The sequence below is a fragment of the Mesorhizobium sp. M7A.F.Ca.MR.245.00.0.0 genome (assembly GCF_003997415.1).
Taxonomy (GTDB): Bacteria; Pseudomonadota; Alphaproteobacteria; order Rhizobiales; family Rhizobiaceae; genus Mesorhizobium.
Window position 1 is genome coordinate 209,827 of sequence record NZ_RZTE01000001.1, and the last position, 113,515, is coordinate 323,341.

Here is a 113,515-nt window from a genome sequence, read left to right on the forward strand (position 1 = left end):
AAGAAGGCGCTGGAAATTCGCGACAAAACGGTAGAAGCGCCGCCCCATGCGCAAGCGGAGCCTCGTCTTGTCCGGAATTGATCCTGAGCATGCGTCGCCTCCAATGTTTTGTCGTCGCATCGATCCGCAGGGCCGTGCGGACTGTCTTTTCAGTGCATGAATCGGCCGCCGTTGACGTCGAGAATGAGCCCCGTCACGTAGTCGGACAGGTCTGAGACCAGAAACAGGCAAGCTTTTGCGATATCGTCAGCCGTTCCGAGCCGGCCAAGCGGGATGTTCACGACTATGTCGCGCCGCTTGTCTTCGGTCAGCTTGTCGCCAAAGATGTCCGTGTCGATCGTGCCTGGGGCAATCGCGTTGACGCGGATATTGTGCTGCGCCAGTTCGCGCGCCATCGATTTGGTGAGGCTGTGGATGCCGCCCTTGGCTGCGGAATAATGCGGCCCGCCGAAAATGCCACCGCCGATCTGGGCCGCGATCGAGCCGATCGAAACGATCGCGCCGGTCCGTCGGTCGATCATCGAAGGCACGCTAGCCTGGGCCATGTTCAGGCTGCCCCGCAGGCTGGAATCGATGACCAGATCGAAATTCTCCTGGGTGATATCCATAAGCCGGTCGGGTTGGCTGATGCCGGCATTGTTGATCAGGATGTCGACATGTCCGAAGCGGGCCATGACGTCACCAACCGCCTTGCGGCAAAAAGCTGGATCCCGGACGTCGCAGACGACGCCGATGTGTTCGGGGCCGATGTCGCGCGCTGCATTCATGGCGGCTTCTTCGTCGAGGTCGAAGATTGCCACACGGCATCCCTGCGCGGCAAACCGCCGGGCCGTGGCCTTGCCAATGCCGCGCGGCGACGCCGCGCCTGTAATGATGGCGGTCTTGTCCTTCAGCATCACGGCGTAGTCCTCCCCATGTTCATTCATTCGGCAGCCTCGGCCGCGTCTTCGATTTCCACGCCCGCCCAACCCTCGATGAGGGCCGCGATGCGCGAGCAATCGGCATCGGCCATGCCTTGCGTCATCGCGAACTGCCAGAACTGGCGAACGTTGGCGCCGAGCCACATCGGCACGCCCATGCGCTCCGCTTCCTGCATGCAGAGCGTCACGTCCTTGTGCATCAGCTCGGTGCGAAAATTCTGGTCGTAGCGGCGTGTCACCACATGCTTCGGATAGGCGATCTCCGACACCCAGGACCGGCCGGAGCCGGCATTGATGATCCGGAACAGATCCTCGGGCTCGATGCCTCCCTTTTCGGCGAACGCCAGCGCCTCGCCGACGATCACCATGTTGGTTGCGGTGAGAAGATTGTTGGCGAGCTTGAGGATCTGTGCCTTGCCCACTTCGGGGCCGAGATGAACAAAGGTCTTGGCAAATGTCGCCAGGAAAGGCCGTGCCCGTTCCAAGGTGTGCTCCGACCCCGAAGCCATGACCGCCAGCGTCTCGTTGCGGACGCCTATCGGTCCGCCGCTGACAGGCGCATCCAGCACCGATACGCCGCGCCCCGCCATCGCATCGCCGACCTTGCGCGCCATTGTCGGGCCGGTGGTCGAGAGGTCGATATAGTGCTTGATGCGTTTGCCATGGATAAGGCCTGCCTCGCCCAGCGCGACGGCCTCGACGATCGGCGCGTTTGGCAGGCTGACGAAGACCGTCTCGACCGCATTGGCGACCGCGGCGGCGCTGTCTTGCCGCTTTGCTCCCTGCGCGACAAGCACGTCGACGGCCGCAGCGTTGGTATCGAAGATGTGGACGTCGAGCTGGGCTGCTAGAGCCTTGCTGACCATGGGCATGCCCATCGCACCGAGACCGACGAATCCGTAAGAATTACTGGGCACGCGCGCTCTCCCCGATCGCTGTAAGATGTGACGGCGCGCCTTCGTAGAGGCGATAGATGCCGGTGCCGTCGATGTCGCCGTGGCCGGCGGTGATAAGCAGACGAAAGAGCTGGGCGGCTTGGCCGGACATTGGGGTTGCCGTGCCCGAACTACGGGCGAGCTCCTGCACCATGTCGAGGTCTTTCAGCAGCTGACGCGCATAGGCCTGCGGCGCGAAATCATGTGCGGCGATACGTGGATAGAGCTGTTGCATCAGAACGCCGTCGGCATGGCCGTATTTCACGCATTCGGGCAGCAGCGCAGCATCCATTCCTGCCGCTTCAGCGAGGCGCACGGCTTCGGCCAGAACAGCATAATTCGTGCCGACCACGAGCTGCGCGATCATCTTGGCAACCGAACCCATGCCTGTCTGTCCGACATGGGTGAACTGCCGGCCGACGTCCTGGATTAAGGAACGGATGCGTGCGATCGCCCAATCCGAGCCGCCGGCCATGATCGTCAGATTGCCTTCGCCTGCCGCCGAGGGACCACCCGAAACCGGAGCGTCGATCCATTCGCATCCCGTGGCCGCTTGGACGCGCCAACCGATGGACCGGCAGAAATCCGGCGACACGGTTGAGAAATCCACCACGATCTGCGGTGACAGCAGAGCATCCGACAGGCCCGCTTGGCCAAACACCACGGTTTCGACTGCCGCCTGCGACGGCAGGTTGAGGAGCACGAGATCCGCGTCCTCGACACAGTCTTTTGGCGACGCAGCGCCAACTGCACCCGAAGCCATAGCCGCAGCTTGCCGGCCGGCATCGGCGTCGAAGACTCGTAGCTTGTAGCCAAGCCCTGCAAGGCGCGCGGCCATGGGTCCGCCCATCAGGCCGACGCCGATATAGGCAAGGCGCGGCTTACCGGATGTCATAGAATTGGACCGCATTGTCGTGGAACAGGCGCTTTTGCGCTTCAGGTCCGAGATCCGCCGTGATCTCCTTGTAGCCACCAAAGATCTTATCGAGCGTGCCGCACACACTGTCGACCGGGAAATTGCTCCCGAACAGGCAGCGCTCGACGCCGTAAATCTCGATGATCGACCTCACGATGTCGCGGTTGTTGGCGACCGTCCAAGGCTGGCCAGGCACGCCGATGCCGGAGATCTTCACCGCCACGTTGGGCCGCTTGGCGAATTCGGTCATTGCCGCCTTCCAGCCGGCAATCCCCTCGGCACTGCGATCGGCCGGCAGCCCTGAATGCAGCAGGATGATCTGCGTCTGCGGGAAGCGGTCGGCGAGCGTGCACGCCTCGTGCAGATGCCACCATGGTGTCTGCAGATCGAACCGCAAACCATAGCTGGACAGCATGGCGAAACCTTCGACCCAATGCGGGTCGACCATGCTGCCTGGAGCGGCTGAGCCGGGCTTGGGATTGGATGTCGGCTTGTGACGCAGGCCGCGTACGAAGTCGAAACCGGCCAGCCGCTCCAGCACCCGGGCGCGGTCGTCCCGGTCGAGCCATGCCTGGCCGACAGCGACGTTAGGCCACCCCGTCTCAGGACGAAGGGAGGCGATATAATCCATCTCGCCGATTGGATCATTCGGATCCCACTCGGCTTCGATATAGACCGTCTTGACAACGTGGTGGCCGACAGCGTCCCGCTTGTAATCGGCCGGCAGATACGGCCGGCATATCGAGGAGTAGTCGCCATAGCGGAATGGGATCAGCGGCCGATCGTTGAGCCACGGATAATAGTTCTGCTCGGGATTCCAGAAGTGGACGTGAGCATCCACCATCGGCATATCAGTCACGTCTGTCTCCTCTCCGTCTCGGGATGACCCGTCTCAGATTGGATGCCAGCTCCTCTTCCGGCATCCGCAGTCGTCGCCGCGATTTATTCAGCGGCGGCCGCATAGGGGACGTTGCGCCCGCCATAGCGACGGACACGAACGTTTGCCTGCTCGGCATGGCCGGCGAACCCTTCAAGTATGCAAAGGCGCGAACAGTATTCGCCGATCATTGCCGAGGCCTCATCGGTCAGGACGCGTTGATAGGTAACGGTCTTCAGGAACTTGCCGACCCAAAGGCCGCCGGTGTAGCGGGCGGCTCCCGCCGTCGGCAGCGTGTGGTTGGTTCCAATCACCTTGTCGCCATAGGCGACATTGGTTCGCGGCCCGAGAAACAGCGCCCCGTAGTTCGTCATCCGCTCGAGGAAGATATCCGGATCGCGTGTCATGACCTGCACATGTTCCGATGCGATGCGGTTTGCTTCACCGACCATTTCGTCCTCTGTCGAACACAGGATCACCTGGCCGTAATCCTCCCATGCGCGACGGGCGACGACGGCAGTCGGCAGGATATTCAGCAGCCTTTCGACCTCTGCGATCGTGGCTTTGGCGAGGGCCTCTGAATTGGTCAGCAAGACTGCCGGTGAGTTGGGACCATGCTCGGCTTGGCCGAGGAGATCGGTCGCGCATAGCTCGGCGTCGACGCTGTCATCGGCAATGACCAGGGTTTCCGTCGGACCGGCGAAGAGATCGATGCCGACCTGCCCATAGAGCTGGCGCTTGGCTTCCGCCACAAAGGCGTTGCCTGGACCGACCAGCATGGCAACGGACTGGATGCTTTGTGTGCCCAGTGCCATGGCGGCTACGGCCTGCACACCGCCGAGACAATAGATTTCATCCGCGCCTGCCAGGTGCTGGGCCGCAACGATCGCCGCGGCAGGGCGCCCCTCGTAAGGCGGCGCAGCCGAGAAGATGCGCGGCACGCCGGCAACCTTGGCCGTAATGACCGACATATGGGCCGAAGCCAGCAATGGATATTTTCCGCCCGGCACATAGCAGCCGACGGACTGAACGGGGATGTTCTTGTGCCCAAGAACAACGCCCGGCAGGGTTTCGATCTCGATATCGCGCAACGCTTCGCGCTGATGCTGCGCGAAGTTGCGAACCTGTTCCTGCGCGAAGCGGATGTCGCTCAGGTTCTGTTCGGACAGTTCCGCAAGGCAGGCGCGTATTTCCGCATCGGTCAGGCGAAAATCCTTGCGGTCCCATTTGTCGAAGCGGATCGAAAGCTCGCGCACCGCAACATCGCCACGCGCACGGACATCTGCGATGATGCCCTCTACAGTGGCTCTGACGGTGGCCTGATCGGCTGCCACGGCGCTCGGGTCGCGCCCCTCTTTGAGTTTGCGGATCACTTGGTCGCCCCTTCCGTCGTCCTGCCTTCTAAGTAGCTGTCGAGATCGAGCGCCAGTTTGATGATGCTCGAATAGTCCTCGCCGGCATGTCCATTCTGGCAATGGATGGCGAAGAGCTCTGTTGCCAGATTTCCCATCGCTGCCAGGACTTTCGAGCTGTTCGCCAGTTCCTTGGCGAGCCGCATGTCCTTCAACTGGAAATCCGAGCGGAAACCGCCGGCAAAACCGTTGGCAGAGGGCACATTCTCCATCAGGCCCGGGAATGGGTGATAGCGCTCGAGCGCGTAGTTGTTGCCCGAGGAGTTGCGCATCACATCGCTGAGGATTGCTGGGTCGAGACCATTGGCGACACCGAGTGCCAGCGCCTCGACAGTTCCCGCCATGCATATTCCGGACAGAATGTTGTTGCAGAGCTTCGCCGTGTGGCCCGCTCCCGAAGCCCCGACATGATAGATGCGCTGTCCCATTGCTTCCAGCAGAGGGCGGGCATGCTCGACATCCGTGGCCTCGCCGCCGACCATGAAAGTCAAAGTGCCGGAATGGGCGCGCGGCGTCCCGCCTGAAACCGGTGCATCGATCATGCGCCGGCCGGCGGCGCGGGCGGCAGCGGCGATTTCCACGGTGACGGTCGATGAAATCGTGCTGCTATCCATCAAGAGCGCACCCTTGCGGGATGCCGCGATGACACCCGACGCTCCAAGATAGGCGTCGCGGACATTGTCTCCGGTCGGAAGCATGGTGATAACCACATCGGCCGATGAAGCCGCCTCGGCGGCGGAGGTGGCACGTTTCACGCCCTGCTTCTCAGCCGCGTCCTGTGCGGCCGAAGACGGGTCGAAGCCAATGACTGGAAAGCCAGCTTGGACCAGATTGCGGGTCATTGGTTGACCCATATTGCCAAGTCCGAGGAAAGCGACGGTTTTCACTTGAGCATTCTCCCGGTCAGGCAGCCGACGTGTTGACGATGACGGTCTTCGACCAGGTGAAATGCTGGACCATGCTTGCCAGCGAGAGCTCACGTCCCATGCCGCTCATTTTCGTCCCCCCATATTCGATGTTGGCTTCCGCGACGGCAAACTGGTTGACCTGCACGAAGCCGGCGTCGATGCGCGACACGAAGTCGAACGCCGCCGGGAGGTTTTCCGTGAAAATCGTTGCCGCGAGGCCGTAAGGCGTGTCGTTGGCTTCCTGCAGCACGGTCTCGAAATCGGTAAAGCGTGAGACAGTCGCGACCGGCCCGAAGATCTCGTCACGGCAAACGGGTGAGCTTGCGGGAACGCCCTCGATCAGCGTCGTCGAGTAGTAATAACCCTTGTCCAGACCTTCGGGACGCTGGCCGCCGCAAAGGATACGGGCGCCCGGCGTCTGCCGCGCCATTTCGATATAGCGTTCGACACGATCGAACTGCTTGCGCGATACGATACAGCCCACCTGTGTCGCTTCATCCAGCGGGTTTCCAACCCGAAAAGACGGAATGCCGGCCAGGACGCGCTCGATCACCGCATCATAGATGGCGTCGTGGATATAGATCCGCGTACCGGCGGAACACGACTGGCCCTGACGCTGAAGCCGAAGCCCCTGCAGAATGCCACGCGCCGCGCGATCGACATTGGCATCAGCCAGGACGATGTTCGGATTCTTGCCACCGAGTTCGGCTGTGACTGGTATGATCTTGTCGGCGGCGTAGTGCATGATCAAGGCGCCGACGGCGCTCGATCCGGTGAAGCTGATCTTGCGCACAGCCGGATGTTGGCAAAGCAGGCGACCTGCTTCCTCGCCGAGCCCGGTGATTGCGTTCGCGACGCCGGGTGGCAGAACCGCCTGCAGCAGTTCGAACACCCGAAGCACCGCCAAGGGTGCTTGCTCGGCCGGCTTTAGCACGACGGTGTTGCCCGCGGCGAGTGCCGGGGCGATCTTGCTGGCAAGCTGCATCAGCGGTGCATTCCACGGAATGATCGCGCCAACGACACCAAGCGCCTCGCGTCGCGTATAGAGCAGCCGGCCAGGATCGGGCGGATAGGTCTGGCCGTTGATCTCGCCGGCCAGGCCACCGAAATAACGCAGGATGTCGACCATGGTGCCGGCTTCATTGCGCGATTGGGTTGGAAGTGCGTTGCCAGTCTCCAGCGACGAGAGCCGGGCAATGTCTTCACGGAAGCCGTCGAGATGATCGGCTGCCCGCATGAGCAGGGCGCCGCGCTCTCTCGCCGGCGTTGCCGACCAAGACCGGAACGCAAGGGAAGCCGCATCCACCGCAGAATTGACATCCTCTATGCCGCAGCGCGGCGCAGAGCCGATGATCTCTTCGGTGGCGGGGTTCTCGATATCGAATTGCGCGGTTGTGAGCGCTTTTCTCAAGCCGCCGCCGCAGACGATCTGGCCCGAAAGTCGTCTCGCTTCCGTGGTTTGCGCGCCGATGCGCGCTTCAAGAGAGTCTGTTGCAAAGGCTTTCATATGAGATGGCTTCTGTCGTTTTTGATTGAGCATACGTATGCACTCTGTTAGACATTTGAAATGAGTTTGTCAAACAGGAGTGAGAAATGTCTATGACAACAATCGGCCTCGTCGCTGGAGACCCATCCGGTGTCGGTCCGGAACTTTGTGCCAAATTGGTCAATGCAAAGGGGCGCCAGAGTGACCTTCGCGTTGCCGTCTTTTGTGGGAAAGGGAGCTTTCGCGACGGAATGCGAATCGCTGGACTCGATGCTGAAATCCCGGTCGTCGATGGCGTCTCATCAATTCCGGAGCGTGGCGGCGTGGCGCTGATTTCAGGTCTGGATCGAGGCGGCCACAAACCCGGTGTGGCGAGCGCGGAGGGCGGAACTGCCACGCTCGCGGCGCTGGAGAGTGCAGCAGACGCGGCCGGGGCAGGGCAGCTCGATGCGATTGTCTATGGTCCGCTCAACAAACAGGCGATGTGGCTGGCCGGTCACAAGGCGATCGACGAACTGCATTTTTTCTCAAATCGCCTCGGGGTTACTGGCTTCTGCTGCGAAATGAATAACCAGGGGGCTCTCTGGACGGCCCGCGTAACCTCGCATATCCCGCTTCGCGCCGTGGCCGACAACATCTCCGTGGAGTCCATCATTGCGGCCACGGTGGCCGGCGCCAGGGCGGTCGAATCATCAAGCGGCAAACGTGCGAGAATAGCCGTTGCCGGTCTTAACCCGCATTTGGGAGAAGGCGGCGCAATGGGCACTGAGGAGATCGAGATTATCCTCCCCGCTGTCGAAAGGCTAAAGGAGCTTGGATACGATGTCGCCGGCCTCTATCCGGCCGATACCGTCTTTCTGCGTGTGGGGTCGGAGAAGCTCGACTTGATCATCACCATGTTCCACGATCAGGGCCAGATCGCGCTGAAGACACTCGGTTTCACCAACACCTCGACCGTTCTTGGCGGATTGCCGCTGCCAATCGTTACCGCCTCGCAAGGAACAGCCTACGACATTGTTGGCCAAAATCGCGCCGACCCCGCCGGGCTGACAGCAGCGTTTGATCTCGCGCATCGTCTTGCTATTGCTGCGCGCAAGGCAGCATAACAGGCGCAAAAGCTGATTTGCGCAAGGATCCAATGCATGAGACGGTCAACTTCGGTGGATGTCGCGCGGGAGGCTGGCGTATCGCAATCGACGGTGTCTCGCGCGCTCGCCGGCGACGGGAGGATTTCAGAGGAGACAAAGAAAAAGATTCGCAAGACGGCGGAGCGCTTGGGCTATACGCCAAATGGGATCGCGCGAAGCCTGCAGACGAAGAAGACGAATATGGTTGGCCTGATCATGGCCGATATCCTCAATCCGTTCTACCCGGCCGTCCTGGAAATCTACACCCAGAAGCTCAACGCCATGGGCAAGCAGCTCCTGTTGCTTTCCGTGCCCAAGGGTTTCGAAGTCGATGACGTGCTGCCATCGATGCTTCAGTACGAGATCGACGGTTTGATCGTCACGTCAGCTGTGTTGTCGTCGCGAATGCGCGACATCCTGCACAACAGGAACACCCGGGTGGTTCTGTTCAACCGCTCCGTCGACGACTTTTCGATCAATTCAGTGTGCTGCGAGAACAGGTCCGCTTCTATGGAAGTTGCCGCCCTTCTTGTTGCCGCAGGGCATAGGCGTATAGCCCTTATAGGGGGCCGCCCTGATACGTCGACCCACCGTGAACGTAGCGCCGGCTTTCAGGATGAATTGCGCCGCCATGGAGTCCAAATCATTGGCGAGCAATTCGGCGAAAACACCTATGGCGGGGGTTACAGGGCAGCGATCAATCTGCTGTCCGGCCCGACTCCCCCGGACGCCATCTTCTGTATCGCCGATGTCATGGCGCTTGGCGCGTTGGATGCCGCGCGCTTCGGGCTTGGGTTGAAAGTTCCGCGCGATGTTTCCATCGTGGGCTTCGATGACATTCCCTCGGCCGCCTGGCCGGCATACGACCTCACCACCTTCCGCCAGCCGATCGAGGCGATGGTGGGGCGGTCGCTCTCCCTGCTGTTTGATCCGGCAGACTTTCCACCAGCGGCTATTCGCATACCCGGCGAACTGATCATTCGCGGCTCTACCAACATTGGTCCTGCAACCGCCTGAACTGATCAACGCCAGGATACTAATTTAGCAAATGCGTGCGCATACGTATTCCCAATTTCAAACAAATGGAGAGAGATTTATGGAGGAAAATCAAGTCGCGCCAAATTTCAGGCTGGACGGAAAACGAGCGCTCATTACGGGAGCTGGGCGGGGGCTGGGACTGGCCGCCGCCCATGCGCTCGCCCACTTTGGTGCCGAGGTTATTCTGGCCGCCCGCACATTGAGCGAGGTGGAGGCCGCCGCGGCCAATATCACTCGCGCGGGCGGACGAGCCGAAGCCATCGCGCTCGATATCCGGGACGTTTCGGCAGTGAGTGAAGCTGTTTCACACAGGCCGGCATTTCATGTGTTGGTCAACAATGCCGGGATGAACCGCACCAACCCATTCCTTGATGTAACGCAGGCCGATTTCGATGATATCATGGGCCTCAATCTGCGTGCTTCCTTCTTTGTTGCGCAGATCGTCGCGCGACGCATGGTCGAGCAAGGCGTGAGTGGCAGCATCATAAACATGTCGTCGCAGATGGGCCATGTCGGTGCCGCGACGCGCAGCGTCTACTGCGCCTCTAAATGGGCGATGGAGGGGATGACCAAGGCTACGGCAATAGATCTGGCTCCATACAAGATCCGTGTCAACACCGTCTGCCCGACGTTTGTCGAAACGCCGCTCGCTCAGAATTTTCTCAAGAATGAGGCCTTCAGGGCGGAGGTGCTGTCCAAGATAAAGCTTGGCCGCATCGGTCATGTCGACGACATAACCGGGGCGGTTGTCTTCCTGGCGTCCGATGCATCCTCTCTCATGACGGGATCGTCCATGATCATCGACGGCGGTTGGACTGCGGACTAAGAACCTGCTGGAGGGTCGCATGATCTGGATGCCGGACAGGCGAACCCCGGAATGAGAGCGCGATTTCAGGAACGGCGCTCGTAAGCCTTCGTGCCCGAGGTTTGGCGGGCGGTGTTCTGATCGGATCGGCGGCGAGCCGGGCGCGCCATCAGCGTCGCGAAAAGCCGTCGAGCATCACTGCGAAGATGATGATGGCGCCTTTCAGGATCGCCTGTTGGGCGGGTCCGACGCCAGTGATGCTCAACCCATTGTCGACGACGCCGATGATCAGCGTACCGAGCAGCACGCCGACGATGCTGCCCTTGCCGCCCGACAGGCTGACGCCGCCGATGGCAACCGCGGCGATCGTCGATAGTTCGAGGCCGGTCGTCTGCGCCATCGTGGCGCTCATGTAGCGCGACATGCTGATTACGGCGCCGATCGCATAGAAGCTGCCGGCAATGGCGAACACGATGATGCGCACGCGCACCACGCGCACGCCGCTGATGAAGGCCGATCGGGAATTTCCCCCAACGGCGTAGATTTCGGCCCCGAAAGCGGTCCGGTGCAGGACGAAATAGCTGAGCGCCACGATCGCGAAGAACAGGATGACCGGGTTGGGCACGTAGAGCAGGCTGCCCTGGCCGATGAAGGCAATGCTCGAGGGGATGCTGTCGACGAAGCCACTGCCGGTCACCTGATAGGCGAGCCCGACGCCGATTTGCCAGACGCCAAGCGTCACGATCAGGGATGGCAACCGCAGCCGTGCCACGAGGAAACCGTTGGCGGTGCCGAACGCGACGCCAACGAAGAGCATCACCGGGATGGCGAGAAGCGGAGAGATCGCGACGCCGAGAAGGCTGAATTGCGGGTTGGTGGTGACGAGGCTGCCGCCGACCATCAGCGTCACCGCCACGATGCCGCTCACCGAGAGATCGAGGCCTACCGTGAGCACCACGAACGCCTGCCCGCAGGCGGCAATGCCTCGGATGGACGACTGGATCAGCACGTTCGCGAGGTTTTCGGTGCCGATTGTGGCGCCGCGCGTGACGATTGCGAACCCCGCGATCAAGGCGGCGAGGATGAGCAGGCGCACGAAGTCGTCGCTGGTCAGTACGCCGAAGCCAAAGCCTCGGCGGCCCGGCCCGGCATCCGCTTCCCGAAGTTGGTCGACGATCACTCTGGTTGCCTCCGCAATTGCATGTCAGGCCGTGATGCGGGTTGGCCGCTCGCGGCGGCGGAAGAATTCGATCGACACCGCCAGGATGATGACCGCACCCTTGACCGTGTTCTGGACGTCGGTGCTGGCGCCCATGGCGCCGAGGCCGCTGTCGATGACGGCGAGGATCAGTGTCCCTAACAACACGCCGAGCACGGTGCCGCGGCCGCCATAGATGCTGACGCCGCCGATCGCGACAGCGGCGATGCTGTCGAGCTGCAGCCCGCTCAGCGTCCTGATCGAGACCGACATCATCCGCGATTCGATCGACAGGGCGGCGAGTGCGACCATCAGTCCCGAGATCACGAAGACGAGGAACTGCACGCGCCGGACCTTGATGCCGGAGAGATACGCGCTGGCGGAATTGCCGCCGACGGCATAGACGGCCCGGCCGAAGGACGTGTGGCTGAGCACGAAATGCGCCAGCGCGAAGAGCAGGAGCATCTCAATGACCGGCACGGGCACGCCCCGGATCGAGCCCTGTCCCAGCATGCTAAGGCTCGAAGGCAGATCGGTGATCGTGTAGCCGCCGCCGACGAGTTGGGCGAGACCCAGGCCGATCTGCCACATGCCGAGCGTCGCGATCAGCGCGGGCACGCGCAGCCGCGCGACCAGCAGGCCGTTGACGGCGCCCATCACGATGCCGACGAGCAGGATAATCGCGATACCGACGGGAACTGGCCAAGGATCGCCGCCGACCATGTTGAGGTCGAAGCGGCTGGTCAGCGTGGAAGCGCCAAGTACGCTTGCGAAGACGCCGATGCCGTAGAGCGACACGTCGATGCCTCCCGTCAGGATGACAAAGGTCTGGCCGATAGCGGCTATGCCGATGATGGAGCTCTGCAGCAGGATGTTGGACAGCCCGCGCGCACTGTAGGTAACGCCTCCGGTTAAGAGGCCGAACACGACGATCAGCGCCACGAGCATGAGCGCGCGCAGCACGTTGTCGTTGCGCAGGAAGCTCTTCATCCGTGTGCCTCCGGCACGCCAGCGATATCGGCGCCCTTGTCGCCGCGCACGAGCACCATTTCGAGCAAGTCGCGCTCGCTGACCCGATCGGGCGCGACTTCGCGTGTGATCCGGCCCTGCGCCATGATCAGGATGCGGTCCGACGCCACCATGATCTCGCGCATGTCGGATGACAGCAGCAAAACGCCGACGCCCCGCTCCCGCACCTGACTGCGGATGACGTCGTAGATCTCCTGGCGGGCGCCGACGTCGATACCCCGGGTCGGCTCGTCGAGAATGAGGAGCTTCGAACCGGCGGCGATCCACTTGCCGATGACCACCTTCTGCTGGTTGCCGCCGCTGAGCAGTCGCACGAGCTTGCCCGGTTCGCGCGGCCGCAGCCCCACATCGTCCATCACTCGGGCCACCAGGCCGCGCACCCGGCGGCCGACGAGCACGCCCGCAGTCGTCACTCGGCTCAGTGCCGGCAGCACGATGTTGAAGCCGACCGAGTGCTCCTGGACGATGCCTTCGGCCTGGCGATCCTCGCTGACGAAGCCGATGCCGAGCCGGCGCGCCTTGCTCGGCGTCATCGTGGCGACCTTCACCGCCACGCCATCGAAGTGAAGGCCGCCCTTGACACGGGTTCCGTCCGGCAGCGCACCGACGATGGCGCGCGCGAGTTCGCTCTTGCCCGCGCCGATCACGCCGGCGATGCCGACGATGGTGCCCTTCGCGATGGTCAGGTCGATTCCTTCGAACAGGCCGTCGGCGGAAAATCCGGAGAGTTCGAGGAGCCTGCCGGCGCCCGGTCCGGCCGCCTGCCGCAACGTTGATGTGCTGTCAACCGGCTTGCCGGTCATGCGCTCGACCAGCGTCGCCATGTCGATTTCGGCGATGCCGCAGCTCTTGACGACGGCGCCGTCGCGCAGGATCGTCACCCGGTCGGCGAGCGCGAAGACTTCTTCGAGTTTGTGCGAGATGTAGACGATGGCGACGCCGCGCTGCTTGAGCACCCTGACGAGGCCATAGAGATTGTCGATCTCGACGCGCGACAAGGCGGAGGATGGCTCATCCATGATGAAGACGGCCGGATCGTAGGAGAGGGCGCGCGCGATCTCCACTTCCTGCTGGTCGGCCACCTTCAGGTCGCCAACCGTGGCATCGGGCGACACTCTGCTGCCCAGCCGCTGCAGGATCTGCGCGGCCTCTCGGCGCGCCTTGGGCCAGTCGACCTTGCCCCAGCGGGCGGGCAGGCGGCCGAGAAGGATATTCTCGGTGACGCTCAGATACTGGACCAGGCCGAACTCCTGATAGACCATCGAGACGCCGTTGCGCTGCGCCTCGGATGGATTGGAAAACTGGGCCTGCTTGCCGCGCACCGTGTATTCGCCGCTGTCGGGCCGCAGCACGCCCATGAGGATCTTCATCAATGAGCTTTTGCCGGCGCCGTTCTCGCCGAGAAGGGCGTGGACCTCGCCGGCGCGCAATTCGAGCGCCACGTCCCTCAGAATCTTGATGCTCCCGAAGGACTTGGTGATGCCCACCATGCTCAGGACGATGTCACCCACGCGTGTCTCACCTGTTCCCTGGATACCGCCCGGCGTCTGTCGCGCGGTGGAATTGCAGCCACCCGCGCGACGAACGGATGCGCCTCAATAGCCGAGGAGGCTCTTGCGGTCGGCGAGCGTCGGGACGGGGAGGCCGATCTCCTTGGTGTCGAGGACTGGCCAGTAGTTCCACTTCCCGAGCGGCATGTCGGTGAAGGCGACGGTTCCGCCCCACATATGCGCTGCATCCGTGTCGATCGTCGCACCCGTCAGGAGCGGCATCGGCAGCAATACGCGGCGCGGCAGCTTGACCGTTCCGGAATTGGCATCGCCGTCGCCCAACGGCTGCTTGAGCACGGTGTGCCAGAGGAACTGCTTCACGACGACATCGATCTGGTGCCACGGGTTGTTCGACACCGTGAAGTCGAAGGTGCCGTCGCGCAAAGGTGCCAGCATCGCCTTGTCGATATCCTGGAGGATGACGACGACGTGGTTCGGATCGCCGGCGGGCGCCAGACGGTCGACGGAGCGCAGGCCCTCTGTGATGGCGCCGGCATCGCCGAACTGGGGATAGATGGCCTTGATGTCGGGATAGCGGGCAAAGGCATCCTGGATAGCCTTGATCACCGACTCCGGCTGGCCGGACGTGTCGACCGATTCGACGATCTCGACGGCGGGATCTCCCGCCAGCCCCAGACCGACGCCGTGGTGACGGGCCTGGCAGATCGGCAGGGCGCGTGCGCCCCAGATCTCCAGCACGCGATAAGGCTTCTCGGCGGTAGCGCCCGCCGTTTTGGCGAGTTCGGAGAATTTCACGCCGATCTGGCCGTTGCCTTCCATCGTGTCGGCATCATAGCCGGCAAAGCCGGTGAGCTTGTCGGTGTTGGCCGGAAGCACCCAGTTGTAGACGTCGATCCCGGATGCGATGGCCTTGTCGATGGTGGTGGCCATGGAGGTCGGGTCGATGGGATGCAGCACGATCGCGTCGTAGGCGTGCGTGGCGATGGCGTCTTCCATCAGGCGCGTCTGCGTCGGCACGTCGAATTCGGCCGAGCTCGTGGTGAAAGTCGCGCCGGCTTCCTCGAGCTGGGTCTGCAGGAGATGCTGCGCGATGACCTGGTAGTCGTCGCCCATCCACACCGGCAAATAGAGCACCTTGTAGGGCGACCCGTCCTGCTTGACGGCGATCCCTTTGTAAGGCTGCCACTGGACACGGCTCGGATCTATGAGACCCTTGATCTTGCCCCAGTCGGCCTCGGGTATGAAGTCCGGTCGCGCGGCTTCCTGGGCCGTCGCGGCAAATGCCAGGGACAGCGAGAATAAAGCTGCCGCTATATATTTCTTCATTGAATTCCTCCTCCAAACTCTTCCTGCCATTCGCGAATGCGGTACCTGGGGTACCGGCATTGCCTCCCTGCTGCGAAAGAAGACCTCCAATTCGTTTGCTGAAGCTATTCGGTGATAGGGGTGATGAATTATAGAAGCATGCAGCCGAACAAATATTGCCTGGAAGCACTGTCCTGAGGCAAATCCCCAACCGAAGTCCTAGCCGCCCCGGCAAGAGGGCTCAAATCGTTGTTCACCATGTCGGCATCGCGAACGGCGAGGAAACGGTGATATTCGGGTGGAGGGATGGCCGCGCTTTGTCGTCACCACGCCCTGCCTTCGCAATCGGGACAGTGTTCTTCGACAAGCTCAGGATGAGGTAGGAAGCGGGCGAGCCTAGGACGACCGAGAAGGAGAATGCCGGCGCCAATGGCGCGACCGCCACCGTCAGGTGTCGAGCTTGGTGGCCATGTCCTCGATGTCGTCGGCGATGACATCCCAATCCGCCTCGGCGGCAAGGTCGATCGCCTGGTTGGGGCCGAATTCGGTGGGACGCAGGAAGAAGCCGGTCATCAAACCGTACTTGCGCGCGTTGGCGAGGTCGCCATTGTGCGCCGACGCCAGCATGACCTCGCCCGGTTCGAGATTGAGCAGCCGGGCGCTGCCCAGGTAGGTGTCGGGATGCGGCTTGAAGCGTGAGAACATGTCGGAGCCGAAGACCACGTCCCACGGCAGGTTCGCGCCCTTGGCCATGTCGACCAGCAGGCGCACGTTGCCGTTCGAAAGCGAGCCGACGATGTATTTGGTCTTCAGCCGCGTCAGGCCCGCCACGGCATCCGGCCAGGCCTTGACGCGATGCCAGCCGAGGTTGATGTCGCGCAGGTCGTCCTCTCTGAAGCCGGTGACGCCAACATCGCGCATGGCCTCGTCGAGCAGTTCGCGATGCAGGTCGTCGAGGAGGCCGTAGTCCCGCGTGCCCGCGGTTACTTCATCGAGCATCCGGTGATAGCCGTGGCGCCATGCGTCGGCGACGGCGGCCCAGTCGCCGTTGACGCCGCGCTTGCCACCGAGTTCCTTCATTTCGGCGACCAGGCTGCCGCGCCAGTCCACCACGGATCCGAATGTGTCGAAGACGATGGCTACAGGTTTCTTGCTGGACATGGCGGTCTTCTCTTCGAATTTGGAAAAAGGGGAGCACCGGCGGGTTTCGCGGTGCGTGCTATGAGGCGCATCGTATCGAGGGTCTTCCTCCCATCGAAACTAACGGAGAGCCCGGCGAAGGAAAGTATCCGTTGGGCACCCCCCACCTCGCGGAACGTGGCGGCAGCCTGCGTCGCGCGGGCGGAAGGCGATCGCCGCGCGACGACTGCGTTCAGGCGAAGGCGATCTGTACCTTGATCGCCCGGCTCTTGTCGCCTGCCAGCAGGAAGGCGTCATTGGCATCAGTGACCGGCGTGGTCGCGCTGAGCAGCGGCGCCACGTCGATCCGGCCCGAACCAATGAGCTTGGCGGCGAGAAAACGCGCCTGCGAAGCGGAAGCTGCCGCGGCACCAGTTCCTTGCCGACGATGGTCGAGATCGGCAGTTCGGGGACGGCGCCCTGGCCGACGAGCACGATGGTGCTGCACGGCTGTGTCGCGCGCAGTGCCCGGGCGATGGTCAGCGACTGGCCGGCGACCTCGAAGACGACGTCGAATAGCCCTTGTTGGACTCATAGCCGGCCAGCGCATCCGGCCCGACCGCCCGACGTTGACCGTATGGTCGGCGCCGAGCGAAGGGGCGAGGGCGAGCGGCTTGTCGAGGATGTCGGTGACCACCACTTCGCGCGCGCCAGTCGCGCCGAAAGCAGGAGGAGGAGGCCGATCGCGGCGTCGACGCCGGCAGCCATGGCGACGGCGTTGGCGGCGTCGCAGACGATGTAGTCGGCAAACCCGCCCTGCACGAGCGGCGTGCGCATCGCGCTGCCGAGGAAGCACATGTCGGAACAGTGGATCGGCTGGCCGCTGCGGCAGAAGCCGCAAGGGCCGCAGGGCGACGACGGACTGACGGCGACCATCGCGCCCAACTGCACGCCCACGACACCGGCGCCGAGCGCCGCGACATGCCCGGAAATCTCGTGATCGAGGATCATCGGCTCGCGCACTCGGACCGGCCCGAAGCCGCCATGGTTGTAACAATGCAGGTCGGAGCCGCAGATGCCGCCATTGGCGATCCGCACCAGCACCTGTTAGGGGCCAGGTTCGGGCCTAGCCCTTTCCTCGACGCGCAGGTCTTCTCTCGGCATGCAGAACCACGGCGCGCATGATGTTCAAATCCTCGTATCCGGCAGCATCTGCCGTCGCCGCTTCAGTACAGGGCGCACGCCATGTTCAATGGCTGATCTGGCTGAGGAACGCCTTGCTGCGGGCTTCCCTCGGATTGTCGAAGAAGGTGCCCGGCTCGCCCATCTCGACGATCTCGCCCTGGTCCATGAAGATGACGCGGTCGGCGACCTGGCGGGCGAAGCCCATCTCGTGGGTGACGCAGAGCATGGTCATGCCTTCGTTGGCCAGTTCGATCATGGTGTCGAGGACTTCCTTGACCATCTCCGGGTCGAGCGAGGAGGTCGGCTCGTCGAACAGCATGATCCTGGGATTCATGCAGAGCGCGCGCGCGATCGCCACGCGCTGCTGCTGGCCGCCCGAAAGCTGGGCGGGATATTTGTGGGCCTGTTCGGGAATGCGCACGCGGGCGAGGTATTTGCGCGCGGTCTCCTCCGCCTTCGCCTTGGCGATGCCGGAAACCTTCATGGGCGCTAGCGTGCAGTTTTCGAGCACCGTCATGTGCGGGAACAGGTTGAACTGCTGGAACACCATGCCGACGTTGCGGCGCACCGCCTCGACGTTCTTCGGCCCCGCGGTGAGTTCGATGCCGTCGACGACGATCCTGCCGCTGCGGACCTGCTCGAGCTGGTTGATGCAGCGGATGAGCGTCGACTTGCCCGAGCCGGACGGGCCGCAAAGGACGATTCGCTCGCCTGTGCGGACCGTCAGGTTGACGGCCTTCAGCGCATGGAAAGCGCCGTAGTATTTCTCGACGTTTTCCATGCTCACCGCGAGCGAGACGGTTGCGTTCGCCTGTTCTGAACTCACGTGGACATCTCCCTGCGGCCGGCCGTGCCTGAACCTACTTCTCGGCGTTTTCGATGAAGTCCGGCAACGGCGCCTTCATCCATTGCTCGTGCAGCTTGCCCAGGCTTCCGTCCTTCTTCTTCCCGTTCAGGAAGTCGTTGACGGCGGCAAGCAGCTCGGGCGAGTCCTTGCGAACGACGATACCCTGCGCCTGCTGGCGCAGCAGGAACTTCTTGGTGAAGCGGTCCGGCGCCGTCTTTTCGATCTGGCCGATCGCGATGTCGGCAACGCCGAGCAGCGGCACCTGGCCGGAGATCAGTGCCTGCGCGGAGGAGGCGTCGTCGTCGTAGCGCTGGACGTTGGTGTCGGCCGCGGCGATTGCCGTCACGGCGGTATCCTGCGTGGTGCCGCGGGTGACGCCGATCGTCTGGCCCGCGAGGCCCGCCTTGTCGGTGATGGCGATATCCTTGTCGCCATAGACGAACTGCTCGAGACCGGCATAGGGCACCGAGAAGTTGACAACCTTGAGGCGTTCCTCGGTGATGCCGAGCGTGGCAAACAGCACGTCGGCCTGGCCCGACAGCAGGTACTGGATGCGGTTGGCCGAGGTCACCGGCAGGATGGTCAGCTTGACGCCGATGCTGTCGGCGAACTCCTTGGCGAGATCGGGATCGTAGCCGACGGCCTGGCCGTTGGAATCGAGCAGGCCGAAGGGTGGGTAATCGACCAGCGAGCCGACGGTGATCGTGCCTTTGTCCTTGATTTCCTTCAAGGTCAGGGCTGAAGCCGGCATCACGGTGACGGCCGCCGCGACCGCGACGCTCGCGACGAACGTCAGAGCATTTTTCCAGAGTGTCATCAGGTGTATCCTCCCTTTCAAAAAATGGATCCCCGACATCGAGGGTCCGGACAATTCGAGACGTCAGCGTGTCGCCAGAGCGGCGTAATGCCCTTCCATGCGCCGGGCGTAGACCGAAAGCGGCCAGCACAGGCAGAAGTAGATGATGGTCACCAGCCCGTAGACCTTGAGCGGCGAGTAGGTCGCGTTGTTCATGATCTGCGCGGCGCGCATCAGCTCGACGAAGCCGATGATCGAGGCGAGCGACGTGCCCTTGATCAGCTGGACGAGGAAGCCGACGGTCGGCGCCACGGCGATGCGCGCGGCCTGCGGCAGGATCACCGATTTCATCCGATCGAAATAGGACAGGCCAAGCGCCCAGCTCGCCTCGCTCTGGCCTTCCGGCACCGCCTGGATGCAGCCGCGCCAGATCTCGCCGAGAAAGGCGGCGGCGTGCACGGTAAGCGCCAGTGCGGCCGCCACCCAGGGGCTGACGCCGAAGCCGATGATCTGCAGGCCGAAATAGGTGAGGAAGAGCTGCATCAAGAGCGGCGTGCCCTGGAACAGGCGAATGAAGCCGAGCGCCGGCAGGCAGAGCAGCCGGTATTTCGACACCCGCGCCAGCGCCACCACGAGTCCGCCGACGGCGCCGCCAGCAAAGGCGGCGGCCGAAAGCGCGATGGTCCACTGGACAGCCAGAACGATGAACCAGAATTCCTGTATGCCGAAGGGGCGGATCATGACCTCGCTCCTACCGGCTTAAGGGATAGTTAAAGGCGAGGCGCTGGATCAGGCGGAACAGGCCGGAGAAGCCGAGCGACATGACGAGGTACATGCCGGTGATGACAAGATAGACCTCGAAGGCGGTGAAGGTTCGCTGCTGGATGTCGTTGCCGGCGGCGGCCAGGTCCGTCGCCGAGATCACCGAGACGACGCTGGTCGACAGCATCAGGTAGACGAACTGGCTGGTCAGCGCCGGGTAGATGGTACGCACCGCCTGCTTCAGGATGATGTAGCGGAAGATCTGCAGGCGGTTGAGCCCGAGCGCGACGCCGGCCTCGACCTGGCCCTTGGCGATGGATTCGATGCCGGCCCGGATGATTTCGGTGGCGAAGGCGCCGACATTGACCACCAGCGCCACGATGGCGGCGGTGTTCGGCGTCATGCGGATGCCGAATTCCGGCAGCGCGAAATAAATGAAGTAGATCTGCGCCAGGAAGGGTGTGTTACGGACGAGCTCGATATAGGCGTCGATCAGCCAGCGCAGCGGGGGCGGCCCGCCGGTCTTGGCAAAGGCCAGCACGACGCCGACGATCAGGCCGAGAATCATGGCAACGAACGAGAGCTGGATGGTGATCCACGCGCCCGTTAGAAGATGGTCCATGTTCGCGAACACGGGCGCGAATAGGAGCTGATACTGCATGACCTCCCTAACTTCCGGCTGCTCCAGAAATGCCTGCCCGCCACGCTCCGATCCGCCGACCGCGCGCGCCTCCCTATCGGGGAAGCTTAAGCCGGCGGCGCGATGCAGAGATATTATCGGTTCGGTTCCCCCCACCTCGCCAAATGTGTTGGCTGGCGCCGCCCGCGCGGCGGTTCAATCCAGCCGGTAGACGCGCCTCGCGGTGCCGGCAAACAGCCCGCGTTTCACGCCGTCGGATGCGCCGGAAACGATGCGCTTGAAGGCGTTCCAAAGGGCGGCATAGCCGATGCCCATCCGGTCGACCGGGAAGTTGCTCTCGAACATGGCGCGGTCGGCTCCGAAGAGTTCGATGCAGGTCTCGATGTAGGGACCCCACATGGAGGCGAGCTCGGCCGAGGTCGGCGGCGCGTGCCGGGTGTTGTAGTCGTAGGCGGCAAGCCGCATCATCATGCCGCCGAGCTTGATCGAGACGTTCGGGCACGTGGCGAGTTCGGCCATCGACGCTTTCCAGGCGGCGAAGACCTCGTCCTTGCGGCCGGCATAGGGGCCGTAGCCGAGCGGGCAGCCGCAATGGCCCATGACGATGCTGGCCTCGGGAAAGGCGCGCGCGAGGTCGGTGACGTCGGCGAGCTGGGGATGGTAGAGCCAGGCGTCAAAGGACAGGCCCATGGCGACGAGCCGGGCAAATCCGGCGCGAAAATCCGGCTGCCCGTAAAGCCCGGGCGCGATGCCCGGAAAGCTGTTGCCGATGATCGGGTCGGCGTCCCAGCCGCCTGAGTGGCGGATGCCTCGGAAACGACCGCCGCCGGCCCGTACATGCGCCTCCAGGACCGGCGCGACGCCGTCGCCAAGCATCAGGTCGGCGAAGCCGACGATGCCGGCCGCAACACGGATCGGCCCGTAGATGCCATTGTCGCACATGGCGGCGATGCCGGCGGCGACCTCGGTCTCACCGACGGGCTGCATCTCCTTCGGGCCGAAGGCGCGATCCCATTCGTAAGCGTTCATGTGAACGGTGGCGACGACCGTGTGGCCGCTGTTGGCATCGGCGAGGAACTCGTCGAGCATGTAGCGGTGGCCGCTGGTGGTGCGAAGGTCCCAGAGATGATGATGGGTGTCGATGATCTCCAATTCGGGGTCGAGAATGACCTCCGGCTCTGCCGTCGCCAGCCAGGCTTCGTCCGGCGGGAAAATACGGCCGTATCGGGTGGGCAGTCTGGACGAACGCATCGGTATTCCCTGTCTCATTTTTTGTCCGTGGACCGTGAAGCCGGCGGCCTCACGGAGCGGGCACGAGCCGGCAACGCAATGCCGATCCCGTGCCGGTGACGGCGAGTTCGCACGGCGCCGCGACGTCGAACGGTTGCGTCAGCGTGCCCGTGAAGACCACGCCGCTACACCTCCGGACCTGTCCCCGTTCGCGCAGATGCGCGATCAGGTGGCCGAGCACCGCGAGCGTATCGGGCAGATCGTCGCCGCGCAGGCCGCGGGCGCGCAAATGGCCGTCGACCGTGACGCCGGCATGTGCGGCGATGTCGCCGATCGCGTCAAGATCGACGGTTTGGCCCAGGACCACCGCATGCGACACGCAATTGTCGGCGATCGTGGCCGGCACGCCGATGCTCTGGCGGTCGGGAAGGCGCGAGGAGACGATTTCGAAGCCGATATGCGCGGATTCGATCAGGTCTGGGGTGACGACGGGTCCCGCATCGCACGCCAGCACGAGCGCGATCTCCAGTTCGATAGTGACGCTGGCATCGCGAGGCACGATGACGTCTTCGCCACTGACGTGGCGGCGCGGCGCCAGGATGCGCCCGAAGATCGGACGGGAGAGACCGGCGCCGCGATAGAAGTTGCGCCCGGCGAGGCCGATCTTCCAGCCGACTACCGCATGGCCGAGGAGTGCGATCAGCCGGTCCTGGACATCGTAGCCTTCGGCGAGGCTGCGCGGCCGTACGTCGGCGCGCAATCCGGCCGGCTGCGCACCGGCGCGCCATGCGTTCGCCAGTCCCTCTGCCGCGCGGTCGGGATCGAAGCTGTCGCTCATGGCGTCAACGGCCCGTCATCAGGCGAAGAAGACGCCGCCATTGACGTTGACGATCTCGCCGCAGAAATTGCTCGCCCCCTTCGTGCACAGGAAGGCGATCGGCCAAGCGATCTCCTCGGCGGTGGCCATGCGTCCGAGCGGAAAGTTTTCGCGCGGAAAGTCGATGTTGGCGCTGAACGGCGTCACGACCGGTCCGGGGGCGACGCCGTTGACCAGAACGCCGCCCGGCGCAGCCTTGCGGGCAAGCAGGCGGACCAGCGCGTGCAACCCGCCCTTGGAGGTGACGTAATCGGGCGGCGTCGTCGTCAGCGTGCCGCCGTGCCAGCCGGCCAGCGAGCCGATGAGGATCAACCGGCCGCCGCCGTTCCCGGCCATGTGGGCGATGCCGGCGTGACCGAGTTCGATCGGCAGCCGGACGTTGACCGCCATGGTCCGGGCGAAGCGGGCTTCCCAGTTTGGGTCCTGGTCCCAGGGAATCTGCGTCGGAACGATGCCCGCGCAATGGACGACCGCGCGGACCGGCCCGGAGGCGAAGAGCCGGGCTATGGCGCCGGGCGTCAGGAGGTCGCCCTGGACCGTTTCGGGAACGACGTTGTGGGCGATGAGATCGGCACAGGTCGCGTCGAGGCTCGAGACATCGGCGAGCAGCAGGTCGGCGCCGAGGCTGGCGAGAGCGCTTGCCGTCGCCCGGCCGATCCCGCTCGCCGCGCCGGTGACGACAATGCGCTGGCCGCTGAGGTCGAGCGCTTCGGGAAGAGATAGTGCCATGAATTCCACCCTGAAGCTGGCGTTTCAGACCCTGGCGCGCGGTGCCAGCCGCTCGATGATCGCCCGGGCGATCGCGCCCGTGCCGTCGCTGCCGCCAATGTCATAGGGACGAACCGAGCCGGCGCCAAACGCCGCGTCAACGGCGGTCTCGATCTCGTCGGCTGCTTCCAGGCAGGCCTCGCTGCTATGGCGGGCGCCGAGCCAGTCGAGCATCATGGCGGTCGACAGGATCATCGCGACCGGATTGGCGATGCCCTGGCCGGCAATGTCGGGCGCGGTGCCATGGCAGGGCTGGAACAAAGCGTGGTCGTCGCCGATATCGGCCGACGGCGCGAAGCCCATTCCGCCGACGAGCCCGGCCCCCAGGTCCGACAGGATGTCGCCGAACATGTTCTCGGTGACCATCACGTCGAAATCCCACGGCCGGCGGATGAGGTCGAGCGCGGTGGCGTCGATCGAATGCTGGGCCGCCATGACGTCGGGATGCTGCGAGGCGACCTCGAAGAAGATCTTGCGCATGAAGGCGAACGACCGGAACACGTTTGACTTGTCGATGAGCGTCACCGTGCCCTTGCGCTTGCGCCGCCGGGCGCGTCGCTCGGCGAGCTTGAAGGAGAAGTGCGACACCCGCTCGGTGACGTCGCGCGTGATCCGCATCGTGTCGGTGGCGACCTTGTCGTCGGTCACGATGCCCTTGCCGCGCGAGGCAAACAGCCCCTCGGTCGATTCTCGCACCAGCGCGAAATCGATCTCGGAAGCGCGCGGCGAAGCCAGAGCCAGCGGCACGCCGGGAATGGCCCGGATCGGGCGCAGGCCCGCGTAGAGCTTCATGCGAAAGCGCATGTCGAGCTGGGGGGCTGGCTCGGTGCCGTCGGGATGGCGGATGTCCGGCGAACCCATGGCGCCGAACAGGATGGCGTCGGCCCGTTCGGCCGCCTCGAATCCCTCTTCGGTCATGGCGACGCCGGTCTCCTGATACTGGCGGGCGCCGCCATTGACGCGCTCCATCTTGAAGCCGATGTCGTGACGCTTCTCGATCGCCCCCAGCACCGCCGTCGCCGCCTCCATAACCTCGACGCCGATGCCGTCGCCCGGCATGATCGCGAGCCGAAAAGAGTTCTCTCTCATGAAATTCTCCCGGAGCGCCGTATCTCCCCGACGGGGATGGACGCCCACGCTTTGAATGGATGCATCGCGCTTGCCGAAGACCGGTTTGCGATCCTGGACCCGATGCTGGTGAACACGGCGCGACGTTATGATGGCTGCCGCCGACGCGACAGTATCGGTTCGGCAGGCCCCCCTTATCAAACAGCGACGATCGGCGGCGGCTGGCGATCACCGCTATGGGACGGACCGCAGGTGATCGAGCATGAACAGCGCCGCGGTCGTCAGCTGTCGGTCGTTGCGGACGCAGATGACGTGCGGACGCGTCGACCATTCGTCGAGCAGCGGAATGGCGCAGACCCGGTCGTTGCCAACTTTGTCGGCCAGCACGCCGTCCGGCAGGATAGTGATGCCGAGCCCGGCCTCGACCATACGCACGGCCGATTCGAAGGTCTTCACCTCGATGCACGTCTTCAGCGTCATGCTGAGCGCGTCGGCCGCACCCGCGAGCAGGGTGCCGAGCGAACTGGTGACGGCGAGCCCGACATGGTCGAAGCCGAGCGTGTCGGCAAAGCGCACCCCGCCCGACGTGCTGAGCGGGTGCCCGGCCGGAACCAGAACCACCAGCTTGTCGTGCCTGTAGTCGAAGACATCCAGCGCATCCGGGAAGGCCATGTTGCCCGCCAGGATACCGATGTCCGTCAGGCCCTCGATCGTCGCCTGCAGGACGCCGAGGCTCGAATCCTCGACCAGGATGATCTTCACCGAGGGATAGGCCTTGGTGAAGCTGGCGATCTGGCTCGGCATGTATTGAACGATGGCCGAGGTGTGCGCGTGAATGCGCACCTGGCCGGCGACGCCGGAGGCGAAGGTGCTCATCTCCGAGGTCATCCGGTTGATCTGGCTGAACAGGGTCGCCGCGTGCTTGGCGAGCATCTCGCCGGCGGGCGTCGCCTCGACGCCGCGCGAATGCCGATAGAACAGCGGCGCCCCGAGTTCCGATTCAAGCGAGTGGAGGCGCTTGCTGATCGCCGACGACGCGATGTTCTCGCGCGCCGCCGCCTTGCTGATGTTGCCCAGATTGTAGACGGCAAGGAAGATTCTGAGCGTCGTGAAATCGGGATGGAACATGCCGTTCTGCCTTTGTTGGGTGGAACGGCTAGTCCTTAAGCGACAATCCGGCAGCGTCAAGCGCGGCCGGATTGGGAACGGTTGGCGCCGCGCGTCAGTCCTCTTCGGGCCCGCCTTGTTCGCCGATGAGCGGGAGGAACCGGCCGCCGCCGAAATCCTCCTCCCTGTAGGTCGCGGCTGCCCTTCGTGCGGTCCTGACGAGACGCTGGCTGTAGGGTCTTCGCCGACGGGATCAAGAGCCGGCCACCGATGTCGAGCTGTTCGCGCAGGGCGGGCGGCGGGGCGGGCGCGGCAGCCGCCACCAGGATGGCGTCGAAGGGCGCGGCGTCCGGCCAGCCCATGGTGCGTCGCCCGCGCGCACCGCGACGTTGTCGTAGCCGAGTTTCCCGAACCGTTGCCGCTGTGCAGGGCGTGTGCCCCTGTCAGCCTTGGTAGAACTCCTGACGCTGCATGCCGAGGCCCTCGATGCCGAGCGTAACGACGTCGCCTGCCTTGAGGAAGATGTTCGGTTTCTGGCCTAGGCCGACGCCAGGAGGGGTGCCGGTGGAGATGATGTCTCCCGGCAGCAGGCTCATGAACTGCGACAGGTAGGACACCAGATAGCGGACGCCGTAAATCATCGTTTTGGTCGAGCCGTCCTGGAATTTGCGCCCGTTGACCTCGAGATGCATCTTGAGGTTCTGCGGGTCGTCGATCTCGTCGGCCGTCACCAGCCACGGGCCGGTCGGTCCGAACGTATCGCAGGACTTGCCCTTGGTCCACTGGCCCTGACGTTCAGCCTGGAAGGCGCGCTCGGAAACGTCATTGATGACGCAATAGCCCGCGACATAGTCCATCGCCTCGGCCTCCGACACGTATTTTGCGGTCTTGCCGATGACGACGCCGAGCTCGACTTCCCAGTCGGTCTTGAGTGATCCACGCGGGATTTCGACCGGATCGTTGGGGCCGACAATGGCCGACGTGGCCTTCATGAAGATGATCGGCTCCGGCGGCACCGTCGCGCCCGTCTCTGCGGCGTGGTCGGAATAATTCAGGCCGATGCAGATGAACTTGCCGGTGCCGGCAACGCAGGCACCGAGGCGCGGGTTGCCTTCGATCAAGGGCAAGGTCATCGGGTCGATGGCGCGTAGTGCGTCAAGACTTTCCGGAAGCAACGTACTACCGGCAAAGTTGGCCACCTTGCCAGATAGGTCGCGGATGCGGCCGTCCTTATCGAGCATTCCGGGCTTTTCCTGGCCCAACGGGCCATAATGCAACAACTTCATTTTAGGGGTCACTCCTCGACATGACTTCTCGTTCTAAAGACGTAGTCGGCAGTCGTGGCGGCCGCAAAAGCCGGAAGGTCGCGGCCGATAGACAACAAGTTCCTTGCTACGCCAAACCTGCCATTTGGGCGATGAAGGCATTCGCGCTTATCAGTCCGGAACGGTCCAGCCCTGCTCGGCCGCGTGGCGCTTCTCGAAGGCATCGATTTGGTCCTTCTGTGACAGCGTGTAGTCGAGTTCGTCGATGCCGTTTAGCAAGCAGTGCTTGGAGAACTCATCTATCTCGAAGGAATGGACCGCTCCGTTCGGGGCGGTCAGAGTCTGTGCGGCGAGATCGACCTCAATGGTCGCCCCCTGTTGTTCCTTGAGCTGGATCATGATGCTGCTGATTGCGTCGCGTTTCAGTACCACTGGCAGCAGACCGTTCTTCAAGCTGTTGGAGAAGAAGATGTCGCCAAAGCTTGGCGCGACGACAACCCGGAAACCATAGTCGGCAACCGCCCAGACGGCATTTTCGCGCGACGAGCCGCAACCGAAATTATCTTCGCCAACCAAGATCTCGCCGTGGCGATAGGGTGGCGTGTTAAGTACAAAATTTTCCCGCTCCTTGCCGCCGTCGTCGAAGCGCAGATCGTGGAAGAGATATTGGGCAAAGCCCTCGGCGCGGGGTTTCGAAAGGAAGCGCGCCGGCAGGATCTGGTCGGTATCGACATTGACGCCAGGAAAGGGAACGGCTGTCGCCGTGACCGACTTGAACGGTTCCATGGTCATTCTCCTCGCTGAAACTGGCGAACGTCGGTGAGGTGGCCGGTGATAGCGGCTGCGGCCGCCATGGTCGGGCTCATCAAGTGGGTACGTGCGCCGCGGCCCTGTCGGCCGACGAAATTACGATTTGAGGTCGAGGCGCAGCGCTTGCCGGAAGCCACGGTCTCGCCATTGGTTCCCAGGCAAAGCGAACAGCCCGCCTCGCGCCACTCGAAACCGGCGTGGAGGAAGATGCTGTCCAGCCCCTCAGCCTCCGCCTGAGCCTTGACCAGGCCAGACCCAGGCACGATCCAAGCTTCGACTCTCGGATGGACCGTCCGGCCTTTGACGACCGCCGCGGCGGATCTCAAGTCCTCGATCCGGCCATTGGTGCACGAGCCGATGAATACCCGGTCGACCGGGATTTCAGCCAGCAACGTGCCGGGTTCGAGTCCCATATATGTAAGCGCCTTCGACATGGCTTCGCGGCGCTCGGCGGTGTTGGCGCGATCCGGGTCTGGCACTAGCGCGTCGATTGGAGCGACGTCCTCAAGGCTCGTGCCCCAGGTTACCATCGGCGCGATCTCGGCCGCGTCGAGTGTGACTTCCCTGTCGAACACGGCGTCGGGATCCGAGCCGAGCTGCGACCAGCGCTCGACCGCCTTGTCCCAAGCTTCTCCCGAGGGCGAATAGGGCCGGCCCTTCACATAGTCGAACGTCACCTGGTCTGGCGCGATCATGCCGGCGCGCGCGCCGGCCTCGATCGACATATTGCAGACAGTCAAGCGGCCTTCCATGGTCAGATCACGGATGGCGGAGCCGGCATATTCGATGACATAGCCGACCGCGCCAGCGGCGCCGATCTTACGGATAATGGCGAGAATGACATCCTTGGCGCTTACGCCGAAGCCCAGTTCGCCCTCGACGGAAATCCGCATGGATTTCGGTTTGCGCTGCCATAGCGTTTGGGTGGCCAACACCTGCGTTGCCTGCGTCATGCCGACGCCGAACGCCAGAGCGCCCAGCGCGCCGTGCGTCGAGGTATGACTGTCGGCGCAAACGATGGTCATGCCCGGCTGGCTGATGCCCTGCTCGGGGCCGATGACATGCACGATGCCCTGCCGGCTGTCGGCAAGTTCAAACACGGTGAAGCCGAGCTCCTTGGCGTTCTCCATCAGCGACTCGACCATGCCGCGGCGCTCGGCGCTGGGAATGCGCGCAACCTGACGCACGTCAGTCGGCACGTAGTGGTCGGGCGTGCCGAAAATTTGATGAGGAGCTCTCGGGCGCAAGCCGCGCGCCCGAAGGAACTCGAATGCTGGCTGATAACCGTCGTGGATGAGATGCCGGTCGACATAGAGCAGCGTCTCACCGTCCGCGCGGTCGAGGATGCTGTGCTGCGACCAGATCTTGTCCAGCATGGTGAGAGCCGCGCGAGGCCGGCCTAAGCTCATCATATTTTTCTCCCATAGGAAGCAGATCAAACGAAGCAAGCAACCAAAGGCGGTGATGCTCAGCCGCAGCCGGTGAGTAGCATGGCGCCCGCCGATACGTTCGGGGCCATTTTCTAACGTAGTGACGTCCGCCCCAAGGAGTCTTTGTTGGGAAGGGTGTCATCGCAACGCGCGATGACTGGCGATTGTCGCACCGAGTTGATCGGCTCACCATCGATTCTGGCCAAGGCGTGTCGGGTGGACAGCTTCCCCTCCCGACGCTCGTCCACGGGCGCATCCAACCCGACTCCCGGCAACGGGCGTCGATCCGAACAGACCGTCCAAACTACTTATCTTCAAGCAACACGGGGGGCCCCTGGGGCTTGGAAGCCACTGCAGTTAGCTGGCTCCTAACAATGCCGCATCTCTTTCAAGGGACAGGCCCGCCGAGCGGTCATCTCAAAGCTGACTCTTGCCCCCGTCAACGACGATCTCGGTGCCCAGCATGAAGGACGAGGCGTCGGAGGCGAGGAAAAGCGCCACTTCCGCCTGCTCGGATGGATCGGCGGCGCGGCCGATCGGCACGCGTGCCTGAACGGTCGCCAGCGCCTTTTCGGCGCCGTTGGCGAACGGTCCTTCGCTGGTGAACACGGCGGTCTTGGTTGGTCCTGGCGACAGGCAGAAGACACGGATGCGGCGCGACAAGAGGTCTGCCGAAATCGCCTTGGCTAGGGCCAAGGCCGGAGCCTTCGAAGCCGCGTACAGTGCCATATTGGGCTGACCGGTCTTGGCGGCGATCGACCCCGTCAGGATCACCACGCCGCAATCGCGCATGAAGGGTGCTGCCTTTTGGACCGTGAAGAACTGGCCCTTGGTGTTGACAGCAAAAAGCTTATCGAAATCCTCGCCGGTCCAGTCGGCGAACGGCTTGAACACGGTGATGCCGGCATTGGCGAAGACGATGTCGATGCCTCCGAGCGCTTCCGAGGCAAGCACCGCACCAGCCGCGATGGAGTCCAGGTCGGAGACGTCCATGTGGACGCCGACACTACCCGGACCCAGCTCGGCTGCCAGCGCCTGGGCTTTCTTGCCGTCGCGTGCGCAGAGCGCCACACGCGCGCCTTCGCGGACGAATGTCCGCGCCGCAGCAAGCCCGATGCCGCTCGTTCCGCCGGTAATCAGCGCAGTCTTACCCGCAAGTCGCATTCACAATCCCTCAATGTTGGCGCCCGCATCCGTCTGGTGGTGAGAACCTACGGGAGGCGGCGGGTGGTAGGAGCCCAGCTCATCTTCGCCGGCACACCCCCGGGCCAAATGGAGCATGCCCCGCCCTGATAGCGTTTGACCGGCTGCTCGGCATTGAATGCTCTCTTTGCCCCTTCATGGTTCAGACGAGAGCGCCGACGCGGACGTGGCGCCAGTCTCGGCCTCTCTTAAAAGCAGGCTTCCATGATCGAAAGTCGCAAACGGGAAGGAAAGCATCGTGCCCGACGATGCCGCGGCCCGGCACATCGCCGATCACGATGCCCCCCTTCCCGAATGGCGTCTTCAGTTGCTGCCCACGACGCTTTAGACAATCCGGGGACGCTACAGTTTGCCGGCTGATCCCGACTGGGATCGCGTGGTCCGCCGCGCCGCACGCAAATCGAAGGATTTCAAGATTCTCGGTTCAAGAGCAGGAGATTTATACATGTACACCGATCCGATCAGGGTTTTCTGGGTGCCTGGATGCTCGGCCTGCGTCAAGACGAAGGAGTTCCTGACCAGTCTCGGCGTGCCGTTCGAATCCGTGAACCTGCTCGAGAACGAGCAAGGCGCAGCCGACCTCGCCAAGCTCGGCGCGAAGTCTTTGCCTGTCGTATCGCGCGGCGAGAAGTTCACCTTCGCCCAGTCGCTCGACCAGGTCGCCGAGTTCGTCGGCAGGAAGCGAGACGGCGTCGAGCGACTGCCGCCTGAAGAGCTCCATCGGCGCTGGCAGGAATTTCTCGCGGTAGCGAGATCACTGATCGTGGAGATTCCGGTGGACAAGCTCGGCCACCATCCCATTCCGAACCGCCTGGAGCGAACGGTCCTTGGCCTTGCCTATCACATCTTCCAGATACCTGACGTGTTCGTCCGCAACGTCGCGGGAGAATTCGAGGATTGGGCGCACTACGTCAATCTTCCCGCGCCTGATGACATGAAAAACAATGCCGACATCCTTGCTTTTGCCGACGCATCGATCGCGACCCTGACGGGCTGGTGGGATGGCTTGCAGGACCGCGCCTGCCTATGGACCGTCCGGACTTATTATGGCGTGCGTTCGGGCTGGGAGGTACTTGAGCGCCAGACCTGGCACTCGGCGCAGCATACGCGCCAGTTGCAGGCGGTACTCGAAGGCTTTGATATTCCTCTCTCCAAGACTGTCGACGCGAAACTCTATGACGGTCTGCCGATGCCGGTCGCCCTCTGGGAATAGCGCCGCCGCGGTTGCCAACGACGGCCTCTCCCGCCATGCCAGCTGATGGCTACGTCGGACCGCTGCTTTTCGGAGCGGGCGCGAGGCAGCGGATAACCGAGGCGGGCGGGCAATACCGTCGAGCCGGGCAAACCCACCAGCAATCCTGGGCGAACGAATGAGCACACGGGTCATCATTATCGGGTCGGGGCCGGCGGGCTACACCGCCGCCATCTATGCGGCACGCGCGCTGTGCAATCCCGTGCTGATCTGTGGGCCGCAACCTGGTGGACAGCTGACGGTAACCACGGATGTCGAGAACTATCCGGGATTCCCCGACATCGTCCAGGGCCCATGGCTCATGGAGCAGATGCAGAAACAGGCGGAACACTGCGGGGCGACTATCGTCACTGACCATGTCGAAACCGCCGATCTCAGCGAGCGGCCGTTCAGGGTAATCACGTCGTCCGGCAAGCGCTACGAGACCGAGGCGCTCATCATCGCGACCGGCGCCCAGGCCAGGTGGCTTGGCCTGCCTTCGGAAGAGCGTTTCCGCGGCTTCGGTGTCTCCGCTTGCGCTACATGCGACGGCATATTCTTCATCCGCAAGCACGTCGTGGTGGTTGGCGGGGGCAACACCGCGGCCGAGGAAGCGCTATTCCTCAGCAAATATGCGTCTAAGGTCACGCTCGTGCACCGTGGTGCCAGTTTGCGAGCGGAGAAAATCCTGCAGCAACGACTGTTCAACGACACGAAAATCGAGGTCGTCTGGGAGCATGTAGTGGATGAAGTTCTGGGCAACGAAGAACCGGCGCTCTCCGTCGAAGGCATTCGCCTCAGGCATGCCAGAACGGGTGCCGTGCAGAACCTGCCTGCCGACGGGCTGTTCGTCGCGATCGGCCACAGCCCGTCCGTCCGGGTCTTTGGCGACCAGCTCCGACAGAAGCCCGGTGGCTACATCTGGGTTGAGCCTGGATCGACGCGCACCAGCGTTCCGGGCGTCTTTGCGGCAGGCGATGTAAGCGACGATGTCTATCGGCAGGCGGTAACCGCTGCCGGCCTCGGCTGCATGGCCGCCATCGAAGCGGAACGGTTCCTCGCTCACCCTCATTCGTAATGCTTGCGGCTGCGCAACCGGGCCTGGCTCGCTCTACCATGCTTTGCCATATTCTCTCCGCTCCGCCGTCTATCGGTAAAGCATACCGCGGCACCTGGCTCCGAGCAGAAGCCTTATCCTCGCAGTGTGCGATGCCGGCATAAGAATCTACGACTCACCTTTTTGCGCCGTTTCTTTTTATAAGGTCGCCGTACTGCGCCGTCGGCCATGCCGTCGCGAAGTGCCGCGGGAGGCCAAGAGGAACGGTGATGGGCTTTTAGTTGGCGGCAGGAATTCGGGTGCGCTGTCTACGGTTCCTTTGGGACGTGACGCTAGCAAAGTCTCGCTGCGGGATGGAAGCCTCGAAAAAGCAATAAAAAGGGAGAGAAGAATGATTGGATCCTACAAAAAATCAGCCCATGCCATGCTGAGAGCGCTGTCGCTGGTACTGCTGTCGCTCGCTGGCGCCAACTGCGCCAAGGCGGCTGATGACTATCCGAACAAGCCGATCGAAGTAATCGTCGGCTACCTCCCCGGTGGCGCAACCGACTTCGCCGCCCGCGTCCTCGCCGAGTCACTGTCGACCAGCCTCGGACAGCCGGTGATCGTCAATAACCGCCCCGGCGCCTCTTCGGCAATCGCCGTTGATGCCGTCAAGCGCGCGGATCCAGATGGCTATACGCTTCTGTTTGGCAACAACGACGCGATTGCGATACTGCCGGCCGTCAAGCCGGACGTCGCCTACAAGATCCCGGACGACCTGACCTTCATTTCCCGGGTCGTCGAGTTTCCACTGGTGTTCGCTGTCAGCACGAAGCTGCCGCTCAACGCCATGAAAGATTTCGTCGAATACGCGAAGGCCAATCCCGGCAAGTTCAACTACGGCTCTTCGGGTGTTGGCGGTTCGCTGCACATTGAGGGTGTGCGTATGGCCCTGGCGGCAGGCATCAACATCACCCACGTCGCCTACAAAGGAGCTGCCGGTGCTGTGACCGACCTCGTCGGAGGCCAGATCGACGGCATGTTCGGCACGGTGAAGGACATCTCCGCCCATCTCAACACTGGCACCATCAAGCTGCTGGCCGTGACCTCTCCCGAGCGCGTACCGGTAGTGCCGGATGTGCCGACTTTGGCCGAAGCCGGCCTCGGCGACGCCACCGTCACGGGCTGGTTCGCCCTCATGGGTCCCGCGAACATGCCTAAGGAAGTCACCGACAAGCTGAGCAAGGCCGTCGCCGACGCCTTGGTCAAGCCGGAAGTGGCAAAGCGTCTGGCTGACTCTGGCCTGTATACTTCGCCGCTTGCCGGCGCTGAGTTCAAGGATTTCGTGGTCAAGCAACTCGACACGTTCAAGACCATCGCCGAAAAGCAGAACATCCGGATTACCGATTGACGGTTCGTCGCGGGCGGCTCATTCGTTTTGGGCCGCCCTAAGTCTGGCATGAACGTTGCTCGCGGATTGGAGTTTTCGATGCGAAATCCGCCATTAGCCCCATATCGCCAAGCGGCATCAAGCACCCCGAACCAGGCAGGTTCTGACCTGCCTTGGCTCCTGCTGCTTCGGCCTATGATTTATGCACCGGGTCCTCACGATGCCATCTCAACTTGAAAAGCCGAGAGACGTGATCAGTGGGACGCTGGTGCTCGCCACCGGTGCAGCGTTCCTTTACTTCGGTCGCGGGTTGACGGTCGGCAGCGCTTCGCGAATGGGGCCGGGCTACTTTCCGATCGTTCTGAGCCTGCTGATGGTCGTTCTGGGGCTTGCCATCATCGTTAACGCATTGCGTTCAAAAAGCGGGGCAGGCGAGGCGCTGACGATCCCTTGGCGTGCGCTTGTCCTCGTCCTGGGCTCGATCATGGTCTTCGCCCTAACCCTCAAAGGGCTCGGCCTGTTCATCTCGCTGGCGCTCTGCATTCTGGCGACGACCATGGCCAGCAGCTACACGAAGTGGATCCCCTCCATCACGCTAGCCCTCGTGCTGTCTCTCGTCTGCGCCTTCCTTTTCGTTTATGCGCTCGGATTGCCCATCCCGATCATCGGGCAATGGCTATCTTTCGGTTACTGGTGGCCTTCGGCTTCCCCCAGCCCGTGAAAATCACCAGCTGAAGAACATTTTTCATGGACTTCTTTTCCAATCTTGAGCTTGGTTTCCAGACGGCACTGAACCCGTGGAACCTGCTGTACTGCTTCGTCGGCTGCCTGCTAGGCACAGCTGTCGGGGTCTTGCCGGGTCTCGGGCCGGTGGCAACAATTGCCATGCTTCTGCCGCTGACCTTCAGCCTGTCGCCCGACACGGCGATGATAATGCTGGCCGGCATCTACTACGGTGCGCAATACGGAAGCTCCACCACCGCCATCCTGATCAACCTGCCGGGCGAAGCCGGCTCGATCGTGACCGCGATTGACGGCTACGAGATGGCCAAGCAGGGCAGGGCGGGTCAGGCGTTGGCGGTGGCGGCACTGGGTTCGTTCTTCGCCGGAACGGTCGCAACGCTCATCCTGGCGCTGTTCGCTCCGGTGCTGGCCGGCTTTGCGCTGAAGTTCGGCCCGGCAGAGTATTTCTCCCTGATGGTGCTCGGCCTCGTTGCATCAGTTACGCTTGCGTCAGGTTCGCTGCTCAAGGCGTTCGCGATGATCGTGCTGGGCCTGCTGCTTGGCCTGGTCGGGACCGATGTCGAGAGCGGCACGCTGCGATACACGTTCGGCATACCGAGCTTGGCCGACGGGCTCGATTTCGTCGCGCTCAGCATGGGCGTATTCGGTATCAACGAGATCATCTTCAACATCGAGCATGAGCAGAAGCGCAACGTAATTGTTCGCAAGGTGAGCAAACTCATGTTGACGGCTGCGGAGCTCAAGAGCGTCATAGCCCCGGTCTTGCGAGGGACTGGCATCGGCACCGTGCTTGGGATCTTGCCCGGCGGTGGCGCAGTCCTGGCATCGTTCGCGGCCTATGCGGTCGAGAGCCGTGTCTCGAAAAACCGGTCGCAGTTCGGCAAGGGCGCTATTCAAGGGGTCGCGGCGCCAGAAAGCGCCAACAATGCCGGCGCGCAGACCTCATTCATCCCGATGCTGACGCTCGGCATCCCCTCCAACCCGGTAATGGCGATGATGATCGGCGCGTTGGTTATCCAGGGCATTACACCTGGCCCGAATGTCGCCACTGAGCAGCCGGCCCTGTTCTGGGGTCTGATCGCCTCGATGTGGGTCGGCAATCTGATGCTGGTCCTGCTTAACCTGCCTCTGATTGGCATATGGGTGCGGATGCTGATGGTGCCGTACCACTACCTCGCTCCGGCGATCGTTGCGATTTGCTGCATCGGCGCTTACAGCGTCTACAACGACTCGTTCAGCATCTACACAATGGCCCTGTTCGGCCTCGTCGGCTACATCCTGATCAAGCTCGACTTCGAACCAGCGCCGCTGCTGCTCGGCTTCGTGCTGGGACCGATGCTGGAGGAGAACCTGCGGCGGGCAATGGTGCTTTCCCGTGGCGACCCGACCGTGTTCCTCACCCGGCCCGGCAGCCTCATGCTGATCGTTCTGGCCGCGATACTGTTGGTCCTGGTGCTGTTGCCCAGCATACGCTCGAAGCGCGAGGAAGCGTTTCAGGAGTGACTTCGGGTAGGAGGGAAAAACCCGGCGCGTCAGGCATCTCAGCCAGCGATTGAGTCCTTCCAAAAATGGTGTCGCGCAGGTCTTGACGGAGTTGCATGGGAGCTATCCGAATTGCGGACGGTCGACCGACGCGATTGGCAAGTGACGCCGTGGCCAAGGATGAGCGCTGGTGGCATCGTCCGAGACGATGCATCACTTCCCAATCGCGACTGGGGCTAACGCCGTCGTATCATTATCAGAACTGCGTCGCCTCCTGGGCGACTAGTTGGCCCGTTGTCATCGGAACGTTCCCGATCGACGGACTAAGCCACGCAATTGGGAGGATTTATGCCGTATTCGGATTTCAAGGGGAAGGTTGCGATCATAACGGGGGCCGGTGCAGGTATCGGCCTTGCCATTGCTGAAGCGCTTGTCAAGGAAGGGGTGCGTGTTGCTGGCATGGATATCAATCTGGATGGTGTGAGCCGGGTTGAGCAGCGCGTTGGGAAAGACAAGTTCCTTGCCTTGCAGGTCGACATCACTGATCCGGCGAATTGCAAACGGGGCGTGGATGCTGCTGCAGAGCATTTCGGTGGATTGCATGTCCTCATCAACAATGCCGCGCTCGGCATGAACGCCGTGCACCCACATTACGAGACTCTCCCCTTGCAGATCGAAGACGTCAGCGAAGAACTGTGGAAAAAATTCATGCTGACCAATGTCTGCGGCACGTTCAACATGTCGCGCCAAGTCGTTCCGCGCCTGCGTCCGCAGAAATGGGGCCGCATCATTAACGTCAGCACGAGCTACTTGACCATGATGCGGCCGGGCTTTTCCCCCTACGGACCGTCAAAGGCGGCTCTCGAAGCATGGTCGATGATGCTGTCGCGCGAACTCGATGAATCAGGCATCACCGTCAACGTCGTGTTGCCGGGCGGGCCGGTAGACACGGCCATGGTTCCCGATAGGGATGGCCTTGATCGCGAGACGCTTATCCGCCCCGAGATGATGGCTCCGATGATTCTGGCGCTCTTGACCAGCGAGGGCGACAAAATAACCGGCAAACGCTTCCTCGCGGTCGATTGGGACAATACGATCAGCGACCCGCAGCTTCAGACCCACCGGACTGCGGCCTGGCCGGAGCTAGCCACTCCGCTCGCAGCGTTGGCGCCGAAGAAGGGGTGAATGTCCTCCATGGACTAACCTCCCATGTACAGCGTGGCGGGAGGGGAACAACCAGCCAGACAAGGGATTTGCCTCTTTCCGGCAAGACAGCTCTCCTCGAGGGAGGCCGGGTCGTTGACCGGCTTGATGAAGTTCTGAAAACCGCTGAAGCGGGCGCGTGCCCAGTTGGGCAAAAGATGCGTCCGTCATGGCAGACCGCACGGCCTCAACCAGCGGATAAACGATCACCAGAACCAGAAGTATGGCGATCGGCGCCAACAGCAAATAGGGCAGCCCTTCAAAGCTTTGGCGTCGCCTCTTCGAACGAGCTATGTCCTTCCACTCAGCAGTTACTGAAACTTCGCTCAAATGCGCGACCTCCAGCGATGCGCGGACACCAGGGCGGTCGAATTCAGCATTGGGATAGTTGGCTGGACGCGCGCTCAGAGCCTTCGATGGGATGGACCTCGTCGCGTTCGACGATGTAAGGCGTGAACGCGGAAGACTTGTCGATATCCAAGTGACACAGCCGGTCCGCCCCCGGAGCGGACATCTCAAGACTGGCAAAAGGATGGCGGCGTGATTGGTCCCAGCGTGAGCCTAGGCTGCGAGCTGGTTCTTCACGAATGCACCATCCTTCATGATGGCGGACATGTAGCGGCCTTGACTGCCCAGCGCAGACAGATCCTTCACGGGATCCTTGTCGACCACGAGGAGGTCGGCAAAGGCGCCTGCCGCGATCGTGCCGACCTTGCCTTCCATACGGACGAGTTCGGCGGCGGTAAGGGTTGCCGATTTGATCACCTCGATCGCCGGCAGCGCCTCCGCGCGGATCAGGAACTCTTCGGACTGATAGCTGTGCATCGAGCCCAACACGTCGGTGCCGTAAGCCAGCTTGACGCCGGCTGCCCGCATCGTCTCCAGCGATTCGGGACCTCTTGCGCGCACCCATTTCAGGCGTTCCACAAAGCCGGGATCCAGCTTCAGCGCATCGGCCTCGCGGATCTGCGCTTCATAGGCGGCGATCGTCGGCGTGACGATCGCACCTTGCTTCGCAGCGGTGGCAGCGGTTTGAGGGGTAATAAGTGTCGCGTGTTCGATCGAATGAATACCGCATTCGAGTGCACGTGCGACGGCCTCGTCGGTGTGGGTGTGCACCGACACATACATCTTGGCCTTGTCGGCTTCGTCCTGGAACGCGCGCAGCTCATCCATCGAATAGCCGAGATATGGCCGAGGAAAATGGGAGGATGCCGCGCCGCCATTGGCCATCACCTTGATGAATCTGGCGCCCTTGCGAACCTCGTCGCGAGCGGCACGGCGGCAGTCGTCGACGCCGTCAACGATGCGTCCTACCGAGCCGAGTTGGTCGAGTTGACGGTCGCCACTGATCATGTCGTAGCGCGTCCGATAGTCCGAATGGCCGCCGGTCTGCACCATGGCCTTGCCGCAAATGACCAGGCGAGGACCTTCGATAAGACCCTGCTCTATCGCATGGACCTGAGCCACAGTCGCGCCGCCGAGGTCGCGCACGGTGGTGAAACCGCGATTGAGCATGCCCTTCAATATCCGCACCGAATGATAGGCGACGAGTTCGTTTGGCAGAAACGAGTTTTCGGCCGGATCGGCAACTCCGGAATTGATGTGCACATGGCAATCGATCAGGCCCGGCATCAAAGTCTTCCCGCGCAGATCGAAGCGATGCGCGTTGCTATCCCGGATCGGCTTGTCTGAAACCTCGTCGATAACATTGCCGCTGACGCGGACGAAACGGTCGTGCTCGCCGTCCTCATTGGAGCCGTCAACGATCCGCGCGTTTTCGAATATGTAGGAAGGCATCAGCAGTCTCCTTGTTGGATCGGTGCGCCGCCACGTGCGTCGCGGAATTTGACGGGCGCTACGGTCAGTAGGTTGCCCTGCCGCCGGAAAGATCGAACACCGCGCCGGTGGTAAAGGAATTCTCCTCTGACGCCAGCCAGCAGATCATGGAGGCGGCTTCGCCAAGTTCGAGCATGCGGCCGCGCGGAATCTTGGCAAGCATGTACTCGATGTGTTGCGGTGACTGCTCCATTGCCCCAGGCGTCTTGGCAACCGCCGGAGTGACGCAGTTGACTGCGATGTTCTGCCTTGCGAGTTCCTTGCCCAGTGACTTCGTCAAGGCGATCACGGCTGCCTTCATGGAGCTGTAGGCGACCGCGTTGGGGTTGCCCTCCTTGCCGGCAATGGAGCTGAGGTTGACGATGCGCCCGTAGTTAAGCTCCCGCATATGAGGGACGATGGCGCGGCAGCAGTTGAAAGTCCCTATCAATCCCACACTCAGGACCTGTGCGAAGGCCTCGGGTGGATATTCCCAGGTCGGCATGTTCGGCCCGACCAACGCCGCATTGTTGATCAGTATGTCGATCTTGCCAAACCGTTCCAGCGTGTGTGCAAAGCCCGCTTCCACCGACGCGAGGTCGCCAATGTCAGTCTCAATCCCAAGCACGTCGCGGGTTCGTCCAAGCTGATTGAGAGCCTTTTGCAACGCAGCGCCATCGCGATCCCAGATCGCTATCCTGGCACCGGATGCCAGCATCCGCTCGCTGACTGCGAACCCGATGCCCTGCGCTCCGCCCGTGACAATCGCTACGCGCTGGTCAAGATCATATCGATTCATGGTCGAAGACGCACTCTGATTGAATTATTGATTGAAGCATGTTCCACGGGGGAACCGGTGGCGATTTCGCGACAAGCGCGTGCCAGAACGTATTGACTGCGATGGTCTTTCGCAAAAGACTTCGTTTGGAATGGCTGCTTCGCGATCCGCGATGATGCCCTTGCGACAGTTGCATCCGTGCGGTCAACAGCTATTAGCAGTGACTGGCTGCGTGTTTCGCAGGCGCCTGGCATGGATGGAATATGCCGGAGAGGGGGAGCTACATTGCGTTTTGACCTTCTTTCGCTTCAGCTGTTTGTCGCCGTTTGCGAAGAGCAGAGTATCGCCAAGGCGGCCGATCGCGAGCACATCGCGGCATCGGCGGTGAGCAAGCGGATTTCCGATCTCGAGATACGCCTCAGTACGCCTTTGTTTCACCGCAGCTCGAAGGGACTGGAGCTGACCGCGGCAGCGCAGGCGCTGCTCCACCATGCGCGCGTCGTGCTCCGCGACTTGAAGCAGATGGAGATTGAGCTTGCCCATCACGCCAGTGGCGTCAGCGGGCAGGTCCGCATTTTTGCGAGTGTTTCGACGATCATCCAGCATCTGCCGTCGGATCTGAGCAACTTTCTGGGGACGCATTCGGCCATTCGAATCGATCTGGAGGAGGGCACCAGCCAGCAGGCCGTGGACGCGGTGGCCGAGAACGCTGCGGATATCGGCGTCTTCGGTGGCGTCGTGCCCCGTCGCGGTTTGAAATACATCCCCTATCGCAGCGACCGCCTCGTGGTGCTGGCTCACAGGGACCACCCGCTAAGCTCGCAAACTTCCGTCAAGTTCGCCGACCTCCCGGATTATGACCTGATCGGGCCAAGCAGGGGAAGTTTTCTGGATATGCTCGTCATTCGCGCTGCGGCTGAGCTGAGCAAACCGTTGAAAATGCCAATCCGGGTCAACGGGTTCGAGACGGTGTCGACAATGGTAGAGGCGCAGATGGGCGTCGGCCTCGTGCCGGCGGGATGTGCCGCCCGTTATGTAACGGGTGGCATGCTTGCGGCAATCGCGCTCGACGAGCCTTGGGCAGTCAGGCAGTGGAACATCTGCGTTCAGGACAGTCAGGGCCTGCCACCACCCGTGAAGCTGCTGTTGAAGCACCTTACCAACAGTTGAGAGGCTGGTCCGCCGGCTAACCGGTGCGTCGCGTCCGACGATGCGAGCTTTCCAAAGGACGACTTCGAAGGGTCCGGGTCGGCCCATATAAGTCCTGCCGCAGAGAGGGCCGAGCGAATGCGCCCGCCTCTTCAACTCAATTTCGGAAGGCAAGGCCTTGAAGATAGTAGTGCTCCCAGGAGACGGGATCGGTAAGGAAGTGACCGCGGAGGCAGTAAGGGCGCTGCACGCGGTCATCGGTAGTGAACTCCCGCTCGAACTCACAGAAGCCGTAATCGGAGGTGAGGGGCTGGAGCGCTTCGGCGATGCCCTGCCGCCTGATACCCTCGACATCTCACGCAAAGCTGATGCCATTCTGCTTGGCGGAACCGGCGTTCCTGAGGATGAGAGGCGAGCGCCGAGCGAGGGGGCCGGTTACGGCCTGCTCAAGCTGCGCAAGGCCCTCGGTCTCTATGCTAACTTCCGCCCGGTCGTGCTTTATCCCGAGCTTGTGGACGCCTCCACACTCAAGCCCGAAATTGTCACGGGGGTCGACCTGATCATCTTGCGTGAACTGACCGGCGATCTCTATTTCGGCCAGCCGCGTGGTGTCTCTCGTGACGAGACTGGCGCGCGTGTCGGCATCAACACGATGCGTTATACCGATGCCGAGATCGAGCGCATAGCGCATGCGGGCTTCCAGGCCGCCGCGAAACGACGTAAGAAACTGTGTTCGGTTGACAAGGCAAACGTCCTTGAAACGATGGCGCTGTGGCGCGAGGTCGTTATCGAAGTCAGCAAGCAGTATCCCGATGTGGAATTGACGCATCTCTACATTGACGCGGCGTCCATGGCCTTGATCCGAAATCCCAAGCAATTCGATGTTGTCGTGACGGGCAATGTCTTCGGCGATATCCTCTCCGATGCGGCGGCCATGTTGGCCGGCTCAATCGGAATGCTGCCGTCGGCCTCCCTCGGCGATCACAACAAGGGCCTATACGAACCGGTCCATGGCACCGCGCCGGACATCGCTGGCAAGGACTTGGCGAACCCACTGGCCGCAATCCTTTCGGTTGCCATGATGCTCCGGCAGTCGTTTGGCCGCGACCAGCACGCTTCGCGTATCGAGCAGGCCGTACGGTCAGTGCTGCGCGAGGGGTATCGGACCGCAGACATCTATCAACCCGGCTGCAGGAAGATCGGCACGAGGGCCATGGGTGAAGCAGTTGTCGAGGCGATCCGCAAGCAGAAGGTTGGCGGGGAGGCGGAATTTGCCTGACCGGCCGCTATGACCTGCTGCTCTCGCGGCAAGTCGGTCGCGTCCGCATCGCCGATTGCGACGACAGGTCTCCAAACCGAGACTTACTTCGGTTGACTGACCAGCGGTACTCGAAGGCAAGCCAGACATGTTCGAGCGACGTCACGTGGCCGAAGAGGGCTGGATCAGCCGCCGAACATCATAGGTGCCGGGCCGTAGCGACGGACGGCGGATCGTGAGAGCCGAGGGACGGCAGATGAAACATGGCGGTCCTTTCGAACTTGCCTTCGGTCGTGGATTGCTGAAGCTGGCATTGCCGCAAGGCGCGGAGCCGACAGTAATCCGGAAGGCGTTGTTGCCAAAACTCTTCGACGCCTCTTCAGCAATTGCATCCGCCTTCGCGAATCCGATTGGCTCCGAGCCTTTAGCCCGTCTGGTGGTCGGGCGTCGGAGCGCCTGCATCCTTATCTGCGACATCACGCGCCCGGTGCCGAACCGGCTATTCCTACGCGTCATGATCGAGACAATGATCAAGGCGGCATTCCCGCGGACAGGATCGATGTGCTCGTTGCCACCGGCCTTCATCGTCCGAACGAGGGTGTGGAACTGGAGGAACTGGTCGGCGATCCTTGGGTTCTGAAGACCGTCCGCGTCACCAATCATTTCGCACGCAACGAACACGACCACGTCGATCTGGGACATACGCAGACGCGTGGGACACCGATCCGGATCAATCGGCTTTTCGCGGATGCGGACCTCCGTATCGCTACAGGCCTGGTCGAGCCCCATTTCATGGCAGGCTGGTCCGGTGGTCGAAAGGTTGTCGCCCCCGGCGTTGCCGGCCACGAAACCATCCGCACCTTCCACTCGGCGCGTTTCATGGAAGACCCGCTGTCAGTCCAGTGCAATCTGGTCGGCAACCCGCTCCATGAGGAACAGTTGCAGATCGTACGCAAGGTTGGCGAAATCTATGCGTTGAACACCGTGCTCGATGAAGATCGCGATCTGGTTTGCGTGACCTTTGGCGAGATCATAGCCAGCCATCTGGCTGCGGTCGATTTCATCGCTGACACGACGATGATCGACGTGCCGCGCCGGTTCAAGACCGTGGTGACGTCGTCTGCAGGCTATCCCCTCGACAAGACCTACTACCAGACGATCAAGGGTATGGTGACGCCGATCGACATTCTCGACCCGGGCGGGACGCTGATCATCGCCTCGGAATGTTCGGAGGGCTTGGGCAGCCACGAATTCCGCCAGGCGCAAGCGCGCTTGGTGGAGATGGGACCCGAGCCATTCCTTGCCACGCTTACGGCGAAGACGCTTGCCGACATCGATGAATGGCAGACGGAGATGCAGCTGAAGCCGATGCGGGTGGGCAAGATCCAGCTCTACACGACCGGGCTAGATCGCGAGGAACGCCGCATCACCGGAGTTGAACTGGTCCCCTCGGTAAACGACGCAATCGCGGCCAGTCTTGAACGCCATGGCGACCCCGCCGTTGCCATCATCCCGGAGGGACCATACGTCATTCCGATCTATCGGCGGGCAGGACTGTGAGACGCGTCCACCTCGATGCAGTCGGCGGCATCGCCGGCGACATGTTCGTCGCGGCAATGCTCGACGCGCTGCCTGACCTGCGAGAGCGCGTACTTGCCGACGGCGCTGCAGTGCTTCCGGTTGAGGCCGGTGGCATTGCCTTCGAGGAAGGCGAGAGCCTGTCGATGCGCGTGCGGCGCTTCGGTCTGGTCGCGAAGCGCGCGATGTCGGCTGCAGCGCCACACGCCCATGCGAACGCATATGGTGATGATGATGGCCACCATCACCATCACGATCGCAACCAGATTCCTGATGAAGCGCATGCAGGTAGTTTTGCTGACATGGTGGCACGCATCAAGGCCGCGGATCTCCACGATGGAACGGCTGCCAGGGCCATTGCGATACTGACGATCATTGCCGAGGCGGAGGCGGCCATCCATCGCGTGCCGGTCGAAAGGGTACATTTTCACGAGATCGCCGACTGGGACTCCCTGGCTGACGTCGTCTGCGCCGGCAGCATCGCAGCGGCGCTCGACAAGACGGTGTGGAGTGTCTCGGCTCTGCCGCGAGGCGGTGGCCTTGTGCACACCGCCCACGGACTGCTGCCCGTTCCCGCGCCTGCCACGGCCGCGATCCTGACCGGTTTCGAATGGCGCGACGACGGCATATCAGGCGAGCGCGTGACGCCGACCGGCGCGGCGATCCTTAAACATCTCACAGCGCCTGGTGCTGGCGGCACGTCTGGCCGGCTTGTGTCGTCCGGAACAGGCGCGGGGACGCGGCACCTGCCCGGGATGCCGAACATTCTTCGCGTTCTCGTCCTAGAGAACGAAGTCTCAACTCCGAGCGACACCATCAGTGTCATCGAATTCGAAATCGACGACATGACCGGCGAAGAGATGGGCGTCGCCTGCGATCGCCTCAGGGCAACGGACAGCGTGTTGGATCTCTCCGTGGGGCAGCGCCTCGGCAAGAAGGGGCGTCCCGCCTCGTCGTTCCGGCTTCTGGCGAGACCGGAACTGGCCGATCAGGTGACGGCCCGGTGTTTTGCCGAGACATCGACAATTGGCTTGCGCCTGCGGGAGGAACGCCGGCTGGTCCTCTTCCGGGAAAACGTCAAGGCTGCCGGACTTGCCGTCAAGGCGGTCCTCCGGCCATCGGGCATCACACGCAAGGTGGAAAGCGATGCCCTTCGAGGCGGAAGCCTTGCCGAGCGCCGCGCCATGAAGTGGCAGGCCGAGACGACCGACGATGAATGACATTGCGCCGGCACAGCGTCTTGACCGCGTTCTTGACCGTTTCGAACAGCTCGCCATTGCTGTCAGCGGCGGCGTGGATTCAGTGACGCTGGCAGCCTTCGCACATCGCAAGCCGGGCCTTGCGGTGACGGTAATCCATGCCGCCTCACCAGCCGTTCCGGAAGAGGCGACGGCACGCGTGCGGGGTCTGTCAGATACCGAAGGCTGGACGACCCTCGTCATCGGAACTGGCGAGTTCGAGGATTCACGCTATCGGGACAATCCCTCGAACCGCTGTTATTTCTGCAAGACCAATCTCTACGATCGGATACGCACACTGACGCCGCATGTGATCGCGTCGGGTGCCAATCTCGATGATCTCGGCGACTATCGTCCCGGGTTGCTGGCTGCCGCCGAGCGCCAGGTGGTACATCCCCTCATCGAAGCGGAAATGGCCAAGGCCGACATTCGCGCGCTTTCTCGCGAGCTTGGCCTGGGCTCTGTCGCCGAATTGCCCGCCCAGCCATGCCTGGCAAGCCGCGTCGAGACGGGAATAGCGATCGATGCCCGCGACCTCGCATTCATCGAGAAGGCCGAGCGGCATCTGGCTGACATTGCCGCCAGTGGCGTTACGTTGCGCTGCCGGATTACGCGGTCAGGCGTGGTTCTGGAACTCGGCGACGGCGTGTCCGCGCAGAAGCATCTGCTGGTCGAGATCACGCAGCGGCTTTGCGCCGAGGCAGGACGCGTCTTCGTGGGCGCCCGGCCCTACAGCCGCGGCGCGATGTTCATGCGCCCATGAACGACTTTCAACTCGACTGGCAACGCAGCAGGCGCACCGGAGTGCCGGAGGCGGTGCTATGTGAGCATAAGAGCCCGACCCAGGTGGCCGCCATCATCGTCGCTGCTTCCGAGAAAGGAGAGCGGCTGTTGTTCACGCGTCTCGACGAAAGCCATTTTCTGGCGCTCGATTTCGCCATTCGCAGTGCACTTGATTATGATCCACTGTCGCGCACTGCGGTGCTGGGCGGTCCATGCCCGTTGCAAGCACAGGTGTGGGCATCGTGGCGGCGGGCACGTCGGATATGTCGGTCGCACGGGAAGCCGCCCGAGCGCTCTGCTTCAACGGCCATGACGCGCCTATCGTCGCCGATGTCGGTGTCGCCGGATTGTGGCGGCTTACTGAAAGGCTCGACGAAATCCGGATGTTTCGGGTTGTTATCGCTGTCGCCGGCATGGAAGGCGCGCTCTTCAGCGTGCTCGCCGGGCTGATCGCGGCGCCGTTGATCGCTGTACCGACATCTGTCGGCTACGGCGTGGCCGCCGGCGGATATGTGGCGCTCAACGCAGCGCTCGCGAGTTGCTCGCCGGGAGTTGTGGTGGTCAACATCGACAATGGCTTTGGCGCAGCGGCAGCCGCGGTGAAGATGCTTTCAATGCGTTGACGCACCAGCCTCGCTAAGCGCGATGCGCGCGTTCCGATATAGAGCAAACAATCGATTTTGCCGGTGCTAGAAAGGCGTGGCGCCAGCCAAACTGGTCTGCCCCGCCAAATCATCGGAGGTCCCCACGACAATGCAGTTCGACTTCTCCGAGCTGAAGCCGCTTGACCGGCACAAACTTCTATCCTCGACGATCACGCCACGGCCGATCGCATGGGTCACGACCGTCGCGTCGGACGGGGTGCGCAATGCAGCGCCATTCTCGTTCTTCAATGTCTTCAGCGAGGATCCCCCTGTCGTCGGTTTCAGCATCGTCGACCGGTCTGCAGGCGACAACAAGGACACAGGACGCAATATCCGGATGTCGGGCCAATTCGTCGTCAATCTGGTCGACGAGGATCGGCTGGACCAGATGAACATAACCGCCGCCGAGTTTGCGCCGGAAATCGATGAGTTTTCGCGGTCCGGGCTTGCAGAGGAAGCTTCAGTGACGATCGCCGCGCCGCGAATTGCCGAGAGCCCCGTCTCCATGGAGTGCGTGCTGCACAGCATTGTTCCTCTCGGGGTATCGCGCTCGCTCATCCTGGGAACGGTCCAGATGATGCATATACGCGACGACATGCTGATCGACCCGGTTCGCTTCCATGTCGATACACAAAAATTGCGCCTTGTCGCCAGGGCACAAGGAAACACCTATGTCCGCACGACAGACGCGTTTGAGTTGCCGAGAATCTCGGCGACGTGACAGGGCCGGCGGTTCGCAAGCCTGACGAAGTCGCAGCCCCTGTCTCTCAGTCAACATTGGCGCGCGCAACCGCAGCTATTTGAGCCCAAATCGCCGCGCCTTCAGGAAGTCCGTGAGCACGTGCCTGCCGGTCAGTGCAGCAACGTCCTTTATCCGCGCCGCGGTCTGTTCAGTCCAGTCGATGTTGCGCATGTTCTGTTCGGCCTGGAATTCCCGCATGCGTGCCTCGTAGGCCGCCATAAGCTCCGGGTCGATTTGGGTATACCGCTCGCGGTGGAGGATTATGCCTTGCGGCAGGCGCGGCTTGACGTCTGTTGCCACCGCCGGATCGGGGCGGCCGACTGTCATGCCGAACACGACCATCGATTCGTCGGGCAGTCCCAGTTCGTTGGCGACGGCCTGAGGGTCGTTACGCATCGCGCCTATGTAGCAGCAGCCGAGGCCGAGCGACTCGATTGCAACAGCGGCATTCTGCGCTGCGAACGCGGCGTCCGCGATGGCAAAGATGAATGCCTCGATGTAATCGAGTGCGACACCGGCATGTCCCCGCTCATCGCTGATCGCACGCAGGCGAGCCAGATCGGCGACGAAAACGAGCAGCAGCGGCGCGTCATGGATGTGCTTCTGGTCCGCGGCGTAGCCGGCCAGCCGCGCCTTGCGATCCTTGTCCTCGACCGCAATGACGCTCCAAGCTTGGAGGTTGGAAGTTGAAGCCGCCGACTGTGCGGCCGCCACGACGAGCTCAAGGGTATTTGCGGGAAGGGGCTGGTCGAGGTAGTAGCGCACCGACCGGTGCGACAGCATCACATCCAGCGTACTGTTCCAAGTGACGTGGGACAATTCTTCGGCGAGAGCGGGATCACGGTAGCGCGTACCGACGCGTTCACGTGCCGCTGTACCGTCGGCGACGCTGTTTCGCTGCTTGCTGGTCATCTGATTGTTATCCATCTGGTTGTTTGGCTTGATCCGCCTGGGATTCTTGCCGAGGTCAAATAACGCCCTCGTGCTTGAACGAGCGGATCTGTGCTGTTGAGTGGCCGAGGAGTTCACCGAGGACATATTCGTTGTCTTCGCCGTAACAAGGCGCTCCGCGGTTGATCAATCCGCCTGCATGCGCGGGTGTGCGGCCAAGTTTGAACGGCACTTCGGCCACGGGCCACGTCCCGATCCTTGTCCCAGGCACTTCGGTCAGCCACTCCAGCCTCCGCAACTGCGGATCGTGATCGCAGCGATCCTCCGCCGTCTGGCATACGCCAGCGGCCACGCCAGCTGCTTGCAAGCGGCTCATGCAGTCATAGGCCTCAACGCCCTCGGTCCACGTTCCAACCACCTTGTCCAGTGCATCCTGGTTGACAAGACGAGCCGCAATATTGGCGAAGCGTGGATCGGTTAGCCATTCAGGATGGCCCGCGGCATGGGCGAGCGCCGCCCATGACCGCTGGTCGCAGCACGAGATCGCGATCCAGCGATCCGCCCCCTGGCAACGATAGGCGCCATGCGGCGCGGCATTGCCATAAGGGGAGCGGTTGCCGGTACGCTGCCACACTCGCCCGTTTGCCGACCAATCAAGGATGGCCTGGCTGGCAAGGAAGATGCCCGCTTCGCATTGGGACGCGTCGATATGCTGACCCTTGCCGGTGACCGAGCGGTAGTACAGCGCACCGAGGAGCGATTGGGCGAAGCCATAGGCCCCCATCCAGTCGAGATAGGAATAGCCCCACCCGGCAGGCATCGCCGGTTCGGCAAGACCGGACATCTCGTTCATCCCAGCAAACGAGGCAGCGATAGGCCCAACGGTGCGCAGTCGGCCATAGGTGCCGTAACTGCCCATGCCGGACTGCTGGACGTAGATGATATCGGGACGGATGCTGCGCAGGACGTCATACCCCAGGCCTAACCGATCGAGGACGCCCGGAGAGAAGCCTTCGGCGACGACGTCGGAGATTGCGATCAGCCGCTTGGCGATATCGATACCTTTCGGGTGGCGGATATTGAGCGAGAGCCCGCGCTTGCCCGTGTTCTTATTGTTGAACTGGCCGCCCATGTCGGGATCGCTGACGCCCGGCAGTGGGCCGGTCGCGGCCTCGCGCGCCGTGCGGCCGCCAACGGGTGCCATTGCGGCGAGGCGTGTGTCTGGGTTTTCCTTCCATTCGACCTTGATGCACTCGGCGCCAAGCGCAGCAGCAAAGCGCGTTCCGCCCGCCGAAGCAAGAAACCATGAGAAGTCAAAGATGCGGACGTTCTGCAAAGGAAAGGGACGATTGCGTGCTGAGAGCGCCGGTTTCAGGGTCGCCTCTGCCGCTACCTTTGGCGATGCCTGCCTTGAGGTGTTGCTCACTTCGTCCGTATGCTCACCGCGCAGCGGCGCGCGCTTGCCGGCCTGCCATCGTGTTTCCGAACTCAGCCATTTGCTTGTGGCATAATGGAAGCTGCGCCCAAGTTCAGGGTGATCGACCTTGGTGATGGCGCCGCGCTTCAGCCAATGCTCGTCTTGTGCATTCTCATGCGGCTTGCGCACCGGTGCCCAGAGCAATCCCGCTGCCTGAGCTTCTTGCCAGGGCGTCGCGTCATATGTGTGGGCGCGGACGAAACGCTGAACCACTTCCAGCGTGTGCGAGGTGGCGTCGTCCATCTTCGACGAGCCCGGGACGCTGCGTGCGTTAAAGTCCGCATCGGCTGTGGGCGCCTCGAGGTCCGCAGCCATGTCGAAACGCTCGAGGAACGGCACGAGATTGGCCTTGTCACGGGCGCCAACACCCCAGGTCATGTACCAGCGACCATCTTTGGTGTGACTGATGTTGGGGACACGCGACACTGCCTCCATGGCATGACGGCATGTCAGACGATGGAGCGGCGCTCGGCGCATCACCCATGACATCAGATCGATCTCGGTGCTCTTGGCCACCGCCTCATGGATGGCACAGGAGATATCCTGACCGAGACCCGAGGTGGTCCGCTCGATCAGAGCGGCAAGAATGCCAATCATGAGTTGCTCACCGGCAATATGGTAGGCATGCCAGATTTGCGGTGCGATAGGCGGTAGGTCGTACTGTTCCGATGGATCCGGATCGTAGCCGCAATTCATCATGACGCCGCCGAGCGCCAGATGAACCAGGTCCGACCCCTTGAAGGTACTCCAAGGGCCGTCATCGCCGAAAGGCGTCATGCGGGCGATGACGAGCGAGGGGTACCGCGCCGCCAAGGCTTCGCGGGTCAGCCCAAGCTGTTCATTCAACATGCCGCAGCTAGCATCCAGCAGGATGTCGGCAGTACCCAGGAGCTGGACCAACATCTCGCGACCGCCTGCGGTATCCAGATCGGCGACGGCGGATTTCTTGCCGCGGTTGTATGCCCAGAAATAGAGCGACTTTTCGGGGTCGGGCTCCTCAGAACAGAACGGGGCGATGCGCCTCGTCGGGCTGCCGTCTGCTGATTCGATCTTGATCACCTCGGCGCCGAGTCCTGCAAGCAGCAGGCCGCAATACTCCGCCGTCTCGTCCGCCACCTCGATCACTCGAAGGCCAGACAGCATTCCGGGGGCGGTGTCGGACGCCAGAGCGGTCGACCGGGGTTCAACTCTTGCAGCTGTCATGAAGGGTGTTTGGACCGTCTCAGCGTTGATGTTGAGCAACCACATTTATGGAGTTTGCTCGGCAAGATAATGCATTATATAAAATTAGACATTGAGAAGCGGCGCCTGTCAATTAGAAATTGCGGGGGTCAAACCAATTCACCTTGGGTGGTGGAAAAAGTGCAGAAGAAATTTCGATCCTGAATTTTTAAGGCTTCCGGCGCTATGTCGTGGCCAATGCGCCATTGGAGCGTCTTCACACCGGCATGATGTGGGCGGAAGGTCCGGTCTGTTTTGCGGATCTCGAGATTCTCCTTCTTAGCGACGTTCCGGCAGAGCAAATATTACTGTCGCCATAGGGCAGCCACCGTCGTCTTTCGCCATCCGTCCGGCAACGCCAATGGCAACACCCGGGACCGCCAAGGGCGTCTGCTCACCTGCGAGAGCGGCAATCGTCGCGTCGTCCGCACCGAACTTGACGGGAGGCAGACCGTTCTCGCCGATAGCTACGAGGGAAAGCGGCTCAACTCGCCAAACGACTTCGTCGTACGCTCGGATGATTCGATCTGGTTTACCGACCCGGATTATGGAATTCTCAGCGATTACACAGGAAACCGCGCCTCCAGCGAGCTCGGGCGCCGCTGCGTTTTCCGCCTTGATCCCCTCGATGGCAAGCTGGCGATCGCCACGGACAAACTGGACCCAATGGTCTGGCCTTCTCGCCCACCGAGAAAATCCTTTTCGTTGCCGACTCAGGCGCGACGCACACGCCTGGGTGGCGCACATGAGATCCTAGCTTTTGACGTAGCGGCCGAGGGGTGGGCTGGCGACCGCCGGACATTCGCCGTGATCGATGCCGGGGTGCCTGACGGGTTCCGCGTGGACCTCGATGGCAATATCTGGACAAGCGCGGCTGATGGTGTTCACTGCATCAGCCCCGAGGGGGAATTAATCGGTAAGATTGCGGTCCCGGAAACCCGTCACAAACCTGACGTTTGGCGGCCCAAGCGCAATCGCCTGTTCATAGCCGCTGCCTCGTCTCTTTACTCGATTTATGTCGGGACACGCGGCCTCTGAAATGGTTCCGAAACCTCTTGACCAAAATAAAATAAAATGCATCATCCATTACGGAGGGACGATGCAAGGCTTTTCTGGGCTTCGAGATAAAGTATCGGTGGTGGGCGTCGGCACGACGGCGTACGGCAACTTTCCCGACATGGACGAGTATGGCCTTGCGGCTGAGGCGTTTCGCAACGCGGTTGCAGATTGCGGACTGGACAAGGGCGCGGTCGACGGCCTGCTTACATGTCGTATTCCGAGCTACTACCGGATGGGCGAAGTCCTGGGACTTGATCCGCGTTGGACGATCACCCTACCGGGGCATGGTCGCATGTCGGGCATCGGCCTCATCGAGGCAACGATCGCCTTGACGAGCGGCCAGGCGAAATATGTCGCGCTGCTTTACGCCAACATCGGCCGATCTCGCCGCGTCTTCTACGGCGGAGGTGAAATGCCGGGCCATTGGGACCCTTGGGGGTTCACCTCGCCCGGCGGCGCCCACGCCATGATGTTCCGTCGCCACATGGAGCTTTACGGTACGACGACGCGGCAACTCGCTGAAGTTTCCGTGGCCTTCCGCAGCCATGCGCAACTCAATCCCGGCGCGGTGATGAAGGAGGCAATGACTATCGACGACCATGAGAATTCCCGTCCGATCGTCGCCCCGCTGCGCCTATTCGATTATTGCCTGATCAACGATGGCGCCGTCTGCCTGATCCTCACGACAAGCGAGCGTGCCGCTGATCTCGCCAAGCCGCCGGTTCGGATCAGCGGATTTTCGGGGCGCGAGGCCTATCGAAACTCGTCCATAGAGAATTTTCACATCGACTTCTGGCACGATCAGGTCTCGGCATCGGGCGATGAGGCGTTCGCCATGGCCGGCGTCGAGCCCGCCGATGTCGATGCATTGATGTGTTACGACAATTTCAGTCCGACCGTGCTGTTCAGCCTCGAAGGCCTTGGCTTCTGCCCGCGCGGCGAAGGCGGCCGGTTCGTCGAGGGCGGAGCGTTGAAACTTGGCGGCCGGCTGCCGACCAACACGGACGGCGGCCATCTGTCCAATTCGTATATGCAGGGCTGGGCCCTCAACGTCGAGGCGGTGCGCCAACTGCGTGGCGAATGCGGCGATCGGCAGGTTGAGGACTGTGAAGTCGTGACGTACGTGCAAGCAACACCATGCACGCGCACGATCGTTTATACGCGGGCGTGACGGCTGACATGGCGTATGGCGCTTCCGCTTCCGAGAAATCCGTAGAGGCAAAGCCGTTGCCCAAGATTACGCCCTTGAACAGGCCGTTCTGGGACTATGCGCTCAAGTCAATTTACGCGCTGCAGACCTGCGATGCGTGCGGCGACGCTCATGTTCCCGAAGCGCCGGTCTGCCCTCGGTGCCTGAATGACCGCCAGACCTGGAAACCGGCGAGCGGAAAAGGCACGCTGCAGTCCTGGGCGGATTTCCATCGCGCCTATTGGGACGGCTTTGAGGCAGACTTGCCCTACCGTACATGTCTGGTGCGGCTTGACGAAGGCCCGCTGGTCGTCAGCAATTTGGTCGGCGGGCAGGCGAACCTCAGGATTGGTGCGCGCGTCCATGTGGTGTTCGACCTCATCGCCGATGGCATCGCATTACCGAAATTTTCTCTGGACGAACCGGGATGCTGAACGAAGCAGCTGACGCCGAAGTGAGCGCGGCCGGATGCGATCGTCATCACGCCGGCCGCCTGCCAGCCCGGCCAAACCGCAGCATCCTGAGATCGGCGACGCGCCCGCTCGAAATCATTGAACTCTTTGCTGCTCTCCGCCGCCCGCTGTCGGTCTCGGAAATCGCCTGCGCGCTCGAAATCCCCCAGTCAAGTTCGTCCGTGCTGCTACAGGCCATGAGCGGTGCAGGTTTCATAGCGCGCGATCGCAAGACGCGGAAATACCTACCGAGCGTCCGCTCCGTGCTGTTGAGCAACTGGGTCCACGACACGTTTCTCCAGGGCAGCGGCCTGCTGCAGGCGTTGGATGCGTTGAGCATCGAGGCCAATGCAAATGTCCGGCTTGGCGTCCGCAATGGGGTGCACGTTCAATATGTGCATGTCTCCTGGCCGTCGGCCGAGCCAAGGACGAATCGCCTGAGTCCAAGGCATGAAGTTGCCGATTGGCAGCGACGCCCTGGGCAGGATGCTGCTTCTAGCAGAGAACGAGAATGACGTACGTGGCATTCTCCGGCACGGGAACGCCGTCGGCGATGCTGCACATGCGGTCAATGTGGAGGATCTTGTCAACGAGCTGCGAATGCACCGCGTCGATCGCTTCGCGGTTTGTCGCGATCTGAGTGCCCAGGACGACCTCGTCATCGCAATCCAGTTGCCCGCGCGATTTGGAGCGCCTGCTGCGATCGGCATTGGCGTTGCCGTTTCCGGGCACGCGGACGGTCGGTCGAGGTTCGCCGCGCTGCTTCGTGACTTCGCTGCAGAAGCCTGGCGTGCGTGAGGGCGAAGTGCTTGACCGCCACATGCGTACGCCGGGGCGGAATAGGAGCTACCAGGCGGCTCTTTCTAAAACGACTAAGAAGCAGGCTGGTGGAGGAATGCGCAATGAAGAGCAGTAACTTGATGGAACTCATGCAGCAAATGTCGCTGACACGACGGCAATTGCTCGGCACGTCAGCAATGCTGGGGGCAGCCGCTCTGATGCCGCGGCAGGCATGGAGCGCGCCCGATCTCAAGGGTATCGAACTCAATCTTATGGTGATCCAGCCGCACGTCACCGGTGGACGCATAGTTGCAGACGAGTTCGGCAAGGCGACCGGCGCGAAGGTCAACGTACTGCCGGTTCCCAACGACCAGATCCAGCAAAAGGCGACCCTCGACGTCCAGTCCGGATCCAACGTCTACGACGTCATCGACTACTGGTACTGTCTGCTCGGCGCGCTCGCCGAAGACGGCACGGTCGTCGACGTTACCGACCGCATTGCCAAGGATTATGCCGCTGCGGACTTCCTGCCGTCGATCTACGATCCCTACACACTGTACAAGGGAAAGCGCTGGGGGGTGCCATATGACGGCGATTCGCACGTGCTGTTCGTCAACACCGAGATCCTGGAACGGAGCGGCCAGAAGCCGCCCACGACTTGGGACGAATATCTGGCGACGGCGAAGGTCATCACGGAGGCCGAGACAGCGAACGGCATCTTCGGCACCGCGCTGCTCGGTGTGAAAAACCCTTTCATGATAGGCTGCAGCTACACCAACCGGCTGGCTGGTCTGGGTGGCGATTTCTTCGATGCCAGCGGCAAGCCGTTGCTCGATTCGGAAGTCAGCATCGCGGCCGTCCAGGCCATGCTTAACGTTGCTCCGTATGCTCTGCCGACGCCGCTGGAAACCGGGTTCGAGCAAGGATTGCCGGCCTTCCTCTCCGGTAAGGCGGCCATGATCGAGTTCTGGACCGATCTCGGGGTCAACGCACAGGATCCGGCAATGTCGCAGATTGTTGACAAGTGGACCGTGGTGCAGATGCCGATTGGCGGCGCCAACAAACAGCATCGCGGCTCGCTCGACGCCGGTTTCGGCCTGGCGATCTCGGCCGGCTCGAAGCAGCCGGACGCCGCTTGGGAACTAGTCAAGTTTGCCTGCAGCAAGGAAATGAACCTCAAGCTGACACTGACTCCCGGCAGTGGCATCGATCCGATCTTCACGTCGGTTCTCGACAGCAGCCAGTACAAGGCGGCGGCGCCGAAGGTTCAGGCTGCTGGCGCCCAGGCACTAAATGGGGCGCTTGCCTGGCCTACCGGGGCACTGGCGTCCAAGATGCTGCAAGGCCTGGCTGACGAACTTGCATTGGTTCTCGCTCAGACCAAGACCCCCGAGCAGGCTATGAAAGATGCCCAGGCGGCTTGGGTTGCAATGCTGAATGGATAGAGGCAACCCGGTTTCCACATCGGCCGGAGCGACGGTAAGCGGCTCGCGATTGGCAGGGTTCCTTCTGGTCGCGCCGCTGCTGCTCGGCCTCTCCGCCTTTGCCATCTATCCGTTTCTCGACGTGCTTGCGTTGTCGCTGTCGAAGAGCTCGCTGGGGCGGCAGTTCCAGCATTGGCCGGTTCTGACCAACTTTGCCGCCATTCAGCGCGATGGCGACTTTCAGGCGGCCCTGTTGAGGACGACGATTTTCGCAATTCCCGTCGCATTGATCCAGCTCGCACTTGGCTTGGCGATCGCGATGATGCTGCATTCAAGTCTGAAGCAGGCGAGGTGGGTGCGCAGCCTTATCCTGTTGCCGCTGATGACGCCGCCCATGATGGTGGCCGTGGCCTGGAAATTGATCCTTGCGCCCGCCGGCGGCCTGCTCAACGGCGTACTGTTGCGCACCGGCATCATAGACCAGCCGGTCTCATTCCTCGGCACCATGCCCGCAGCCTTCCTTTCGGTCGCTGTCGCCGATACCTGGCAGTGGACGCCGTTCGTGGCGATCCTCGCTTATGCGGCGCTCCAGACCTTGCCAGACGAGGTGTTCGAGGCGGCAAGTGTCGACGGCGCGTCGCCGCGAACGATCTTCTGGCAGATCACGCTTCCGATGCTGATGCCGACGCTGCTTGCCATCTTGCTGTTGCGCGTCGTGATCGCGTTCAAGCTCTTCGACCTCGTCTATGGTCTGACATTCGGCGGGCCGGGATTCAGCACCACCGTCACCACCTTCCGCATATGGCGCACTGCCATGCAGGAGTTCGATGTCGGTCTGGCCGCAGCTCAAACGCTGGTGTTCGCCATCCTCGTCAGTATTGTCACCCTGCCTATCACCTGGCTTCACAAACGCAGCGAAACGAGGTCGGGATGAGCCATTCCAGTCAAGCTGGGGGGAGGTCGCGGGGCCGGGTCGCAACAGGGTGTGCCGCGGTCATGGTCGGCTTCTTTGTGTTGCCGATTGCGTATCTCGTCTCGGTTTCCTTCAAGACGCCAGACCAGGTGCTTACCGGGTATTTCCTGCCGCAGGCACCGACACTGGCGAACTGGATCAACACCTTCCAGATCATCCCACTGTTTCGCCTGCTGGCGAACTCGCTGCTGGTCGCGGTTTGTAGCAGCCTGCTGACGCTCGCCGTCGCCTTTCCAGCCACGTACGCCATGGTGCGGTTGAAGGTCGGCGGGCGCTTCCTTCCGGCCTTCACGCTGGCGACCTACGTGGCGCCGCCGGTGGTCGCGCTCATTCCGCTTTTTCTGCTTCTGCGTCGTCTTGGTCTGCTCAACAGCCTGTCTGGCCTTATCCTGGTCAACGGGATAGCCAACCTGCCGGTGGCCTTTTGGCTGTTGTCAGGCTTCCTGCGACGGGTGCCCGTGGAAATCGACGAAGCGGCAAAGATCGACGGTGCTGGGTATTTCACGATCATCTTTCGCCTCGTCGGCCCAGTCATGGCGCCAGGCCTCGTGGCAACGGGTTTGATTTGTGGCATCCTCGCCTATGATGAGTTCCTGCTCGCCTCCGCCTTCAGCAATGACGAAGGCAGCCGAACGCTGCCGGTGGCGATAGCTCTTTTCCAGGGCGAGCGATTGATAAATTTCGGCCAGATGGCGGTAGCGTCTCTCACCGGCATTATACCGGTCTATCTGATCGGGCTGTTCGCGCAGCGGTGGCTGATCGGCGGGCTGACGGCGGGCAGCGTCAAGTAAACCAGGATCCAGGTTGGAAAAAGCGTCGACGATTTTGCTTCCTGCGTTTTTCGCTGGCCTCCCGGGGCGGTATCAGCCGGTGCGCTTTGCTGACTTCGCCCTGATCTCATCGAGGATTGGCACGATATACTCCCGGAACTTCGCCGGGTTCTCGGCCATGGGGAAGTGGCCCATGTCGCGCATATGCACCCATTTCGAGCCGGGTATCATCGACGCAAGCTGACGCCCTTCCTCGACCGTCGCCGACCAGTCGTAATCGGCATTCAGCAAATAGAGGTCGATCTTCGCCGTGTCGATATCCTTGGCCGTATCCGTGAGATCATGCTCCTCGACATAATAGTGCAGGTCGCCCGGGAAGACCGACGGCGCCCCCTGGCTGTACATCCAGATCGTCTCGCGGCGGTAGACCTCCGGGCTGCTCGGCGAACACTGTGTGTGTTGCAAGGCGGCGCGTGTGTCGTTGGATGTCGTTGGGTGCCAGTACCAGTCTGTCAGCGTGCCAGGCTCGGGGCTCTTGATAAGAGGCTCAAGCGCGATCGCGGCGCGAAAATGCTCGGGATGGTAAAGCGCCAGATCGGTCGCCAGCAGCCCACCCATCGAGCAGCCCATGAAGACGGGTCTGTCGAGCTCGAGCGCCTTTGACAACTCGAGCACGTAGCGCAGGAACCAGTCCATCTTGAGCTTGTAGCCAGTCTCCCAATAGCGGTGGGTGAGGGGAGGCAGCGACTTGCCATGGTAGGGCAAGTCCCACGCGATGAAACGGAAATACCGGGTGAGTTCCTCATCCTCGAGAAGGTGCCGCCATTGGCGCGCATCGGTGCCTGCCGTGTGCTGCAGCAGCACCGGGATGCCGGTGCCAGCCTGTTCGAGGTATATACGGTACTCGGTGTCATCCAGGGTCAGATACAGATAGCCGCATTCCATCTTTGCAAACTTTGCCATCATCCGTCCCTCAAGCCTTCACGCCGTTGATCTCCTGGCGCATCACGGCGAGGATTCGCTGCAAGGCGCTGTAATATGCGTAGAGCGACGACAGATCGCCGCCGAGCCGCATGCCGCGATGGATCGCCGCCGGGAAGAAGTCGTTGCAGAAGCGCGCCGGCGCCGGCTTCAGGATGTCGCGCCAGGTTTCCCGCGGCCCGCCGACATAGATGGTCGACGACTTGTAGCCGTCGCTTCCTTGCTGGAAGTCCACGACGCGGCCATCCCGGATCTCCATGAAATACTCGTCCGCCTCGTTGCTGTAGAAGCGGATGCGGGCGTTCCAGAAGCGGGCGGCAATCGCAAACTCCGGGTCCTTATTGACGCCATCGCGGACGGCTTTGACGGGAATGACCAACTGGTCCTTGTCGCTCACTGACGGTACTCCTCCATGCTTCCGTTAGGGTGCGCGATGGGAAAAAATCCACCGTGATCCCAACTCGCCAAGAGGCCGAAATCAACCGATCTCAAGAGTCCGGCTGAAGAAATCAATATTCTGATGCCCGTCGAACGCTGAACCGCTCGATTGTGGTTGCGGGAACGGGACGAACATGGAAATCCTGATGTAGGTCGACCAGCAGTTTCGAGTGTCGGCTTCGGAAATGAGGAATGACCGACCACCAGCCGCTAGACGCATTGCAGCAACAGATCAGCAAGCGCAGTCTCGCCGACGACAGCGGCGACTGGTCTTTGAAATCACGGACGACGGCTGAGTATCAGATTGCTGAAGTGCTGCGCGAAAAGATCATCGTCGGTGTCCTCGCGCGTGGACAGAAGCTGAAGCAGGCCGAGATCGCCAAGATGCTCGGCGTCTCGATCACGCCGGTGCGCGAGGCGCTGCGGCTGCTGGAAGCCCAGGGCTATGTGGCGGTGAGTGCCCATCGCGGCGCGATCGTCGCACCCTTCCTGATCGAAGGTGCCGAGGAACTCTACCAGTTACGACAGTTGCTTGAAACGCGCCTGACCGCGGAAGCTGCGCGGCGCATGTCGCCGAACGATCTGTACGTTCTCAAAGCCATCAACCACGATCTTCTCATGGCCGCCAGGGCTGGCGACCGCGCCGCCTGCCAGGAGAAGAATTTTCGCTTCCACTTCCGGCTATACGAACTGGCAGGCCAGGCGCAGACGCTCGATTTCGTGCGCATACTCTGGGCCAAATATCCGCTCGACTTGCTGAGCCAGATGCCGGGCAGGCAGTCGCGCGTTTTCGATGAACACGTGACGCTTCTGGCCGCTCTGGAGCGGGGCGATGTTGAGGGCGCTACGGGTGCGATGGAAGTGCACATCAATACAGGCTGGTCGGAGTTCCTGGCAAACTACAAGATGCCCGTCTTGCCCTGAGGAAGTCGCCTCACCTAGTGACAGTCGCAACTGCGGAGCGCGCCCATGGACATCGTCTGGGGCGATGGCCGCATAGCCAACGACGACTTCGGCTGAATTGTCAGTGTCTCCTATAACCATCGCAGGGGTTCTGTTCCAAACAGGCCAGCAGGGAGGGTCTTTAACGTTTGCTATGAGCGATCCTCATGGCGAGGGTTAGATTCGTCCTTCCGGCGGTTTGCGAACCTCATGATAAAAAGGGGAGGAGAGCATGCTTACCTGGAAGAACAGAGCCGTACGGTTCGCCCGCGTGATCACCGTGGCGGCCTGCACGGCAGCATTTTCGTTGGTGGGGCTGGCGGCTAGTCACGCGGCCGATCCGACGGCCGAGGAGCAGGCAGCCGCGCTGGCCGCCGTGCCGAAGGAGGCGCAGAAATACTACGGCGGCTACTGGTATGCGACCAATATAGTCGCCGATCCGTTCGCTAACTGGAAGCCCCATGCGCCGCCATGGAAGATTTGCCACAATGATTCCTATCTTGGGAATTCGTGGCGCGCCAACCTTGTGGCGGAGCTGAAGGCGCTGACCAAGCAATTGGCCGATCAAGGCCTCGCTGAACCCGAACTCAACGTCACGAACTCTAACGGCGACATCAACCTCGAGCTCACGCAGCTGAAGGCGCAGATCGCGCAGGGCTGTGACCTGATCATGAGCTATCCGGGGTCTGCGACCGGCCTTTGCGCGGGCATCAAGGAGGCTTTCGACAAGGGCATCCTTTTCGTAACCATCGACTCCACGGTCACCTGCCCGGAAGCGCTGAACGTAGCGACCAATCCCTACTATCGCGGTCAGTACGAAGGTGAGTGGATCGCCAAGCAATTGGGCGGCAAAGGTACCGCCCTCATCATGAACGGACAGCCCGGGACCGCGAACACGGTCGCTCAGGAGACAGGTTTCCGGAAGGCCGTCGAGGCGTTTCCCGACATTAAGGTCGCCGGCAGCCTGTTTGGCATGTGGACCGGGTCGGTGGCCAAAACCGAGGTGCTGAAGTTCCTGGCGACGCATCCTGAGCCTGTGCACGCTGTGTTCTCGACAGGCAATATGGGCGTTGGCGTGGGCCAAGCGTTCGAGCAGTCGGGCCGTGCGCTTCCGATCATCACCGAAGTCACCAACCTTTGCAGCCTGCTTGCTTACTGGAAGGAAAAGAACCTCACCGCCAACACCTTTGTCCAGGATGGCGGTCCGATGGCCTATTCCGCCTTCATTCCTGCACTGCACATGATGGCCGGGCAAAAACCGAAGGTGAACACCATCTTCATGCCGCTGCCCAGCATCACGGCGGAGAACTTCAATGACTACTACGACGCTTCCATGACCGTGCAAAGCACCTGCTTCGCCAACGGCAAGGACCTGCACCTCGTGCCGGACTCGTATTTCGAGCAGTTCTTCACCGGCGGCGAGCCGAGAGCCAAGGTTGAGATCGTCTCGACCAACGCCCAGCCGCAGTGAAATGCACCACGATGGGTGCTCGCGTTCAGCGCGGGCACCCATAAGGGAGTTGCGCATCGTGCGCGGCATTGCTTTTCAAAGGATCACACCCGTCGGGTATGAATGGTAGTCGCACTTTGGCCGACTTGTCCCTCAAGACCATCCAACGAGTGGCCGGGCCTTTGGCCCCGTTTCTCCTCGCCTTCATCCTTTTCTTTGTCATAAACGTCTTCATTCCCGGCTATGCCAGCGTCATAAGCCTGCTGTCGCTTCTGCTGCTTTCCAGTCTGCTTGGCATCGCCTCGATCGGCCAGACCCTGACGATCGTCATCGGCGGCTTCGACCTTTCGATCCCGGCTGTGATCGGCTTGTCTAACGTGCTGTTCGCGCTGCTTTACGGCGCCGGCTATTCCGCTTTTGCTGCGGCCGTGTTCATTCTAGCGCTGGCGACGCTGATCGGTCTGGCAAACGGCTTTGCATCCCGATACCTGCAGCTCAACCCGCTCGTGGTGACGCTGGCGAGCGGCTCGATCATCCTTGGCGCCATCTGGGCAGGGACGCATGGCGAGGTTTCGGGCTTTGTGCCTGATTGGCTCGTCAACATGGTTTCGGTTATCGGCAAGACCGGTCCCATCCCGCTGCCCGGCTCCGTGGTGATCTGGCTGCTCATCGCCGGCGGCATCCTATTCCTCGAGCGCAAGACCAAGCTCGGCCGCTGGATGTTCGCCGCAGGGGCAAATCCTCGCGCCGCCGAATTGGCCGGCGTGCCGATGCTGCTCGTCTGGATGAGTGTCTACGCGCTCAGTGCCTTCCTGGCAGCGACGACGGGCATTCTACTTGCAGGCTTCAGCGGAGCGGCCGATCCGACCGTCGGCGCAGCCTACCTCTTCACCACTGTCGCGGCAGTCGTCGTCGGCGGCACGCCGCTGACCGGCGGGCGCGGCGGCTATGGGCGCACAATTGCCGGCTGTCTTGTCGTAACAGAACTTAGCACCCTCCTTGTCGGTCTCGGGCTCGACCAGGCGGCACAGCAGATATTCCTCGGTTTCCTGATCGTCGGGCTCGTGGCGCTCTATGGCCGCGAACCGCATCTGAGTATGCGCATATGAACAGCGCGGTCCATCAGCGCGCGATAGAACCGCCCGCCGACCGCAAGGGCATGCCGCTGCTTCTGTCCGCGGATGGGCTTCGCCGGACATTTGGCGAAACGATCGCGCTTGATTCCTGCTCGCTGTCGATCCGCGAGGGCGAAATCCATGCCGTTGTCGGAGAGAATGGTTCGGGCAAGAGCACGCTGATCAAGATACTCAGCGGCATCGTCCGCGCAGAAGCGGGCACACTGGATTGGCTCGGCCGGCAAGCCAGTTTCGCGAATCCGCGTGCCGCGCAGGACGCCGGCATTGCTACGGTGTTCCAGGAGACGCTGGTCCTTCCAGACATGTCAATTCGTGACAATGTCATGTTGGGCCTGGACGGCATGATCCGTCGCAAGATGACCCCCTTGCGCGAGCGCGAAGCCGTGCGGAAAGCACTGGCGGCTGTCGGTATCGGCAATCTTGATATCGAGCGGCTGGCCGGCACGGTATCGCTCGCCAACCGCCAGATGATCGGCGTCGCACGGTCTCTTATGCGGCCCTGGCGCCTGCTTATCCTCGATGAATCGACCTCCGCGATCGATATCGAAGACCGCGATCGTCTCTTCGAAGTGCTACGAAGTTTCCGTGGCGAAGGGCGATCGATCCTATTTGTCTCGCATCGCATGGACGAGATTCACGCCCTTGCCGATTGCACGACGGTACTTCGATCTGGCCGGAGCGTCGCATCGCTGGAGCGCGGCGCAGTATCGAGCGAAATCCTGCTCGACCTGATGTCGACGCGCGAAGGTGCGCGGGCGGCGGAAGGCGAAGGCTGCGGCGAGACTATTCCCGCCAATGCCGAGGTGATCGTCGGCGTGCGAGGCCTGTCGGTTCTCGAAGGCAAGCCGACACTGGATCTCGACCTTCGTCGCGGCGAGATCATTGGCGTGGGGGGGCTGGAGGGGCACGGCCAGGTCGCCCTGCTGGAGTGCATCGCTGGTCTGCGTCGCGCGCCCACGGGGACAGTGCACGTCGGGACCATGACCATACGGTCGCAACGCGACGCGGCGCGCGCGAAGATCGCGTTCCTGCCGCGCGACCGCAAATCCGAGGGTATCTTCGCCCCGCTGTCGGTGCTCGACAACGTGACCGTATCGGCGCTCGGCTCATTCGCCCGTTGGGGTGTGCTGGGCACAAGGAAGCGGATAGAGGTCGCCGGCGAGGTCACTCGGCGGACGAGGGTCAAGATGGCTGGGCTCGACACGCCGATATCGGCGCTGAGTGGCGGCAACCAGCAGAAGGCGCTACTCGGGCGTCTGATCGCCACCCAACCGCGTGTGTTGGTGTTGAACGATCCGATGCGTGGTGTGGATCTGGGTGCCAAGCGCGACCTCTACGAGGTGCTCAATAATCTCGCTTTGAGCGGCGTTTCCATCCTGATGCTGTCGACCGAACTGGTGGAACTGTGCCTGCTTTGCCACCGGGTGGTTGTGTTTCACGATCACGCCGTCAGCGCGATCGTCGAGCGCGGCGACCTTAGTGAACGCGCATTGATCGATGCGATGTTCTCGCAACGCCGACTGGAGACCTCGACATGAAGTGGCTCGGCGACCGCAGCTACGCATGGCCCGTGCTCATTGCGGTGGTCATTTTCACTGCTCTCAACGCCTTCGCCAGCCCCGCTTTTACCGATGTGACGAACTGGAACGGCATGCTCATCGGCGTGGCGCCGTTCATCATCACCGCCATGGCCCAGACCGCGCCCGTGCTTTCAGGAGAGGGCGGGATCGACCTTTCGGTCGGGCCGCTTGCGGGGCTCGTCAATGCCATGGTGACGTCGATCCTCGTGCCGAATGGGTGGGCCGATCCGGTGACAATCATCGGCGCTTCGCTGGGCGTCGGCATCTTGTCCGGCCTGTTGAACGGCTTCCTCATCGCAGTCGTGCGCGTCCAGCCGATAATCGCAACCTTGGGCACGTTCCTCGCCTTCCAGGGCATTACGCTAGAGATGCTGCCCATGGCCGGCGGTCTGGCGCCGCAATGGCTGCTCGGTCTTGCAGGCAGCTATGGCGGACTTTCGGGGATGCTCGTCCTGCTCATCGTGCTTGGCCTTGTCTGGCTGGCGTTCGAGCGGACAGGCTACCGCCGCAACCTGCTCGCCGTTGGAGGGGATGCGCGCGCTGCCTACGCATCGGGCGTCAATGTGGCGGGCGTGCGCATCATCGCCTACGTCATTGGCGGCGTGCTGGCGGCGATCGCTGGGCTGGTGTTTACCGCTGCCCTCGGCTCGGGTGATCCACGCGTCGGCGTTCCGTACACGTTGACCTCCATCGCTGCCGTCGCGCTGGGCGGCATCGCCTTGACCGGCGGGCGAGGGGGCATGCTGGGTGCAGCCGCGGCCGGCACGCTGCTCTTCCTGATCCAGACCCTGTTCACGCTGGCGCAGGTTTCGATCTTCTACATCCAGATCATGTACGGCCTGATCCTTCTGGTTGCGCTGACCTTGAACGCAGCCGGCGAGCGCGCGCGGCGCGGCCGTATGACAAAGCAGCTCGGCTGAGCCGCGTTGCCTCCGCTGCCAAGCAAGTCGTCGCGGCAAGCTTCGCGCATCGCGATGGTTGGATGCTCAACCACGACTTAGCGCCCAAAGCCGTTTGACCTAGACCAATTCATGTCGGTCTTATCGGCCGGTTCTTTTGGGAGGAGATCATGAACATGCTACCAGCTTCGCTGGCACGGCGCGGCGTGGCCGCAGTTGCGTTTTTGGGTGTCTGCGTCTTGGCTTCGCTAAGCGCGGCCGGTGCCGCCAGCGCCCAGGACAAGCCGCGCATCGTCATGCTGGGCGGCCCGCTATGGGATCCCTTTTTCGGCGCGATGAAGAAGGGCGGCGACGACGCTGCTCGTGACCTCAATGTCGACTACCAGTGGATCACCGGCACCGATCCCAACAATTTCGTCGCCGACTACGCCAAGCTGGTGAAGCAGGCCGCGAGCCAGAAGCCGGCCGCCATGGTCATAGGCAACTACTTCCCGGACACGCTCGACCCCATCATCAAGGAGATCACGGCCAGCGGCATCCCGGTCATCATTCAGCATGATGGTGGCGCTTCCTGGCGGGATATCGGCGCGATTTCATACGTAGGCTTCAGCGCCCGTGACCTCGGTCGCTCGGTTGGTGAGAGGGAGATCAAGGCCGGTGCAAAATTCGGCCTTTGCGTCAATCACGTTCCCGGCAACACCACGCTGGACCTGGATTGCCTCGGCTATAACGATGCCTTCAAGGCGGCCGGAGGCGACTCCAAGGTCCTGACCATCCAGTTCTCCGATGCCAGCAACCCCACTTTTGTCAGCAGCGCCATCCGTGGTGCGCTGCAAAGCGATCAGAGGATCGATGCGATCTGGACCATTGGCGCCGTGCAGGGCGTTGCTTCCGTGGAGGCCGTCAAGCAGAGCGGAAGAAAGATCGTCAATGCTTCGCTCGGCCTGTCGCTCGGCTCGCTCGAAGCCTTGAAGAACGGCGACCTGCTCTTCATCGCCGACCTGCAGCCATATCTCGACGGCTACTACGCCTTGCTCGCGGCATACCAGTATGTGCAATACAAGATGCTGCCAATGGGTCAGATATCAACCGGTCCGCTGATGATCACCAAGGACAATGTTGACGAGGTGCTGAAAGTCAACGGGACCTATCCCGGCGTCAGAGGGGCGTCCTGATTACGCGCCAGCTCCCTGCGATCGTGGCGCGCCCGAGATCCTGCCTTCACTGTCCCTCGGATCTTCTCAACCAATCCCAGCACTTGCCGGATGACGCTCATGACATTGGAAACCCAGGCGCTGCGTGACGCATCGGCCGCCACCTCCCGGCCAATGCGGAGCTGGTCTCCGTCCAGTCTAGTGCGCAGACCCGAGTTCGGTGCCTTCGTAGCCACCGTTTTCGTCTATGCTTTCTTCGCGGCGACGGCCTATCGGTACGGCTTCGTAACCTTCGACGGCACCGCCGGATGGCTCAACACCGCAGCCGAGCTCGGCATCATCGCCATACCGGTCGGCATTCTCATGGTTGCGGGCGAGTTCGACCTGTCGGTCGGCGCGGTGGTAGGCGCGGCGTCGATCACGGTTGCGATCGGCACGACATTGTTTGACTTTTCCGTGTGGCTCATGATCTCAGCCGCCCTTGCACTTGGCTTGGCTGTCGGCGTCCTGAACGGTCTCCTTGTCGTGCGCACCGGGTTGCCATCCTTCATCGTGACGCTTGCCAGCAGTTTCAGCATAGGCGGCCTGTCACTTGGCCTGGCGCGGCTGCTCAGCAACACCACCTCGGTCTCGGTGAAGTCGACACCGCTTTCAGATGCTGTCTTCGCATCGAACTGGGGCCAGGCAAACATCTCGATCCTGTGGTGGTTCGCCATCACGATCTTTGGCGGTTGGGTACTGGCGAGGACCGCGTTCGGCAACTGGATATTCGCGACCGGTGGAAACCCTGTCGCGGCGCGCGACGCCGGAGTACCGACAGGTTTTGTCAAGATCGTGCTGTTCATGATGACCGGTCTTGGCGCGAGCCTTGTCGGTGTCATCCAGGCGATCGGATATCATTCCGGCAACGCGACTGCCGGCCTCGGCTATGTCTTTCAGGCACCGATCGTCGCCGTAATCGGCGGCGTACTGCTCGGCGGCGGCTACGGCTCCGCGTTCGGGGTGTTTCTCGGCACCGTCATTTTCGGCGTCATCAATATCGGCATCTTCTACACCGGATGGAGCACCGACTGGGTCCAGCTCTTTCTCGGCGTTCTGCTGATGGCGGCCGTGATCACCAATCACTACTTCCGGCGCCTCGCCATGAGCGCTGGCTAGCCGACAGCGCGAGGTTCTGCATGGCTTCTGAAAACCGCCCTCTCATCGAACTGCAAGGCGTCTCCAAGCGCTTTGCCGGCGTCCAGGCGCTTACTGACGTGTCTCTTAGCGTTCCAGCCGGGCAGGTGGTCTGCCTTCTAGGTGACAACGGTGCCGGCAAGTCGACATTAATTAAGATCCTGTCGGGCTTTCACGGTCCTAGTGAAGGCAAGATCCTACTTGATGGCGTGGAAACGCAATTCACCGATCCGCGCGATGCCCGAGCGCGCGGTATCGCCACAGTGCATCAGGATATCGGCACCATTCCGCTGATGAGTGTGGGCAGGAACTTTTTTCTTGGCGCCGAGCCCAAGAAAGGTATCTGGCCGTTCCAGCGGCTAGACATCGAGAAGGCGAACCGCGTCTCCGTGGGGCAGATAAGGCGCTTCGGGATCACGCGTGTGCGCGACGGCAACCAATTGGTGGGATCGCTATCGGGGGGTGAGCGACAGGTGCTTGCAATCGGGCGAGCTATGTATTTTGGCGCCCGCGTCCTGATTCTGGACGAGCCGACATCGGCACTTGGTGTCAAGGAGGCCGCTACCGTGCTGCGCTTCATACAGGCGGCGCGTGCCGAGGGTGTCGGCATTGTCTTCATAACGCACAATGCACATCATGCCACGCTCGTGGGCGACCTGTTCACCGTCCTGATCCAGGGTCGTGTTGCGGCCAGTTTCAAGCGCGGTGAAAAGAGCAGCACGGAACTGCTGTCGCTGATGGCAGGAGGCGAGCAGATGGAGGACATAGCGGGCGAGCTCGCCGTTCTGGCGCCGACAGTTACGACAACGCCCCTGGGAGAGACGCAATAGTGACCACACGCGATGTGCATTCGATCGACGCCTTGCTTCGCAGGGCGGCGCAGCGCGGTGACGTGCCCGGCGTCGTTGCCATCGCGGTCGACAAAACGACCCGGCTGTATGAGGGCGCCTTCGGCCTGCGTAACCTTACTAGGCGCGCACCGATGACGCTGGACACAGTCTTCTGGTACGCATCGATGACCAAGGCCCTGGTGGCGACGGCGGCGATGCAATTGGTGGAGCAGGGGCGGGTTGCTCTGGACGAGCCGATCGGAAGCGTCCTGCCGTCGCTTGCCTCACCAGAGGTTCTCGATGGTTTCGACGCGAACGGCACGCCAATGGTGCGGCCGGCCAAGCGGCCGATCACACTCCGGCATCTGCTGACGCACACATCCGGCTATGGCTACGACATTTGGAATAAGGCGGTCGAGCGCTATATGCGCGAGAACCACATACCGCTGCTAGTCGACTGCAAGTTGAGTTCGCTCGCTCAGCCTCTGGTGGCCGATCCGGGCGAGAAATGGGAATATGGCATCAGCATCGACTGGGCCGGGCAGGTCGTCGAAGCTGTCAGCGGCCTATCGCTCGAGGACTATCTGCGCGAGCACCTGTTCGCGCCCCTTGGGATGCACGACACGGCGTTTCTGATAAAACCGGCGTGGCGCGAGCGCCTGGCGGACGTGCATCGCCGCCAAGCAGACGGCTCGCTTGTTCCGATCGAGCATGAGATCTCCCAGCAGCCCGAATTCTTCATGGGTGGCGGCGGCATCTACGGAACCGCTGGCGACTACGCGTCGTATATCCAGATGCTCTTGAATGACGGGCGAGCCAAGGATGGCACTGTCGTGCTCAAGCCGGATACCGTCGAACTCATGGGCCAGAATAGCATCGGCGACATCAAGGCAGGCGTGCTCACCTCGGTGTTGAAGGGTCTCGCCAACGATACTGATTTTTTCCCTGGCATGCCGCAGAAATGGGGATTGAGTTTTCTGCTCAATACGAGTGATTCGCCCAATGGGCGTAGCGCCGGCAGCATGACCTGGGCTGGCCTTGCCAATACCTATTTCTGGGTGGATCGCTACAGAAGCATAGGCGGCGTGATCATGACGCAGATACTGCCTTTCGGGGATCCGATCACTCTGAAACTCTATGAAGCCTTCGAGCGCGGTCTCTACTTTGGACCGAGCAAACCTTCGTAGCGACGATCGCCCCCATCTCTCATCGCCGAACGCGATGGTTGCTTGGCAATTTACGATTTCCGTTCCTTCGGACCATGTCCTAAGAGACCTAATGGCGGTCGTTCCGGTTCGCCATCTCGGCCGTTTTGGAGGATGGCGGTCGTGCTCCCAGGCTTCGCCGAGCGCTTGCGTTGACGGCCCGCTGAAGATTGGGCGCTTCTCCGCTCCGCTTGCACCCTCCCGAAGAACCTTGGGAATGTGACGTGACAGCAGCCAAACCACACTGCCAGCCGTCGGGTGCCTATCACATCGCCATCGGCGACATGACGGTGACTGCGGTCAATGACGGTACCTTTCAGGCCACTTTCGATATGATCGCGGGTATCGATCAGGAGGATTGCATCCGCATCGAAACAGCGGCGTTCCGTCCGGTTCCGCCCAAAATGACGATGAATGCCTTTCTGCTCCGGACCGGCGATCATGTGGCGCTTGTCGACACGGGCTGTGGAACGCGTTCGGGACCGACGTTGGGCATGGTCTGCCGGAACTTGGCGGCAATCGGCATTGTTCCCGCTGACATCGACACCATCCTGATCACGCACATGCATCCCGACCACATCAATGGGTTAATCGATGAAGCCGGTGAGGCTGTGTTTGCGAACGCAGAACTTGTCGTCAACGAGGCCGAGCTCCAGTTCTTTCGAGATCCCATGTCGCCCTCACGCTCACCCGATGGCGAACCGCAGGAATTTTTTGAAGGGTTCCGGCGGGCTACCCGGCCGTATGGAGAGCGCATCCGGACGGTTCGTGACGGACCCGTCATGCCAGGGGTCATTGCTGTCACACAGGCCGGCCATACGCCCGGCCACACCGGCTGGCTCATTGAATCCGGCGGTGACTCTGTAATGATCTGGGGCGACATTGTTCATATGCCGCATCTACAATTTACGGCGCCCCAGGCAGCAACGATTCTTGACATAGACCGCGATCTGGCTGTGGCTACCAGGCGGCGTGCCTTGGATATGGCGGCTGCAGACAGGCTTCGCGTAGCCGGCATTCACCTGGACTTTCCTGCCTTCGGTCATGTCGAGCGACGAGGCGGTGGCTATGCCTTCGTTCCGGAGGTCTGGCGCGCGGTTGTCTGACGATTTGGCGTCCCTCTGTTGGAGCGCCCCAATATCGATCTCTTGAAACTAGATGGGAGGAAGCAATGAATCCGGATCGCCGTCGGCTTTTGAAACTCGTGTCCGGTGCTGCGCTCGCTGGCGTTACGTCAACGGCACCTTTGCGGCCCGCCTTCGCGCAGCAGAAGCTGCGCATCGGATTGGTTGTCAAGGTCATGGGCATCAGCTATTTCGACGTGACCCGCGATGGTGGTCAGCAAGCGGCCGATGAACTAGGCAATGTCGAACTCGTTTACACGGGTCCGACCGCAGCGACCGTCGAACAGCAGATTGCGGTCATCGACGCGCTCGTCGCCCAGAAAATCGACGCTCTTGTCATCTCGGCCAACGACGCCACAGCCCTCATCCCTACAGGCAAGAAGGCGATGCAGCGTGGCATAAAGGTCATCTCCTTCGATTCTGCGATCGCGCCGGAAGGCCGCATAATGCATGTGAACGCCCCGCACGATGACTTAATCGGCGCCAATGACGTGCGCATGATCAGCAAGACGCTCGGTGGCGAAGGCGAGGTCGCAATTCTGTCGGCAACCTCGCAGGCAACCAACCAGAACCTCTGGATCGAGAAGATGAAGGAGGAGTGGCAGAAGGAGAAATATGCCAAGCTAAAGCTGGTCGGCGTGGTCTATGGCGACGACGCGGCGGACAAGAGCTATCGCGAGGCGCAGGGACTCATAAAAGCGTACCCAAATTTGAGGGCCATTATCTCGCCGACCGCCGTCGGCATTGTCTCCGCCTGCCGGGCGGTTACCGATGCAGGTCAGTTGGGCAAGATATTTGTTACGGGCCACGGCCTGCCTTCGGAGATGAAGCCAAACGTGCTTTCCGGTGTGACCGATACGTTCCAGCTTTGGAGTCCTGCTGATCTCGGCTACGCGGCCGTCATGTATGCCGGCATGCTCGCGCGTGGGCAAACCGACGGTGCAGCCAACAGCACCACCAAGATCGGTCGTCTCGGCGACATGACCGTGGAGGCGGACGGCAGCGCTTATCTCAAGGACCTGTTGGTATTCGATAAGTCGAACATCGAAGAGTGGGCGACGAAATTTTAAGCGTCAGGAGTTTCGGACGCCTGGTTGTGCGTGATCTCGAAGCGAACCAAAGTTTCGTCAACGGGCAAACTCTCGCGCTTTACGGGAGGTCGTGATTGCGGGCTTTTAATCAGCCGATCTGAACGAAGTTTGCCCCCGGGACACTTGCCGCAGGGGAAGTTTCGGCGCTCTGGGCCGGCATGCCGATCCGATCGTGCCGTTCGCATTCCTACCGGGCGGCACTGGGCTGAAGCTTCTGCGCTACGGGCGTGTCCGTGACGACCTTATCCTCGACGCAGAGCGCTTCTGTCTGGACACAGAAATTCGCCTTGTCAGTAGGGTGCAAGGGAATTGCTCCGTGGAGAGGGCGAACAGTTCGCAAATGATTCCGCGATACGCGGCGAACCCTAGTACCCTGCTGCAGCCAGCCCGTCAGCGTGCATCTCCAAACGCGATGACATGTTTTCCATATGAGACTCCCTCACGCCGGCAGTTGCGGTAAAAACCCTGGAAAAGAACCCGAGCCACAGAATTGGGCTGAGCCCACGGTGTAGGCGGATATTTGTCGTGGGGGAGGAGCGTTGCCGCAACCCTACCATTTGCGCCATCGCCAGACAGTCTGGTTGGCGGCGATTATGCGCCCGAACCCTTGGTTCACGACAATCCAAACCGCCTTAAACGACAAATATTAATGAGGAGGAATTAATAAATGCCAATGAATACACTTGCTGCCGTCGGCCTGACAATAGCTATCGCTCTGACCGGTACTGTCCCGACATCAGCCCAGATGAAGAGCAGCACGTTCAACATTCTGATGCTGACTGATCTTTCCTCGGTCTATTCAGAAACCTCAGGTCCAGGTGATGTGGAATTCGCAAAGATGGCGGTCGAAGATTTCGGTGGCAAGGTCAACGGGGTTCCGATAAAAGTCATCGTCGTCGACAACAAGCTTGATCCGGCGCTGTCCGTCAACAAGGCACGCGAGATCATCGATTCCCAGGGCGTGAATCTGATAACGGACGTGTCGAGCTCGGCGGCCGCGATCGCTGTTGCCAAGCTTGCCAACGAACGACACATTCTGACGACTTTCGTCAGCCCAGGAACCATGGCACTTTCCAACGAGGCCTGCGGTAAATACACTTGGCACTACGGTTACGATACTTCAGCCATGTCGGTCCCAGTCAAACAAATGACCAAGGAGGGCACTAAGAAGTGGTACTTTATCGCGGCTGACTTTGCCTTCGGTAAATCTCTGCTCGATTCTTTCTCAAAGGCTGTCAAGCAGAATGGCGGCGAAATCGTCGGGGTGGACATGGTGCCGTTCCCCAATGATGATTTCTCAAACTATCTCCTGAAAGCGCAGGCGGCGGGCGCGCAGGCCATCGGCATTCTTGAATCAGGTCAGGACCTGCGCAACGCGGTCAAGCAGGCACGAGAGTTCGGATTGATGGACGCCGGTATAAAGATTGTTCCCGGCCAGTTGAATCTGTCGGACGTCAAAGCTCTTGGCCCAGACACTTGGGCTGGCGTTAACGCCGCGCTGATCTGGTATTGGGATCTGGACGACGAGACCCGGAAATTCGCCAAACGCTTCCATGAGAAACTGAATTTCTATCCCGGCGACATACACGCCGGGAACTATTCCGCCGTCTATCAGGTGCTGAAAGCGGTCCAGGAACTCGGCACCGACGATCCCGACAAGGTGACGAAAGTCCTTGAAGGCCGACGTTTCAGCGACATGTTCGCGAAGGACGCGCTCATGCGCAAGAGCGACCATCTTGTGGTCAAGCGCACCTTCGTCGGTCAGGTCAAGCCCGCGTCGGGCGTGAAGAACGATAGTGACTTTTTTGATATCACCGGCTCGGTTCCAGGTGACGAGGCGTATTATCCGGAGACGGACAGCACCTGCAAGCACGACTGGGAGTAGGACGACATAGTTCCCGGCATCGGTTTATCGACGTCGCCGGGACGCATCTGGCCTGCAGGGATCCGGAGTTCTACCTAATGTCATATTATGCGATATTGCTCTTCAATGGGCTGGTGACCGGCGGGGTCCTGGCGCTGATGAGCCTCGGAATGAGCATCATTTTCGGCATGATGCGCGTGGTCAATTTTATGCATGGCTCCATGTTCATGCTTGGCGCCGTCACCGCGTTGGTTCTGGGGTCTCAATTCGGCCTCTCGTTGTGGGTCGGCTTCCTCGTTTCAGCCGTCTTTGTTGGCACGACTGGCATCGTGCTGGAACGGCTGCTTATACGGCGCCTCTACGGCCTCGACCTTGCGTATGTTCTGATCCTAACGTTCGGCCTCTCGCTGATCATGCAAGACGTCGTCCGGATATTCTACGGTGTGACGTCCGCGCCCTATCTTGTGCCCGACCTTCTCAAAGGTGCCGTCAACCTTGGGTTCGTCTCCTATCCGAAATATCGTCTCTTTGTCGTCATAGTATCGATCGGCTTGTGTTTCGGTACATGGTTCGCGCTGGAGCGTACCCGTTTGGGCGCCCTTATCCGGGCGGCCTCGGAGCGGCCCGATCTCCTCAAATGCTTCGGTGGGAACGTACCCCTCCTCATTTCCGGGACATTCTTCTTTGCCTCGGCTCTGGCCGGGCTGGCTGGGGCGCTCTCCGCGCCGTTGCGCAACGTGTCACCCTTCATGGGCGAAGAGATGATCAATTTCGTCTTTGCTGTGGTCGTTGCCGGCGGGATGGGGTCGATTGCCGGCTCGGTGGTCATGGGCTTTGCATCCGGTCTCGTCTCGGCCATCGCAGCGATCTTCTATGCCCCGGCGTCCACCGCAGTCATTTACATCCTTATGCTTGTTGTGCTGCTGGTGCGGCCCGGCGGTATCTTCCAGGGCATCGACATCTCTCATTTCGCGCTTCACTACACACCGATGACGGAGCGCGCGCGACAGGTATTCCTGAGCAGGCCTGCCGCCTTGGTCGCGCTTGCTGCCGCCCTTCTGCTTCCTTGGGTGATCTATCCGGTCCTGGCGACCGATATCATCCTATGGGGATTGTTCGCCCTCGGTTTCGATCTTCTGTTCGCATTCGGTGGCCTGCTATCTTTCGGACAGGCGGCCTATTGGGGCACTTCCGCTTATGTCACCGGCATTCTGATGGTTAAGCTCGGGGTCCCGATGCTACTTTCCGTGCTCACGGGTGTCGCCGCCAGTACGGCTGTCAGCCTCCTCTTCGGCTTGGTCGTCGCGCGAAAGAAGGGGATCTATTTCTCGATGATCACTTTCGCGTTCGCATCGATCGTATATTTCATCATCAACCAGTTTCCCGACTTTACGGGGGGCGAGGATGGCCTGCATGGGCTGGTTCGGCCGACACTCCTGGGGCTGGATCTGGGCGATGATAGGGTCTTCTACTATGTATCTCTGGGCGCTGTGGCACTGGTGGTCTACGCCATCCTACGGCTTCTCAAATCGCCTTATGGGCTCGCGCTTCTCGGCGCTCGCGAGAACGAGCAGCGCTTAATGAGCATTGGGTACAATGTATACAGCCTGCGAGTGAAGGCTTACGTGTTTTCGGCTTTGGTATGTTCGATCGGAGGCGCTTTTTATGCGCTGAACCATCAGTTCGTTACGCTCGAGATGGTCAGCTGGCGGGCGTCCGGAGAGCCGGTCATGATGACGCTTCTGGGCGGAGCAGGCACCATTTTCGGGCCATTCGTTGGCAGCGGCGTCGTCCTGATGATGCGCAGCACGCTTTCGTCGATAACGGACAGCGGCAGCCTGTTCCTTGGCATTTTGTTCGTCACCATTGTGCTTCTGTTCCGCCGCGGCATACTCGGCGAAATCGTGCATTATTCCGTTGACCGCGTTCCACCCGCCGAAATGTCTGGCTCGGACAGGCGATATGCATCGAAGCCCGATCGGGTTGTCGCTACGGGAGATGCAGCCGATGCCTGATTGTGGCCAGAACATTGGCGAGAGCGCTGGCGGAACCGTGATGCCGCTACTGGAACTGCAGTCCGTCACGATGAGTTTCGGCGGCTTCAAGGCGATCAATGACTTAAGCCTGAAATTCGAGAGAAAGCCGGTTTACGGCATCATCGGCCCTAATGGGGCCGGCAAGACGACTTTGTTCAACGTCTTGAGCGGGTTTTATCGGCCGAAGCGTGGTCGGCTGCTGTTCAACGGCCAGGACATGACTCGTTTACGAGCCGAGCAGTTTGCTCGCCAAGGTATCGTGCGCAGCTTTCAGATCACGAGCATCTTCCCCAATCTCTCGGTCATGGACAATGTCGTGCTGTCGGTGCAGCGCCGAGCAGACGGGGGTACGAAGGCCTTCGCAAAGATCGACTGGCATGAGGATCACCGGCCGGAAGCGTCGGCACTGCTGGATCAGGTCGGAATTCCGTCCTCTTTGCGCGGTCGACCCGCAGGGGACCTGCCATATGGCCGCAAACGCGCCTTGGAGCTCGCGATTTCCCTGGGAGCACACCCAACGATTCTCCTTCTCGACGAACCAACCGCTGGGATGACGACGGCAGATGTATCGCGTACGACGGACCTTATTGCGCAACTGTCCGTCGACCGCATGATCATCGTCGTGGAGCACAACCTCGGTGTCATCGCAAATGTCGCCGATGAGATCATTGTATTGCAGCAGGGGGCGCTTCTAACGCGCGGTCGCTACGCCGACGTCCGACAGGATCCCCGGGTGATAGAAGCTTATTTGGGAAAGCGCCATTGAGCATGCTGGAGATAACGGATCTCGACGCCTATTATGGCGAAAGCCATATTTTGCAGGGCGTCAACTTGTCTGTCCAGACTGGCGAAGTGGTAACGTTGGTGGGGCGAAACGGTGCCGGCAAGACCACGCTGCTGAAGTCGATCATCGGCGATATTCCGCGACGAACCGGGAGCATCCGCTTCATCGGAACCGAAATCATCGATCTCTCGCCTGAGCGGATTTGCAAGATGCGGGTCGGTTTTGTGCCGGAAGACCGCGGAATTTTCTCGACGCTGAACGTATACGAGAATCTGTCGATCGGCCGTGCGAACGGAGACACCGCCTGGCCGCTCGACCGGATCTATGAGTATTTCCCGATCCTCAAAACCCGGCGCTCGCAAAAGGCCGCGTCGTTGTCGGGTGGGGAAAAGCAGATGCTAGCGATAGCGCGGCCCCTTTACATGGGCGCTTCGTTTCTGATGCTCGACGAGCCGACAGAGGGGCTGGCACCTGTCGTGGTCGATGCGATCGGTGCACTGATCAAAGATATCAAGTCCACAGGACTGACCATTCTCTTAGTCGAGCAGAATCTTCAATTCGCCGCCGAGGTCGCCGACCGGTACTACGTAATCGAAAATGGAAAAATCGTCAGAGAAATGACGAACCATCAGATGGCCGAAGATCAACAAAGTCTTCTTGATCACCTCGGAGTGTGAGGCACGACCAGGATGTTGTCGAGCTCCGGATGGCAATGGCGAATCAAACCTTATGACAACGCCCATCCTCGAGCTGCGCTGCCCGACCGCGAAAACGCCGGGCACGCTCATGCGCGCTGTCGCCGATCCTGGCCTGCGCTGTCCCAGGACATCTCGATCGCAACGACACAGCCGAGTTACGCGCGAGGGCCAAGCCAACTTAGCGTTATGGTCAAAATGCAGTGATTGATCTTCTCTGTGGATTGCACTGAGGCACCCCTCCCAAAAAACTAGTTGTCTTCTTGGTCTTAGGTTCGCCGGACCATACGAGAGAATATGAAGGAAACCGGTTGGCTAACCATCCCCTCTACGTATTGATTGTATATGCAAAGTTGACCCGCAGAGGCTAAAACAGTCGTTATTCGTCAGTGGTTTACGAAGCGGTTCGTCCATTTTGATTCAGGAAGCTGATCCAGCTATTTCGCTGCCCGAATTTAACTCATACCGAATGGCAGCTTTGCGCCCAATATCGGCCGTTCGGCCTCACCGGCATCGATCCCCCCAAAAGCGGCCGTTCGTTCCTCCGGGCAAGCGGTCGCTCAGGAATGCCTGGCTTCGGATAATCCAGTCAGTCCGCTTTGTGGGAACGGTGGGTCATAAGCAGCCGCATAGATTGGCTGAGAACGCCGTTGGCGGATGAGCATGGGAACGCGTTCCATTACCGGCGACGGCTTTCCGCCAGATGTCGGCTACACCGACGTTCGCCCCCGCAATGAAGCGTCACCTATGAACTCGGTCGGAGACAGTCGTTGTAGGGCGAGAACGTAGCGTTCCGACGCATCCGGAGGAGTTTTCAGTTGAGATTAAACGAACAAGCCCGGCCGTGAAGTCAGACGTCCGGCGGCCGAAACTCACGTACGACCTCGAACACGCCGGGCTGAAAATCACAGTTTCCATGATCTCTCGAAGCGCGCTCATCGAGCTGCTGCCTGCGCGCATCGCCTGATATTCCGCGAGGCTTCGCCAGCGCGCATACATCACAACCCGCTCGCCATCCAGGCTCAGATGCAGTGTCGCGCCTTCGAAGCCAAGGGCCGTCGCGACCGACTCTTCTGTGACTTTGGTTAGCAGAGCTATCAATTCCGCCGGATCTTCTGCCTTCAACCGGAAGGTGTTGATCAGAATCACGCGGCGCTGTTGTTTCGGCATCACGAAGCCCTTCCTTCCACTTGCGGCTGTGCGTCTTCAGAACCTGAGGCCGCCGCAGCTTGCAGCACGGCCTGCAGTTCCTGGTCGAGACGCTGCGCGACGACGTCAACCAGCGGGTCGCCGAACTGGCGGAAAACGGCGGCGGGCCGGTCGTACTCGAACGCCGAGCCTTCTCCGTCCTCTCGCAACAGGACGCGGATGGGTGCGTAAATCCCGGCGGAAAGCTGGTGGCGGGTCATCTTCGAGGCCGTAAGCGGGTTGCCAATGTCATACTGGATGGAGCGCCGCTTCTGGCCTGCGATCGCCAACAGCGCGCCATGGTCCCGGAAGCCGAAAATCGACAGGTTCGCCGAAGCTTCGAGCTCGCGCAAAGCGCGCTCGGCCTCGCCGTATCGCAGTAGTGTGAATATCCCATCGTCGATCCGCGGGACGAGGCTCTCAAGCCTGGCCTTCGTCTCGGTGAAGGGATTGGCGGATCGGATGGTGATGTGCTCGTTTGTGAACGGGCGTGTCTCGACCGTGGGGGTGGCCATTGGCTGTCTCCAAATGATGAGGGGCGGGATTTCGAGAGCGATTAGAAGGTTATTGACTAGCCCTGAGGACCTTCTCCACCCGCGCCGCGAGACCAAGGAGCGCGCGATCCTCGCTTTCTGGCCCGTCGAGCTCGAGGCCGATCGGGAGGCCATGGCTGTCAAGGCCGATCGGCAGGCTGACCCCGGGTAGTCCAGCAGCGCTGGCGGGAATGGTGTTGTTGGCCAATGCCCGGAAATCAACCGCCTGGCCGCCCACGGTGAATTGCATCTGGCGCTCAACCCTCGGTGCCGTGCAGGGCGTCGTCGGGAAGATCAGCGCGTGGGCACCATGCCGCGTGAAAATCTCGCTCATGCGTTCCTTCACCGTCAGGCGGTCGGCAGTCAGGGCGTGATAAGCCTGCTCACTCAGGTAGCCCGGCGCGCCGGGTATGACGAAGTGGTCCCAGGCGTCCTTGACGCCTGCGCGCAGACCCACGTGCAGATCCTTGAAGGCGACGGGGATCGCGTGTCGCTCCAGGAAGTCGCTCAGCGAGGCCTTGGTCTCGCGGAAGAAGAGGCTCCACGTGGTCCGAAGGGCCAGCGCCTGGAAGTCCCCACCGAGATCGATCTCGACGATTTCGGCCCTCGCCTCGGCGAGGCGCAGGAGCGTGTTGCGGAACCAAGCCTCGACCTCGGGGTCCACTGGGTTCAGGTACTGGCGCGGCGCAAAGGCGAAACGGGTCCCCTTGAGATCGGCGCGAGAGTCCAGCTCCGCCGCCGGCGCACCGGTGACGACCTGATCGATCAGGACGCAATCCTCGACGCTTCGGGCGAAGACCCCCGTCGTATCGAGTGTGTGAGAGATCGGCGCGACCCCTGCGCGCGGCCAGCGGCGGGTTGTCGGCTTGAACCCCACGACGCCGCATAGGGAGGCGGGGACGCGGATTGACCCGATCGTGTCCCCGCCCAGCGTCGCCGGAGCGAGGCCGGCGGCGACCGCCGCCGCCGAACCGCTCGACGAACCGCCGGTTACATGGTCGGGCGCATGCGGGTTTCCGACCTGGCCATAAGGGCCGTTGTCGCCTGTCAAACCATAGGAAAGTTCGACCAGGTTGGTCTTCCCAAGCACGATCGCGCCCGCCGCCTTGAGCGTCGCAATGGCGTCCGCGTCCTCAGTTGGCTGGAAGTCTCTGAGCGAACCGACTCCCAGCGTCGTGCGCAAGCCGGCCGTGAGATAGCTGTCCTTGATGCCGAGGGGAACACCGAGCAGCGGCGCGTTCACGCCCTTGGCGCGGGCCTTGTCGGCTTCGCGGGCTGCGGAGAGGGCGCCAGGCTCGTCCAGGGTGATGAAAGCTCTCAGGCCCTCTTTCCGCCGCGCCTTGGCGAGAAGGGCAGAAACATAGATTTCGGCGCTGATCTCGCCCCGGCGAATGGCTTCCGCCGCGCCCGACACGCCCAGCCGTGTGAGTTCTACCGCTTCTGGCACATTGGCATCGATGGCTCTGGTCTGCTGGTTCAGCATGAGGCCTCTCCTCTCATTAGTAATCAGTTAGATGTTGCATGACATCTATTTGGATGTCATATAACATCTAACCTGTCAAGGCTCGTTCGTGAGCGGTAGCGAGGAAGCCTCGTTGAGGAAGTCAAACAAGGAAGCCGCTGAAACCCGGCGCGCCATCGTCACCGCGGCCGCAGACTACATCCGGCGCACGGGCATCGCCGGGGTGAGTCTCTCGGACGTTATGGCTGCCGCCGGCCTCACCCACGGCGGCTTCTACAAGCATTTTCGCAACAGGGAGCAGCTAATAGCCGAGGCGCTCGTCGCTGCGGGCAACGCATCTGCGGACATGCTCGGCAAGGTCCGGGCAGAAAAGGGGCGGAACGCTGCGTTGGACCGCTACCTGTCCCCTGAGCATCGCGATGCGGGTACGCCTACCTGTCCAATGGCGGCGTTGGGGAGCGAAGCTGCCCGGTCCTCAGGTAAGACGCGGGCGGCGGCGGTGGCTGTCGTCGAAGAGATGATCGACGCGCTGGTCGAAGATCGATTTTCTGGGGAGGCCCGCGGCGAAGCCATGGTGGACTACGCCACCATGATCGGCGCAATAACCTTGGCCCGAATCGCGTCGGGGACGCCACTATCGGAGGAAATCCTTGAACGTGCAAGGAAGCGCCTGCGTCGATAGGCGCGCCCCGTCTGGACAGCGCCGTGACCGGCCCACTCGCGGCCTGCGGGCTGAACGTCCGTTACGGAAGACGGCCGCCCCAGCGTCGGTGCAGGACGGCCGGTTACGGCGCCGATAGCGATCCGAGCCGCAGGAGCTAGGCCGGCAGCCTTTGTTTCCAGCATAGCCCCGATAAGGGTCGCTTCGGCCAATTTCGGGGGCACCAGTTGGTCGTGTGTCCGCATTCTCGTTACACAGCCGTTCCATCATAGTTCCTTTCAGGTTGCGAGGGGGGCGGCGGCGGATGTCCGTGCCGTCTGCTGTGTTTTCAGGGTGGAATCAAACGGCCTCGGTCGCGGCGGCTTGCCGGACAAGCGCCGCGATCACCTCCACAAGAGGTGTCTTGCCTTTGACGCTGTTCTGTCCGTTATCTTTGAAGTCGATCCAGCCTTCGTTGAAGCCGTCGAGCATGCGCATGCGCGGCTGTGGGTTACGCGTACCCTGGGCACGGAACAGGCCCTCCCAGCTTTCCCGCGGGACGATCTCCACCCGCACCGGATGCCCGAGTGCCGACGCGAAGGCATTGGCGAGATCGTTGGGCGAGACCCGCGACGGGCCTTCAAGTTCCACGACCCGCTTGCCGGTCCACCCCTCGCGGATCAGATCGGCGGCAAGCCGGCCGATATCCTGCGTCGCCACCATGGCGAAGGTCTTGTCAGCCGGCTGGAGGAAGCTGTGCAGCACGCCTTCGTCGCGGGCCGGCGCGACGTCCCAGGCCGCATTTTCCATGAACCAGCCGGGCCGCAGGAAGGTGACGGGAAAATCGAGCTCGCCGAGGGCTTCTTCCAGCATCGCCCGTTGGCTCAACAGATTGTCCACTTCCCCGTCGGCGCCGATGGTGGAGAGGCAGACGACCCTTTCCGGGCGCGCAGCAAGGAGAGCGGTCGTCAGCACCTCATTCTGCTTGGCCGCTTCCGGATAGCCGGGCGCAGGGTCGAATTCCGACGGCGGCAGAATGAAAACGCCAGTGGCGCCCTTGAAGGCGGCAGCAAGCTGGGCGGCGGCGCCCATCTCGGCGAAGGCGATTTCACACCCGCGCTTGCGCCAGATTTCCGCCTTGGCGGGATCGCGCAGCACCGCACGGACCGGTTCTCCGGCTTCGATCAGGGCTTTCGCCAGCGCGCCGCCGACCTTGCCAGTTATTCCTGTAATCGCATACATGATATGTCTCCTTGTGTTGAAATCGGGATGGATCAGGCGAGGCCGTCGTAGAGGCCGCGCTCGAATGTGCCGTAGAGCTTCACGACCTTTTGGTCGTAGAAGGGCAGGAGCTGGGTGAAGATGGCGCCGGTCACCTTCCTGACCGGGTCGAGCCAGAAATAGCAGTTGAGCAGGCCGGCCCAGGAAATGCTGCCTGCCGACCGACCGTTCGGACCGGGCAGCGTGTTGATGTCGAACGAATATCCCCACTTGTGGGGCTCGTCGGGAAACTGGTCGAAGCTCTGCGAATAGGCAGGCTGGGCAGTCCTCATGGCATGGACGTCGAGGTCGCCGATCTGGTTGCGCATCATCGACGCGACCGTTTCCGGCTTCAGCACCCGTACGCCTTTATGAGTGCCTCCGTTCAGCAGCATCCGCAGGAAGGCCATGTAGTCGCGCGGCGTACTGAAGCCGCCGCCGCCGCCCATGAAGAATTCCGGCCGCTGGGGCATTTCGAAGGGCGCGGGCGTCAGGCCGCCGTCTTCGCGACGGTTGTGGAAGGTGGCGACCCTGGCCTTCTGCTTGCTTCCGATCAGGAAGCCTGAATCGGTCATGCCGAGCGGGGCGAAGATGTTCTCGCGGAAATAGACTTCCAGAGACTGGTCGCTGACCGCCTCAACCAGCTTTCCGACCCAGTCCATGCTAATGCCGTATTGCCAGCGTTCGCCGGGATCGAATTCGAGCGGTGCCAGGAAGGCGCCGTTCTTGCACGTGGCGATGTCCGGCATGCCGGTGACGTTCTCGTAGCGGGTTAGTGCATCGCTCCAGATCGAATAGGTATAGCCGGAGGTGTGTGTGAGCAGGTGACGCACCTTGATGGCCCGCTTGGCCGGACGCAGGCGCGGCTGGCCGTGGCCGTCGAAGCCCTCCAGCACCATCGGATTGGCGAGTTCCGGCAGATATTTCGCCGCATCGTCCTCGGGATTGATCCTGCCCTGCTCGATTAGCTGCATGCAGGCCGTGGCGGTGAAGGCCTTCGTCATGGACAACAGCCAAAATACCGTATCAGCGCGCATCGTTGCTCCGGTGGCCGTACTGGCCTTTCCGAAGGTTCCTTCGTAGATCATGCTGTCTGGTCCTGCCGCGGTGGCAACGACGCCGGCGACGATCCCGTCGCGCACCGCCTGTTCCATGGCCATGTTGATGGACTTGAAGTTGCCGGACCGCGCTTGCCGGTTGGCCGCCAGTGCGTGAACCGGCGTGTTCACCGCGGCGGCGCCCGCCGCCAGCAAAAGGCCGCCACGCGCCAACAGGCTTCTGCGTGAGATCGCATTCATGGATGAATTCCTTCTCGCAAGGTCGGAGACTTCCGCGGTCCGGTGTGCCGCCGGCGCCGTCCCGGCGCTCAAAAATCATCTATGGGAAGCGACGCGATGATTCACGCGCAATAAGATCAAAGATAAGATGACTCAAAATCATCATGATGGGCTATTAACGATCATCGACCTTGCAACGGAGTTAGGGCATGAGTTTCGACACGCGGCTGCTGACCGGGGTCGGCGTTTTCGGGGCGGTGATGGAAGCGGGCAATTTCGTGCGGGCCGCGGATGTTCTCGGTCTCACGCCATCGGGGGTCAGCCGTGCGGTGGCGAGGCTCGAACAACGTGTCGGTGTCAGGTTGTTCGACCGCAATCCGCGCGAGGTCGCGCTGACGGAGGAGGGCGCGCGCTTCCATGCCCGGATAATGCCGCTGCTGGCCGGACTGGAGGAGGCGGCCTCCGAAGCCGCCGGTTCGGCGGCATTCGTGGGCGGGCGGCTCAGGGTATCGATCGATCCCTGGTTCGCGCGAATGGTGCTGGCGCCGAGGATCGGTGAATTCCTGGCACGCTACCCCGCACTGTCGCTCGATCTGACCACCAGCAACTATCGCGAAGAGTTGATGAGCGGCGCGGATGTCGCCGTGCGCTTCGGTCCGCCGGACGAATCCTCGCTGATCGCGCGCAAACTGCTGGACGTCCCGGTGCTGACCTGTGCCGCCCCAAGCTATCTCGACCGTCACGGCATTCCAGCCACGCCCCACGACCTGATGCACCACGATTGCATCCTATTCCGCGACCCGCAGACCGGGCGGCCGTTCACCTGGGAATTCCGAGGGGATAACGGGGCCATCGAGATCAAGGCGTCGGGGCGGTTGGTCTTGGACGATCCCTCCGCCGCCGTCGCGGCCGGTCTCGCGGGGCAAGGCATATTCCAGAGCCTTGCCATCGGCTTCGACGAGTGGCTTGAGAGCGGGGCGCTCGCGACGATCCTGGCGGAATGGTCAGACGAGCAGTTTCCGCTTTACGCCTATCATCCGTCACGCCACATGCCGCCTGCAAAAGTGCGCGCTTTTCTGGATTTTGTTCAACGGATCGCGGCGGAGTAGCGCGGGGTATTCTTGCCGCACGGCCCTAGCTGCCGCCGGAAAAAATGCTTGCTGCCTCGCATGATGGTGTTCCATATCGGTCATATGAGCCGGCGGGGAGCCGGTCACCATCGGTCGAGCGGCCGAAATGCAATCGACGCCTCAGCCGCTGGATATCATCGCCTGGTTGGGCCGCTTGAAATTCGGAATTGGCTCTTATCTGCTTTTTCGTGATGACTTGCCAAAATCTTTAGCCGACAGACCACATGCCAACGGAAGTCCAAAGTCTCCCGTACCCAGCCACGTCAGCCTTTGGTCCTGATCTCATCTGACGCCAGGATGTCTACGTGGGCCATTCCCAAGGCGTAAAACCGCTCAGAGAGCGTGACAATGGGCGTCGACCAAACGAGGTCATACAATCCTTGGCGGGTGAAAGTGTGCTGCATCTGGGTTTTGTGCGATTTGGCGGGTATGACGCAACCCAGTCGCAACGCAGCTCAAAGTCAAGCAAGGGCGCATTTACAGCCCTCGAGATCCGAGTCGCTTCCCTGTTAGGGCGCTTTCGTTTCCCTGTTAGGCCGAATAGGGAATTTCCTCCCAAGAGATTGAAACCGCTCCGGGATTTAAGGTCGAATTTGGCTCGGGCGTCAAGAATCGCCGAGAATTCGCTGTGTTCGGCGCCTAACAGGGAAAATCAGACAGAGACTGGTTCGCTAGTGACTGCCAGCACCACCATTATCGCTATTTATCAATAAGTTGTCGTGTTTATTTGCCTCGGTTAGCCAAACCAGGTTGGCGAATCTCCGTCGATCTCGTTGAATTCATTGATTTATAATGGGCTCCCGAGGACTGCCGATCAAACTGCTTTACAACATAGGGCGGCGCGAAAGGAATCGAACTGCCCGCAATGCGCTCGTTCCATCCGTTTCGGCGGGTGCAGTCCTTCGGCGCGAAAGCGGGCTAACTCTCAGCAAATATTTCCGCCGTGCTCCCGGGCTGATCGAGTTTCCAGACACGGGCTATGCAGCGGCGCATCTCGTCAGCCGTGGCGCCGTCTCGGAATTCGGCGAGGCGTACAGCCTTGGCTTCCAACTCCTGTTTCGAAAGGGTGTTGCCGGGATCGCCCTTGGGCGCGTCGACGCGGGCATTGAGCTTGCGGCCGTCAACGGTCGTGACGCTCACCTTGCCGACCCACTGCTTGGGATAAAGCGCGTCGACCTCGGCGTCGAGTTCCATCCGCACCTTCGCGCGGAAACGGGCGACGCGGGTGTCGGCAAGTGCATGGTGTTCGAAAGCATCGAGGTCGGCGACGCCATGAACGGCGATCAGCCCCAAAACCGTGCCCATGGAGAACTTCGCCTGGTGGACGGTTTGCGGAGTGACCACCGCGCCCAGGACATCGATGGCTCCCTGATGGACATGGGTCACCACGCCGGTGATGTCGTCCGGACCGAGTCCTTCGCGGCGCATGAGAGACTGCAGCGCGTCGGCGGCCGGATGGGTGTGCCGGCAGGCGGCATGCCCTGAACGACGTCTCCTCAGTTGCCCAACGGCTGCCGAGCCGGTCCGTCAGGCGGGCCGGATCGGCGTCGCTGGACATGCCGGCAGCCATTCCTTGCGGGCCTTCGAGGATCCGCGCGGCGCCCTTGAAGCCATCGCGCGCCAGACAGGCAGCGAACAGACCGTTGGCGGCCGCTCGCGCGGTATGGAGTTGCTTGGAATCGGCAGCGTCACGCAGAAATTCCCAGAGACCTGCCGCCTGCGTACCGGCCGAGCCGACAGCATGGTTGAGCCCGGCTGCGTCCAACCCGATCAATCTGCCGACCGCCGCGGCTGCTGCCACTGCGCCAGCCGTGCCGGTGGTGTGGAATATCTCGTAGTGCGAGCGTCCGAGGAATTCTCCCACGCGGATGCCCACTTCATAGCCGGCGATGCAGGCAGTCAGGACTTCGCGGCCGGTCTTCCCCTCAGCCTCCGCAACCGCCAAAACGGCCGGAAAGATCACCGCCGCCGGGTGAAAGACCGAGCCGTTGTGAACGTCGTCCTGTTCCACGACATGGGAGGCCGCCGCATTGACCATCGCTGCGAAGTAGGGGCTTGTGCGCCGCCGCGTCGGGATGATGGTGCTTGGGCCGTCCGCCGGCCCCGTGCACGCGCAAAGCCGTCGATCATCTCGACCTGGTGCGCGCCCTTGCCGGCCAGCGCCGAGCCGAGCCAGTCGATCATCAATCCTTGCGCGAAATGAACGACGCGGGGCGGGATTTGTTCGAAGTCGAGTTCGGCAATGAAGGCGCAGAGCCTGGCGGTTGGCCAATCGGCGGTGTCCAGGCTCATCCGTTGCTCCTCCCCTGCATGCCCTTTAGACCAAAGCGGCCCGGCGCAGGACCTGCCTTGCGCGCTCGATGACCGGCCGATCCACCATTTCGCCGTTCACCTGGCTAGCTTCGCCGGACGAGGCTGCGCCGACGATGTCTCGTGCCCATGTGATGTCATTATCGCTCGGGCGAAAGCCACTGCGAATCGGCTCGATCTGCCTCGGGTGGATGGCCATCTTGCCGCCAAAACCCATCTTCATGGCGTGGCGGGCGTCATCCTCGGTGATTTCGGGACTGTTCAGGTCGGTCGTTACGCCGTCGATCGGCGCGGCCCGGCCAGCGGCGCGCGAACGCCAGACGATTTCGTTACGAGCCGCAAGCAGGATCAGCCGATCATGCGCGCAACCAAGATCGAGCGAGAAGTCGACCGAGCCGAAGGCGACGGCAACGACGTTGGGCATGGCCAATATGTCCGGCAAGTTGGCGAGACCGACGGCGCTCTCGACCAGCGCGATGACGGAAACGCTGCGTGCCATGTGCCTGGCCATATCGGCAATGTCTTCCGGACGTTCGGCCTTGGGCAGCATGACGGAGACGCCGTCAAGGCGCCGCACGGCAGCGATGTCCGCCTGGTGCCAAAATGTGCCGGCGGCATTGATGCGGACCACGACCGCGGATTTCAGCGCGGCTGCATGAGCAACGACCGCTTCCCGAGCGCGGTCCTTGTCGCCAGGGGCGACAGCATCCTCGAGGTCTAGAACGACTGCGTCCGCGCCGCTGCTGTCGGCCTTGGCAAACCGTTCCGGACGTGAGCCCGGCACGAATAGCGGCACGACAGGCGTGACGAAGCTCACCACTGCGCCGTGGCTTTCACCGTCACATGGCCGTCGGACGACCGTGCCTCGAGAGCCATGCCGTCCTGGCCTGGGGATGTTGCGCTCAGAAGCAGGCGCTGCGGGCCAGTCGCCGGATGGACGCCGCGGAATGAGAAACGGCGCGGCGACTGACCGACAATGGCGGCGGCGAAGTTCATCAGCAGCGTCGCCTGCAGCGGGCCATGGATGACGAGCCCGGGATAGTGCTCGACCCCCGTGGCATAGGGCGCGTCGTAGTGGATGCGGTGCCCGTTGAACGTCAGCGCGGAATATCGAAAGAGCAGCACGGGATCGATGTCGATCGTGCGCTCGTGCGATGCGGCCAGGGGCGAATTGGCCGGCGGGGCAGGGGACGCAGCAGCGGCTTCGGCGCCGCGATAGACGATGATCTGGTCCTCCTCGATGACCGGACCGGATTCGTTGGCGATGTCGTGCCGGACCGTGACGAAGGTGAGCGGGCCGGTGCGGCCCTGCTTCTCCTCGATGGCGGCCAATGTCGAGCGGCGGCGGATGCGGTCGCCAGAGCGGATCGGCGCCATGAACGCACGTCGCTGGCAGCCCACATGCGACGCGGAAGCGGCACCGGCGGCAGGAAGCCGCCTTTGGCCGGGTGCCCGTCAGGTCCGAGTTCTCGCATGGCGGCAATGTCGGGCGCCAGGCACCAATGCAGTCCGGGCGCGGCCGCGCCCTCGGCAGTCTGCGCCGCGTGGTCCCCAAGCGCGGCGCCAAAGCTGGCCAGCAGGCGCGGGGTCACAACATCCTCGACCTCGTGCGTGCGTCCAACCCATTCCTGCAGTGTGCTTGTGTCCAGGCTCATGAGGGCCTCGTCAGGCGGCGAATTCGGACCGGATCCGGTCCGTATCGGCGCCAAGCGCGGGGACGCTTGGAACCGTTGCAAATCCCTCCGGCCGCCCTGCCGGCTTGGGTACTGCGATGCGCTTGCCGTCCGGCAGTGCCACTTCCGTCCGGCGGAGCGCCTTGTGGTGCGGCAGGTCGCGCATTGCACTGACCCGGCCCCAGGCGATCTGCGCCTCGTCGAGACGGCTTATGGCCTCGTCGCAGTCGATTGCCGCGAAGATCGGTTCGATCTCGGCGTCGAGCGCCGTGCGGTTGGCAACCCGCCAGGTATTGGTGGCGAAGCGTTCGTCGGCGAACAGATCCTGCCTTTGCAGCACGAGCGTGCAGAAGCGCTTCCATTCATTGTTCTGCTGGATGGACACGACCACGCTGCCATCCCGACAGGCATAAGGTCGATACGGGTAGATCGAAGCGTGCGCCAGGCCATATCGCTGCGTCTCGCGGCCCGCATATTCGTAGTGCAGCAGCGGCACGGTCATCCAGTCTGCCATGGCGTCGAACATGGCTACCTCGACAATGCGACCGCGCCCGGTCTTCTCGCGCGCCAGCAAGGCTTCGAGGATTGCTGCATGGGCGTTCATGCCGGTTGCGATGTCGGCGGCGGAAACCCCGATCTTGCTCGGTGTGTCCGGTGTGCCGGTGACGGCGCAGATGCCGCTTTCGGCCTGCACCAGCATGTCGTAGGCGCGCATCGCTGCGTAAGGCGTGTCCTGTCCGTAGCCGACGATGTTGATGGCAATCAGCCGAGGGAATTTTTCCGCGATCGCGTCGGCGGAGAGGCCGAGCCTGTCGGTGGCGCCCGGCGCGAGATTCTGCACGAGAACGTCCGCGTGCGCCACCATCCGGTGCAGCAAAGCCAGGTCGTGCTCGGCTTTCAGGTCGAGCACCGCGCTTTCCTTGCCGCGGTTGAGCCAGACGAAATAGGCCGACATGCCCTCCACGGCAGAATCGTAGTGACGCGCTGTTTCGCCTTCCGGGCGCTCGATCTTCACGACGCGCGCGCCGGCATCGGCAAGGCGGACTGTGCAGAGCGGAGCGGCGACGGCCTGCTCGATCGAAACAACGAACAGACCTTCGAGCGGGCGGGCGCCATCAGACATTGCGCTGCACCCCGGAGCGAGCCAGCACACCAGGCTTCAGCCGCTCGTTCTTGCCGTAATCCTCGGCGGCGTGGAAGAACAGATGCGGCGTGCCGTCGATGCCCTTGAGCCGCATGCGGTAGGCTTCCAGGTAGGCCGTGCGACCATCGTCGCCGACGCGGCCCGGCATATAGGCGACGAAGGGCGGCAGCACGTCGAAGCCTGAGTAGCGCAGCAGGCCATTGTGGATCGGCCACAGCACGGTGAGGATGTCGCCGTCGATGCCATCGGGCGCGTAGGTGTCGGCCGACGTGCCCGTGGTGGCGGCCACCATGGCGAGCTTTCCCTTGAACATGCCGGTGTCGTATTTGCGGCCCGGCAGATAGGCGAAACCGCGCGCGAAGACACGGTCGGCCCAGCCCTTGAGGATTGCGGGCATGCCGAACCACCAGACCGGGAACTGGAACAGCACGAAGTCTGCCCGCTTCACCTTTTCGATCTCGGCGCTGATGTCAGCCGAGAGTGCGCCGGCCTCGTAGGCGGCGGTCTGTTCGCGCGGCAGGCTGAAGAAGTCCGGATCGTTACGCTCGCCCGATACGTCGCCCGGCCCTGCGACAGGATTGAAGCCCATCGCATAGAGGTCGCTGACGACTACATCGTGGCCTGCGCGGGTCAAGGTTTCCACGGCCAGATCCTTCATGGCGCCGTTGAAGGATTTTGCTTCCGGGTGTGCATAGACGATGAGGACGTTCACGGACGACTCCTAGTATGAACGCGGCAGTCCAAGCACGTGCTCGGAAAGGTATGACAGGATGAGGTTGGTCGAGATCGGCGCGACCTGATAGAGACGCGTCTCGCGGAACTTGCGCTCGACATCGTATTCTTCCGCGAAACCGAACCCGCCATAAGTCTGGATGCAGATATTGGCGGCTTCGTTCGAAGCGTCGGCCGCCAGCATCTTGGCCATGTTCGCTTCGGCGCCGGGGTTCTTGCCGGCCTCGTAGAGGCTCAGCGCCTCGCGCACCATCAGTTCGGCCGCGCGCATGTTGGCGTAGGCCCTTGCGATCGGAAACTGGATGCCCTGGTTCTGGCCGATCGCCCGGCCAAACACATGCCGCTCCTTTGCGTAGGTGCTGGCCTTTTCGATGAACCATTTCGCATCGCCGATGCACTCGGCAGCAATCAGGATACGCTCGGCGTTCATGCCCGAGAGGATATAGCGGAATCCCTTTCCCTCTTCGCCGATCAGGTTTTCGGCCGGCACGCGCAGATCGTCGAAGAACACTTCGGTGGTGGCATGGTTCATCATGGTGCGGATCGGCCGGATGGTGAGGCCGTTGCCAACGGCTTCGCGCATGTCGACGATGAGGACGGAGAGGCCGTCGGTCTTCTTCATGCCATTCGTGAGCGGCGTGGTCCGCGCCAGCAGCAGCATCAGATCGGAATGCTCGGCACGGCTGGTCCAGATCTTCTGGCCCTTGACCACGAAATGATCGCCGTCGAGGCGAGCGGTAGTCTTGAGCGCGCCGGTGTCAGTGCCGCTGCTCGGTTCGGTGACGCCGAATGCCTGCAGGCGCAATTCTCCCGCGGCGATCTTCGGCAGGTATCGCTGCTTCTGGGCTTCCGAGCCGTGGCGAAGAAGCGTGCCCATCGTGTACATCTGGGCATGGCAGGCGCCACCATTGCAGCCGGCGCGCTGGATTTCCTCCAGCACGGCAGCGGCGGCCGAAAGCGGCAGGCCCGAGCCACCATATGCCTCCGGGATCAGGATCGAGAGCCAACCGGCCTGCGTCAGCGCTGCGACGAAGTCACCGGGATAGGCCATGTCCCTGTCGAGTGCGCGCCAGTATTCTCCGGGAAAGCGCGTGCACAGCCTGGCGACGGCATCGCGAATGTCCTGATAGGCTTCCATGAGGTTTGTCCGGGTTTTCGTCTTGCTGCGGGCCTCACTATCGCGCCTCCATGCCCTGTCAGCAATGCAGAGCGGACGTGAGCAGATATAACGGAATTCGAATGCTTATGGTGGAGGGCCGAGAAGTTGGCCGACCCAGACGGCCCGCCCGACAAGATCCTTGGCGATGTCCTCTATCGCTTGTCCGGCAAACCGCGCCAGCCGCGAGGCAGGCCGGTCCGCCGGGTAGGCAAGGATCAGGCGGCGCACGGGCACCGGATCGATCAATGGCGCGGCGGTGAGCAGCCCGGCAGTCACGTCGGCATGGATGGGAGCGAGCGGCAGGATCGTCCAGCCATGGCCGTTGCGCACCAGGTCCTTCAGCGCCGAATAGGAGTCCGCTTCGATGCCGACATCGAGCGTGATGCCGGCATCCGTGGCGCAGCGTTCGACGATGATGCGCAGCCCGTGCTTGATGCTGGGCAGCAGCAGGCGCTTGCCGGCGAGCGAGGCGAACGATACGGCGCGCACGGTTGAAAATCCCGCATCCGGCGGTCCGATCAGGAAGAGATTTTCCAGGAGCAGCGGGCGCGAGCGCAGCGAACGCGCCATGCGCGGGTCATAGAGCACCGCGACGTCCACCTCGCCGCGGTGCATCCAGTCCAGCAGATAGCCGGTGTAGGCGCTGACAAGTCTGAGCTTCGCCTTGGGATGGGCCTTGCCGAAGGCGGCCGCCAGCGGCAGCGAAATAATGTCGGCAACGGTGGGCGGCAGGCCGATGGCCACTTCGCCGGTCAGCGGCGCATCGGCGGGCGTGGCCGTGGCGCGGATCTCGTCGATCTCGGCCATCACGCGCATGGCGTGCGCCAGCACCTCCTTGCCCTGCTCGGACAGCACCATGCCGCGTCCATGGCGCAGGAAAAGGGCAAAGCCCAATTCCTCCTCCAGCATGCGCACCTGCCGGCTGAGCGCCGGCTGCGCAATGTGCAGCCGGTCGGCGGCCTTGCTGAGGCTGCCGAGTTCGGCGACGTGGATGAGGGTGCGTAGCTGCGATAACTCCATGAGCTATCGAATACCATTATATCTGATCACTAGAAAGAGACGAAGATTGCATCGGTCAAGCGCGCTAGTCTAATGCCAGTCCAATATCTCGGAGATGCAAGGTGACGGCGAGCATACAAGCAAAACCTCCGGAAGCAGCAGCGCTTGCCGCCGCTCCGACCGTGTCTGAAAGGCAGTGGCCGGATCAGGTCTATGAGGTGCTCAAGGCTGCCGGCATCAGCCACATGTCCTATGTGCCGGATGCCGGTCATACCACATTGATCCGCCTTTTCAGTGAGGATCCCGAAGTCGTCACCAATGTGCTGACGACGGAGGAGGAGGGCATCGCCATCGCAGCAGGCTCCTGGCTCGGTGGCAAGCGGAGCGTCGTGCTCATGCAATCCTCCGGTGTCGGCAATTGCATCAACATGCTGTCGCTTCCCGTGCAGGCGCGCTTCCCCTTGCTCGTCCTGGTGACGATGCGGGGCGAATGGGCCGAGTTCAACCCGTGGCAGGTGCCGATGGGGCAGGCGACGGAGGCGTCGCTGAAGGCGATCGGGCTCAGGGTGCTGCGCGCCGAAACCGGTCCCGACCTGGTGGAGACGGTGGCGCAGGCAGCCTTGATGGCTTTCGACGCCGACCAGCAGATTGCCGTGCTGATCGGGCAGCGGCTGCTCGGCAAGAAGAAGTGGTGAGCGACATGAATTTGCCGACGATGGACCGCCGGGTTGCGGTGAAGAAGCTGCTTGACGCCCGTGACGGAGCCCTGGTCGTGACCGGTCTCGGCTCGCCGAGCTACGACGTGCATGCCGCCGGCGACCGCAACGACAACTACTATCTCTGGGGCGCGATGGGCGGTGCTGCGCTGATCGGCCTCGGGCTTGCCCAGGCCCAGCCCGACAAGCGGGTCATGGTGATCACCGGAGATGGCGAACAGCTCATGGCGTTCGGTTCGCTGGCGACGATCTCGGTGGCGCGGCCGAAAAATCTCGACCTGATCGTGCTCGACAATCAGCATTTCGGCGAGACCGGCATGCAGTCCAGCCATACCGGCAAGGGCATTGGTTTCGACAAGGTCGCGGCCGCTTGCGGTTTTTCGAAGACCGCCGAGCTGCGTACGCTGGAGGAGGTCGACATGCTCTGTGGAGAACTTCGGCGCCCGGCCGACGGTCCGCGCCTTTTCGTGCTGAAAATCACCGCCGAGAACCTGCCGCGCTCGCTGCCGCCGCGCGACGCGGTCGAGGTCAAGAACCGATTTCGCGCCCATCTGGGCTTTGCCACCTGTTGAGGACCGATATGGCGCTGGTCAGTTTCCAGAACACGGTCGGCGGTCGGTTGCAATCGACAGCCGATACATTCGAGAGCCATGATCCGTTCACCGGCAGGCCCTGGGCGCTGATCCCGCGTGGAGGAGTGAGCCAGGTGGACGCCGCCGTGGCGTCCGCGAAGGCAGCATTCCGGTCGAAGGAATGGGCCGGCATCACGCCGACCGCGCGGGGCAAGCTGCTCGTGCGGCTGGCCGATCTGATCGACGAGAACGCAGATCGTATTGCCGCCATCGAGACGCGCGACAATGGTAAGCTGCTCAACGAAATGACGGCACAGCTGCGCTATATCCCGGAATGGTTCCGCTATTTCGGCGGTCTAGCCGACAAGATCGAAGGGTCGGTGCTGCCGATCGACAAGGCTGGCATGTTCGCTTTCACCCGCCACGAGCCGCTGGGTGTCATTGCAGCGATCATGCCCTGGAATTCGCCGCTTTTACTCCTGACATGGAAGCTCGCGCCGCTGCTGGCGGCAGGCAACACTGTCGTCATCAAACCGTCGGAACACGCCTCGGCCTCGACGCTGGAGTTCGTGAAACTGTTTGCGCGGGCAGGCTTCCCGCCCGGCGTGGTCAACACCGTTACCGGCATGCCGCTTGATGTCGGCGCGCCACTCGTCTCTCATCCCGACGTCGCCAAGATCGCCTTCACCGGTGGTGAGCCTGGCGGGATCGCGGTCTATCGGGCGGCTGCCGAACAGCTAAAGACCGTCACGCTGGAGCTCGGCGGCAAATCGGCCAACATCGTCTTCGACGACGCCGATATCGAGAGCGCGGTCAACGGCGCGATCTCAGGCATCTTCGCGGCCAGCGGCCAGACCTGCATCGCGGGTTCGCGGCTGCTGGTACATCGCAAAATCCACGACCGGTTCGTGGAAGGCGTCATAACGCTGGCGGCCAGCGCTCGATTGGGCAATCCGGCGCTGCAAGAGACGCAGGTCGGGCCGATCACCACGCAAGCCCAGCGCGAGAAGGTGCTGTCCTATCTCGGCATCGCGCGCCGCGAGGGTGCGCTTTGCGTGCTGGGCGGCGGCAAGCCGGCCTCGGGTGAATTGGCCGAGGGCTGGTTCGTCGAGCCCACCATCTTCACCGGCGTGAACAACACCATGCGGATCGCGCGTGAGGAGGTGTTCGGGCCGATCCTGTCCGTCATCCCCTTTGACGACGAGGACGAGGCCTTCGCCATTGCCAATGACAGCCCCTATGGGCTGGCGGCGGGAATATGGACCAGCGACATGGGCAGGGCGCTGCGCGGCGCGGCCGCGATGGAAGCGGGGATGGTCTGGATCAATTCATACCGTGCCGTCTCCTACATGGCGCCCTTCGGCGGCTACAAGAGGAGCGGTATCGGGCGCGAAAGCGGGCAGGATGCCATCAATTCCTATCTGCAGACCAAGACGGTGTGGATAGACACCGCCGGCAAGACCGCCAATCCCTTCGTTATCCGCTAGGCTAGGCTTCGGTGGGAGAATCCCCATTCCTAGCCAAGCTCGGCCCATGCTCCCTGAGACGGTGGCCGACTTACAAATGATCGAAGGATTGGACATGAGACAGGCAGGCAAGGTGGCGGTTGTCACAGGCGCGGCGCGCGGCATCGGACGCGCTTGCGCGGAACGCTTTTTGGCCGAAGGCGCGAAGCTCGTGCTCGGCGACATCGATGCCGTGGAGCTAAAGAAATGTGCCGCTGAAATCGGTACCACCGACAGCGTCCTGGCGGTCGTTACGGATGTCAGCAAGAAGGACCAGGTCGATGGGCTGATTGCAGCGGCGGTGGCGAAGTTCGGCCGTGTCGACATCATGGTCAACAATGCCGGCATCGCTCCGGTCCAGGACTTTCTCGACATCAGCGAGGCGGACTACGACAGGGTTCTCGGCGTCAATCTCAAAGGTGCGTTCATGGGCACCCAGGCCGCAGCCCGCCAGATGATCGCGCAAGGTGGAGGTGGCGTCATCATCAACATGTCGTCGATCAATTCGGGCCTCGCCAACCCACGTGTCGCCACCTACGCGATTTCCAAGGGCGGCATGAACCAGGTCACCAGCACCGCGGCCGTCGCCTTCGCCCCCCACGGCATCCGTGTGGTCGGTGTCGGGCCGGGCACTATCGCCACGGACATGGTCATGGACGGGACATTCATCGACTCGGAAGAAATGAGACGGGCAGTCCTTTCGCGTACACCGCTCGGGCGCCTCGGCACGGCAGCCGAGATCGCCTCGGTCGTGGCGTTCCTGGCCAGCGACGACGCTTCCTACATCACCGGCGAGACGATCTACCCCGACGGAGGGCGCCGGGTTCTGAACTATACGGTCCCGATCAAGGAGTGAGAAAATGGGTAACTTCGACAAGTTGCATCACATCTGCATCGTCGTGCACGATATCGACAAGGCGCAGGCCTACTATGACTCCATAGGCATCGGGCCATGGGAGTCCTATCCGCCGCTGGCCGAATACGAAGAACTGCAGGTCCCAAGCCCCGAGGGTTTCAAGGCGATGCAATACCGGATTTGCAACTTGCCGAACGTTCAGCTGCAGCTGTGCCAGCCGAACGGCGATCCTTCACCGCAGCGAATTCATCTCGACAGCAAGGGTGAAGGCGTCTTCCATATCGGCTTCGAGGTTCGTGATGCGGACGCAGCCGAAACCAAGGCGAAAACCGACGGACTTGCCGTGCTGATGCGCGGGCGCCGGGAAAACCGCACCGGCTTCACTTATTACGACACAGCCGACAAGGCAGGCGTGATCCTGCTGACCCGGGCAACCAATCTGCCCGGCAAATGATCTTCGCGCAAAGGATTGGGAGTGGACAAGGAGACGGGGCGACTGATCAGCTTCCCCGCAATTCCTGAAGCCGGTCGACCAGGAATTTACCGCTGGTGATGATATGCATTTCCAACAGGCCGACGGCGCGCAGCGTATCCTTGGCTTCGCACAGGTCGATGAGTTGCCAGTGGTCGCGGTCGGACTGGGCCTGGATCTCGGTGAGCGTCACCATCATGCGCGTGTAGCGTTCCAGCTGCTGATAGATGCGCCCGACCAGTTCGATGGTCGCCTTGCGGCCGGACGGCTGGTAGAGCGCGGCGTGGAAGTTCCAGTTGAGCTGGTTCGAGTACTCGCCGGTCTTGCCCTGCTCCTGGTGCTGCTTTGCGCGCTCGCGGGCCAGCGCGAGGTCGGCCTCCGTCATCCTTGGAATGGCGAGGGCCAGTAGCCATGTTTCGATCCGGGCCCGCAATTCGTAGAGCTCGAGGATCTCGTCCAGGGAAATGGAGGTGACGACGGCGCCCTTGTGGGAAACCAGCGTGACGAAGCCTTCCGAATGAAGCTGATGCAGCGCCTCTCGCACCGGAATTCGGCTGACGCCGAACTCGGTGGCCAGATGCTCCTGCCGCAGCTGAAAGTTGGCCTCGTATTCGCCGATCAGGATCTTCTGCCTGATGGCATCGGCGACCTGGGTCGAGATGGTTTTCTTCTGTACGAGCATGAATCAGCCTGAGGCGGCCGCCGTGTTTGTTGACTGGCGCCGTGTTGATTGAAGAAGTGGACGCATAGCACCGTTGTCACTGCGATGCCATGTCGCCCGTTTCGCTTCAGTAGACATGTTCCTCGATAGGTTGATTGCCAGCGATCCGTTCGTAGCGGAAGGCCGACAGGTCGACAGAGCGGTACTCGCCATAGGCAATGAGATCACTGACGCCCGACCCGGTCGCCGCTGCATGCATCATGCCGTGGCCGCTGAAGCCGGTGGCCAGGACAAAGTTCGAAACCTCGGGATGCCGGCCGATGATGCCGCTGTGGTCGAAGGTGTTGTATTCGTAGAGCCCCGCCCAGGCGCGCAGCATGCGCAATTGTTCGAAGCCGGGCACGCGATGGGCGAGCGCCGGCCAGATCAACTCGTCGAACAGGTCGTAATCCACATCCAGGCCAAAATCGTCCGGCTCGTTCTCGCGCACCGGCGGAATACCGCACAGGAAGAGCTGGCCTTCCGGCCGCAGCCAGAAGCCGCTCGTGTCGAAGACGAAGGGGCAGTTTTCGATCCTTGCCGGCGTTTCGAAGACGAAGACGCAGCGCTTGCTTGGGACAACCGGCAGTTCGGCGCCGGCCATCCTGGCAACGCCCGCGCTCCATGGTCCGGCCGCGTTGATCACCGTGCCGGCGGCAAGCCGATCGCCATTGTCGAGCACCACTTCGCCGACCTTTTGGGGAGACGCCATGGTCAGTCCGGTCACCGTCGCGGCAAGATAGTTCACGCCCTGTGTGCGCGCCTTTCGGCGGAAGGCCTGCATCAGGCCGGGGCCGTCGAACCAGCCTTCGCTGCCAAGGCCGAGCGAGCCAAGGGCGAGATCGTCCGTGTTGAGCCACGGGAAGCGTCGTGCCAGATCGACCTGCTCGATCAGTTCGGCGTCGACGCCCATGCCGCGCTGAACGCGGTTCTTGGCACGTTGCGCGTCTGCCCGCTCGGGCGTCGCCAGCACGAGGTAACCGGGCTCATGCAGGCCGATGTCGGCCAACTCGTCGCCGATGGCAAGCCGCGTCTTTACCTGGCGCAGGAAGTCGATGCTGAACTTCGACATGGCGATGTTCGGCGCCGTGCCGAACTGCTGGCGGATGGCGCTGGTCGACAAGGAAGACGAGGAGGCCGTGTAGTAGGGGTCCCGCTCGATCACCGCAATACTGCCATCGAAATCTGGATTGGCTGACAGGAAATAGGCGATCGAGCTGCCGACAACGCCGCCGCCGACGATCACCACATCATAGTTTGTGCCCATTCCAATCGTGTTCCCTATCTCGAATGTCATACGCGGCGATGAAGGATTGGATACTTTCCTCTATCGACCCACCACTGGAATGAGACATAACCCGGTCTTCGACGCAGAAAAAGGGGTTTGACGCGAAAATAAGAATACATTATCCAATTTGTACCAGATATAACCTGCCCGGCAACGTCGCGGCAGCCATGCCGAGGATTTCCCGTGGCCCTCATCGCTCCCCGTCTCGACGTCATCAAGCCAAGCCCCAGCATGGCGGTCACCGCGCGGGCAATCGAAATGCGCTCGGCCGGCATCGACGTCATCAGCCTGAGCGCCGGCGAGCCGGATTTTCCAACGCCTCCGCACATCGTCGAGGCGGCCTACGAGGCGATGCGCAGGGGTGAAACGCGCTATACGGCGGTCGACGGCACCGCCGCGCTGAAGAAGGCGGTGGCCGGGAAATTCAGGCGCGAGAACGGCCTCGACTACAAGCCTTCGCAAATCAGCGTCGCGGGTGGCGCAAAGCAGATCATCTACAACGCCCTGCTGGCAACGCTGGCCCCCGGCGACGAGGTGGTTGTCCCAGCGCCCTATTGGGTTTCCTACACCGACATCGTCCTGCTCGGCGAAGGCAAGCCCGTGGTCGTTCCCTGCACGGAGGCGCAGGGCTTCAAACTGACACCGCAAGCCCTGCGAGCCGCGATCACCGGGCGCACCAAATGGCTGCTGCTCAACACGCCTTCCAACCCGACAGGCGCCGTCTACAGCCCCGACGAACTTGCCGGCCTGGCCGGGGTGTTGCTCGATCACCCGCATGTGCACGTCCTGACCGACGACATCTACGAGCATATCCTGTTCGATGGACGTACCTTCCATACCATCGCCGGCGTCGAGCCGAGGCTGAAGGACCGTACGCTGACAGTGAATGGCGTGTCGAAGGCCTATGCCATGACCGGCTGGCGGATCGGCTATGCCGGCGGGCCGGAACCGCTGATCCGCGCCATGGCCACCGTGCAGAGCCAAAGCACGTCGAACCCGTCATCCATCTCGCAGGCCGCGACCATTGCCGCACTGGAAGGTCCCCAGGACTTTCTTCGCCCGCGGGCGCTCGAATTCCAGGCCCGGCGCGACCGCGCGCTGGAGCTGCTGCGCAAGATTCCCGACCTTACCTGCCAGACGCCCGAGGGCGCCTTCTATCTCTATCCCAATTGCTCGGCCCTGATCGGCCGTCGTCGCCCCGACGGCACTCCCATCGGCAGCGACGACGACTTCTCGCTTTACCTGCTCGATCAGGCGCGGGTCGCGGTGGTGCAGGGCTCAGCCTACGGTCTGTCGCCGCATTTCCGCATTTCCATAGCCACGTCGATGGACCTGATCGAAAAAGCGATCGGGCGTATCGCCGAGGCCGTCGAAGCGCTGCGCTAGTGCCGACGATGGATCTCGACTTCGTCCAGAAGCTGATCGAATTTGTCTCGCGTTCGCCCGTTGCCGAACTCGAGATCGAGCGCGATGGCGTTCGCATCCGCATGTCCAGGCAGGGGGTGCTGGCGCAATCCGCGTCGCAAGCGCAATCTGCGTCACAGTCGGGGCCAGCCACCGAGCCTGCCATCTTCACAAATCCGGCTTCGACATCTCCGCCCATCGCACGCTATTCGATCCGCGCGCCGCTGACGGGCGTGTTCTACCGCTCCGGCACCGAAGGTGAACCGCCGCTCGCTTCGGTTGGCGATGTGGTCGTGGAAGGGCAGAAGGTTGGTGTCCTCGAAGCCATGAAGACGTTCAATGTCGTGGAATCCGATCGCGCTGGGCGGATCGTCCAGATCGCGTTCGACGACCATGCCGCGGTGCAGTCCGGCGATGTGCTGTTCGTTCTCGAAGATTTGGGCTAGCGGCGATGTTCGACACCGTCCTTATCGCCAACCGCGGTGAAATCGCGCTGCGCATCCTGCGCGCCTGCCGCGATCTCGGATTGAAGACGGTGGCGGCGCACTCGGAAGCGGATGCGAGCCTTCGTCATGTTGCGCTGGCGGACAGGGCGATCTGCATCGGGCCGGCTGCCGCGACGGAGAGCTATCTCAATATCGCCGAGATCATCGCGGCCGCGCAACTCACCGGCGCGGGCGCGATCCATCCGGGCTACGGCTTCCTCTCGGAAAACGCCGCCTTCGCCGAGGCTGTCGAGAATGCCGGCCTTGCCTTCATCGGGCCGTCGGCGGCGGCGATCCGCACCATGGGCGACAAGGTCTCCGCCAAGCGCACGATGATCGCCGCCGGCGTTCCCTGCGTTGCGGGCTCGGAGGGGGCGCTGCCGCAGGACGAGCAGGCAGTGCGCGCCATTGCCGAGGCCATCGGCTATCCGGTCATCGTCAAGGCAGCGGGCGGCGGCGGCGGGCGCGGCATGCGCATCGTGCGCGAGCAGCACGCCCTGATGGAAGCCGTTTCAATGGCGGTGAAAGAGGCGAACCGGGCCTTCGGCAACCCGCAAGTCTATCTGGAGAAATTCCTCGAGCATCCGCGCCATATCGAGATCCAGATTCTGGCGGACAAGCATGGTAGGGCGGTCTGGCTCGGCGAGCGGGATTGCTCCATGCAGCGCCGCCACCAGAAGATCATCGAGGAGGCGCCGGCGCCCGGCATCGCCCGCGAGGCGATTGCCGAGATCGGCGAGCTGTGTGCCCACGCATGCCTGACCATCGGCTATACAGGCGCGGGCACCTTCGAATTCCTCTACGAGGACGGGCGCTTCTCTTTCATCGAGATGAACACCCGCGTGCAGGTGGAGCATCCCGTCACGGAACTCGTCACCGGCATCGATATCGTGCGCGAGCAGATCCGCATCGCCCGGGGCGAACCCCTGTCGTTCAGCCAGGAAGACATCCGCATCCAGGGCCACGCCGTCGAATGCCGCATCAACGCTGAAGATCCATACAGCTTTCGCCCGCATCCGGGCCGGGTCGAGCGCTGGACGCCGCCCGGAGGTCCCGGAATCCGCGTCGAATCGCATCTCTACTCCGGCTACACCGTCCCGCCGCACTACGATTCATTGGTGGCCAAGCTGCTGGCGCATGGCGTGACGCGAGCCGAGGCGATCCGGCGCATGAGCGGCGCGCTGGGCGAGATGGAGGCCCTCGGCATCGCCACCAACGCGCCGCTGCACGGCCTCCTGATGGACGAGCCCGGCTTCGCTGCCGGCGGCTTCGATATCCATCATCTCGAACGTCTCATTGAAGGCGGTCTGCTCCAGGGACGAGGCGGCGATGACGGTTGAGGAGATCGAAAGGCTGGCCGCCTGGTGCGCTAGCGCCGGCATCGGCGAGATCGAAGTGTCGGAGGCCGGGTTTTCGTTGCGCCTGCACATGCAATCCGTTGTTGCCTCGACACCCCCGGTCGAAGCCCCGAAGGCCGAAACGGTCTTCAAGGGCGTGCGCGCGCCCGGCGTCGGCGTGTTCCGTCTCGATCACCCAACGACCGGTCGTCCGATCGCCGAACCTGGCCAGACGGTTCGCAAGGGCGAGACGGTCGGCGTCCTGCAGGTCGGCCCATGCCTGAAGGCAATCGTTGCGCCGGCAGACGGTGTGCTGGGTGCGGCGCTGATCGAGGACGGAGCGGTCGTCGGCTACGGCACGCCGCTCTACGAGCTGGTGTGAAGCAAGGCGATGGTTCGAACCACTGAGGAAAGCGCCATGGCGGCCCAAGGATTGCAGGTCGATATCAATTCCGACATGGGCGAGGGTTTTGGAGCCTACAGGCTCGGCGACGATGCGGCGATCCTCGACATCGTCAGTTCAGCCAATGTGGCCTGCGGCTTTCACGCCGGCGACCCTGAAATCATGGCGGCCACGTTCTCGATGGCGCGCGACAAGGGCGTTGCCGTTGGCGCGCATCCGAGCTTCGCCGATCTGTGGGGGTTCGGACGCCGCATCATCCCGCATTCCATGGAGGAGATCGAAAGGCTGGTCGCCTACCAGATCGGCGCGGCGCAGGCGCTTTCCGCCTATGCCGGCCACCCGATCCGCTATGTGAAGGCGCATGGCGCGCTGGGCAACCTTACCCAGACCGACCGTGGCGTTGCCGAAGCGGTGACGCGCGCGGTCAAGGCCGTCGATCCCGGCCTGATCTGCCTGGCCATTGCGCTCGGCTTCCAGGACAGGATCGCGCGCGACGCGGGCCTGACGGTCAGGTCCGAAATCTTTGCCGACCGCGCCTATACGGAGGAAGGCTTTCTTGTCTCGCGCAAGCTGGAAGGCGCTGTCATCCACGACGCCGAGAAGGCGGCAGAACGGGTCGTGCGGATGGTCAAGCAAGGCGCCATCGAGACGCTTTCCGGGCAGATGCTGCAGACGCCGATCGATTCGATCTGCGTCCACAGCGACACGCCGGCAGCCGTCGCCATCGCCGCGCGCGTTCGGCGACGGCTGGAGGCGAGCGGCGTCAGGGTCAGAGCGTTCGCGGCCTGAGCACGGCCGCGTCCGTTTCAGAACCAGACGTCGCTGAGGCGATGCCCGCGTGGATAAGGGTCTGTCGGGTCGAGGCCATATTGGCCGATGCTGGTGATCCAGGCTTGTCCGGCGATGGTGACCACGACAGCGTCGCGATCGCCGAGGCGCGTATTGGCGATCACGCGGGAATCGAAATGGGTCCCGATGATCGATCTGTTGCGGAACAGCTCGCCCTTGGCGATCTGCCCCTTTGCCGACATTACCGCCAGCCGCCCGGTGGTGCCGGTGCCTGTCGGCGAGCGGTCGAGCCTGCCATGCAGGCACACCGTGCCGTTGACGCTTTCCACGCGCCCGTCGACGCGCTCGATCGGACCTTCGAAAATCACGTTGGACACGTCGCGGATCTTCGGGTTCTCCGGATGCACGACCTCGAGCTGTTCGTTGACCGCCTTCTTGATGCGTTGGCCCATCAGCGACATCTGGTGGGCCTCGTCGGGTGTTATGGAAAAGCCGAGTGCGCGCGCATTGACATGGGCGAAAGTCATGCCTCCATAGGAGGTGTCGACGGTGATCGTGCCGAGCCCTTCCACCTCGACATGCGTGTCGAGGTGGAGTGCAAAAGCCGGTACATTGGTGAACTCCACCTGCTTCACCTTGCCGTTCTCGCAGAGACAGCGCACCTCGATCATGCCGGCTGGCGCTTCCATGCGCAGCAATGTCTCAGGCTCCTTCATCGGCACCATCCCCGTTTCCAGCGCCACTGTGGCGACGCAGATGGTGTTTGAGCCAGACATGGGCGGGTATTCCGTGCTTTCAATTATGACGTAGCCGAGATCCGCCGAGGGATCGCAAGGCGGCAGGATGATGTTGCCGTTGACGTAGGGCGCACCGCGCGGCTCGAACAAGAGCAGCCCACGAATGTCGTCCATATGCGCTTCGAGATACTCCTTCTTTTCGAACATGGTCTTGCCCGGAACGTCCTTGACGCCTCCGGTGATCACGTTGCCGACTTCGCCCTCGGCATGGCAGCCGACGACCGTGAATGTTTTCGTCCAGCGCATTTTTCTCCTCCTGTGATTGGTCTTGGCCCTGGCGATACCGATTCAGACCGCGTCGAGCCCCCGTTCGAGAAAACGATCGAGTTGTTCCATTTCCTGGTGCGATAGGACGATACCGTCGCGCTCCGACGTCTCGCGGGCTAGGAACCGCCTTTGCGAGGGCAGGCGCGCACCCTGGCCCAAGATCGCCTCGAACAGCGCTTCAGCACGGCCCAGCGGATTGCCGGGCCGGCCGGCGGCGAAGGCTTTCGGCGAGAAAGCGATGACCAACTCTCCGTGCGACGGATAAAGCGTCGTGGTGCCAAGCAGCTCGAGCGCCTCGGGGCTGGTCAGGTCGCCGATCATGATCCCGGCGAGCAGTTCGATCATCGTCGCGATGGCGGAGCCTTTGTGCCCGCCGAAGGGAAGCATGGCGCCCGCCAGGGCAGCTTCGGGATCGGTCGTTGGCCTGCCGTCAGAATCCATGGCCCAGCCTTCCGGCAGCTTCTTGCCTGCCCGGCGGTGGAGCTCGATCTCGCCGCGCGCGGCAACCGAGGTCGCGAAGTCGAAAACGTAGGGAGGCTGCTCTTCTCGCGGCCAGCCAAAGGCAAAAGGATTGGTGCCCAGCAACGGTCCGTTGCCACCGGTCGGAGCGACGGTGGCATAGCTCGGGCACATGGCCAGGCCGGTCAGGCCTGCCTGTGTCAAAGCTTCGACCTCCACCCAAAGGGCGGAAAAATGCACCGCATCGTTGATCGCGAGTGCGGCAATGCCGCACGACCGTGCCCGCTCGATCAGCACCGGCAGACCCAGTTCGAAGGCTGGGTTGGCGAAACCATGCTTCGCATCCACTTTGACGAGGGCGGGAGCGTCTTGCGGCAACAACTCGGGCAGCGCGTCCGGTTTTACCTTCCCGGCCTTGATTGTCCGTAGGGCGCCCTCGATCCGGTAGATGCCATGCGACTTGCAGGCATCGCGTTCCGCCGCGACGATGACCCTTGTAATGGCGCTGGCCTGAATGGGGTTCAGTCCGGCCTTGCGGAAAATTGCATCGACGCGCTCATGCAGGGCATCGATGGTGATCGTGGTGTTGGTCATTTCTGGCCTTCGGGTTTGGCTGCGCGCTAACGCTGCCTTTAAAAATCCAGACCACCGGCAAAGGCTTTTAGATCCTGTGCAAGCAAAGCGGGCTGCTCGAGGGCTGCGAAATGACCACCGCGCGGCATCGCTGTCCACTGGCGGATGTCCTTGAAGACGCGCTCGACCCAACTCCTTGGCGGCATCGGCAATTCCTTGGGAAACAAAGCCACGGCAAGCGGGACGTTGATCGCCGTGCCGGGCGCGAATGCAAGCGGACGGGCGCGCGTTTCCCAATAGAGCCGCATCGACGAAGCGACGGTCCGGGTGAACCAGTAGAGCGAGATGTTGGCGAGCATGTCGTCGCGCGAAAAAGCGGCGTTGGCCAGATCGCCATCGCAATCGCTCCAGTCGCGGAATTTTTCGATCATCCACGCTGCCAGTCCGACCGGTGAATCCGTCAGTCCATAGGCAAGCGTTTGCGGGCGCGTCGCTTGAATATGAGCATAGGCGCCATGAAGATCCGCCCATCCGGCTTTCCGTTCCAGGAAGGCGCGTTCTTCCAAGCTCAGGTCGCCATCCGGGCCTGGATCGTGAGGAGGTGAGTATGAGCCGGGGATGAAGTTCAGATGCACGCCGGCGAGACTGTCTGGATACGCGTGCGCCAGGCAGGTCGACACGCTGGCGCCCAGATCGCCACCTTGCGCGAGATATCGTTTGTAGCCGAGACGGCTCATCAACGCGGCCCAAAGGTCGGCGACGGTGAACAGGTTGAGACCACGCCTGGTCGGTCGGCTTGAAAAGCCATAGCCGGGAATCGAGGGGGCCACGACGTTGAAGGCGTCCTCCTGTCTTCCGCCATGCGAAAGCGGATCGGTCAGAAGCGGGATCAGCCTGTGAAATTCGAAGACGCTGCCTGGCCAGCCATGGGTGAGTATGACCGTTCTGTTGGTCGCTACAGCGGCGCGCGCATGGATGAAATGGATGGTTTCGCCGCCGATATCCGTCTGGTAGTGCGGATGGATGTTCCAGGCGGCTTCCTGCTTGCGCCAGTCGAAGCCGGTGCGCCAGTGCTGCATTAGTCGGCGCAGTTGCTCGTGCTCCGTTCCCTGCGCCCAGCCTATTGACTCCAACTGGTCCGGCTCGCGCCAGGTCGAGATGCGCTTCTTCAAATCGTCGATTTCAGACTGGGCAATCTCGATGGTGAAGGGGCGAATTTTCATGGAGTCCTCTGCTCGCCGGCCATAAGGTTTCGGGCGGCGATAAAGTCGTGACTTTGCTGCCGGTTCGCGCGAAGCGCTTCCGTCGACGCTTCTATCGAGACCGCTGAGAAACGCAGGCGCGCGCCGACCGGCGCTTGCGCCAGCCGCCAGAGGTCGGCTTCGATCACCGTAGCGATCTTCGGATAGCCGCCGCAAGTGTTGGCATCGGCAAGTTGGATGATCGGTTGGCCGGACGGCGGCACCTGGACTGTGCCTGGTACGATGCCGTGCGAGAGCAATTCGAGCGGTGAGAGGAGCGAAAGCGTCTCTCCAGCAATGCGATATCCCATGCGGTTGGCGTCGTTGGTGATGCGCCATTCGCTGCCGGTGAAAGCCGCCTGGGCCTCCGGCGTGAAGGCGTCGAACTCGGCGGCCGGCAGAACCCGCAATTCGATTGCCGAGGCCAAGGCGTCCGCCGCGCCTCGTCGCTCCTCCAGCGCTGCGCCGATGCCGCCCGCGGGAAGGCGGCATTGCGCAGGTTTGAGCGCAAGCCGGTCACCGCGCGACAGGCCGCGTCCAGCGAACCCGCCGAAACCGCCTTTCACATCCGTCGCGCGCGACCCCATGACGGGCGGCAGATCGATCCCGCCGGCAAAGGCGATGTAGGAACGAGCACCGGCGCGCGGTGCCTCGAGGACAAGGGTCTCGCCTGCGCGGATCGTCATGGCCCACCAGGGCGGGCAGGGCCGGTCGCCGATGCTGACGGCGCAATCAGCGCCGGTGATGGCGACGGCGGTGTCGATATGCGCGCGCAGCCGGAACGGATGAAGCGTGACCTCGATCCCGGCGGCCGAAGGATCATTGCCCAGCATGAGATTGGCGATCGCCAGTGCCTGCTTGTCCATGGCGCCGCCATGGCTGACCCCCAGCGCCAGATGACCGGGCCGGCCGAGATCCTGGACCGTGTTCGGCAGGCCGGTGGTGAGGATCTCGATCATGCCTCGATCCCTGCAATTGCGAAGCGAATCTTGTCTCCGGGCCTGAGCAGCACGGGCAATTCCGCTTCGGCCTTGAACAGCTTCACGTCGGTATGGCCGATGATGTGCCAGCCGGACGGCGCGGTCATCGGCATGATACCCGCCTGCGCGCCACCAATGATGACGGCGCCCTCAGCGACTTTGAGGCGAGGCGTGCTGCGCCTTGCCCAGGCAAGCAGCGGGTCGAGACCGGATAGATAGGGAAAACCCGGCATGGCGCCGATGGCGGCGACGGTGTAGCGGGCCGCCGCGTGGCGCCTGACGGTCTCGTCGACAGACAGGCCGCAATGCGCGGCCCAGCCGGTGAGATCCTCGCCGCGCGCGCCGCCGTAGTGAACGGGAATCGTATGATGCGTGCCGGTCACCGGGTGGGCATCGGTGGCGGACCAGAGCGACATCAGTTGATCTCCGACGCTGTGGGCGTCTGTGGCGAGCGGGTCAAACACCACCAGCAGGTTGTTCATGCCGGGAACGGCCTCGCGCACCCCTTCGAGGCTCAGCGCGGCATTCGCTACCGCCCAGACCAGTTCCTGGGTGGCATCGTTGAAAGCCCCCTGCGTTCCATCGAGCAGCAGCGCGCCCGATCCCGCAAGACTGATGTGGGGCGAACCGACAACCATGAGCGGTCAGTCCTTCACCGGCACCGTATAATTCAGGATCAGACGGCCGCCGTCCGGATAGATGGTCTGGCCGACAATGTAGGAAGCGTCGTCGCTGGCCAGGAAGGAAGCGACGCTGGCAATCTCCGATGGCTCGCCACAGCGGCCGCTCGGCGTGCGCGACAGGATAGTCTTGCGCTGCGCTTCGCTGACCATGACCGAGCTCTTGACCATGTCGGTCAGGATGGTGCCGGGGCCGATGGCATTGACGCGGATATTGTGCGGGATCAGTCCGACAGCCATCACCGCCGTCAATTGCTTGATGCCGCCCTTCGACACGGCATAGGCGACGGAATTGGGAATGGCCAGAATGGCATTGATCGATGACATGTTGATAATCGAGCCGCCGCGTCCCTGCGCGATCATGGCTCGTGCCGCGGCCTGTCCGAGCAGGAAGGGCGCCTTGAGATTGATCCGCTGAACCAGGTCGAAGGCTTCCTCGGGGAAGTCGACGAAATCGTCCAGATGGATGATGCCGGCATTGTTGATGAGGACGTCGACGCCGCCGAATCGCTCCGTGGCCTTGGCAACAATATCGGCTGCCATTTCCTGCGTGCATTCGGAGAGATCCGCCGATAGCCAGGCGGCACGCTCGCCAAGACGTTCGGCATGCTCGCGCCCGCGATCGGCCTGTATGTCGACAAGCACCACCTTGGCGCCATCGGCATGAAAGCGCTCGGCGCAGGCAAGGCCCAGGCCTTGTGCCGCCCCGGTGACGATCACGACTTTTCCTGCGTGCTTCACAACCCAATCCCTTTTTCACAATTACGCATTTATGGATATGTTATCCAATCTATCTTGAACTTCGACGCCATTGCAAGCCCCGGACAGGTGGATCTGTTGGGTCGCTCCTGCAGCCGTTCGCCATTCTCAAGCCACTTCTGCTTTTTTCTGCCGACCATCGCAAGGTTGGTTGACTCGACCGAATTAAGTGTGATTGGATACTATATTCAGAAAGTGCCGATGAGGAGGATTGTAGGCGATGGCGGATGGATCTCAGGAAAGCGAACTGATCGACGCGTTCCGCGCCCTTGCGACGCCGTTGATCAGCGACAATCTCGCTCGTGTCCCCGGGGCTGTCGGGTTGCGGCCGTTTCATCGGGTCAGCGGCGTCATGGCGGGGAGGGCGCTGACGGTCAGGACCCGCCCCGGCGACAACCAGTTTATCCATCGTGCGCTCGATCTGCTGCAGCCCGGCGACGTCATTGTCGTCGACGGCGGTGGCTATGAGGGGCGCGCGCTGGTCGGCGAAATCATGACAAGTGTCGCGGCTTCGCGCGGCGCCGCAGGCATTGTCATCGACGGCGCCATTCGCGATGCCGGTGCCATCGGCCGCAATCCGTTCCCATGTTTCGCGCGGTCGGCCATCCATCTCGGACCTTACAAGGATGGTCCGGGAGCCATAAATGTTCCCGTCTGCATAGGCGGCATGGTCGTCGGTCCTGGCGACATCGTCGTCGGCGACGAGGATGGCGTCGTGGCATTTTCAATCGACGGTGCCGCGGCCTTGCTGGCGGCCGTCCGGGCGCAGGAAGCCCGCGAGGCCGAGATCATGCAGAGCATCCAGGAGAACCGTTATCAGGGAGCCTATGCCCGGGCTTCAAGCGGCAGTCACTGATCTGCCGGGTCAGTCCTTGCCGGTGACAATCGTGTGGCCGGCTGGCGATCCTGCTCAACATAACCGCTCCGCAGCTAACCGAGGGGCGAAACAATGCATTTCGGGCACGCCGCCTGGATGCACCAACAGGGGAAAATGGAGAGAATTGATGGTTGTTTCCTTCAAGAGGCTAGCTTGCGCCACCGCCCTTGCCGGGCTGGCTCTGACCACGATGGCCGCGGCTGCCGACATCAAGATCGGCATCGTGGCCCCCATGACCGGCCAACTGGCCAGTGAAGGGCAGGATATGGAGAACGCCGTGAAGATGGCGATCGATGCCGTCAACGCCAAGGGCGGCGTAAACGGCGACAAGATCACTATCACCACCGCCGACGACGCCTGCGATCCGCAACAGGCGGTGACCGCAGGCAGCAAGCTTGTCTCGGAAGGCGTGACCGCCATCGTCGGCGGCTACTGCTCGGGCGCCGTCTTGCCGACATTAAAGATCTATGGTGACGCCGGCATTCCGTTCGTCATCATCGGAGCGAACTCGACCAAGCTGGTCGCCGCCAATCAGGGCAATGCCTTCCTCGCCAATTCGACCGGCGACATGCAGGCGACGACAGCCGTCGAACTCTTCAAGAAGAATGGCTACAAGAAGTTCGCGTTCGTGGACGAAGGCGATGCCTATTCGTCCGACCTGGCCAAGTTGACCGCCGAAGCTTTCAAGAGCGCTGGCGGCGAAATTGCCGCCAAGGAGACCACCACGGCCGGCGAGCAGGACTATTCGGCGGTCGTCACCAAGATCAAGTCGAGCGGCGCCGATGCTGTCTTCTGGACCGCCTACCATGCCGGTGGCGCTCTGCTCACCAAGCAGCTCCGGCAGGCCGGGTTCCAGGGCGGCATCGTGCTGGGCGACGGCAACAATTCACCGGAATATCTGGAGATCGCCGGGTCGGCCGGTGAGGGCGTGTACCTGTTGTCTCCGCCGACTGTCGACCTCTTGTCCGGCGCCGCCGACTTCAAGGCCAAGTACAAGGAAACCTATGGCCGCGACGCCGGCGCCTATGCGGCGCTCTCCCACGATGTGGGCGACCTGATCGTCGATGCGATCACGCGGGCCAAGTCGGCGGATCAGAAAGCGATCATCGAGGCGCTCAAGGCGAGCGATTTCAAGGGCCTCGCCGGTGAAATCAAGTTCACCGACAAGAACACGCTCCAGACCTCGAACTTCCGCCCGGTGATTGCAAAGGGCGGCAAGTGGGTGGCTGTCGAATAAAGGCCAACCGGATTGATGCCGAGGCAGGCCTTGTGGCGGCCTCGGCGTCACCGCCGATTGTCTGGTGCGCCGACGCTGCGCCCAGACAAGACTTTTTCAATTCTGCCCTGGAGCATCAATGACGCTCGACCTGCTTATTCAGCAACTGGTGAACGGTCTTATCGTCGGCTCGTTCTATGCCCTGATCGCGCTTGGCTACAGCATGGTCTTCGGCGTCATCAAGCTCCTGAATTTCGCCCATGGCGACATCTACATGAACGGCGCCTTCGTCGGCCTCATCGTGTTCTCCTTTGTCGGCATATGGGTCGGCAATGGCTGGCTGGGCGTGGTCTGCGCCCTGCTTGTGTCGATGCTGGCTGTCGGCTTGCTCGGCGTCATCATTGAACGCTTCGCCTATCGGCCGATGCGCAATGCGCCGCGCCTCTCCATCCTCATCACGGCGCTTGGTGCCTCGATGGTGTTGAACGGCACGGCACTCGCCCTGACCGGCGGGCGGCATTACGCCTTCAACACCGACCTCGGTTTTGCCGGTGTCGACATTTCCACCGTTCATATCACCTACACGCAGATGATTCTGGTGGCTGCCTCCATTGCTCTTATGGCAGGCATGCAGGCCTTTGTCTCCCGCACCATGTACGGCAAGGCGATGCGCGCCGTGTCCATCGACATGGGGGCGAGCCGCCTGATGGGCATCGATGTCGACCGGGTGATCGCCTTGACGTTTTTCATGGGCTCGGCGCTCGCTGCCGGCGGTGGGGTCATGGCCGGCGCCTATTATGGCAGTGTCCATTTTTTCATGGGCTTCATCATGGGGCTCAAGGCCTTCACCGCCGCTGTCATAGGCGGGATCGGCAGCGTGCCGGGCGCCATGCTCGGCGGCTTGCTGCTCGGCCTGCTCGAGGCTTTCGGTTCGTCCTTGCCCTTCGTCGGATCGGAGTGGCGTGACGTCTTCGTTTTCGGGACCCTGATCCTGTTCCTTGTGTTCAAGCCGACCGGCCTTCTTGGACGCTCTGTCGTGGAGCGGGTGTGATGATCGACGAAGTCAGAACCATGCCGACCGCCGTGCAACCGCAATTGATGCGCTGGTCCGTCGTGCTGCCCGGCCTGACGGCACTCGCCGTCGCGCTGGTGTTGCCGCAATTCGCCAACGGCTATGTGACGGAGGTGGCAACCACGGCGCTGCTCTATGTGGTTCTGTGCCTCGGCCTCAACATTGTCGTCGGCTATGCAGGCCTGCTCGACCTCGGCTACGCCGCCTTCTTCGCAGTCGGCGCGTACACGTCAGGCATCCTGACCGCCGAGTTCGGGTTCAATTTCTGGCTCACCATCCCGGTCGCCATGGCGGCAGCCTGCGTGGCTGGCATCATCATCGGGGCTCCGACATTGAGATTGCGCAGCGACTATCTGGCGATCGTGACGCTGGGCTTCGGCGAAATCGTGCGCATCATCGCTCGCAACCTCGACATCACCGGTGGCGCGAGCGGACTCATCGGCATCGAGCGCCCGGAGATATTCGGCTTCAGGTTGATGCAGGTGCAGCACTTCTACTATGCGTTCCTGGTGCTTGCGCTGCTCACCGCCTTCGTCTGTCTGAGCGTCGAGCGATCGCGAATGGGACGAGCCTGGTTCTACGTTCGCTACGATGAGGACGCCGCCGCCGGTATCGGCATCAACCGTGTCACGGCCAAGCTGCAAGCCTATATGATGGGCGCTGTGATCGCTTCGGTGGCCGGATGCCTCTACGCGGCCAAGATGACGGCCATCTCGCCGGAGAGTTTCACCTTCAACCAATCGCTGCTCATCCTTCTCGGCGTCGTCCTGGGCGGCATGGGCCGCATTCCCGGCGTCGTCCTTGGTGCTGTTCTCGTGGCTCTGCTTCCGGAGGTGCTGCGCGGCGCGGGGACCTATCGTCCCCTGGTGACTGCGGTTGCGCTGCTGGCAATCATGCTCTTCAGGCCGAACGGGCTGTGGCCGGACAAGCGAGTTTGACCATGGCGCTGCTGGAAGTCCGCGATCTGCGCCTCAGTTTCGGAGGACTGAAAGTCCTTCACGACATTTCATTCTCAGTTGAGAAAGGCGCCATCAACAGTCTTATTGGGCCGAACGGGGCCGGCAAGACATCACTCTTCAATTGCCTGACCGGCTTCTACAAGCCGAAGGGCGGCTCGATCAGTCTGGGCGGCCGGCCAATCACCGGCTTGCCGCCGCATCGCATCACCGCGCTCGGCCTCGCCCGTACGTTCCAGAACATCCGGCTGTTCAAGGAAATGACCGTTCTGGAAAACGCCATGTCCGGCCAGCATTGCCGCAGCCGCCACGGCATCATGTCGGCGATCCTG

General features: G+C 62.2%; 109 protein-coding genes and 2 pseudogenes (1 of these 111 cut by a window edge). 55 read left to right on the top strand and 56 right to left on the bottom strand.

What is annotated here, in order from left to right; translation table 11 throughout:
- Nucleotides 1-149: 149 nt before the first annotated feature.
- The 7 genes from EOB80_RS01005 to EOB80_RS01035 form a co-directional block, all read right to left on the bottom strand.
- Entirely contained in the window at nt 150-899 is a 750-nt protein-coding gene (locus tag EOB80_RS01005; RefSeq protein WP_127269015.1) for an SDR family NAD(P)-dependent oxidoreductase, read from the bottom strand.
- A gap of 23 nt (nt 900-922) precedes the next feature.
- Nucleotides 923-1,837, bottom strand: a complete 915-nt coding sequence (locus tag EOB80_RS01010) for an NAD(P)-dependent oxidoreductase (RefSeq protein ID WP_127269011.1) — start codon at nt 1,835-1,837, stop codon at nt 923-925.
- A complete protein-coding gene (locus EOB80_RS01015) occupies nt 1,827-2,765 on the bottom strand; it encodes an NAD(P)-dependent oxidoreductase (RefSeq protein ID WP_127326373.1) in 939 nt (312 codons plus the stop codon). Before EOB80_RS01015 ends, EOB80_RS01010 begins: the two co-directional genes overlap by 11 nt.
- Nucleotides 2,737-3,621, bottom strand: coding sequence for an amidohydrolase family protein (locus EOB80_RS01020; protein WP_127326617.1), 885 nt, complete (start codon nt 3,619-3,621; stop codon nt 2,737-2,739). Before EOB80_RS01020 ends, EOB80_RS01015 begins: the two co-directional genes overlap by 29 nt.
- Nucleotides 3,622-3,713: 92 nt before the next feature.
- Nucleotides 3,714-5,021: a histidinol dehydrogenase gene (gene hisD, locus EOB80_RS01025; RefSeq protein WP_127326374.1), complete on the bottom strand. Its 1,308-nt coding sequence runs from the start codon at nt 5,019-5,021 to the stop codon at nt 3,714-3,716.
- Nucleotides 5,018-6,040, bottom strand: a complete 1,023-nt coding sequence (mmsB, locus tag EOB80_RS01030; RefSeq protein ID WP_348629482.1) for a 3-hydroxyisobutyrate dehydrogenase — start codon at nt 6,038-6,040, stop codon at nt 5,018-5,020. Before mmsB ends, hisD begins: the two co-directional genes overlap by 4 nt.
- Nucleotides 5,964-7,475 (bottom strand): aldehyde dehydrogenase family protein, encoded by a 1,512-nt coding sequence (locus EOB80_RS01035; RefSeq protein WP_127269665.1) that lies wholly within the window; start codon nt 7,473-7,475, stop codon nt 5,964-5,966. Before EOB80_RS01035 ends, mmsB begins: the two co-directional genes overlap by 77 nt.
- Nucleotides 7,476-7,561: 86 nt before the next feature.
- Here EOB80_RS01035 and EOB80_RS01040 point away from each other — a divergent pair, with 86 nt between their 5' ends.
- From EOB80_RS01040 to EOB80_RS01050, 3 genes are all read left to right on the top strand, one after another.
- Nucleotides 7,562-8,560 (top strand): 4-hydroxythreonine-4-phosphate dehydrogenase PdxA, encoded by a 999-nt coding sequence (locus tag EOB80_RS01040; RefSeq protein ID WP_127326376.1) that lies wholly within the window; start codon nt 7,562-7,564, stop codon nt 8,558-8,560.
- A gap of 36 nt (nt 8,561-8,596) precedes the next feature.
- A complete protein-coding gene (locus EOB80_RS01045; RefSeq protein ID WP_024505477.1) occupies nt 8,597-9,598 on the top strand; it encodes a LacI family DNA-binding transcriptional regulator in 1,002 nt (333 codons plus the stop codon).
- Nucleotides 9,599-9,677: 79 nt separating this feature from the next.
- Nucleotides 9,678-10,445 carry an SDR family NAD(P)-dependent oxidoreductase gene (locus EOB80_RS01050; RefSeq protein WP_127326377.1) on the top strand — a complete coding sequence of 256 codons (768 nt, stop codon included), beginning with the start codon at nt 9,678-9,680 and terminating at the stop codon, nt 10,443-10,445.
- A 148-nt stretch (nt 10,446-10,593) separates the two neighbouring features.
- Here the strand turns inward: EOB80_RS01050 and EOB80_RS01055 are convergent, their stop codons facing one another.
- The 21 genes from EOB80_RS01055 to EOB80_RS01150 all read right to left on the bottom strand — a co-directional run bounded on the left by EOB80_RS01055 (nt 10,594) and on the right by EOB80_RS01150 (nt 30,535).
- Nucleotides 10,594-11,604, bottom strand: a complete 1,011-nt coding sequence (locus EOB80_RS01055; RefSeq protein ID WP_164762480.1) for an ABC transporter permease — start codon at nt 11,602-11,604, stop codon at nt 10,594-10,596.
- A gap of 24 nt (nt 11,605-11,628) precedes the next feature.
- Nucleotides 11,629-12,612: an ABC transporter permease gene (locus tag EOB80_RS01060; RefSeq protein ID WP_024504865.1), complete on the bottom strand. Its 984-nt coding sequence runs from the start codon at nt 12,610-12,612 to the stop codon at nt 11,629-11,631.
- Nucleotides 12,609-14,162, bottom strand: a complete 1,554-nt coding sequence (locus tag EOB80_RS01065; protein ID WP_127326379.1) for a sugar ABC transporter ATP-binding protein — start codon at nt 14,160-14,162, stop codon at nt 12,609-12,611. Before EOB80_RS01065 ends, EOB80_RS01060 begins: the two co-directional genes overlap by 4 nt.
- 84 nt (nt 14,163-14,246) lie before the next feature.
- Nucleotides 14,247-15,488 (bottom strand): sugar ABC transporter substrate-binding protein, encoded by a 1,242-nt coding sequence (locus tag EOB80_RS01070; protein WP_024504867.1) that lies wholly within the window; start codon nt 15,486-15,488, stop codon nt 14,247-14,249.
- A 426-nt stretch (nt 15,489-15,914) separates the two neighbouring features.
- On the bottom strand, nt 15,915-16,628 hold the full coding sequence (locus EOB80_RS01075) for an HAD-IA family hydrolase (protein WP_127326380.1): 714 nt from the start codon (nt 16,626-16,628) through the stop codon (nt 15,915-15,917).
- Between the two features lie 211 nt (nt 16,629-16,839).
- Nucleotides 16,840-17,094 carry a hypothetical protein gene (locus tag EOB80_RS34970; RefSeq protein ID WP_245466208.1) on the bottom strand — a complete coding sequence of 85 codons (255 nt, stop codon included), beginning with the start codon at nt 17,092-17,094 and terminating at the stop codon, nt 16,840-16,842.
- A gap of 83 nt (nt 17,095-17,177) precedes the next feature.
- Nucleotides 17,178-17,690, bottom strand: coding sequence for an alcohol dehydrogenase catalytic domain-containing protein (locus tag EOB80_RS34975; protein WP_245466209.1), 513 nt, complete (start codon nt 17,688-17,690; stop codon nt 17,178-17,180).
- A 145-nt stretch (nt 17,691-17,835) separates the two neighbouring features.
- On the bottom strand, nt 17,836-18,552 hold the full coding sequence (locus tag EOB80_RS01085; RefSeq protein WP_032899517.1) for an amino acid ABC transporter ATP-binding protein: 717 nt from the start codon (nt 18,550-18,552) through the stop codon (nt 17,836-17,838).
- A gap of 79 nt (nt 18,553-18,631) precedes the next feature.
- On the bottom strand, nt 18,632-19,435 hold the full coding sequence (locus EOB80_RS01090; protein ID WP_127268071.1) for a transporter substrate-binding domain-containing protein: 804 nt from the start codon (nt 19,433-19,435) through the stop codon (nt 18,632-18,634).
- A gap of 63 nt (nt 19,436-19,498) precedes the next feature.
- On the bottom strand, nt 19,499-20,155 hold the full coding sequence (locus tag EOB80_RS01095; RefSeq protein ID WP_127268072.1) for an amino acid ABC transporter permease: 657 nt from the start codon (nt 20,153-20,155) through the stop codon (nt 19,499-19,501).
- 10 nt (nt 20,156-20,165) lie between these two features.
- Complete coding sequence (locus EOB80_RS01100; RefSeq protein ID WP_024504874.1) at nt 20,166-20,837, bottom strand: amino acid ABC transporter permease; 672 nt, start codon at nt 20,835-20,837, stop codon at nt 20,166-20,168.
- Between the two features lie 174 nt (nt 20,838-21,011).
- Entirely contained in the window at nt 21,012-22,067 is a 1,056-nt protein-coding gene (locus tag EOB80_RS01105) for an amidohydrolase family protein (protein WP_127326381.1), read from the bottom strand.
- A 49-nt stretch (nt 22,068-22,116) separates the two neighbouring features.
- Nucleotides 22,117-22,884 (bottom strand): hydratase, encoded by a 768-nt coding sequence (locus tag EOB80_RS01110; protein ID WP_127326382.1) that lies wholly within the window; start codon nt 22,882-22,884, stop codon nt 22,117-22,119.
- An 18-nt stretch (nt 22,885-22,902) separates the two neighbouring features.
- Nucleotides 22,903-23,652, bottom strand: coding sequence for an SDR family oxidoreductase (locus tag EOB80_RS01115; protein ID WP_032899540.1), 750 nt, complete (start codon nt 23,650-23,652; stop codon nt 22,903-22,905).
- Between the two features lie 24 nt (nt 23,653-23,676).
- On the bottom strand, nt 23,677-24,780 hold the full coding sequence (locus EOB80_RS01120) for an isocitrate/isopropylmalate dehydrogenase family protein (RefSeq protein ID WP_127326383.1): 1,104 nt from the start codon (nt 24,778-24,780) through the stop codon (nt 23,677-23,679).
- Nucleotides 24,781-24,993: 213 nt separating this feature from the next.
- Entirely contained in the window at nt 24,994-25,887 is an 894-nt protein-coding gene (locus EOB80_RS01125) for a LysR family transcriptional regulator (RefSeq protein WP_024504879.1), read from the bottom strand.
- A 56-nt stretch (nt 25,888-25,943) separates the two neighbouring features.
- A complete protein-coding gene (locus EOB80_RS01130) occupies nt 25,944-26,228 on the bottom strand; it encodes a hypothetical protein (RefSeq protein WP_196815412.1) in 285 nt (94 codons plus the stop codon).
- A gap of 81 nt (nt 26,229-26,309) precedes the next feature.
- The gene (locus tag EOB80_RS01135) at nt 26,310-27,152 is read right to left on the bottom strand and encodes a fumarylacetoacetate hydrolase family protein (RefSeq protein WP_024504880.1); all 843 of its coding nucleotides are present in this window, start codon (nt 27,150-27,152) and stop codon (nt 26,310-26,312) included.
- 150 nt (nt 27,153-27,302) lie between these two features.
- Complete coding sequence (leuD, locus tag EOB80_RS01140) at nt 27,303-27,917, bottom strand: 3-isopropylmalate dehydratase small subunit (RefSeq protein ID WP_024504881.1); 615 nt, start codon at nt 27,915-27,917, stop codon at nt 27,303-27,305.
- A gap of 2 nt (nt 27,918-27,919) precedes the next feature.
- The gene (gene leuC, locus EOB80_RS01145) at nt 27,920-29,353 is read right to left on the bottom strand and encodes a 3-isopropylmalate dehydratase large subunit (RefSeq protein ID WP_348629032.1); all 1,434 of its coding nucleotides are present in this window, start codon (nt 29,351-29,353) and stop codon (nt 27,920-27,922) included.
- A 435-nt stretch (nt 29,354-29,788) separates the two neighbouring features.
- Nucleotides 29,789-30,535, bottom strand: a complete 747-nt coding sequence (locus tag EOB80_RS01150; protein ID WP_024504883.1) for an SDR family oxidoreductase — start codon at nt 30,533-30,535, stop codon at nt 29,789-29,791.
- Between the two features lie 484 nt (nt 30,536-31,019).
- Between EOB80_RS01150 and EOB80_RS01155 the strand changes: the two genes are divergently transcribed.
- The 6 genes from EOB80_RS01155 (at nt 31,020) to EOB80_RS01180 (ending at nt 37,645) form a co-directional block, all read left to right on the top strand.
- The gene (locus tag EOB80_RS01155) at nt 31,020-31,787 is read left to right on the top strand and encodes a glutaredoxin domain-containing protein (RefSeq protein ID WP_024504884.1); all 768 of its coding nucleotides are present in this window, start codon (nt 31,020-31,022) and stop codon (nt 31,785-31,787) included.
- Between the two features lie 157 nt (nt 31,788-31,944).
- Entirely contained in the window at nt 31,945-32,883 is a 939-nt protein-coding gene (trxB, locus tag EOB80_RS01160) for a thioredoxin-disulfide reductase (RefSeq protein WP_032899518.1), read from the top strand.
- Nucleotides 32,884-33,007: 124 nt separating this feature from the next.
- The gene (locus EOB80_RS01165; protein ID WP_164762481.1) at nt 33,008-34,255 is read left to right on the top strand and encodes a tripartite tricarboxylate transporter substrate binding protein; all 1,248 of its coding nucleotides are present in this window, start codon (nt 33,008-33,010) and stop codon (nt 34,253-34,255) included.
- Nucleotides 34,256-34,436: 181 nt separating this feature from the next.
- Nucleotides 34,437-34,955 (top strand): tripartite tricarboxylate transporter TctB family protein, encoded by a 519-nt coding sequence (locus EOB80_RS01170; RefSeq protein WP_081714390.1) that lies wholly within the window; start codon nt 34,437-34,439, stop codon nt 34,953-34,955.
- A 26-nt stretch (nt 34,956-34,981) separates the two neighbouring features.
- Entirely contained in the window at nt 34,982-36,481 is a 1,500-nt protein-coding gene (locus EOB80_RS01175) for a tripartite tricarboxylate transporter permease (protein WP_127326386.1), read from the top strand.
- Nucleotides 36,482-36,808: 327 nt separating this feature from the next.
- A complete protein-coding gene (locus EOB80_RS01180; RefSeq protein ID WP_024504889.1) occupies nt 36,809-37,645 on the top strand; it encodes an SDR family oxidoreductase in 837 nt (278 codons plus the stop codon).
- Nucleotides 37,646-38,224: 579 nt separating this feature from the next.
- Here the strand turns inward: EOB80_RS01180 and EOB80_RS01185 are convergent.
- Both EOB80_RS01185 and EOB80_RS01190 read right to left on the bottom strand, forming a co-directional pair.
- Nucleotides 38,225-39,463 (bottom strand): amidohydrolase family protein, encoded by a 1,239-nt coding sequence (locus tag EOB80_RS01185; protein ID WP_024504890.1) that lies wholly within the window; start codon nt 39,461-39,463, stop codon nt 38,225-38,227.
- 64 nt (nt 39,464-39,527) lie between these two features.
- Nucleotides 39,528-40,280: an SDR family NAD(P)-dependent oxidoreductase gene (locus EOB80_RS01190; RefSeq protein ID WP_127326387.1), complete on the bottom strand. Its 753-nt coding sequence runs from the start codon at nt 40,278-40,280 to the stop codon at nt 39,528-39,530.
- Between the two features lie 264 nt (nt 40,281-40,544).
- Between EOB80_RS01190 and EOB80_RS01195 the strand changes: the two genes are divergently transcribed.
- The 7 genes and pseudogenes from EOB80_RS01195 to EOB80_RS01225 all read left to right on the top strand — a co-directional run bounded on the left by EOB80_RS01195 (nt 40,545) and on the right by EOB80_RS01225 (nt 47,630).
- The gene (locus tag EOB80_RS01195) at nt 40,545-41,429 is read left to right on the top strand and encodes a LysR family transcriptional regulator (protein WP_032899521.1); all 885 of its coding nucleotides are present in this window, start codon (nt 40,545-40,547) and stop codon (nt 41,427-41,429) included.
- Nucleotides 41,430-41,568: 139 nt separating this feature from the next.
- Nucleotides 41,569-42,687, top strand: coding sequence for a 3-isopropylmalate dehydrogenase (gene leuB / locus EOB80_RS01200; protein ID WP_348629490.1), 1,119 nt, complete (start codon nt 41,569-41,571; stop codon nt 42,685-42,687).
- A gap of 235 nt (nt 42,688-42,922) precedes the next feature.
- Nucleotides 42,923-44,226, top strand: a pseudogene (gene larA, locus EOB80_RS01205) (nickel-dependent lactate racemase).
- Entirely contained in the window at nt 44,223-45,464 is a 1,242-nt protein-coding gene (locus EOB80_RS01210; RefSeq protein WP_281057904.1) for a LarC family nickel insertion protein, read from the top strand. The pseudogene larA and the gene EOB80_RS01210 overlap by 4 nt, the downstream one beginning before the upstream one ends.
- The gene (locus EOB80_RS01215; protein ID WP_024504896.1) at nt 45,457-46,245 is read left to right on the top strand and encodes a potassium ABC transporter ATPase; all 789 of its coding nucleotides are present in this window, start codon (nt 45,457-45,459) and stop codon (nt 46,243-46,245) included. Before EOB80_RS01210 ends, EOB80_RS01215 begins: the two co-directional genes overlap by 8 nt.
- A 253-nt stretch (nt 46,246-46,498) precedes the next feature.
- Nucleotides 46,499-46,888 carry a nickel pincer cofactor biosynthesis protein LarB gene (gene larB, locus EOB80_RS34980; protein ID WP_245466210.1) on the top strand — a complete coding sequence of 130 codons (390 nt, stop codon included), beginning with the start codon at nt 46,499-46,501 and terminating at the stop codon, nt 46,886-46,888.
- 130 nt (nt 46,889-47,018) lie between these two features.
- On the top strand, nt 47,019-47,630 hold the full coding sequence (locus tag EOB80_RS01225; RefSeq protein ID WP_024504897.1) for a flavin reductase family protein: 612 nt from the start codon (nt 47,019-47,021) through the stop codon (nt 47,628-47,630).
- Between the two features lie 75 nt (nt 47,631-47,705).
- Here the strand turns inward: EOB80_RS01225 and EOB80_RS01230 are convergent, their stop codons facing one another.
- A complete protein-coding gene (locus EOB80_RS01230; RefSeq protein ID WP_127326389.1) occupies nt 47,706-48,563 on the bottom strand; it encodes a nitroreductase family protein in 858 nt (285 codons plus the stop codon).
- Between the two features lie 55 nt (nt 48,564-48,618).
- Nucleotides 48,619-51,267, bottom strand: coding sequence for a CoA transferase (locus EOB80_RS01235; RefSeq protein WP_206516784.1), 2,649 nt, complete (start codon nt 51,265-51,267; stop codon nt 48,619-48,621).
- A 228-nt stretch (nt 51,268-51,495) separates the two neighbouring features.
- Between EOB80_RS01235 and EOB80_RS01240 the strand changes: the two genes are divergently transcribed.
- Genes EOB80_RS01240 through EOB80_RS01255 form a run of 4 tightly spaced genes read left to right on the top strand, consistent with a single transcriptional unit; the run spans nt 51,496 to nt 54,455 of the window.
- Nucleotides 51,496-52,278 (top strand): SMP-30/gluconolactonase/LRE family protein, encoded by a 783-nt coding sequence (locus EOB80_RS01240; RefSeq protein WP_245466211.1) that lies wholly within the window; start codon nt 51,496-51,498, stop codon nt 52,276-52,278.
- Nucleotides 52,256-53,470, top strand: coding sequence for a thiolase family protein (locus EOB80_RS01245; RefSeq protein WP_206516785.1), 1,215 nt, complete (start codon nt 52,256-52,258; stop codon nt 53,468-53,470). The genes EOB80_RS01240 and EOB80_RS01245 overlap by 23 nt, the downstream gene beginning before the upstream one ends.
- Nucleotides 53,437-53,922, top strand: coding sequence for an OB-fold domain-containing protein (locus EOB80_RS01250; RefSeq protein ID WP_206516786.1), 486 nt, complete (start codon nt 53,437-53,439; stop codon nt 53,920-53,922). Before EOB80_RS01245 ends, EOB80_RS01250 begins: the two co-directional genes overlap by 34 nt.
- The gene (locus EOB80_RS01255; RefSeq protein ID WP_127326390.1) at nt 53,916-54,455 is read left to right on the top strand and encodes a helix-turn-helix domain-containing protein; all 540 of its coding nucleotides are present in this window, start codon (nt 53,916-53,918) and stop codon (nt 54,453-54,455) included. Before EOB80_RS01250 ends, EOB80_RS01255 begins: the two co-directional genes overlap by 7 nt.
- Here the strand turns inward: EOB80_RS01255 and EOB80_RS01260 are convergent.
- A complete protein-coding gene (locus tag EOB80_RS01260; RefSeq protein ID WP_127326391.1) occupies nt 54,436-54,762 on the bottom strand; it encodes a hypothetical protein in 327 nt (108 codons plus the stop codon). The genes EOB80_RS01255 and EOB80_RS01260 overlap by 20 nt on opposite strands.
- Before the next feature lie 98 nt (nt 54,763-54,860).
- On the opposite strand from EOB80_RS01260, the gene EOB80_RS01265 reads away from it, so the two are divergent.
- The 3 genes from EOB80_RS01265 to EOB80_RS01275 all read left to right on the top strand — a co-directional run bounded on the left by EOB80_RS01265 (nt 54,861) and on the right by EOB80_RS01275 (nt 57,908).
- The gene (locus EOB80_RS01265; protein WP_127326392.1) at nt 54,861-56,165 is read left to right on the top strand and encodes a sugar ABC transporter substrate-binding protein; all 1,305 of its coding nucleotides are present in this window, start codon (nt 54,861-54,863) and stop codon (nt 56,163-56,165) included.
- Nucleotides 56,158-57,078 (top strand): sugar ABC transporter permease, encoded by a 921-nt coding sequence (locus EOB80_RS01270; protein WP_024504905.1) that lies wholly within the window; start codon nt 56,158-56,160, stop codon nt 57,076-57,078. Before EOB80_RS01265 ends, EOB80_RS01270 begins: the two co-directional genes overlap by 8 nt.
- A gap of 62 nt (nt 57,079-57,140) precedes the next feature.
- The gene (locus EOB80_RS01275; protein WP_236382678.1) at nt 57,141-57,908 is read left to right on the top strand and encodes a carbohydrate ABC transporter permease; all 768 of its coding nucleotides are present in this window, start codon (nt 57,141-57,143) and stop codon (nt 57,906-57,908) included.
- A gap of 72 nt (nt 57,909-57,980) precedes the next feature.
- On the opposite strand, the gene EOB80_RS01280 is transcribed toward EOB80_RS01275, so the two are convergent.
- Complete coding sequence (locus tag EOB80_RS01280; protein WP_024504907.1) at nt 57,981-58,850, bottom strand: alpha/beta hydrolase; 870 nt, start codon at nt 58,848-58,850, stop codon at nt 57,981-57,983.
- Between the two features lie 10 nt (nt 58,851-58,860).
- The gene (locus tag EOB80_RS01285; RefSeq protein WP_024504908.1) at nt 58,861-59,265 is read right to left on the bottom strand and encodes a hypothetical protein; all 405 of its coding nucleotides are present in this window, start codon (nt 59,263-59,265) and stop codon (nt 58,861-58,863) included.
- Nucleotides 59,266-59,498: 233 nt separating this feature from the next.
- Here EOB80_RS01285 and EOB80_RS01290 point away from each other — a divergent pair, with 233 nt between their 5' ends.
- The 15 genes from EOB80_RS01290 to EOB80_RS01360 all read left to right on the top strand — a co-directional run bounded on the left by EOB80_RS01290 (nt 59,499) and on the right by EOB80_RS01360 (nt 77,254).
- On the top strand, nt 59,499-60,230 hold the full coding sequence (locus tag EOB80_RS01290; RefSeq protein ID WP_050580511.1) for a GntR family transcriptional regulator: 732 nt from the start codon (nt 59,499-59,501) through the stop codon (nt 60,228-60,230).
- A gap of 250 nt (nt 60,231-60,480) precedes the next feature.
- Complete coding sequence (locus EOB80_RS01295) at nt 60,481-61,719, top strand: substrate-binding domain-containing protein (protein ID WP_024504910.1); 1,239 nt, start codon at nt 60,481-60,483, stop codon at nt 61,717-61,719.
- Nucleotides 61,720-61,880: 161 nt separating this feature from the next.
- Nucleotides 61,881-62,807 carry an ABC transporter permease gene (locus tag EOB80_RS01300; RefSeq protein WP_164762482.1) on the top strand — a complete coding sequence of 309 codons (927 nt, stop codon included), beginning with the start codon at nt 61,881-61,883 and terminating at the stop codon, nt 62,805-62,807.
- The gene (locus EOB80_RS01305) at nt 62,804-64,372 is read left to right on the top strand and encodes a sugar ABC transporter ATP-binding protein (protein ID WP_127326395.1); all 1,569 of its coding nucleotides are present in this window, start codon (nt 62,804-62,806) and stop codon (nt 64,370-64,372) included. Before EOB80_RS01300 ends, EOB80_RS01305 begins: the two co-directional genes overlap by 4 nt.
- Nucleotides 64,369-65,334, top strand: coding sequence for an ABC transporter permease (locus tag EOB80_RS01310; RefSeq protein ID WP_024504913.1), 966 nt, complete (start codon nt 64,369-64,371; stop codon nt 65,332-65,334). Before EOB80_RS01305 ends, EOB80_RS01310 begins: the two co-directional genes overlap by 4 nt.
- Nucleotides 65,335-65,483: 149 nt before the next feature.
- Nucleotides 65,484-66,488 carry a substrate-binding domain-containing protein gene (locus EOB80_RS01315; protein WP_127326396.1) on the top strand — a complete coding sequence of 335 codons (1,005 nt, stop codon included), beginning with the start codon at nt 65,484-65,486 and terminating at the stop codon, nt 66,486-66,488.
- Nucleotides 66,489-66,587: 99 nt separating this feature from the next.
- Nucleotides 66,588-67,625 (top strand): ABC transporter permease, encoded by a 1,038-nt coding sequence (locus tag EOB80_RS01320; RefSeq protein WP_245466212.1) that lies wholly within the window; start codon nt 66,588-66,590, stop codon nt 67,623-67,625.
- Nucleotides 67,626-67,645: 20 nt separating this feature from the next.
- Nucleotides 67,646-68,473 carry an ATP-binding cassette domain-containing protein gene (locus EOB80_RS01325; protein WP_127326398.1) on the top strand — a complete coding sequence of 276 codons (828 nt, stop codon included), beginning with the start codon at nt 67,646-67,648 and terminating at the stop codon, nt 68,471-68,473.
- A gap of 14 nt (nt 68,474-68,487) precedes the next feature.
- On the top strand, nt 68,488-69,660 hold the full coding sequence (locus tag EOB80_RS01330) for a serine hydrolase domain-containing protein (RefSeq protein ID WP_127326399.1): 1,173 nt from the start codon (nt 68,488-68,490) through the stop codon (nt 69,658-69,660).
- Between the two features lie 242 nt (nt 69,661-69,902).
- Nucleotides 69,903-70,784, top strand: coding sequence for an MBL fold metallo-hydrolase (locus EOB80_RS01335; protein WP_024504918.1), 882 nt, complete (start codon nt 69,903-69,905; stop codon nt 70,782-70,784).
- A gap of 65 nt (nt 70,785-70,849) precedes the next feature.
- Complete coding sequence (gene rhaS / locus EOB80_RS01340; protein ID WP_024504919.1) at nt 70,850-71,872, top strand: rhamnose ABC transporter substrate-binding protein; 1,023 nt, start codon at nt 70,850-70,852, stop codon at nt 71,870-71,872.
- 688 nt (nt 71,873-72,560) lie between these two features.
- On the top strand, nt 72,561-73,778 hold the full coding sequence (locus EOB80_RS01345; RefSeq protein ID WP_127326400.1) for an ABC transporter substrate-binding protein: 1,218 nt from the start codon (nt 72,561-72,563) through the stop codon (nt 73,776-73,778).
- Nucleotides 73,779-73,855: 77 nt separating this feature from the next.
- The gene (locus EOB80_RS01350) at nt 73,856-75,772 is read left to right on the top strand and encodes an ABC transporter permease (RefSeq protein WP_024504921.1); all 1,917 of its coding nucleotides are present in this window, start codon (nt 73,856-73,858) and stop codon (nt 75,770-75,772) included.
- Nucleotides 75,765-76,559 (top strand): ABC transporter ATP-binding protein, encoded by a 795-nt coding sequence (locus EOB80_RS01355; RefSeq protein ID WP_050580513.1) that lies wholly within the window; start codon nt 75,765-75,767, stop codon nt 76,557-76,559. Before EOB80_RS01350 ends, EOB80_RS01355 begins: the two co-directional genes overlap by 8 nt.
- 2 nt (nt 76,560-76,561) lie before the next feature.
- Complete coding sequence (locus EOB80_RS01360; RefSeq protein ID WP_127267179.1) at nt 76,562-77,254, top strand: ABC transporter ATP-binding protein; 693 nt, start codon at nt 76,562-76,564, stop codon at nt 77,252-77,254.
- A gap of 759 nt (nt 77,255-78,013) precedes the next feature.
- Here the strand turns inward: EOB80_RS01360 and EOB80_RS01365 are convergent.
- Genes EOB80_RS01365 through EOB80_RS01375 form a run of 3 tightly spaced genes read right to left on the bottom strand, consistent with a single transcriptional unit; the run spans nt 78,014 to nt 80,476 of the window.
- Entirely contained in the window at nt 78,014-78,442 is a 429-nt protein-coding gene (locus EOB80_RS01365) for an antibiotic biosynthesis monooxygenase family protein (RefSeq protein WP_127326401.1), read from the bottom strand.
- Complete coding sequence (locus tag EOB80_RS01370) at nt 78,442-78,975, bottom strand: DUF302 domain-containing protein (RefSeq protein ID WP_024504925.1); 534 nt, start codon at nt 78,973-78,975, stop codon at nt 78,442-78,444. The genes EOB80_RS01365 and EOB80_RS01370 overlap by 1 nt, the downstream gene beginning before the upstream one ends.
- A gap of 49 nt (nt 78,976-79,024) precedes the next feature.
- Nucleotides 79,025-80,476, bottom strand: a complete 1,452-nt coding sequence (locus tag EOB80_RS01375) for an amidase family protein (protein ID WP_127326402.1) — start codon at nt 80,474-80,476, stop codon at nt 79,025-79,027.
- A 112-nt stretch (nt 80,477-80,588) separates the two neighbouring features.
- Between EOB80_RS01375 and EOB80_RS01380 the strand changes: the two genes are divergently transcribed.
- The gene (locus EOB80_RS01380; RefSeq protein ID WP_164762483.1) at nt 80,589-81,137 is read left to right on the top strand and encodes a TetR family transcriptional regulator; all 549 of its coding nucleotides are present in this window, start codon (nt 80,589-80,591) and stop codon (nt 81,135-81,137) included.
- A gap of 318 nt (nt 81,138-81,455) precedes the next feature.
- Here EOB80_RS01380 and EOB80_RS01385 read toward each other — a convergent pair whose 3' ends face one another.
- On the bottom strand, nt 81,456-82,337 hold the full coding sequence (locus EOB80_RS01385; RefSeq protein WP_127269701.1) for an NmrA family NAD(P)-binding protein: 882 nt from the start codon (nt 82,335-82,337) through the stop codon (nt 81,456-81,458).
- 32 nt (nt 82,338-82,369) lie between these two features.
- The gene (locus EOB80_RS01390; protein ID WP_127326404.1) at nt 82,370-83,653 is read right to left on the bottom strand and encodes a serine hydrolase domain-containing protein; all 1,284 of its coding nucleotides are present in this window, start codon (nt 83,651-83,653) and stop codon (nt 82,370-82,372) included.
- 188 nt (nt 83,654-83,841) lie between these two features.
- Between EOB80_RS01390 and EOB80_RS01395 the strand changes: the two genes are divergently transcribed.
- The gene (locus tag EOB80_RS01395; protein WP_127326405.1) at nt 83,842-84,741 is read left to right on the top strand and encodes a LysR family transcriptional regulator; all 900 of its coding nucleotides are present in this window, start codon (nt 83,842-83,844) and stop codon (nt 84,739-84,741) included.
- A 939-nt stretch (nt 84,742-85,680) separates the two neighbouring features.
- Here the strand turns inward: EOB80_RS01395 and EOB80_RS34985 are convergent.
- The 8 genes and pseudogenes from EOB80_RS34985 to EOB80_RS01430 all read right to left on the bottom strand — a co-directional run bounded on the left by EOB80_RS34985 (nt 85,681) and on the right by EOB80_RS01430 (nt 92,800).
- The gene (locus tag EOB80_RS34985) at nt 85,681-86,262 is read right to left on the bottom strand and encodes a hypothetical protein (protein WP_281057910.1); all 582 of its coding nucleotides are present in this window, start codon (nt 86,260-86,262) and stop codon (nt 85,681-85,683) included.
- A 94-nt stretch (nt 86,263-86,356) separates the two neighbouring features.
- A pseudogene (locus tag EOB80_RS34990) lies at nt 86,357-87,034 on the bottom strand (MmgE/PrpD family protein); the annotation flags it as partial.
- Between the two features lie 45 nt (nt 87,035-87,079).
- On the bottom strand, nt 87,080-87,892 hold the full coding sequence (locus EOB80_RS01405; protein ID WP_127326406.1) for a CoA ester lyase: 813 nt from the start codon (nt 87,890-87,892) through the stop codon (nt 87,080-87,082).
- Nucleotides 87,886-88,449 (bottom strand): MaoC family dehydratase N-terminal domain-containing protein, encoded by a 564-nt coding sequence (locus EOB80_RS01410; protein ID WP_348629486.1) that lies wholly within the window; start codon nt 88,447-88,449, stop codon nt 87,886-87,888. Before EOB80_RS01410 ends, EOB80_RS01405 begins: the two co-directional genes overlap by 7 nt.
- A gap of 288 nt (nt 88,450-88,737) precedes the next feature.
- Nucleotides 88,738-89,868, bottom strand: a complete 1,131-nt coding sequence (locus EOB80_RS01415) for a CaiB/BaiF CoA-transferase family protein (protein ID WP_127326407.1) — start codon at nt 89,866-89,868, stop codon at nt 88,738-88,740.
- A complete protein-coding gene (locus EOB80_RS01420; protein WP_127326408.1) occupies nt 89,861-90,601 on the bottom strand; it encodes an NAD(P)H-dependent oxidoreductase in 741 nt (246 codons plus the stop codon). Before EOB80_RS01420 ends, EOB80_RS01415 begins: the two co-directional genes overlap by 8 nt.
- Nucleotides 90,602-90,610: 9 nt before the next feature.
- Nucleotides 90,611-91,759 carry an acyl-CoA dehydrogenase family protein gene (locus tag EOB80_RS01425; protein WP_127326409.1) on the bottom strand — a complete coding sequence of 383 codons (1,149 nt, stop codon included), beginning with the start codon at nt 91,757-91,759 and terminating at the stop codon, nt 90,611-90,613.
- Between the two features lie 105 nt (nt 91,760-91,864).
- A complete protein-coding gene (locus EOB80_RS01430) occupies nt 91,865-92,800 on the bottom strand; it encodes a LysR substrate-binding domain-containing protein (protein WP_127267891.1) in 936 nt (311 codons plus the stop codon).
- Nucleotides 92,801-92,961: 161 nt separating this feature from the next.
- Here EOB80_RS01430 and EOB80_RS01435 point away from each other — a divergent pair, with 161 nt between their 5' ends.
- The 5 genes from EOB80_RS01435 (at nt 92,962) to EOB80_RS01455 (ending at nt 96,882) form a co-directional block, all read left to right on the top strand.
- Entirely contained in the window at nt 92,962-93,474 is a 513-nt protein-coding gene (locus EOB80_RS01435; RefSeq protein ID WP_164748823.1) for a thiamine pyrophosphate-binding protein, read from the top strand.
- A gap of 5 nt (nt 93,475-93,479) precedes the next feature.
- Nucleotides 93,480-94,067 carry a thiamine pyrophosphate-dependent enzyme gene (locus EOB80_RS01440; RefSeq protein WP_127269711.1) on the top strand — a complete coding sequence of 196 codons (588 nt, stop codon included), beginning with the start codon at nt 93,480-93,482 and terminating at the stop codon, nt 94,065-94,067.
- A gap of 8 nt (nt 94,068-94,075) precedes the next feature.
- Nucleotides 94,076-95,554: an aldehyde dehydrogenase gene (locus EOB80_RS01445; protein WP_127326410.1), complete on the top strand. Its 1,479-nt coding sequence runs from the start codon at nt 94,076-94,078 to the stop codon at nt 95,552-95,554.
- Nucleotides 95,555-95,648: 94 nt separating this feature from the next.
- Nucleotides 95,649-96,428: an SDR family oxidoreductase gene (locus tag EOB80_RS01450; protein ID WP_127326411.1), complete on the top strand. Its 780-nt coding sequence runs from the start codon at nt 95,649-95,651 to the stop codon at nt 96,426-96,428.
- Nucleotides 96,429-96,432: 4 nt separating this feature from the next.
- Entirely contained in the window at nt 96,433-96,882 is a 450-nt protein-coding gene (locus EOB80_RS01455) for a VOC family protein (protein ID WP_127326412.1), read from the top strand.
- 46 nt (nt 96,883-96,928) lie between these two features.
- On the opposite strand, the gene EOB80_RS01460 is transcribed toward EOB80_RS01455, so the two are convergent.
- Together EOB80_RS01460 and EOB80_RS01465 are read right to left on the bottom strand one after the other, a co-directional pair.
- Nucleotides 96,929-97,582, bottom strand: a complete 654-nt coding sequence (locus tag EOB80_RS01460) for a GntR family transcriptional regulator (protein ID WP_013525162.1) — start codon at nt 97,580-97,582, stop codon at nt 96,929-96,931.
- 106 nt (nt 97,583-97,688) lie between these two features.
- On the bottom strand, nt 97,689-98,867 hold the full coding sequence (locus EOB80_RS01465; RefSeq protein ID WP_127326413.1) for an FAD-binding oxidoreductase: 1,179 nt from the start codon (nt 98,865-98,867) through the stop codon (nt 97,689-97,691).
- A 204-nt stretch (nt 98,868-99,071) separates the two neighbouring features.
- Here EOB80_RS01465 and EOB80_RS01470 point away from each other — a divergent pair, with 204 nt between their 5' ends.
- The 5 genes from EOB80_RS01470 to EOB80_RS01490 are packed head-to-tail and all read left to right on the top strand — an operon-like array spanning nt 99,072 to nt 103,306.
- On the top strand, nt 99,072-100,274 hold the full coding sequence (locus EOB80_RS01470) for a pyridoxal phosphate-dependent aminotransferase (RefSeq protein ID WP_127326414.1): 1,203 nt from the start codon (nt 99,072-99,074) through the stop codon (nt 100,272-100,274).
- Nucleotides 100,275-100,282: 8 nt separating this feature from the next.
- On the top strand, nt 100,283-100,738 hold the full coding sequence (locus EOB80_RS01475; RefSeq protein WP_127326415.1) for an acetyl-CoA carboxylase biotin carboxyl carrier protein subunit: 456 nt from the start codon (nt 100,283-100,285) through the stop codon (nt 100,736-100,738).
- Between the two features lie 5 nt (nt 100,739-100,743).
- On the top strand, nt 100,744-102,117 hold the full coding sequence (accC, locus tag EOB80_RS01480; RefSeq protein WP_127326416.1) for an acetyl-CoA carboxylase biotin carboxylase subunit: 1,374 nt from the start codon (nt 100,744-100,746) through the stop codon (nt 102,115-102,117).
- Nucleotides 102,107-102,496 carry a biotin/lipoyl-containing protein gene (locus EOB80_RS01485; protein ID WP_127326417.1) on the top strand — a complete coding sequence of 130 codons (390 nt, stop codon included), beginning with the start codon at nt 102,107-102,109 and terminating at the stop codon, nt 102,494-102,496. The genes accC and EOB80_RS01485 overlap by 11 nt, the downstream gene beginning before the upstream one ends.
- 36 nt (nt 102,497-102,532) lie before the next feature.
- Complete coding sequence (locus EOB80_RS01490) at nt 102,533-103,306, top strand: 5-oxoprolinase subunit PxpA (RefSeq protein WP_127326418.1); 774 nt, start codon at nt 102,533-102,535, stop codon at nt 103,304-103,306.
- A 17-nt stretch (nt 103,307-103,323) separates the two neighbouring features.
- Here EOB80_RS01490 and EOB80_RS01495 read toward each other — a convergent pair whose 3' ends face one another.
- Genes EOB80_RS01495 through EOB80_RS01520 form a run of 6 tightly spaced genes read right to left on the bottom strand, consistent with a single transcriptional unit; the run spans nt 103,324 to nt 109,044 of the window.
- A complete protein-coding gene (locus EOB80_RS01495; protein ID WP_127326419.1) occupies nt 103,324-104,349 on the bottom strand; it encodes a proline racemase family protein in 1,026 nt (341 codons plus the stop codon).
- Between the two features lie 42 nt (nt 104,350-104,391).
- On the bottom strand, nt 104,392-105,423 hold the full coding sequence (locus tag EOB80_RS01500; RefSeq protein ID WP_127326620.1) for an Ldh family oxidoreductase: 1,032 nt from the start codon (nt 105,421-105,423) through the stop codon (nt 104,392-104,394).
- Between the two features lie 38 nt (nt 105,424-105,461).
- Nucleotides 105,462-106,625 carry an epoxide hydrolase family protein gene (locus EOB80_RS01505; protein WP_127326420.1) on the bottom strand — a complete coding sequence of 388 codons (1,164 nt, stop codon included), beginning with the start codon at nt 106,623-106,625 and terminating at the stop codon, nt 105,462-105,464.
- Complete coding sequence (locus EOB80_RS01510; RefSeq protein WP_127326421.1) at nt 106,622-107,602, bottom strand: biotin-dependent carboxyltransferase family protein; 981 nt, start codon at nt 107,600-107,602, stop codon at nt 106,622-106,624. The genes EOB80_RS01505 and EOB80_RS01510 overlap by 4 nt, the downstream gene beginning before the upstream one ends.
- The gene (gene pxpB / locus EOB80_RS01515; RefSeq protein ID WP_127326422.1) at nt 107,599-108,261 is read right to left on the bottom strand and encodes a 5-oxoprolinase subunit PxpB; all 663 of its coding nucleotides are present in this window, start codon (nt 108,259-108,261) and stop codon (nt 107,599-107,601) included. Before pxpB ends, EOB80_RS01510 begins: the two co-directional genes overlap by 4 nt.
- Nucleotides 108,262-108,267: 6 nt before the next feature.
- Nucleotides 108,268-109,044 carry an SDR family oxidoreductase gene (locus EOB80_RS01520; RefSeq protein ID WP_164762484.1) on the bottom strand — a complete coding sequence of 259 codons (777 nt, stop codon included), beginning with the start codon at nt 109,042-109,044 and terminating at the stop codon, nt 108,268-108,270.
- A 238-nt stretch (nt 109,045-109,282) separates the two neighbouring features.
- On the opposite strand from EOB80_RS01520, the gene EOB80_RS01525 reads away from it, so the two are divergent.
- The 5 genes from EOB80_RS01525 to EOB80_RS01545 all read left to right on the top strand — a co-directional run.
- On the top strand, nt 109,283-109,918 hold the full coding sequence (locus tag EOB80_RS01525) for an RraA family protein (protein ID WP_127326423.1): 636 nt from the start codon (nt 109,283-109,285) through the stop codon (nt 109,916-109,918).
- Nucleotides 109,919-110,066: 148 nt separating this feature from the next.
- Nucleotides 110,067-111,176, top strand: a complete 1,110-nt coding sequence (locus tag EOB80_RS01530; protein WP_127326424.1) for a branched-chain amino acid ABC transporter substrate-binding protein — start codon at nt 110,067-110,069, stop codon at nt 111,174-111,176.
- A 118-nt stretch (nt 111,177-111,294) separates the two neighbouring features.
- Nucleotides 111,295-112,206, top strand: coding sequence for a branched-chain amino acid ABC transporter permease (locus EOB80_RS01535; protein ID WP_127326425.1), 912 nt, complete (start codon nt 111,295-111,297; stop codon nt 112,204-112,206).
- On the top strand, nt 112,206-113,165 hold the full coding sequence (locus EOB80_RS01540; RefSeq protein ID WP_245466214.1) for a branched-chain amino acid ABC transporter permease: 960 nt from the start codon (nt 112,206-112,208) through the stop codon (nt 113,163-113,165). Before EOB80_RS01535 ends, EOB80_RS01540 begins: the two co-directional genes overlap by 1 nt.
- Nucleotides 113,166-113,167: 2 nt before the next feature.
- Nucleotides 113,168-113,515 carry the beginning of an ABC transporter ATP-binding protein gene (locus EOB80_RS01545; protein ID WP_127326427.1) on the top strand. It continues 417 nt past the right edge of the window, so only the first 348 of its 765 coding nucleotides appear in the window; its start codon is at nt 113,168-113,170; the stop codon falls past the right edge of the window.

Bases quoted from the DNA above. Each gene is read 5' to 3' on its own strand.
- EOB80_RS01085 (WP_032899517.1), bottom strand. From the start codon at position 18,552: ATGGAAAACGTCGAGAAATACTACGGCGCTTTCCATGCGCTGAAGGCC.
- EOB80_RS01120 (WP_127326383.1), bottom strand. From the start codon at position 24,780: ATGAGAGAGAACTCTTTTCGGCTCGCGATCATGCCGGGCGACGGCATC.
- EOB80_RS01385 (WP_127269701.1), bottom strand. From the start codon at position 82,337: ATGTATGCGATTACAGGAATAACTGGCAAGGTCGGCGGCGCGCTGGCG.
- EOB80_RS01450 (WP_127326411.1), top strand. From the start codon at position 95,649: ATGAGACAGGCAGGCAAGGTGGCGGTTGTCACAGGCGCGGCGCGCGGC.
- EOB80_RS01305 (WP_127326395.1), top strand. From the start codon at position 62,804: ATGAACAGCGCGGTCCATCAGCGCGCGATAGAACCGCCCGCCGACCGC.
- EOB80_RS01070 (WP_024504867.1), bottom strand. From the start codon at position 15,488: ATGAAGAAATATATAGCGGCAGCTTTATTCTCGCTGTCCCTGGCATTT.
- EOB80_RS01270 (WP_024504905.1), top strand. From the start codon at position 56,158: ATGGATAGAGGCAACCCGGTTTCCACATCGGCCGGAGCGACGGTAAGC.
- EOB80_RS01100 (WP_024504874.1), bottom strand. From the start codon at position 20,837: ATGCAGTATCAGCTCCTATTCGCGCCCGTGTTCGCGAACATGGACCAT.
- EOB80_RS01235 (WP_206516784.1), bottom strand. From the start codon at position 51,267: ATGTGGTTGCTCAACATCAACGCTGAGACGGTCCAAACACCCTTCATG.
- EOB80_RS01015 (WP_127326373.1), bottom strand. From the start codon at position 2,765: ATGCGGTCCAATTCTATGACATCCGGTAAGCCGCGCCTTGCCTATATC.
- EOB80_RS01265 (WP_127326392.1), top strand. From the start codon at position 54,861: ATGGAACTCATGCAGCAAATGTCGCTGACACGACGGCAATTGCTCGGC.
- EOB80_RS01505 (WP_127326420.1), bottom strand. From the start codon at position 106,625: ATGAAAATTCGCCCCTTCACCATCGAGATTGCCCAGTCTGAAATCGAC.
- EOB80_RS01315 (WP_127326396.1), top strand. From the start codon at position 65,484: ATGAACATGCTACCAGCTTCGCTGGCACGGCGCGGCGTGGCCGCAGTT.
- EOB80_RS01390 (WP_127326404.1), bottom strand. From the start codon at position 83,653: ATGAATGCGATCTCACGCAGAAGCCTGTTGGCGCGTGGCGGCCTTTTG.
- EOB80_RS01230 (WP_127326389.1), bottom strand. From the start codon at position 48,563: ATGACCAGCAAGCAGCGAAACAGCGTCGCCGACGGTACAGCGGCACGT.
- EOB80_RS01175 (WP_127326386.1), top strand. From the start codon at position 34,982: ATGGACTTCTTTTCCAATCTTGAGCTTGGTTTCCAGACGGCACTGAAC.
- leuC (WP_348629032.1), bottom strand. From the start codon at position 29,353: ATGATGAGCTTAGGCCGGCCTCGCGCGGCTCTCACCATGCTGGACAAG.
- EOB80_RS01255 (WP_127326390.1), top strand. From the start codon at position 53,916: ATGCTGAACGAAGCAGCTGACGCCGAAGTGAGCGCGGCCGGATGCGAT.
- EOB80_RS01350 (WP_024504921.1), top strand. From the start codon at position 73,856: ATGTCATATTATGCGATATTGCTCTTCAATGGGCTGGTGACCGGCGGG.
- EOB80_RS01275 (WP_236382678.1), top strand. From the start codon at position 57,141: ATGGTCGGCTTCTTTGTGTTGCCGATTGCGTATCTCGTCTCGGTTTCC.
- EOB80_RS01430 (WP_127267891.1), bottom strand. From the start codon at position 92,800: ATGGAGTTATCGCAGCTACGCACCCTCATCCACGTCGCCGAACTCGGC.
- accC (WP_127326416.1), top strand. From the start codon at position 100,744: ATGTTCGACACCGTCCTTATCGCCAACCGCGGTGAAATCGCGCTGCGC.
- EOB80_RS01180 (WP_024504889.1), top strand. From the start codon at position 36,809: ATGCCGTATTCGGATTTCAAGGGGAAGGTTGCGATCATAACGGGGGCC.
- EOB80_RS01035 (WP_127269665.1), bottom strand. From the start codon at position 7,475: ATGAAAGCCTTTGCAACAGACTCTCTTGAAGCGCGCATCGGCGCGCAA.
- EOB80_RS01540 (WP_245466214.1), top strand. From the start codon at position 112,206: ATGATCGACGAAGTCAGAACCATGCCGACCGCCGTGCAACCGCAATTG.
- EOB80_RS01125 (WP_024504879.1), bottom strand. From the start codon at position 25,887: ATGTTCCATCCCGATTTCACGACGCTCAGAATCTTCCTTGCCGTCTAC.
- EOB80_RS01225 (WP_024504897.1), top strand. From the start codon at position 47,019: ATGCAGTTCGACTTCTCCGAGCTGAAGCCGCTTGACCGGCACAAACTT.
- EOB80_RS01460 (WP_013525162.1), bottom strand. From the start codon at position 97,582: ATGCTCGTACAGAAGAAAACCATCTCGACCCAGGTCGCCGATGCCATC.
- EOB80_RS01535 (WP_127326425.1), top strand. From the start codon at position 111,295: ATGACGCTCGACCTGCTTATTCAGCAACTGGTGAACGGTCTTATCGTC.
- EOB80_RS01115 (WP_032899540.1), bottom strand. From the start codon at position 23,652: ATGGCACTATCTCTTCCCGAAGCGCTCGACCTCAGCGGCCAGCGCATT.
- EOB80_RS01425 (WP_127326409.1), bottom strand. From the start codon at position 91,759: ATGGAAGCCTATCAGGACATTCGCGATGCCGTCGCCAGGCTGTGCACG.
- EOB80_RS01525 (WP_127326423.1), top strand. From the start codon at position 109,283: ATGGCGGATGGATCTCAGGAAAGCGAACTGATCGACGCGTTCCGCGCC.
- EOB80_RS01415 (WP_127326407.1), bottom strand. From the start codon at position 89,868: ATGTCTGATGGCGCCCGCCCGCTCGAAGGTCTGTTCGTTGTTTCGATC.
- EOB80_RS01530 (WP_127326424.1), top strand. From the start codon at position 110,067: ATGGTTGTTTCCTTCAAGAGGCTAGCTTGCGCCACCGCCCTTGCCGGG.
- leuD (WP_024504881.1), bottom strand. From the start codon at position 27,917: ATGGAACCGTTCAAGTCGGTCACGGCGACAGCCGTTCCCTTTCCTGGC.
- trxB (WP_032899518.1), top strand. From the start codon at position 31,945: ATGAGCACACGGGTCATCATTATCGGGTCGGGGCCGGCGGGCTACACC.
- EOB80_RS01360 (WP_127267179.1), top strand. From the start codon at position 76,562: ATGCTGGAGATAACGGATCTCGACGCCTATTATGGCGAAAGCCATATT.
- pxpB (WP_127326422.1), bottom strand. From the start codon at position 108,261: ATGGTTGTCGGTTCGCCCCACATCAGTCTTGCGGGATCGGGCGCGCTG.
- EOB80_RS01365 (WP_127326401.1), bottom strand. From the start codon at position 78,442: ATGCCGAAACAACAGCGCCGCGTGATTCTGATCAACACCTTCCGGTTG.
- EOB80_RS01060 (WP_024504865.1), bottom strand. From the start codon at position 12,612: ATGAAGAGCTTCCTGCGCAACGACAACGTGCTGCGCGCGCTCATGCTC.
- EOB80_RS01090 (WP_127268071.1), bottom strand. From the start codon at position 19,435: ATGACACTCTGGAAAAATGCTCTGACGTTCGTCGCGAGCGTCGCGGTC.
- EOB80_RS01410 (WP_348629486.1), bottom strand. From the start codon at position 88,449: ATGGCGCCGATCCGCTCTGGCGACCGCATCCGCCGCCGCTCGACATTG.
- EOB80_RS01095 (WP_127268072.1), bottom strand. From the start codon at position 20,155: ATGATCCGCCCCTTCGGCATACAGGAATTCTGGTTCATCGTTCTGGCT.
- EOB80_RS01290 (WP_050580511.1), top strand. From the start codon at position 59,499: ATGACCGACCACCAGCCGCTAGACGCATTGCAGCAACAGATCAGCAAG.
- rhaS (WP_024504919.1), top strand. From the start codon at position 70,850: ATGAATCCGGATCGCCGTCGGCTTTTGAAACTCGTGTCCGGTGCTGCG.
- EOB80_RS01345 (WP_127326400.1), top strand. From the start codon at position 72,561: ATGCCAATGAATACACTTGCTGCCGTCGGCCTGACAATAGCTATCGCT.
- EOB80_RS01045 (WP_024505477.1), top strand. From the start codon at position 8,597: ATGAGACGGTCAACTTCGGTGGATGTCGCGCGGGAGGCTGGCGTATCG.
- EOB80_RS01325 (WP_127326398.1), top strand. From the start codon at position 67,646: ATGGCTTCTGAAAACCGCCCTCTCATCGAACTGCAAGGCGTCTCCAAG.
- EOB80_RS01455 (WP_127326412.1), top strand. From the start codon at position 96,433: ATGGGTAACTTCGACAAGTTGCATCACATCTGCATCGTCGTGCACGAT.
- EOB80_RS01135 (WP_024504880.1), bottom strand. From the start codon at position 27,152: ATGAAGTTGTTGCATTATGGCCCGTTGGGCCAGGAAAAGCCCGGAATG.
- EOB80_RS01485 (WP_127326417.1), top strand. From the start codon at position 102,107: ATGACGGTTGAGGAGATCGAAAGGCTGGCCGCCTGGTGCGCTAGCGCC.
- EOB80_RS01110 (WP_127326382.1), bottom strand. From the start codon at position 22,884: ATGAGCGACAGCTTCGATCCCGACCGCGCGGCAGAGGGACTGGCGAAC.
- EOB80_RS01500 (WP_127326620.1), bottom strand. From the start codon at position 105,423: ATGACCAACACCACGATCACCATCGATGCCCTGCATGAGCGCGTCGAT.
- EOB80_RS01215 (WP_024504896.1), top strand. From the start codon at position 45,457: ATGAATGACATTGCGCCGGCACAGCGTCTTGACCGCGTTCTTGACCGT.
- EOB80_RS01395 (WP_127326405.1), top strand. From the start codon at position 83,842: ATGAGTTTCGACACGCGGCTGCTGACCGGGGTCGGCGTTTTCGGGGCG.
- EOB80_RS01250 (WP_206516786.1), top strand. From the start codon at position 53,437: ATGCACGCGCACGATCGTTTATACGCGGGCGTGACGGCTGACATGGCG.
- EOB80_RS01280 (WP_024504907.1), bottom strand. From the start codon at position 58,850: ATGGCAAAGTTTGCAAAGATGGAATGCGGCTATCTGTATCTGACCCTG.
- EOB80_RS01050 (WP_127326377.1), top strand. From the start codon at position 9,678: ATGGAGGAAAATCAAGTCGCGCCAAATTTCAGGCTGGACGGAAAACGA.
- EOB80_RS01075 (WP_127326380.1), bottom strand. From the start codon at position 16,628: ATGTCCAGCAAGAAACCTGTAGCCATCGTCTTCGACACATTCGGATCC.
- EOB80_RS01105 (WP_127326381.1), bottom strand. From the start codon at position 22,067: ATGCGTTCGTCCAGACTGCCCACCCGATACGGCCGTATTTTCCCGCCG.
- EOB80_RS01465 (WP_127326413.1), bottom strand. From the start codon at position 98,867: ATGGGCACAAACTATGATGTGGTGATCGTCGGCGGCGGCGTTGTCGGC.
- EOB80_RS01020 (WP_127326617.1), bottom strand. From the start codon at position 3,621: ATGCCGATGGTGGATGCTCACGTCCACTTCTGGAATCCCGAGCAGAAC.
- EOB80_RS01475 (WP_127326415.1), top strand. From the start codon at position 100,283: ATGGATCTCGACTTCGTCCAGAAGCTGATCGAATTTGTCTCGCGTTCG.
- EOB80_RS01260 (WP_127326391.1), bottom strand. From the start codon at position 54,762: ATGTGGCGGTCAAGCACTTCGCCCTCACGCACGCCAGGCTTCTGCAGC.
- EOB80_RS01245 (WP_206516785.1), top strand. From the start codon at position 52,256: ATGTCGGGACACGCGGCCTCTGAAATGGTTCCGAAACCTCTTGACCAA.
- EOB80_RS01440 (WP_127269711.1), top strand. From the start codon at position 93,480: ATGAATTTGCCGACGATGGACCGCCGGGTTGCGGTGAAGAAGCTGCTT.
- EOB80_RS01355 (WP_050580513.1), top strand. From the start codon at position 75,765: ATGCCTGATTGTGGCCAGAACATTGGCGAGAGCGCTGGCGGAACCGTG.
- EOB80_RS01320 (WP_245466212.1), top strand. From the start codon at position 66,588: ATGACATTGGAAACCCAGGCGCTGCGTGACGCATCGGCCGCCACCTCC.
- EOB80_RS01375 (WP_127326402.1), bottom strand. From the start codon at position 80,476: ATGCTGAACCAGCAGACCAGAGCCATCGATGCCAATGTGCCAGAAGCG.
- EOB80_RS01040 (WP_127326376.1), top strand. From the start codon at position 7,562: ATGTCTATGACAACAATCGGCCTCGTCGCTGGAGACCCATCCGGTGTC.
- EOB80_RS01370 (WP_024504925.1), bottom strand. From the start codon at position 78,975: ATGGCCACCCCCACGGTCGAGACACGCCCGTTCACAAACGAGCACATC.
- EOB80_RS01185 (WP_024504890.1), bottom strand. From the start codon at position 39,463: ATGCCTTCCTACATATTCGAAAACGCGCGGATCGTTGACGGCTCCAAT.
- EOB80_RS01155 (WP_024504884.1), top strand. From the start codon at position 31,020: ATGTACACCGATCCGATCAGGGTTTTCTGGGTGCCTGGATGCTCGGCC.
- EOB80_RS01510 (WP_127326421.1), bottom strand. From the start codon at position 107,602: ATGATCGAGATCCTCACCACCGGCCTGCCGAACACGGTCCAGGATCTC.
- EOB80_RS01495 (WP_127326419.1), bottom strand. From the start codon at position 104,349: ATGCGCTGGACGAAAACATTCACGGTCGTCGGCTGCCATGCCGAGGGC.
- EOB80_RS01295 (WP_024504910.1), top strand. From the start codon at position 60,481: ATGCTTACCTGGAAGAACAGAGCCGTACGGTTCGCCCGCGTGATCACC.
- EOB80_RS01170 (WP_081714390.1), top strand. From the start codon at position 34,437: ATGCACCGGGTCCTCACGATGCCATCTCAACTTGAAAAGCCGAGAGAC.
- EOB80_RS01445 (WP_127326410.1), top strand. From the start codon at position 94,076: ATGGCGCTGGTCAGTTTCCAGAACACGGTCGGCGGTCGGTTGCAATCG.
- EOB80_RS01150 (WP_024504883.1), bottom strand. From the start codon at position 30,535: ATGCGACTTGCGGGTAAGACTGCGCTGATTACCGGCGGAACGAGCGGC.
- EOB80_RS01310 (WP_024504913.1), top strand. From the start codon at position 64,369: ATGAAGTGGCTCGGCGACCGCAGCTACGCATGGCCCGTGCTCATTGCG.
- EOB80_RS01130 (WP_196815412.1), bottom strand. From the start codon at position 26,228: ATGGGCTGGCCGGACGCCGCGCCCTTCGACGCCATCCTGGTGGCGGCT.
- EOB80_RS01490 (WP_127326418.1), top strand. From the start codon at position 102,533: ATGGCGGCCCAAGGATTGCAGGTCGATATCAATTCCGACATGGGCGAG.
- EOB80_RS01190 (WP_127326387.1), bottom strand. From the start codon at position 40,280: ATGAATCGATATGATCTTGACCAGCGCGTAGCGATTGTCACGGGCGGA.